Below are 112,419 nucleotides of genomic sequence, written 5' to 3'. Positions count from 1 at the left end.
CTTCGACCGGCGCCTCGTCCCGCGTCTCGACCGGTTCGATGGGGATGACCGGCAGCCGCACCATCACGGCCGTGCCTTCGCCCAGGGTGCTGTCGATGCTCATCCGGCCGCCGTGCAGTTCGGTCAGGGACCGGACCAGCGACAGGCCCAGGCCCGTGCCCTGGGCCTTCTGGTCGGCGCCCCCGGCCTGTTCGAACGGACGGCCGACCCGTCGCAGATCCTCCGGCGCGATGCCGACGCCGGTGTCCGACACCACCAGCTCCAGATAGGGGCCGACCCCGTCCAGGGTCAGGGTGACGGACCCGCCGGTCGGGGTGAATTTGACTGCATTCGACAACAGGTTCAGCGCCATCTGCTTCAGGGCGCGGGCGTCCGCCTGGACCGTCAGGGGAATGGACGGCAGGACCGGCGCCAGATCGACCCCCTTGTCGTCGGCCTGGACGCGGACCAGGGCGACGGCGGCCGACACGGGGTCGCGCGCGTCCAGGGACTCCAGGGCCAGTTCGTAGCGTTCGGCCTCGATCTTCGACAGGTCCAGCACGTCGTTGATCAGGTCCAGCAGATGGCCGCCCGCCTGATGGATCGAGTCGGCGTAGCCAGCGTAGCGGTCGGGCAGGGGGCCGAACAGGCGCTGACGCATGATGTCGGCGAAACCGATCACGGCGTTCAGCGGGGTGCGCAGCTCGTGGCTCATATTGGCCAGGAAGCGGGTCTTGCCGGCGCTCTGGGCCTCGGCCTCGGCGCGGGCGCTCTCCAGGCCCAGTTCACGGGCGAACTGGGCGGTGCCGTCGAAGGCCTGGGCGATCAGGCGCGGCGGGTCGCCTCCGGAATCGCCGCCGGAATCCTGGCCGTGGTCGAACCGCCGCAGGATCATGACGACGCGCCGGTCCAGGGCCAGGCGCGGGCTGAACAGGATCTCGGCCGTCTGGCCGGCGGCGGCCCGCTGAAGCGCGGCGGCGACGGCGGGGCGGTCGGGGGCGTGGACGGCGGCGATCAGGCCCTGGTTCACCAGGGCGTCGATGGAGACCGACGGCGGCGGCGCGCCCCAGGCGGCGACGGCGCGGCCGGCCGGATCGAGCAGCAGGGTCAGGCCGGGCTGGGCGTTCAGCACCGCCTCGACCCGGCGGCTGTTCGCCTCGGCGAGGGTCAGGCGTTTGCGGCGCTCGTTCCAGGTCAGGCCGATGGCCGAGGCGGTGGCCGCCACGGCCAGCAGGCCGGAGACGGCGGCCAGGACCGGCGGCTGGGCCTCGGCGCCGTTCAGCAGCGACGAAATCAGGCCCGAAACCAGCGGCAGGACCAGGGCGGCGATCCCCAGCCGGGTCAGACGGTCGTCGCCGATCCGCGGGTGGTCCAGCACGATGCCCGCGGCCAGGGGCATGACCAGCAGGCCGGGCACCGCCCCGGTCGCCCCGCCGGTCAGGCCGGCCGCCGCCACCGACGCCAGCAGCCAGCCTCCCATCAGGACGAATCTCAGGCCGATGGAATCGCGCACCATCAGCATCACCCCGCCGATGCCGGGCAGGGCCGTCAGCAGCAGGGCGGCCAGCACATTGTCCGGCAGTCCGCCGAGGCTCTGGGCCGCAAAGGCGGTCACGCTGGCCGCCACCGCCCAGCAGGCGTGCCACAGGGCCAACAGCGATGACGGGACCGCCGTCGCCGAACGCGCGGCGTTCGTCGTGGAGGGGGTCTGCCGTGACTGTGGCGGGTGGACGTACAAGCGTTCTGGCCGTTGTTGCTCGTCTGGAGCCTAAACCGGCCGCCGAGTCGGTGCGAGGCCGCTCCCGTTCCAGGCGATATCCGAACCCGCGTTCACCATGAATATCGGGGGACAAAACAGCCAGTTGTCGTTAACGGCCGCGCGGCCTATCTGGCGGCCATGACCCAGCGCACGCCCCCGACCGACAGTCTTGACCAGACCCTGGCCGAACTGGCCGAGGATTTCGACCTGCTGGGCGACTGGGAGCAGCGGATCGAATATGTGATCGAACTGGGCAAGGGCCTGGCCCCGCTGGACCCGGCCGACTGTATCGAGGCCAACCAGGTGCCCGGATGCGCCGCCCGGGTCTGGCTGGCGACCCAGGTCGAGGGCGACCGCCTGTGGTTCGCCGCCGACAGCGACAGCGCCCTGTCCAAGGGCAATATCGCTCTGCTGCTCAAACTCTATTCCGGCCGCACCCCGGCCGAGATCCTGGCCTTCGACGCCAAGGCCGCACTGGACCGTCTGGGCCTGCCCTCGGCCCTGACGCGCCAGCGCGCCAACGGCCTGAACAGCATGGTCGGCCGGATTCGAGAGGCGGCCCAGATCGCGAACGGGGCGGCGGGGTGAGGCCGCACGGATTTATTTCGCCCCACGCCTCGTTCTCGACGCCCTTCCTAAGGTAAAGCTTGATCGAGAGCGTCGAAGAACGTCGGGTCGGAACCAGGATGCGCGTGATTTCAGAACACTGCCGGTCGGTCGCCCCGCCGCCTCAGGCCGGCTGAGGACCGCGTCATGTTCGACCTGTGGCGTTCCGGTTTCATCCGACGTCCCCTGGCCGATGTCGTGGATCGCCCGCCCCGCCCGGACGAGATCGTCTGGCTGCCGGATGTCGGCCCCTACGCCTATCTGGCCGATCCGTTCGCGATCCAGCGGGACGGCGGGCTGACCGTCTTCGTCGAGGCGTTCGACTATCACCTCCGTCGCGGCCGGATCCGCTTCTATCGGTACGACGCCGATGACCGTCTGGTGGACCAGGGCCTGGCCCTGTCGGAGCCCTGGCACCTGTCCTATCCGACCCTGATCCAGGACGGAGACGCCCTCTATATGCTGCCTGAGGGCTACAAGAGCGGCGGCCTGATCCTGTATCGCTGCGTCCGGTTTCCCGATCAGTGGCAGGCCGTCGCGCGCCTGGGTGAGGCGGCGGCCATCGACCCGACCGTGGTCCGCCACGACGGCCGGTGGTGGCTGTTCTACGCCCTGGCCGGGCCGGACGACCGGGCGATGCGTGAACTCCATGCGGCCTGGGCCGAGACCCTGACCGGTCCCTGGACGCCCCATCCCGGCAATCCGGTGATGCGCGGCCTGGACGTCTCGCGTCCGGGCGGCACGGCCTTCGTGCAGGACGGCGCCGTCCATCTGCCGGTTCAGGATTGCGCCGCCGCCTATGGCGTGGCGATCAATCTGCTGCGGATCGACGCCCTGTCGCCCCGGACGTTCGCGGCCTCGACGGTGCGGCGGTTCGAGCCGGGCGATCTGTCGCCGGGCTTTTCCGACGGGCTGCACACCCTGTCCGGCCTGGGCGGCGTCACCTGTATCGACGTCAAGGCCGAGCGCCGGTCCGCCGTCGAGCCCTGGCTGAAGGCCAGTTTCAAGCTGCGGCGTCTGTTGGGCGTGAACGGCCCGCGCGGGCGGCGCGCCACGGGGGCCGTCGCCTACCCCGAGATGTTCACGGCGTCCCCTGGTCGGAAGGAAGATTGAGGCCATGCGTATCGCCGTCATCCTGCCGCGAGGCTGCGACTTCTGCCCTGAGAAGGGCAATTCGATGGAAACCGTGGTCCGCACCCTGTCGGGCTACAGCCGGCTTCAGGCGGCCGTGACCCTGATCTGCGACGCGGGCGGCCCGACGCCGGCCGGTACGCACACCCTGACCGTTCCGGCGGGCCTGGGGCGCAAGGCGCGCAATGCCGCGGTGGGGCGGATTCTGACGACCCTGAACCCGGCCGTCGTCGAATACCACCAGCAGCTCAAGGCGGCGTCCGAAATGACCCGCAGCCTGCCCCAGGCGACCCATGTCCTGTACCGCCACACGCGGATCCGACCCGCGCACAATCCGATAGACGCCTGGCGCTACGGCCGTCGGCTGGCCCGTTTCGACCGTCTGGTCTTCGTCAGCGAGGCCGCGGGTCAGGAGTTCGCGGCCGACTATCCGCGCCTGGCGGACCGGGTGGCGGTCGTGTCCAATCCCATCGACGTCGAGGCCTGGCGGGCTGATCCAGAGACGCGCGAGAAACTGATCCTGTTCTGCGGCCGCGCCCTGCCGGAAAAGGGGCTGGACCTGTTCTGCCAGGCTCTGGCCGAGACGCTGGACCGTCATCCCGACTGGCGCGGCGCCCTGGTGCTGGGCGAATGGGACCGGAACAGCGACTGGGCCGAGCCCCATGTGCGGCTGCTGGACCGGTTCGGCGATCGGGTCGAGATCCACAAGTCGGCGTCGCTGGTCCAGGTGCAGGCCGTGACGCGCCGCGCCGCCATCGCCGCCACGCCGTCGCGCGTCCGCGAGGCCATGGGGCTGACCGCGCTCGAGGCGCACGCGGCCGGGGCGGCCCTGATTTCGTCGGGACGCGGCGGCCTGCGTGAGGCCAGCGGCGACCACGCGGTCTATGTCGGGGTTGAGGACGCCCGGTCCCTGGCCGACGCCATGAACCGGCTGATCGAGGACCCGCAGGCGCGTCTGGCCCTGGCGCGCGGCGGCCAAGCCTTCGTCGAACAGGTCCATTCTCCGGCCGCCCGTGCGGCGGAACTGGACGCGCTGCGCGAAACCCTGGCGGACCGGTCCGGCGCCGGCCAGCCCCGGAGGCGGCGGTTCTGGCCGTCGGCGCTGCCCGGGTTGGGCGTGTCGCGCAGGGGCCGTTCCTTCCCCTGACGCCGGATCAGGCGCGGCGGATCAGACTGTCGTAGACGTGGGTCACGGCGTCGAACCCCACCCGCGTCGGCCGATCGCCCAGGGGGGCGGGGGCGAAGGCGGGGGCGGTCAGGCCCGCCGCCACCGGGTCGTCGATCTTGTCGGTGTTCCAGCCCAGCAACAGCCGCCCGCCGGGACGCAAGACCGCCGCCAGGGCCGCCAGGGCCCGCCGCTGCTGCTCGGGGCTGTCCACCCCATAGCCCAGCACCCCGTTGCAGACGACGGCGTCGAACGTCAGGTCGCCGAACAGAGCGTCGGCCTCGCAGACGTCGCCGGTGCGGTGGCGGCCCTTGCGGCCCCAGCGTTCTGCGGACGGGTCGATGTCGGTGGTCCAGACCTCGCCGCCGTTCGCCTCCAGCGCCGCATAGTCGTCCAGCGTATATTCGCGACACCCGACCCACAGGATGCGTCCGCCGTCGGCGGCCAGGGCGGGCACATAGCTTTCCGCCATCACACGCCGATCCGGCAGGCCGCGAATCCGCCGCGCCTTGGCGGAGCGCGCCCCATTGGGGGCGGCCCCGGGGGCCAGTCTGGACATCACGCCCTTGATGTAGCGTCCCAATCCCACGCGCGTCTCCCCTCGATCCAAGACCGCCGTGTTATCGGGACGGCGCGCGTCTGCCAATCGTTCCGACCCGCGCCCCCCGCCCGTCAGAGCGCGATCCGCAGCGAGGCGCGCAGGCTGCGGGGGGCGCCGGGGAAGATCCACAGGGCGCTGTAGGAACTGGCGGCGTAGCGTTCGTCGAACAGGTTGTCGATCTCGACCCGCGCCGTGACCTGGGGCGTCAGGCCATATTCGACCGCCGCCTTGGCCTTCCAGTAGGCGGGCAGCCGCACCCCGTCGGTGGTCAGGGTCGCGGCCCGGTCGCCGACATAGGCGGCGCCGGCCGTCATCGACCAGTCCGTGCCGTGGGTCGTGGCGAAACGACCGACCACGAACAGCGAGCCGGAGTGTTCCGGCACGTTCAGGACCTTGTCGGTGGCGAAGGCCTTGTCGTCGGCCTTGGCGTCGGTCCAGGCGTAGTTGGCGACCACCTGCCAGGCCTCGCCCACCCGCACCGACCCGTCCAGCTCGATCCCGCGCGAGGTCAGCTTGCCGACCGGCGCCAGATAGTTAGCGTCCACCGGGTCGCTGGTCAGGATGTTGGTCTTCTCGATGTCGAAGACGGTGGCGGCGAGGTCGATTCTCTCCCAGGCGCCGGACAGGCCGATCTCATAGCCCTTGCCTTCTTCGGGCGTGAAGCCGGCGCCGGTCCGGCCCGTGCCGGAGTTCAGCACGAAGGACTGGCCATAGCTGGCGTGGGCGGTCAGGGCGTCGGTCAGGCGATAGCGGGCGGCGAAGCGATAATCGACCGGGCTGTCCTTGTTCTCGCCCACGGCGCCGGTGCGGTTGTTGCGGATGGTCTGGCTGTAGTCGTCCCAGCGCAGGCCCGCGACCAGGCTGAGGCGGTCGTTCACCTCCCACAGGTCCTGGGCGTACAGGGTGACGACCTCGCGCGTTTCCAGATTGTCGGTGAAGGGCAGGGGCGTGGGGCTGGGGACCGCGCCATAGACGGGGTTGAACAGGTCGATCGGATAGGGGTTGGCCGCCGTCGGATTGATCCTCAGCCACTTCTCGCCATAGGTCAGCTGATAGGCCTTCACCCCGAAGCCCAGAGTGTGCACGCCCAGGCCGGTCGCCACCACGCCGTTCAGCTCCAGCCGGGCCGACAGGTCCTCGACGGTGAAGTCGCGACCCCGGCGCTGGCGCCACAGCGTCTCGCCGACCAGGCGCGAATGGTCGCTGGACAGGCCCTTCAGCGAGCCGCCCCGCCAGGCCACCCCGCCGTTCAGGCTCCAGTTGTCGCTGATCTGGTACTCGCCGGTGATCTGGTGCCGTTCGTTGCGGAACCGCGTCGGGCCGTCGCTGGGCTCGCCGTAGTAGTTCGACTCCGGCAGGGCCAGGGCGTCGCCGTTCACGGCGGGCATGCCGCGGTCGAACAGGGTCGAGAAGACCGTGAACTCGCCCACATAGGTCAGGCGGAGGGCGTCGTTGGGCCGCCAGGTCAGGGACGGGGCGACCGAGGTGCGATCCATCCCGACATGGTCGCGCCAGCCGCTGCTGGTCTCGCCCGCCAGCACCAGCCGCCCGGCCAGGCTGTCCGACAGGGGGCCGGTCACGTCCAGTTCGCCTCGCCGCACGCCGAAGGAGCCGACCGTGCCGGTGAAGACGGCGTCGGGGGTGAAACGCGGGGTCTTTGAGACGATATTGATCCGGCCCGCCGGGTCGATGTCGCCGAACAGGGCGCCGGCCGGCCCCTTCAGCACCTCGATCCGCTCGGCCGTGGCCGGGTCGCGCGGCGGGGCCATGCCCCGGTTGGCCAGGAAGCCGTCGACATAATATTCGGCCCCGCCGTCGGGCGTGCCCAGGAAGCCGCGGATAGCGAAATTGTCCATCACCCCGCCGCGGTTGTTCTGCTGGCTGACGCCGCTGACCAGCTCCAGGGCGTCGGACAGGCGTGTGGCGCCGACGGCGTGCAGCAGGTCGCTTTCGATCGACCGGCTGGACGGCGACATCCGCTCGGTCACTGCGCCGACGCCCAGGGTACGGTCATGCGGCGACGCCCGACGGCCCAGAACCACGATCTCGCCCACCGTTGTGGCTTCTGCGGGTTCCGGCGCCGCTTCCAGAACAGGGGCGGCTTCGGCGTTGGCGGCGGCCAGAAGGCACAGGCTGGCGCAGCTCGAAAGCAGGGACACGTGATACTCCGTTGAAACGTTATAAAGTATCGGCTATCCGCTTCCGCCTGATGATGTCAACCGCCGCAACGCTTGCGCCCGCTTCCGTCGCCCCGCCCGAACAGGTCCGTTCGGGCGGCCGTATCCGTTCCATCGACGCCCTGCGCGGCCTGGTCATCCTGCTGATGCTGGTGGACCACGCGCGGGAGTTCTTCTTCATCCACGCCCAGGTCTCGGACCCGATGAACCTGGAGACGACGTCTCCGGCCCTGTTCTTCACCCGGCTGTCGGCCCATCTGTGCGCACCGGTGTTCATCGCCCTGACGGGACTGGGCGCCTGGCTTTACGGCAACGGCCGAGGGGGAGGGGCGGTCGGCGCACGGGCGGCGTCCGACTTCCTGCTGAAACGCGGCCTGTTTCTGGTGGTGCTGGAACTGACGCTGGTCGGCTTCGGCTGGAGCTTCTCCTTCACGCCCCAGATCATCTATCTCCAGGTCATCTGGGCCATCGGCCTGTCGATGATCGCCCTGGCCGCCCTGGTGCATCTGCCGCGTCCGGTCCTGATCGCCGTGGGGCTGGTCATCGTCCTGGGCCACAATCTGCTGGATCCCATCACGATCGCGGCGGGCCAGCCGGGTCATGTCCTGTGGGCGGTGCTGCACGACCGCACCCTGATCGACCTGCCCTGGGGCGGTCAGGTGCGGACCTCCTATCCCCTGCTGCCCTGGATCGGGGTGGCGGCCCTGGGGTACGGGATCGGACCGTGGTTCGTCGGGGATGCGTCGCTGCGTTTGCGGCGACTGGTCCTGACCGGCTTGACCGCCCTGACGCTGCTGATCGTGCTCCGGGGCCTCAATGTCTACGGCGACCCGACGCCCTGGGCCGTCCAGGCCACGCCGCTGCACACCGTCATGAGCGTGCTGAACCTGACCAAATATCCGCCGTCGGCCGATTTCATCCTGTTGACGCTGGGCCTCGGCGCCCTGTTTCTCGCAGGCCTGGAACAGGCGCCGTCCCGATTGACGGGCGTTCTGGCCGTGTTCGGCGGGGCGCCGCTGTTCTTCTATCTGATCCACATCTACGGGCTGCACCTGGTCTATCTGTCGGCCCTGGCCCTGTTCGGCGCCAATCAGGGCGACGGCTTCGGCGTGCCGAACGTCGCCTGGCTGTGGCTGTTGGCCGCCGGGGTCGCCGTGCCCTGCTGGTACGCCTGCCGCTGGTTCGCCGGCGTCAAACGGCGCAGCCCGCACGCCTGGATGAAATACCTGTGACCTCACCCGATCCCATAGTGGTCCGCCAAGGCCTGTAGCGCCTGTTTCAGCAGGGTCTTGCCCTGGCGGCGGCGCAGGCCCAGGCCGGTTTCGGCCAGTTTCAGACTGTCGCCGTGAACACAGATCCGCGTCAGCATGGGGCGCAGGCGCGGGCCGACGGCGGTCAGGGCCTCTTCGACGCGCCGGGCGGCCGACAGGGCGCGGTCGCCGGGTTCGACCCGCGCCGCAGAACCGGCTCCGGCGCGCGGCAGGGCGTCCCAGCGCATGGTCAGGGACGGGCCGGCGCGGGCCTGTTCCACCTCGGTGCGCAGGCGTTCGCCGGCGGCGGCCTCGGCCGGGGTCAGCCAGGGTCGGCCGGCCGCGTCCCGGCGGCGCGCCAGCCAGGCGATGGGGCTTTCGCCCAGGTTGGCGGCGTGACGGATCATGCGGCCCTCTGCGTCGATCAGGGTGCGCTGGCCGTCGATGACGCCGGGTCGGCCCGGCGGGGCGGAGGGGCCTTCGCAGCCGGACGGGCGCGCGACCCAGCCGCCCTGGGGGCGACGGCGCAGGCCGGGCCGGTCGATCAGGGCGCGGAACTCGGGCTCGGCCAGGGTCAGGCTGACGCGGCCGCGCCGGTCGGCGCCCAGCCGCAGCGCATAGACCCCGTGTTCGGCCGACAGCCAGGCGCCGGACCGGACCAGCAGGTCACGTGCGCGTTCGACCGCGCGGCTCATTGCGGCATCTCCCAGCGCGGCGCGTCGTACAGGCCCGCGATACAGGCCTCCAGCTGTTCCAGCAGGTCGTCGATGGCGCGGCTGTCGCGTTCGTCCTCCACCCAGCGGCAGGCCGCACTGACCGTCGTGCGGTTCATGCCGAACACATGGCCGACCCGTTCCAGCGTCCAGCCGAAGGCGATGTGGGACAGGTACATGGCCAGCCAGCGCGCGCGTGAACTGAGCGGGTCGAGCCGTCCGCGCGCCGTCATCCGGTCGGGCAGGGCGCCGGTGCGCGCCGCCACCAGATGCACCGCCAGCCCGGCCTTGGTCCGGTCCTCCTCGCCGACCGGCGCCCTGTAATCCTCCAGCATCACTCTCTCCCATCACAAACCTGATGCGCCATCCTAGATCGACGCGGCGCCTGTGATAGGAATATGATCCTATTCGACGTCAGAAGCGGACGTGAAGCCAGAACCGCCTTGGGGTTGTGATCGGCCCGGTCGGCGACCTGGGCCTCGGAGCCGCGAATGCGAAACCGGGGCCGGCGCGGGGGGGGGGCGGGAGGGAAACATGGTTAATTAATTTCGAATCGTTGACTCCAGACTCTCGACGGCGATTCGCAAATCAGCTTAGGAACGACTCAATGGCTCGGCGTTAACCCTTCTTAAGGTTTTCGGGTCTTAACCTGCGAACAAGGTTACCCAACCGTGTGGCTGGGTGGTTACCGCAAAGCTTTTGCCTGGAGGGGCACGAATGCGCGTCCTGTTGATTGAAGACGATCACGCAACTGCCCAAAGCATCGAATTGATGCTCAAGTCGGAAGGCTTCAATGTCTATACGACCGATCTGGGTGAAGAAGGCATCGATCTGGGTAAGATCTATGACTACGACCTCATTCTGCTTGACCTGAACCTGCCCGACATGAGCGGTCTGGAGGTCCTGCGCCAGCTTCGCGTCGGCAAGATCAATACGCCGGTCATGATCCTGTCGGGCAGCCACGAGATCGAGACCAAGGTCAAGACCTTCGGCGGCGGCGCCGACGACTATCTGACCAAGCCCTTCCACAAGGACGAGCTGATCGCGCGCACCCACGCCGTGGTCCGTCGCTCCAAGGGTCACGCCCAGGCGATCATCCACACCGGCGAGATCGCCGTGAACCTGGACGCCAAGACGGTCGAGGTGAACGGTCACCGCGTCCACCTGACGGGCAAGGAATACCAGATGCTGGAGCTGCTCTCGCTCCGCAAGGGGACCACCCTGACCAAGGAAATGTTCCTGAACCACCTGTACGGCGGCATGGACGAGCCCGAGCTGAAGATCATCGACGTCTTCATCTGCAAGCTGCGCAAGAAGCTGGCCACCGCCGCCGACGGCAAACACTACATCGAGACCGTCTGGGGCCGCGGCTATGTGCTGCGCGACCCGGCCGAAGGCGCCAACAGCGTCGCCGCCTGAAAAGCCGCCGACACCTGATCCTGAAACGCCCGCCGGAAACGGCGGGCGTTTTGCGTCAGGGGGCGTCGAACGCCACGACCGCCTCCAGGCCGCCGTCCTCGGCGTTGGCCAGGGTCAGCCGCCCGCCCGCGCCCTCGGCCATGCGCCGGGCGATGGTCAGGCCCAGGCCCGTGCCGCCGCTGTCGCGCGACCGGGACGGGTCCAGCCGGTAGAAGGGTTCGAACAGGGCCTCCAGCCGATCCTCGGGCACGCCCGGCCCGTGGTCGCGCACGATCAGGCGGGTGTTCGTCCCCTCGATCATCGCCGAGACCGTCGCGCTCCCGCCGTGGCGCACCGCATTGTCGATCAGATTGGTCAGGCAGCGGCGCAGGGCCTGGGGGCGGGTGGACAGGACGGCGCCGCACCCCTGGGCGAAGACGACCGGCTGACCGGCGTCGGCCGCGTCGTCGCACAGGGCCGACAGCAGGGCGTCCAGATCGACGGGAACCACCGGTTCGGGCGCCGTCTCGATCCGCGCCAGGTCCAGCCCCTCGCGCACCAGATGCTGCATGGCCGCCAGGTCGGCGATCAACTGCGCGCGCAGGCCGTCGTCGCCGATCTTCTCGACCCTCAGCCGCATCCGGGTCAGCGGGGTCTGCAGATCATGGGCCACCGCGGCCAGGACCCGGGTGCGTTCGGCGATCATGGCCCGCAGCCGGGTCTGCATGACGTTCAGGGCCGCCGCCGCCTGGCGCACCTCGCGCGCGCCTTCCTCCACCAGGGGCGGCCGGTCCAGGTCGCGGCCCAGGGCCAGGGCGCCGGCCGACAGCCGCGCCAGAGGAGCGGCGGCGCGGTGCGACGCCAGCCAGGCCGTGGCGATCACCGCCGCCAGACCGGCCGCCAGCAGGGCGGCGCTTTCGCCTCCCAGGCTCCAGGGGCGCGGCGCGGCGGGCAGGCTGACGGCGACGGGGGCCATGGCCGGGCCGCCGTCGGGCGTCAGGGTCAGGATGCGGCAGCGCAGCCGCTCGCCCGGATCGGCCCCGCAGACGGCGTCCGCCGCCTCATAGGCCCGCACGGTCACGCCGCTGACGCCGCGCCGGTCCAACGCCGCCGCCACCGCCTGGGTCAGGGCCGCGTCGGGCGGTCCCAGCCTCTGGCCCCGCGCCGGGGGCAGGCCGGCGGCCACGCCCGCGGCCGGATCGTCGTCCGACTGGGCCAGGTCGCCGATCCGCTCGGCCGTGGTGAACTCGTGCGCCCGCTTCAGCCCACGATGGTGGCCGACCTGAAGCGCCAGGAAGGTGACCGCCGCCGCCGCCATCGCCCCCACCAGCAGCAGCAGGAACAGCCGCACGGTCGATCCATCGGCGGCGCGGCCCACGTCGCGTCTCAGGCGCGCCATGTCACGGGTCCCGACAGCATATAGCCCAGGCTGCGCACCGTGCGGATCAGGGCCGGGTTGCGGGCGTCGTCGCCCAGTTTCTGGCGCAGGCGGCTGACTCTCAGGTCGATGGCGCGGTCGTCGGCGTCGGCCACGGTGGACAGGGCGCGGATCCGCTCGCGCGACAGGGGCCGGCCGCCGTTGCGCACCAGGGCGTGCAACAGGTCGAAATCGGCGCTGGACAGGGGCGCCAGCCGCCCGTCGGGCGCCGTCAGGGCGCGCGCGGCGATGTCCAGCGACCACCCTGAGAAGTCCGCGTGGCGGCCCTCGATCCTGTCCCGGTCATGGCCGGCGCGGCGCAGGACCGTGCGGATGCGCGCCACCAGTTCGCGCGGCTCGAACGGCTTGGCCATATAGTCGTCGGCGCCCATCTCCAGCCCGACGATCCGGTCGATGGGATCGCCGCGCGCGGTCAGCATGATGACCGGGGTGCGCGACGTGGCGCGGATGGCGCGGCACAGGCTCAGTCCGTCTTCGTCGGGCAGGTTCAGGTCCAGCACCACCAGATCCACCGGCCCGGCCTCCAGCGCGGCCCGCATCGCCCGTCCGTCGGCCGCCTTCACCGTGCGAAACCCGTGCTGTTCCAGATGTTCCGACAACAGATTGCGGATGTCGCGGTCGTCGTCGACGACCAGCAGGACGGGAAAGACGGCGGTCTGGGACATGGGCGTTCGGCGCAGGAAAGGACGGCGATCTGTCGTCCCGGCTCGTGGCCAAAGCGCGGCGGATACAGTCGGACACAAATCTGTTCGCCGACGACATGCGGCGACACCGAACGGACGCGAACCCGCCCGAGGGCGGCGCGAAACAGTGACTGTCCGACACGAGGCCGGACGTTCTCAACCAGAGAGACCTGAAATGAAATCCTTCCGCACCCCCGCCATCCTGGGCGCCGTCGCCACCGTCCTGCTGACCAGCGGCGCCGCCTTCGCCGGAACCGTGCCCGCCTCGACCGCATCCGCCGCGACCGCCCGCCCGGCCGCGACCTCGAGCGCCCGTCCGCAGCACCAGACCCGCAGCGCCCGTCACCACCGCGCCGAAACCCCGGCCAAGGTGAAGCCGGCCAAGCCCGGCAGGAAGTAAGACGGACGCACGCCCCCACATCCGTCGTACAGCGCCCGTCGGCCCCAGGCCGGCGGGCGTCGCTGCGTCTAGGCCCTGAAGGCTTCCGCCAGGGCCGCCGCCATCGGATTGGGCCGGCCGAAACTGTCGAAGGGGAGCGGTTTGTCGCGGCCGTCGTCCTTGTCGCCCTGGCGATACCAGCTGTCGGTGTCGCGCAGGCCCCAGACGGTGAAGGCGAACCGCTGCGCCGGGGGCAGGGCGGTGAAGGCCTCGGCCAGTTCCGTGACGCGGGCGGTCTGGCGGGCCAGCCGGTCGGCCTGGGACCGCAGATCCAGCGGGTTTTCCGTGCGCAGGGTGCAGTCCAGCTCGGACACATGGATGGGCAGGCCGAACTGGGCGATCTCGCGCATATAGGCGGCGATGACGCCGTCGGGGATGTCGATCCACAGGTGGGACTGAAGCCCCAGTCCCTGGAGCGGACACCCGGCCTTCAGCAGGCGTTCGACCAGTTTCAGGAACTGGGCGCCCTTGGCCGGGACGGATTCCTGGTTGTATTCGTTCAGGAACAGGACGCCGTCGGGGTCGGCGATCCGGGCTTTCTCGAAGGCGCGCAGCATATAGCCGTCGTGGCCGTAGCGGGCGCTCCAGTGGCAGTCGCGCAGGGCCGAACCGTCGTCCAGGATCGGCTCATTGACCACGTCCCAGCTGCGGACCTTGCCGCGATACCGGCCGGCCAGGGCGGCGATATAGCCGTCGAAGGCGCGGTCGAAGGCGGCGCCGGACAGGCCCGCGAACGCTTCCTTGCCCTGCGAGTACCAGATCAGGGTGTGGCCGTGCAGGGCCATGCCGTTCGCCTGGGCGAAGGCGGCGATCGCGTCCGAGCGGTCGAAGTTCGGCCGATCCAGGCCGTCGGCCAGGACATATTCCATCTTCATCTCCCACTCGGGCGTGAGCTGGGAGACATTGGCGCGGGCCAGGGCGACCCAGTCGGGGTCGTCGATCTGCATGGCCTTTATCGCCGCGCCGAAGGGGCAGGGGGCGACGGATTTCAGCGGGGGGACGTTCGGCGGGGTCGGTTCGGCCGAGATGCGGTCGCAGGCGGCCAGGGGCGCAGCCAGAGGAAGCGCGAGGCCCGAGGCGAGAACGGTGCGGCGCGAGATCGACATTCTATTCTCCCTCCCCCTGCGGGGGAGGGGGGCGAAGGCGTAGCCGAAGCCGGGTGGGCCGGGCCGGGCAAGGCCCCACAGACTTGGTTTGCCTCAAATCCGTGCGACGGCGCCTTGCCGCCCCCACCCCGTCGCTACGCGACGCCCCTCCCCCGCAGGGGGAGGGAGAAGCATGTTGGTTGTCAGACCGCACGTTTCCGCAGGCCCAGCTCGTCGAAGGCGGCGGTTTCGCGCTTGGCGACGGCGAGCAGCTTGTTCAGGCGGGTGGTTTCGGCGACGTGTTCGAACTTCTTCAGCTCTTCGAAAGCGCCGGTCAGGGCGTCGCGGGCCCCGGCCTCCTCGGCTTCGACCACGGTCAGGTCGCCCTCGGCGGCGGCCTTGCGGGCCTTCCAGCCGTTCAGATAGGCGGCCAGCATCATGCCGGCGTCGGCGTCCGCGCGGGCGCGCTCGCGTTCGATCTCGACCTCGGCGTCCAGAACGGCCAGGCGCATCTCGGCGGTGGCGCGGCGGGACGTGATCTCGGCAAGGCGTTTTTGAAGGGTCTCGACTTCGTAGTTGGAGATGCGGATCAGGGATTGGGCCCAAGCGGTCATTTCGTCACTCTCTGATCATGCCTTGGTTCAGGATGTGCTCGAGCCGGGTAAAGGAATCGGTAAGACGCGTGGCGTCGTCCTTGTCCTGGCTCAAAAAATCTTCCAGCGCGGGGTTCAGCGCGATGGCGCGGTCCACGATGGGGTCGGCCCCGGTGCGATAGGCGCCGATCTTGATCAGCTCTTCCATATTGGCATAGGCCGACAGGCACTGGCGGGCGCGCTTGTTCAGTTCGCGCTCGGGCGGGGTCTGGCAGGCGGGCATGGTGCGGCTGACGGATTTCAGCACGTCGATGGCGGGGAAGCGGCCGCGCTCGGCGATCTTGCGGTCCATCACGATATGGCCGTCGAGGATACCGCGCACGGCGTCGGCGATGGGCTCGTCATGATCGCCGCCGTCCACCAGGACGGTGAACAGGGCGGTGATGGGGGCCGCCGTCGTGCCGTCGGGCCGCACCGGTCCCGGCCCGGCCCGCTCCAGCAGTTTGGGCAGTTCGGTGAAGACGGTGGGGGTATAGCCCTTGGTCGTCGGCGGCTCGCCCGCCGCCAGGCCGATCTCGCGCTGGGCCATGGCGAAGCGGGTGACGCTGTCCATCAGGCACAGCACCTCCAGGTCCTGGTCGCGCAGATATTCGGCGATGGCCATGGTCATATAGGCCGACTGGCGGCGTTTCAGCGCCGGCTCGTCCGAGGTGGCGACCACGACGACGGCGCGTCTCAGCCCCTCTTCGCCCAGGGTCTCCTCCACGAACTCGCGCACCTCGCGGCCCCGTTCGCCGATCAGGCCGACCACGACGGCGTCGCAGGTGGCCTGTTTGGCCAGCATGGACAGCAGCACCGACTTGCCCACGCCCGAGCCGGCGAAGATGCCCAGGCGCTGGCCCCGGCAGGTGGTGGTGAAGACGTCCATGGCCCGCACCCCCAGGTCCAGCCGCTCGCCCACCCGGCCGCGCGAATGGGCCGGGGGCGGGGGGGCGCGCAGCGGATAGGGGACCGGCCCCTGGGGCAGGGGGCCCTTGCCGTCGATGGGATTGCCGAAGGCGTCGATGATCCGGCCCAGCCAGGCCGTGGTCGGGCGCACGCTGGCGGCCTGGTCGATGATGCGGATCTCGGCGCCGGGCGCCACCCCCTCGACAGGGCCGAACGGCATCAGCAGAGCCTTGGCGTCGCGGAACCCCACCACCTCGGCCGGCAGGGCCGTCTGCCCGCGCCGGCTGATCTCGGCCCGGGCCCCGACCGCCAGACGCGACAGGCCCCCGCGCGACTCGATCAACAGGCCCGAGACGCCCGCGACCTTGCCGGTGACGACCAGCGGATCGATCGCTTCGACGGCGGCGACGAGAGTGTGCAAGACGGACCCCAGGAACAGGCGTTAACCAGATGGGCCATCGTGGTTAACGGGGGGTGAAGGCGGTTAAACCGGTTCTGCGGCGACCGGCGTCTCCCGCGTCGTCGCGATGGCCCCGACCGAGGCGACGACGATGGCCGCGATGGCGAGCCACTGCTGGCCGGTCAGGTGTTCGTGCAGCACGATAAGACCCGCCAGGGCGCCGACCGCCGGCTCGGCGCTGAGCACCACGCCGAAGGTGCGTTTGGGGATACCGCGCAGGGCCACCATCTCCAGCGAATAGGGCAGGGCGCTGGAGAAGATCGCCACCGCCACGCCGGCCAGGATGATGGCCGGGTTCAGCAGGGCCGCGCCGGCATGGGCCACGCCGAAAGGCACGACGACCATGGCCGCAACGCTCATGCCCAGGGCCACGGACTGGCCCGCATGGATATGCGACAGCCGCTTGCCGAACACGATGTAGAGGGCCCAGCACAGGCCGGCGAAGGCGGCCAGGGCCATACCGACCGGATCCAGCGCACCCGTTCCGGCCTTCAGCGGCAGCAGCAGGCCCAGGCCCAGGACCGCAAAGCCGACGCAGACGAAATGGATCGGCTTTCTCGAATGGATCAGGGCCAGGCTCAGCGGCCCCATGAACTCGATGGCGATGGCCAGGCCCAGCGGAATGGTCCGCAGCGACATGTAGAAGCTGAGGTTCATCGCCCCCAGCACGACGCCGTACAGCGCGATGGCCCCCAGGTCCGCGCGGCTCAGCCGGAATCGCCAGGGGCGGAACACCGCCACCAGCAGAACCGCTGAAATCCCGACGCGATAGGCCGATGTCCCCTGCGCCCCGATGAGCGGGAACAGGGTCTTGGCGAAGGAGGTGCCGCCCGCCAGCGTCACCATGCCCGCGAACAGCGCCAGATAGGGGATCAGGCGCATCGCCAGCGGCGAGGTCAGGTGCTGTTTCAGGGCCACGGAGGTCATGGCCTGAAGCTATTGCAATTCAGCTTGCGCTTCCCGGCGATTTTCGGCTTTCATGCGCCGGATTTCGTCATGAAAGGCCATGAAATGACGAATTTCGTCACCCTTGACGATTTCGACCATAGGCTGCTGGCGCGCGTCCGGCGCAACAATCTTGAGCCGGCGCGGGTGACGGCCGAGGCGGTGGGCCTGTCGGAATCCGCCGTGCTGCGCCGGTTGCGTCGGCTGCGGGCCGAGGGCGTCATCGTCGCCGACGTCGCCGTGATTGATCCCGCTCGCGTCGAGCCGCGCATCGTCCTCCATGTCCAGGTCGAGATGAACACCCAGGACCGCAAGGTGATGGAGGCCTTCCAGCACGCCATGAGGGCCAGTCCCGAGGTCCAGGGCGCCTGGGACGTGACGGGCGAAACCGACTATCTGCTGACCGTCGCCGTGCGCTCGATGCAGGATTACGAAGCCTTCGGCATCCGCGAACTGATCCCCGAAAAGGGTGTGCGCGGCTTCAAGAGCATGATCGTGATCCGCGAAGTCGTCGGCTTCGATCCCGCCCGCGTGGCGCTGGAACGCTAGAGGCTCAGAACAGCGGCGTGATCACGCGCAGCGACACCACCACCACGTCATCGACGTCCTTCAGGCCGCCGGGATCGCGGATCAGCTGGATGTCGGGCTGGATCGTGAAACGGCCGATGCGGTCGGCGTAGGTCAGCTCCAGACCCTCTTCGTAGCGGGCGGGGTCGGCGGGCGTGTCGGTCAGGTTGGCGCGGGCCTTGGAGGACAGCCAGCCCTGGTGGAGGCCGAAGGACAGTTGGCTGTCCGGGCGGGTGGCGAAGACCTGGCGCACCAGAACGCCGGCCTGCCAGCCGCCCTGGAAGTCGGTGGTGTCGCCGTCGGACAGGCCCAGGCGGGCGAAGGCGTCGACCTGGGGGCCGTCGGGGGCGGCGGCGCCCCAGATCTGACCCTCGGCCAGGGCGTAGGCGCCCTGGGCGATGCTGTGGGCGGGGTCGCCGTCGGGGGTCAGGTCGCGGATGTCGTCCTGACGCTGGTTGTAGCGCCAGACGCCGAAGGCGTAGCGGAAGGGGGCGTGGCTGCCGACCTCGGCGATGGCCAGGACGCCGTGGTCCAGGTCCGTGTCCACCCCGCCGTGATCGCCGAAGGTGCGGGCGTCGGCGTTGACGACGGCGGCCTGGACATAGGTCCTGTCCGGGTCGCCGACCCGTAGCCGCGCCGCCAGGGACGAGGAGGGGAAGATGGCCGGGCCGTTGGGGCCGGTCGAGGCCAGTTCGGAGCCGATGCCGAACGGCGGCGAGATCAGCAGGCCTGAGGCCTCGGTGGCGTAGAATTCGCTGTTGAGGTCGTACAGGCCGGCCAGAAGCGTGGCCGATCCGCCCAGATCCTGTTCGATCCAGGCCTCGAACAGGCGGGCGCCCTGGGCCGCCACCTCGATATTGTCGACGCCCTGCAGGGTTCCGGCCAGGGCGTTGGGCTCGCCCCCGCCGTTATACAGGCCCGACATGTGCAGCCGCGCCCCGCGCCAGCCCCAGGCCTGTTCCAGGTCGCCGTCCAGTTCGACGCTCAGATTGTCCAGATACCGGCCCGCCCGTTGCGCGCCGCCTGACACCACGCCCGAAACATCGGCCGTATATTCCGCCGACAGGGTCCAGTCCGGGTCCGCCGCGCGGGCCTGGTCCTGGGCCTGGTCTTGGGCGTGGGCCGGGGCGGCGCCCATTGCGGCGCCCATTGCTGCGCAGGCAGCGGCGACCGCCGCGACGAGGGGTTTGAAAACCGAGGGCTTAGCGTTCTGCATGGCCATACGTCCGTTCTGTTCAGAGAGCGGCGTAATCCCGGCGGAATGAAAATCGTCCTTAAGCAGCCATGAGGAAACGACGTAGGCGGCCGAAAATCTTGCATTAACCAGAATTCGTATACCGCCGTTCGAAGGAATGTCAGGTTGGCGGGAGCGGTCATGATCTGGACGATAGGCAAGAAGGTCACGGCCACGGGGATCATCGTCCTGCTGCTGTCCGTGGGTACGGCGGGCGTCGGTCTGGTGATGAACGCCAAGCTGGCCGGGGCGCTGGAGCGGGCTTCGGTGTCGTCGAGCGTGCTGCGCAACCACATGCAGGCCGACATGATGCATGACGCCCTGCGCTCCGACGTGTTCGGGGCCATGCTGGCCAAGGATCCCGCCAACGGCGTCGATATCGATGCAGTGACGGCCGATCTGGCCGAGCACCGCGAAATCTTCGAACAGGCCATTGCGGAAAACAACGCCCTGGCGACGGACCCGGAGATCCAGGCGGCCCTGAAGGCGGTCGAGGCGCCGCTTCAGGCCTATATCGCGGCGGCGGCCCGGATGGTCGAACTCGCCGCCAACGATCCGGTCGCGGCCCAGGGCGGCATGACCGACTTCCTGACCCAGTTCACGGCCCTGGAGACCGCCATGAGCGCGGCGGCCGACAGGATCGAAGCCGCGGCCGAGAAGAACCGCGCCGCCGCCGAGGCTGAGGCCAGGACGGGACAGATGGTGATGATGGCCGCCGTGCTCGCCAGCCTGCTGATCAGCATCAGCCTGATCCTGGCGGGGTCGCGCGGCCTGGTGGCGCCGATCCGCCGCCTGACCGGGGGCCTGCGCGCCATGGCCCAGGGCCAGACCGAGGTGAAGCTGGGCGAGGCCCGCCGCAAGGACGAGATCGGGGACATCGCCCGCGCCGTCGTCGACATCCAGGCCCTGATCGTCGCCCGCGCCGAGGCCGAGGCGGCCGAGGCCGGCCGGCGCCGGGCGAAGGAGGAAGAGGACCGCGCGGTCGGCGACCAGTCGCGCGAGGCCGCCGCCCGTGAGCAGGCGATCGTCGTCACCGGACTGACCCGCGGGCTGGACTCCCTGGCCCAGGCCGATCTGACGGTGCGCATCACCGACGCCTTCCCGCCCGCCTACGAACAGCTGCGGACTAATTTCAACGCCGCCGTCGAGGGGTTGCAGGAGGCCATCGGCACCATCGCCGCCAATACGGGCGCGATCAACGCCGGCGCCGCCGAGATCGCCAAGGCCGCCGACGACCTGTCGCGCCGCACCGAACAACAGGCGGCCAGTCTGGAAGAGACCGCCGCCGCCCTGGACGAGGTCACAGCGACCGTCAAAGCCACCGCTGCAGGGGCGATCCAGGCCGCCGGCGCGGTCCAGGCGGCGCGCGACGACGCCGACAAGAGCGGCGCGGTGGTGCGCGACGCCGTCGCCGCCATGGGAGAGATCGAACGCTCGTCGGCCCAGATCAACCAGATCATCGGCGTCATCGACGAGATCGCCTTCCAGACCAATCTGCTGGCCCTGAACGCCGGGGTCGAGGCGGCGCGGGCGGGCGAAAGCGGCCGGGGCTTCGCCGTGGTGGCGTCGGAAGTGCGGGCCCTGGCCGAACGTTCGGCCGAGGCGGCCAAGGAGATCAAGGGTTTGATCACCCAATCGACCGTGCAGGTCGGGTCGGGCGTGAAACTGGTGACTGAGACCGGTCAGGCGCTGGACCGGATCGTGGCCCATGTCGCCCAGATCGAAGGCCTGGTGACGGAGATCTCCTCGTCCGCCGCCGAACAGGCGACAGGGCTGCAGCAGGTCAATACGGCGGTCAATCAGATGGACCAGATGACGCAGCAGAATGCGGCCATGGTCGAACAGTCCACCGCCGCCAGCCACTCCCTGTCCCAGGAGGCCGACGGTCTGGCTGCCGCCGTGTCCCGTTTCCGTGTCGGCGCGCGCCCCGCCGCCTCAGCCCCCGCTCCGGCTCCGGCCCGGCCCGCCGCCTCTCCCGCCCGCACCGTGGCCGCCCTGAAGACCGTCGGCCGCGGCGGCGCGGCCCTGGCGCCGGCGTCGGAGCCCGACGCGGACGGGTGGGAGTCCTTCTAGGCGTCTCCTTCGCCGGCCTTACAGAGGCCGGCGGAAGAACCGATCCCGGGATTGAGGCGCTTCTGGAGGGCCGACTGATCCGCCCTGGAGCCCCGCTGTCATGGCAAAACCCAACGAACGAACGCCGCCGAATCGGGGGTCGGCGGCGTTCGAGCTCTATGATGGTTACCAGTATCCGCCGGGGCAGGACCCGATGGCTTCCAAGGTGTAAAAGGGCGAAGTCGTGCCATTCACAGGCGAGGCGACGACATTCCCGTTCGAACACCGGTCCCTGTAGAAGCCCACCTGAGTGGTCAGGGTGGCATCACTGTAGAAGGTCCGGAAATACATGATTCCCGGCGCTTTCGCCGTCGCGGCGGCGGCGAATGCGGAAGCCCCGAGAACGGCTCCCAAGGCGACGAGACGGACGGTCGATTTCAGCTTCATCGTAAACCTCCAGGGGAGCCTATCTCCCACCTGGAGAGGACAGCTGACCCGAATGCGATGCAACCCACAATAATCTCCAATGCTCTTAACGTTTGCGTGAAAGGCGCGCCGCTCCGAGTGAGACGACTGCGGATCGGTGAAGGTCCAGGAGTGAGTTGCGTCGGTTGCTGGAGGCGCCCAGTGCAGCGGATGTTTGCGAAGATCCAGGATGTCGGCGGCGCCGGATCTGATCCTGGCGGACAGAAATCATCGTCGTCGCCCCCTTGCGGATCGATCTCCCCGCCTGTCTGTTACGCACCCTGAACGACCCGACCTTACCGGAGCCCCCATGTCCGACTTCAGCTACGACGCGTCCCGCCATCTGAAGAAGGGGCGGGGCAAGGTCTATGACTCGATCATCGACACCATCGGCGACACCCCCCTGGTGCGGCTGCCGCGCCTGTCGGCCGAATACGGGGCCAAGGCCACCGTGCTGGCCAAGCTGGAGTTCTTCAACCCCATCGCCTCGGTCAAGGACCGGATCGGGGTCGCCATGGTCGAGGCGCTGGAAGACGCGGGCAGGATCAAGGCCGACACGGTGCTGATCGAACCGACCAGCGGCAACACCGGCATCGCCCTGGCCTTCGTCGCCGCCGCCAAGGGTCTGAAACTGATCCTGTGCATGCCCGAGAGCATGTCGATCGAACGGCGCAAGATGCTGGCCCTGCTGGGCGCCCAGCTGGAGCTGACCCCGGCCGAGAAGGGGATGAAGGGCGCCATCGCCCGCGCCCAGGAGCTGCTGGAGGCCACCCCCAATGCGGTGATCCCGTCGCAGTTCGAGAACCTGGCCAATCCCGCCATCCACCGCGCGACCACGGCCGAGGAGATCTGGAACGACACCGACGGCGCCGTGGACATGGTGGTGGCCGGGGTCGGCACCGGCGGCACCATCTCGGGCGTCGGTCAGGCGCTGAAGGCCCGCAAGGCCTCGATCCGGATGATCGCGGTCGAGCCCGAGGCTTCGCCGGTCCTGTCGGGTGGCGCGCCCGGCCCGCACAAGATCCAGGGCATAGGCGCGGGCTTCACCCCCGCCATCTACGACGCCTCGGTCGTGGACGGGATCGAACAGGTGTCGAACGACGAGAGTTTCGACATGGCCCGCAAGGCGGCCCGCGTCGAGGGAATCCCGGTCGGCATCAGCTCGGGCGCGGCCCTGACGGCGGCCTTCCGCCTGGCCGCACGCGACGAGAATGCGGGCAAGACCATCGTGGTCATCATCCCGTCCTTCGCCGAACGCTACCTGTCGACGGCGCTGTTCGAAGGCCTGTAAAGCCGAGCGTCGCTGATACGTCGGGTTAACTCTGAGACCCTAGTCTTGGCGCCATGACCCAGGCGTCGGCCCTGAATGACGAAGAGGCGGCTCCGCCGTCGCTGAAGGCGCGCCATGCGTTGCTGAAGCGGCTGGCCGACGTCGTCTCCCTGCCGGCCAGCCGGATCAACGCTTTCGAACGGGCCGTGACCGGCGACCTGCTGGTCGAGATGCTGCGGCTGGGATCGACAGAGGAGCGTCGGCGCGTGGCGGCGCGGCTGGCGCCCCTGGCCGAACTGCCCAGCAGCGTCGCGCGCCTGCTGCTGCGCGACGAGCCCGAGGTCGCCCGTCTGCTGATCGAACAGTGCGCGTCCCTGAGCGACGCGGATCTGGTCGGGTGCGCGCGCGACGCGGGGCCCGAGCACCGGCTGATCATGGCCGAGCGTCGCGGTCTGTCCGAGATCGTCACCGAAACCCTGTTCGGCTTCGGCGAGATGGAGGTGATGGAGGCGGTGCTGCGCAACCCCACCGCCCGCCTGTCCCAGGTCGGGGTCGAGGCCGTGGTCGGCCTGAGTCGGACGCATCCGAAACTGTCCGGCCTGCTGCTGAAACGGCCTGAGCTGAGACCGGCCGGGGCCTATGTGATGTTCTGGTGGTGCGGCCCGGACGACCGGCGCACCATCCTGCAGCGGTTCGCCGTGTCGCGCGAGGTGATGCAGGAGGTGTCCGAGGACGTCTTCGCCATGGCCGCGGCCGAGGGCTGGTCGGACCCCGTCGCGCGCAAGGCCCTGCAGTTCATCGAGCGACGCCAGCGCAACCGCGCGGCCATCGACAAGAGCCCCTTTGACGGGCTGGAACACGCCCTGTCGGTGGCGGCGCAAGACGGCCTGTCGCGCGAGACGGCGTCGGAGATCGCCTTCCTGGCGGGCGTCAAACCCTTGACCGGCGCCAAGATCCTGGGGGATCCGGGCGGCGAACCCCTGGCGATCCTGTGCAAGGCGACGGGCCTGTCGCGTGCGGACCTGCTGAATCTGTGGCGCTCGATGCGTCGGCCGGAGACGACGGCCGACGGCGGCCTGCATCCTGACCTTGAACGTGTGCAGATCACCTATGAAATGTTGGCCGTGGATCGGGCGCAGACCGTATTGCGTTACTGGAACTGGTCTCTGTCATCGGCCCTGACCCCCAGTCTCCTGCGTGCGATTCGTGAGGGCGAGGATGAGGTGATCGATGAATATTCGGCGCCGGAACGTGCAGCCATGATGGTCCTGACCGAAGACTTGAAACGCTAGGTCAGCATGACCACAAGTGTGGTTATATAGAGCCTTGTCGTTCGCATAACGGCCGGATTGCTTTTGCATTCAAACAACCCTAAGAGCCGGAAGGGTAGGTTCGGCTGGCGTTTCAGTCGAAGCAAATAGATTATGAAAGAGACGCCGCGAATGGACGAGAAGCCCGAACTGCTGGAAATGACCGCTGACATCGTGTCGGCCTATGTCGGCAACAACACGGTGACGGCGGAAGCCCTGCCGGCGCTGATCGCCAATATTCACGCCGCTCTGTCGGGCGTCTCCAACGGTCCCGTCGAGGTTCCGCCGGAACCCAAGGAACCGGCCGTGCCGATCCGCAAGTCGATCAACGCCGACTTCCTGATCTGTCTGGAAGACGGTCGCAAGTTCAAGTCGCTGAAGCGCCACCTGCGCACCAAGTACGACATGAGCCCCGAAGATTACCGCGCCAAATGGGGTCTGCCGAAAGACTATCCCATGGTCGCCCCGAACTACGCCAAGGCCCGTTCGGAACTGGCCAAGCAGATGGGCCTGGGCCAGGGCGGCCGTAAACCCGCCCGCGTCGCCCGCGCCAAGAAGTAAGCCCGGTCCTTACCGGTGGAAAGCGCCCGCTTCCGCAAGGAGGCGGGCGCTTTTGTTTGATCTCCCTCCCCCTGCGGGGGAGGGGGGCGTAGCGCAGCGAAGCCGGGTGGGCCGGGCCGGGCGACGCGAGACAGATCGATTCAGAATGGGACGGGTGGGGCCTGCATAGGGCGCGCGCGCTTTTGCCTGGCCGCCCCCACCCCGTCGCTGGCGCGACGCCCCCCTCCCCCGCAGGGGGAGGGAGAAATCGTGCGTTTCAGGCCGCCTGGGCGACGCGGCGCATGCGCCAGAAGCGCAGGGTGCGCTGGGCGGCGTCGCGGGTCAGTTCGCCGTACATCCGGCCATAGGCGGCGGCCCGGCCCATCGGATTGGAATCCCCGCCCAGAAGCGACACGGCGTAGGTCAGGAAGATCGCCCGGTCGATGTCGGCGGCCTTGCAGATGATCGACAGGGCGTCCAGGTCGCGCCGGTCCACGATGTTGCGGGCGGTGTGGAAATCCACATCCGAAAGACGCGACAGGGCGACCAGGAAGGCCGTGCGGCCCTTGGAGCGCAGGAAGCGGATCAGCACCTGCGGGGTCAGCTGGTTGGCGGCGTGCAGCTCGTCGACATAGGCCAGGCTTTCGGCGTAGTCGGCCGGCAGGGCGCCGTCGTCGGTGGCGACACGGGCGCGACCGGCGGCCAGGGCGGCTTCCAGCAGGTCCGGATCCATCTGGGCGTTCTGTTCCAGGATCTGGTGACGCAGCCGGGCCTCGACGACGAAATACATGTCGTTCAGCAGGTCGGCGGGCAGGCTCTTGCGCTCGACCGCCGGGGCGTGAAGCTCGGGGTTGTTCTTGGCGCGTTCGACCGCAGTTTCCGACGCGGCGCGCGACAGCTGGGCGCCGTCGTTGCGCAGCAGGACGCCCAGGGTGTGGTCATCGCCGCGTTCGACGATGATCTCGGACACGGCCTCGGACACCTCGGTACGGCCGGAGACGGCGCGCATGTGGTCCTGGCCCTGGCGGCTGACCACGTCGATCAGGTCTGCGTCGGTCAGGACGGTCGAGGCGCGCAGGACCGGCCCGGCGACGTCGATCTGATCCTCGGCCAGGCGCCGGATCAGGCTGGCCGGGGCGTTGGGCGCCTCGGCGAAACGGGCGGCCAGTTCCGCGCGGACGGCCGTCTCCATCTCCTCCGACAGGGTTTCGAGGACGGAGCCGTAAAGCTCGGTCTCGGCCACGCTGTGCTCGACGCCGCCCAGGAAGTGGTCGGTCAGTTCGCGCAGCAGCAGCCGGCGCTTCTCGCTGGAGGCCTCGTTGGCCAGGGCGATCAGATCGGGCAGGCGCGAGCCCATGATGATGGCCCGTTCTTCGGCGGAGGGTTCGGTCATGGCAGGTCGTCCCCCGTGGTCTGGGGCATGGCCCGGACCGAGCCGTCGCTGTTGCGCTGCAGGGCGGGCGGACCGTCGGGTTGCGCCAGGTCGGCGGACGACGGGGTCTGGGTCATCTCCACCGGCAGGGCGTCGAGATAGATGGGCTGGACCGGGTTGATCCGGTCCGGCTGATGGCCGGCCTGACGATGGACCGAATAGAAGCGCGCGCCCTGGACCGGGGCGAGGGCCGCCTGGAGCATGGCGGGCGGCGCGGCGGAGGCGGTCTCAGCCCCGGTCTCACCCTTGGTCCCGCCCTGGGCCTGGGCCGCAGTTTCGGGCGCGGTCTGGGCGGTCGTCTGGCGCTGGAGGCGGAAGATCGGCGCGTCGCGTCGCGGGGCCATCGGATCGAAGGCGGGCTCAGGCGCGGCTTCGGCCTGGGCCTGAGTCTGGGTGTGTGGCTGGGCCTGGACCGGCGACTGTGCGGGCGCCGGGTCCTGGGCTGCGACGACGGTTTCGGCGTGAACAGGGGGCGGCGCGGCCTCGACGGGGGCGGGCGCGGCGACATAGGGCTGGGGCGTCGTCGCCATCGTCGGCGTCGTCGGCACGGGCGCGATCCAGTCGCTGGCCGGCGTCAGGCCACGATGCGGCGTGGGCTTCGACGCCGGCGCCGGGGCCGGCAGACGGGCCAGCGGGATGAAGCTGACGGGCGTATCGACGGCGGCGCCGACCGGGGTCGGCTGCGGGATGCGACGCAGCGTCGGCGCAGCGCCCTGCGCCACCGGCGGCTTGCCCGGCCAGGACAGGTAGCGCAGGCCGCCTGCGCCGCTCGCCGAAGATTGAGCCATGGCGGCGCCCGACGCCGCGCAGGCGGCGATCAGGGCGGTCGACAGGATCAGGGCGTGTCGCAAGGGGCGGGTCTCGCACGAACAAAAAGACAACCCCCAGCCTAGGCGGATATCGCTTAACCCGTCGCTAACGGCGCAACAGGAATCGTCCGATCACCCCGACAACGGCGTTCAGCACCAGGCCCAGCAGGGTCAGGCACAGGACGCCGGCCAGCATTTCGGCCGTGCGCAGGCGGTTGCCCGCCTCCAGCAGCCGCCAGGCCAGACCCTGGGTCGCGCCCGAGCCCGAGACGAATTCGGCCACCACGGCGCCGATGACCGCCAGACCCGCCGCGACCCGGAGACCCTCCAGCGCGAACGGCAGCGCCGAGGGCAGGCGCAGCCGCCACAGTCTTTGCAGGGGCGTGGCGCCATACAGGTCGAACAGCCGCTCGAGGTCGGGATCGGCCGACTTCAGCCCGGTCAGAATTCCCGAGAACAGCGGGAAGAAGGCGACGACGGCCGCCAGGGCCACCACGGCCCGGTCGGCGTGGTCCAGCCCGGCCCAGATCAGCACCAGGGGGGCCACGGCCACGACCGGCGTGACCTGAAGCGCCACGGCCAGGGGCCGCACGGCCCGCTCGGCCGCCGGGTGCAGCGACACCGCCAGGGCCAGCCCCCCGCCGACCAGCCCGGCCAGGACCAGGGCCTGAACCGCCATGCCGAAGGTGATCCAGGCCGAGGCGGCCAGACGCGGCCCCGCCTCGACCAGGGCCACGGCCACCGCGCTGGGCGGCGGCAGGAAATAGACGGGCAGGTCCAGCAGGCGACAGGCCGCCTCCCACCCCGCCAGCAGCAGGACGGCCAGGACCAGCGGCGGGGCCAGATCAGTCAGGCGTCTCATGCCGTCGTCTCGGCTTTGGGAGCCATGGCGGCTTCCAGGGCGTCGGCGACCGCCTCGACCGTCTGGCGATAGGCGGGATCGGCGCGCCAGCGGGCGGGGCGGGGCAGGGGGCCGGGCGTCGGCAGGTCCGCGACGGGCCGCCCGGTGGCGGCGTCCAGCACCACGACCCGCTGGGCCAGATAGACGGCCTCCTCGACATCATGGGTGACGAAGACCATGGCGGGCCGGGGCTCGGCGGCGCCCCAAAGGGTGTGCAGATCCTCGATCAGGCGGCGGCGGGTGACGCTGTCCAGGGCGGCGAAGGGTTCGTCCAGCAACAGCAGGTCCGGGGCGGTGATCAGGGCGCGGGCCAGGGCGACGCGCATCGCCATGCCGCCCGACAGCTGCGACGGCCGCGCGTCCAGCCGGTCGCCCAGGCCGACCGCGCCCAGGGCCTGGGCCGCGCGCGAACGGGCCTGGGGCCGGGCCACGCCCGCCAGCTCCAGCGGCAGGGCCACATTGGTCAGGGCCTCGGCCCAGGGCATCAGGGTCGGGCTCTGGAAGACGAAGCCGGTGCGGCCGACCCCCAGGGCGCGGATCACCTCGCCCCGGCTGGGCGTCTGAAGCCCCGCCAGCAGGCGCAATGTCGTGGACTTGCCGGCACCCGAGGCCCCGACCAGGGCGACGATCTCGCCCCGCGCCACGCTCAGGTCGATGGGGCCCAGCGGCGCGCGGCCGGGCCAGTTGACGACGACCCCCCGCAGCGCGGCGATGGGATCAGCCACGGCCCGGCAGATAGTTGTCGGTGAAGGCCTCGCGCCAGTTCAGGCCGGGGTCGAACACCCCCGCCTGGCTGACCACCTCGAAGAAGGCCTGCCAGCGGTCGGCCGTCATGGCGCCCAGGCCGTACAGGGCGGCGTCGCCCCCGTCGACGATGGCGTTGTCGCGCAGCTTCTGCCGGGCCTGGTCCAGGATGGCCTGGGTCATTTCCGGATTGTCCTTGCGGATCAGGGCGTCGCCCGGCGCCGCATCGCCCCGCAGATAGTCGCGCCAACCCTCGGCCGAGGCGGCGATGAAGCTGCGCAGGGCCGTGGCGTTGTCCCGCGCAAAGGCGTTGGGCGCCAGGACCATGGCGGCGTAGGAGGGATAGCCTTCGTCGGCCAGCAGGAAGACCTTGGGCTCGAACCCGGCCTCCTGTTCGATGGTGTAGGGTTCGCTGGTCAGATAGCCCTGCTGCACCGCCCGCTCGTCGGCCAGGAAGGGCGCCAGGTTGAAGGTGTATTTGCGCACCTGGTCGTCAGTGAAGCCGTATTTGGCCTTCAGCCAGACCCAGAAGGCGTTGATCGAGGCGTCGGCCAGCAGGAAGGGCCGGCCCTTCAGATCGGCGATGGTCTCCAGCGCGGGGTCCGGGTGGGCGATCAGGACCTGGGGGTCCTTCTGGAAGAAGGCGGCGACGGCCTTAACGGGCGCCCCTGCCGCGACCAGGTTCATCGGGATGAAGCTGTTGGACCCCATGCCCAGTTCGACCGCGCCCGAGGCCAGCAATTGCGGCACGTTCACGCCCGGCCCGCCCTGAACGATCTGGACGTTCAGGCCGCGCTTCTCATAGGCGCCGGTCGCCAGGGCCTGATAGAAGCCGCCCTGTTCGGCCTGAGCCCGCCAGTCGGTGGCGAAACGCAGCCGCACCCGGCCCTGTTCATCCACCGGCGCCTCTGAGCGGTCGCAGGCGCGCAGGCCCAGCGCCGCCCCCCCGACCACGGCCGCGCCGCCCGCGAGCAGGGCGCGGCGACGGGTCAGCAGGCGATTCCCAAGCTGGATCATGGCCCTGCTTTACGAGGGGATGCAGGCCTTGGGAAGGCGGGGGTTCAGTTCTGATCCACGTCGGGCGCGACCGTCTCGTCCTGCAGCTTGTAGCGGACGGGAACAACGCACCGGACGCCGGCCTCGAACCCCGGCGTGGCCTGGCTCGACTGCACCAGCCGCAGGGCGTCGACGCCGAAGGCGGCGGCCGGCTGGGCCTCGATCACCGAGACGTTGCCGATCTGGCCCCAGGGAGCGATGTCGAAGCGGATCAACGCCCAGCCCTCGATGGAGCGCTCGTTGAAGACGGTCGGAAATACGGGATTGGCCCGAACGGCGAACCGGTCTGCGACGGCCGGCGGGCATTGCTGCAGCGGGTCTTCACGCTGATCTTCCGGCGTTAGCGGCGGAGCCGCGAGGGTCCCGCCCGAGCGATAGAGATTGTAGACACAGCCGGTCCGGGCCGGTCCGGGCTGCATCCGGGTCTCGGCCGCCGCACGGCGAGCCTCGGAGTCCAGGTCTACGTCGCCGGACGAGCCGAGAGTCTCGACGTCGGTCGCGCGGCCATCGGCGTCGATGTTCCAGCGGGTCACGGACCAACTGCGACCGCCGGGCGGGGGCTTGCGCCCTTTTTCAAAGTCGGGAAACACAACCGTGTCCGGTCGGCGGCCGCCGAACCGGTCGCCGCAGTCGGCGCCCTGTCCGCCCAGGCGTTTCGCCACGGCGTCGCGCAGGGCCCCGGTGGTCCGGGTGACGGCGAAATAGTTCAGCAGGTCCGGGACTTCCGCCTCGTCCAGTCGAACGCTGCGCCAGCGGATCGTCAGGCGGCAATCCTTGCGCGCTTGGGCGGGAAACCGCCAGGCGGCGAGACCGGCCTGCAGGGTGTCGAAGGCTGCGGGGGCTGCGTCGGCGGGACGGATATCCACCGTGCGCCCATCCGACGCGACCGAGAAGGCCAGGATCGTCTCTGCGTCGGACATCCCCCGTCGCGCGGCCTGCTGCGCCGGCAGGTCGTCGGCGTAGAGGGGCTGAACCGCGAGGCCTTCGCACGTCGCTTCGGCCTGCGGCAGCTGCAGGATGGTGGTCTCGACCGACGGGGCCGGCCCGATCAGGACGGCGGGCCTGACGCTGATGGGCGAGGGCGTCGGAGGGGGCGGCCCCGCGTCCTGCAGCCGTGGGTCGGCCTTCGCCGAACCGGCCGTCGTTACGGCGCCGGCGGCCAGGATGCACAGGGCGGTCTGTAATGCGCGCATGACGATCTCCAACTGCACGGCATGGGTGCAGATGGGGCGGCGTCTGTCTAGCGTAAGTCTGTGAATTCGGCCCCAATTGAGCGAGGGGACGAAGCGTTCGGGAAACCCGTCGACTTCGTCCCCTCGCCAAGTCCGGGTTGGACTTGGCCGGCTGGGTCGGACCCTGGCCTCAGCGCCGTTTCAAGCGAACCCGAAAGGGCGGTCGGCTGTATCCTGTCGCGCTCCGGGTCTCTGGCGTTCCACGGCCTTGCGGCCGCGTCGTCCGTCGATCCCGATCCGGTTCCCCGCCTTTCGTCGATCCTGAGACCGTCGAAGACCGGGGCCGTGGATCCCGCCTGGCGCACGTTACGATCCGAAGATCGCCCGATCACGCCGGGTCGGAGAGCCGGGCCGGTTCGCTTGAGGCCGGGGTCTCCCCCGATTTCCGCGCCGCCGTGTCCCTCGGCCCGTTGACGTTCTCGCGAAACCCGGTATGAGGCAAGCGCCCGAACTCGCCCCGATGTGCACGATTGGCCCGGCGGCGGTGGACAAGCCTGTGAACATCGGTGGACGGATCAAATTCGCCTTGGCATATCAGCGGTTTGTGTTGTCCACAGAAACGCGACGTCAGTGCGCGGCGGGCTTTGGGTAGCTGAGAACGCACAGGGCGCCGGGGGCGGCGTCGACGATGCTGAAGCGGCCGTGAAGCTGATCCGTCAGGCCGAGGACGATGCGCAGGCCCAGGCTGCGTCCCTTGGCGGGATCGAAGCCCGGCGGCGGTCCGGCGCCGTCGTCGCGCACCTCCAGGCGGCGTTCCGCCCCCTGCTCATACAGGCGGACGTGGATGCGGCCGGGGCGGTCGGGGAAGGCGTGTTCCAGGGCGTTGTTGACGCATTCCAGCAGGATCAGGACGACCGGCGTGGCCTCGTCCGCCGTCAGGGCGTGCCGGGCTTCCTCGACCACGACGGCCACGTCGGTGCGGCCGGCGGCGTTCAGGGCGTCGCAGACCAGCCGGCGCGCCAGGTCGTCGAAGGGCGCCGCCGCGCCGTCGGCGTCGAGCAGGCTGCGCTGCACATTGGCGATCATGGCGGTGCGCGCCGAGGCGTCGGAGAGGGCGCGACGGGCGGCGGGATCCTTCGACATCCCGGCCTCAAGCCGCAGCAGTGCGCTGACCACCTGGATATTGTTGGAGACGCGGTGCTGGACCTCTTTCAGCAGCAGGTCGCGGCTCTCGGCCAGGGCGGCGTTGCGCGCCACCTCGCGCCGCAGATTGTCGGTCGCGGAGTTCATGCCGATGATGAAGAAGATGTCGACGGCGATGACGAAGACGTAGAAGGCCAGGGCCATCCCCGTCGCCAAGCTCCAGTCGAAACCGGGCGCGCCGATCCAGAACCACCAGGCGCTGAGACCTGACAGGACGGCAGTCAGGATCGCGGGCCACAGTCCGGCGAAATAGGCCACGACCACCACGGCCGGGAAGAAGGTCAGATAGGGGAAGCCGGGCGGGAACCAGTCGGCCAGGGCCATGCGGATCCCGAGCGCCGTCAGCCAGATGCAGATCGCCAGACCATAGCCAAAGGGGGGGCGACGAAACAGGTCCGGGTTCAAAGGCTTACTTCTCCCCCAATGCCCGCATCACGCGGCGCTCAAGTCTCTGGAGGTAGGTGAAATCCCTCAGTCCTACAATCGGGAATTTTCCTTATGACTTCAGGCGTCCGTTGAGCCAGGCGCGGACGGCCCCCCGCGCCCCCCGCGCGGCCGGGCCGCCGAAATGCAGGAAGCCGTGGGGGACTTCCGGCACGCGGATCAGGTCGGCCTCGGACGCCTCGCCCCAGCGGGTCGCCATCAACAGGCTGTCCTCGAACAGCGGGTCGTATTCGCCGGCCAGGAACAGGGCGGGCGGCAGGCCGGTCAGGTCGGCGTACAGGGGCGAGACGTCGGAACGGCGCAGGCCCGCCTCGTCGCGCTCGGGCGCCAGGCGGGCCAGGTCGGCCTGCATCGTGGGACCGTTGAACAGCAGGGTGTCGGGATCGGCCGAGCGGACGCTTTCCGTGCCCGACAGGTCGAAGACGCCGTAGGTGAAGACGCAGCCCTTGACCAGGTCGATCAGCCCCTGGTCGCGCAGGGCCACGGCGGTCAGGGCCGCCAGATGGGCGCCGGCGGATTCGCCGGTCAGGAAGACGGTCGCCGCGCCCAGCCGGTCCACATTGGTGACGGTCCAGTGGGCGGCGGCCAGACAGTCGGATATGGCGGCCTCGATATAGATTCCGCGCCGCTCGGACAGCAGGCGATAGTCCACCGAGACGACGCAGAAGCCGTGGCGGGCCAGATGGGCGTTCAGCCGGTCGTTCAGCCCGGCGCTGCCCAGCACCCAGCCGCCGCCGTGGATGTCCAGGATGACGGCGCGAGGCGGACCTTCGGGCCGCAGGATGCGCAAGGGCACGGGCTGGTCGCCTTCCGTCTGCACGATCTCGACCGTGACGCCGCGCTTGCGCAGGCGCGGCACGGTGATCGCCCCGGCCGCCGCGTCCAGCCACAGCGACAGCCGCTGCCCGGCGTCGATCCGCCAGGCGTCGGTGCGCAGGCGCGGCGCCCGGGCCAGGACAGCGTTGATCCGCCGCACGGCCGCCTGCTGGGCGGGGGCGAAATCGACGACATGGGTGCGCAGGGTCATGTCAGTGGAGTGGGTGACGGCGGGTTTGGTTTCAAGGGGCGGCGGCGCCGGCCAACTCGCCAAACGCTGAAATCCGCCATAAGGTCGACGCCATGAAAAAGCTCACTCCGTTCGGCGTGCTTCTGATCTTCGGGCTGATCGGCCTGTTGACCAAGGATTTCGGCCTGTGGTTCGCCTTCGGCCTCGTCGCCTTCATCGCCGTGGGCGTGGCTCAGAACCGCCGCGGGGGATCAAAGACCCCCGCGGAAGGCGACGACGAAAAGGAAGGCTAGCTCGCCAGGGCCGCCTTCTTCTCTTCCAGCTCCAGCCATTCCAGTTCGGCGGATTCCAGGTCGGCGCGGGCCTTGTCGGCGGCCTTCATGGCGGCGTCGAAGGCCTTGGGGTCGCGGGCGTAGAGGCCGGGGTCGGCCAGCGTCGCGTCGTGTTTGGCGATCTGGCCGGGCAGGGCGTCGATCAGGGCCTCCAGCTCCTTCAGGCGGTGGGCGTCCTTGAAGGTCAGCTTGCCGACCTTCTTGGCGGCGACAGCGGGGGGCGGGGCCTCGGCGGCGCGCTGGGCGGCGGCCTTGTCCTGAGGGCGGGGATTGGCGCCGGGGCGCAGGAAGCCGGGGTTCTGGCGGATGAAGTCGGTCCAGCCGCCGGGGGTCTCGACGATGTCGCCGCGCCCGTTCAGGGCCAGGGTCGAGGTGGACAGCCGGTCGATGAAGTCGCGGTCGTGGCTGACCAGGATCAGGGTGCCGTCATAGTTCTCGAGCAGCTCTTCCAGCTTGTCGAGCGTGTCCATGTCCAAGTCGTTGGTCGGTTCGTCGAGGATCAGCAGATTGGCCGGCTTGGCCAGGGCGCGGGCCAGCAGCAGGCGGTTGCGTTCGCCGCCCGACAGGGTCGAGATCGGTTGGCGCAGCTGGGCCTCTGAAAACAGGAAGTCCTTGGCGTAGGCGGCGACGTGTTTGGACACGCCGCGCACCAGGATGCTGTCGCCGCCGCCCGGCGTCAGGGCGTCCCACAGGGTCATGTCCGACTTCAGCCCCTCGCGCGACTGATCCAGATAGACGGATTCCAGATTGGAGCCCATGCGGACCGTGCCCTCGTCCGGGGCCAGCTCGCCCAGCAGGGTCTTGACCAGGGTGGTCTTGCCCGCCCCGTTGGGGCCGACGACGCCCAGGCGGTCGCCGCGCATGATGCGGGTGGTCAGGTCCTTGAACAGGGTGCGGCCGGCGAAGCCCTTGGATACGCCCTTGATCTCGGCGACCAGCTTGCCCGACGTGCCGCCGGAATCGACGCCCAGATACAGTTCGCGCGGGGCGTCCTTCATCTTTTCGGCGCGTTCGGCGCGCAGGGCGTCCAGCGAGCGGGCGCGGCCCTCGTTGCGGCTGCGGCGGGCGGTGATGGAGGAGTAGAAGGTGACGGTCTCGCGCTCGATGGTCTTGGTCAGGCGGCGCAGGGCCTCGGCTTCCTCCTCCTGCACCTTGGTCGACCATTCGTCGAACTCGACGAAGCCCTTGTTCAGGGTGCGGACGCGGCGGTTCTCCAGCCAGTGGACCGTATTGGTGACGCGGTTCAGGAAGGCGCGGTCGTGGCTGACGACCAGCAGGGCGAACCGGGCCTGGATCAGCTCGTTCTCCAGCAGTTCGATGGCCAGGATGTCGAGGTGGTTGGTCGGCTCGTCCAGCAGCAGCAGGTCGGGCTCTTCGGCGAAGGCCTTGGCCAGGGCGGCGCGTCGGGTCTCGCCGCCGGACAGGCCTTGGGTCGATTTCTCGGGATCCAGGCCGAAGGTGGCCAGCCAGCTCTCGGCCGTCCAGGTCTCGGCCTCGCCGGACGAGGCGTAGTCCAGAAGGGTTTCGCCGGTGATTTCCGGTTCCTGCGGCACATAGGCGAAACGGACGGCGGACTGGACCGAACGGTCGCCGCTGTCGGGCTCGATCAGGCCCATGACCACCTTCATCAGGGTGGACTTGCCGGCGCCGTTGCGGCCGACGAGGGCCGCGCGGCTGCGCGGTTCGACCGCGAGGTCGACGCCGTCGAAGAGGGGGCGCTGGCCGTCCTGAAGGCGGACGTCCTTGAGTGCGACGAGGGGGGGTCTGGCTGCCATTGGCGGCCATATAGAGGAGGGACGCTCGATCCGCCACGGCCTTTGGGATTTGACAGATACCGTCCAGACGGTATGTAGCGGTCATGGACATCACGACACGCCGCCGCGCCCCCGACGACACCCGGGCCGAAATCATCGAAAAGGCGCTGGAAGTCGCCGCCGAACTGGGGGCGTCGGGCTTCACCCTGGATGCGGTGGCGGCGCGGACGACGGTCAGCAAGGGGGCCTTGCTGCACCATTTCCCCAGCAAGATCGCCTTGCTGGAGGGGATGATCGACCATCTGGGGGAAATGCACACCGACAGCGTCCTGGCCGAGGCGGCCCGGGACCCGGAGCCCTATGGCCGGAATGCGCGGGCCTATCTGCGGGCCACGGTGATCGAGCCCTTCACGCCTCAGGACATCAGCATCGGACGGGTTGTCATGGCCGCCTGCGCCATCGAACCCACACTGGCGCAACGCTGGAACGGCTGGATCGCCAAGGTGAAGATCGACGATCCCAGCGACCCGGTCGGCGCGGACGACGCATTGATGCTGAGGCTTATCGCGGACGGACTGTGGATGTCGGACATCTTCGGCACGCATGCGGTGTCGCTGGACCAGCGGCGGGCCCTGCTGTCGCTGCTGACGCCCGGCCATCTGATCACGGCCAACGAGGCGTGAGCCCCATAACCTGGGCCGCCCTGCTGGGGGCCATCGGGCTGGAGGTCGTGGGCACGACCCTGTTGCAGCAGAGCCAGCAGTTCACGAAGGCCTGGCCGACGGCGGGGATGGCGGTCTGCTACGGCCTGGCCTTCTATCTGCTGTCGGTCGCGCTGAAACAGATGCCGGTGGGGATCGCCTATGCGATCTGGAGCGGTCTGGGGGTGGTGGCGATCTCGGTGATCGGGGCGGTCGCGTTCCGCCAGAGGCTGGATTGGCCGGCGATCGCGGGCCTGGCGATGATCATCGGCGGGGTGGTGGTGATCAACCTGTTCTCAAAGACCGTCGGTCACTGAGCCGGGGGCGTGGGCGAACGGAGAGACCTGTCGAAACAGGGATGCTATGGGCCGGTCCAAGTCGCGGCCGCCATCTGATCGCCGCATCCACCGATTAGGCGCGCCGTCCCATGATCCCCGTTCCGTCCCCGCTTCAGCCCTATTGGGAAACCAAGACCCTGGTCGAGATGTCCACGGCCGAGTGGGAGGGACTGTGCGACGGGTGCGGCCTGTGCTGCGTGATCCGGTTCGAGGACGAGGATTCGGGCGCGGTGATCCCGACGCGGGTCCACTGCAAACTGTTCGATTCCGCCGCCTGTACCTGCGCCGACTATGCGAACCGCAAGGCCCAGGTGCCGGACTGCATCAAGCTGACGCCGCACAATATCCAGGCCCTGGCGTGGATGCCCAAGTCCTGCGCCTATCGCCGGTTGCACGAGGGGCGGCCGCTCGCGGCCTGGCATCCGCTGGTCTCGGGCGATCCGGAGACGGTGCATACGGCCGGGGTGTCGGTGCGGGGGCAGACCATCTCGGAGCTGTCGCTGGCCGAGCCGGAGGATGCGCTGGATTTCGAGGCGCCGGAGTGGGCGGTCGAACGCGGGTAGGGCGTTTTGCTGGCCTATCGCGCCTCGCGCTGCTTGAGGCCGGTTATGTCGGGCTTTCGGCGTCAACTGTTACAATGACGCTGGTCCAAATCGCTTAAATACAAACGCTTATGCTTTTCTCGGGGCGAGTTTCCAGCCTGAGGACGCTGGTGCGTTATGGTTTGGGCATGGCGGGAAAAGGCGAAGAGACGGGAACGGGCGGCCGCTGGCTGGCGTCCCTGTTCGAACGGCTGAAGACGGCGGTCGAGCGTGCGACCGACATGATCTGCAGCGAGGAACCCGAGACCCTGGATGAGGCGGAAAAGCTGGCGCGTCGCGCCGGGGTGATTGCGCGCGCCGCCAAGCTGGTGGACGCGATCCGCCCGCGCGTCGAGGCCGAAGACAGCGAAGAGGACGGGATGGGTGGACGGATCTACGACCCCGAAGAGGACGAGCGACTGCGACGCGAGTTGGAACAAGGCCCTGCTGGACAATGCGGCGCGGCCGTCGGGGGCGCTGGTCTATGGGGCGCAGAAGGGCGAGCGGCTGGTGGTGCCGGACTTCGGCGTGCTGGAGGGGCCGTTCCTGGTGGCGGCGCTGGAATACGCCGGCGAGCACGAGGAGGAGGCGACCTTTGCGCTGAGTTTGGCCAGCGCGGGCGAGATCGGGTTTTCGGCGATATGAGCGGCGGGAACTGGCCCCCCTCGGGCCGCGGGGCGGCCCTCTCCCCCCAAGGGGGGGAGATTGGCGCGCGCGGGGAGGGGGCGGTGGTGCTGGGCGGGGTGCGGCGTCGGGTGTGTCTGACCCTGGGCGCGTTGGCGGAGATCGAGACCGGGCTGGGGGTCGAGGGACTGGCGGCGGCGGCGGAGCGGATGAAGGCTCTGTCGGCGCGGGATCTGATGGTGGTGCTGGCGGCGGTGCTGCGCGGGGGCGGAGAGACGGCGCCGGATGTGGCCGGGGTCGAGCCGCGCGAGGCGGCGCGGGCGGTGGCGGCGGCGTTCGAGGCGGCGGCGCGGTGACGTCTGCACAGACACCGTGGGGCGAGATGCTGTGGGCGGCGATGCGGATGGGAATAGCGCCGGAGGCCTTCTGGCGGCTGTCGCTGAAGGAGTGGCGGATGCTGACCGCGGCGCCGCGCGGAACGGCGCCGATGGGTCGGGCGGGGCTGACGAAGCTGATGGAGGACTGGCCGGATGACGGATGAATTCGGGCGCGGCGGGATCGAGGATCTGCCGCTGAAGACCGCCGAGGCCGGGGCGGCGCTGGAGGCGTTGAAAGGCCCGGCCGAGGATGCGGCCAATGCGATCGAGGCGGCGTTCGGACGGGCGGGCGACAGTCTGACCCGGTCGCTGGCGCGGGCGGCGGCGGACGGGGAGGTGTCGCTGTCGGAACTGGCGAAGGCGGTGCTGGATGCGGTCAACGCGGCGGCGGGGTCGGGCGGATCGGGCGGCGGACTGAGCGCGGCGATCCAGGCGGCGATAAGCAGTTTCGGCGGGGCGCGGGCCGACGGGGGGCCGGTGCTGGGCGGTGCAGCCTATCTGGTCGGGGAGCGCGGGCCGGAGGTGTTTCGCCCGGCGACCGGCGGCGAGGTCGGCCCCGTCTCTGGCGGCGGAGTGACGGTCAATGTGGCGGTGGACGGCGGGGCCCCGGCCCTGCTGCGCTCCGAGGCCCAGATCGCCCAGATGCTGGCGCGGGCGGTCAGCCTGGGGGCGCGGCGGATGTAGAAACGCCGCCCCGTCGAGGACGGGGCGGCGCTGAAGTCACTCAGGCAATGAGGCTATTCGCTCTTGGGGTTCGGGCCGAAGCGGTTGTCGCCCTGATCGCCTTCCACCAGGCCGATCCACAGCAGGAAGGCCAGGGGGACCAGGGCGGCGAGGACGAAGGCGCCCACGGCCGGTCCCATCATGGCGAAGAGAGCGGCGGGATTGTTCTCGTAATAGTCGGCGCCCACGCCGCCGGCGATGGCGGCGCCCATCACCATGAAGAAGCCGATGATCAGGAAGACGGTCGATGCGACCCAGGGGATGGCGACCAGCCAGCCGGTCTTGCCCATGTCGTGCAGGCGCTTCACCGAAATGGCGAGGTTCGGCCAGATCAGCACGAAGCCGAGCAGGTTGATGACGGGGATCCAGCTGATGACCACATTGACGCCCAGCAGGACCAGCCAGCCGATCCAGAAATGGCTACGACGGACGCGGCCCTCGAACGACAGGAACAGCTTCTGCCAGTCAAAGCCGGCGAGGGTGGTGTCGGTCGAGGCGGATAGGCCGCCGGCGACGCCGACGGTCGAGGGGGCGCCGGCCAGGATCAGGATCTGTGTCGCCTCTTCACCCTCGGGCACGAAATCGACGCGGACGCCGGCGGCGGGCACGGCCGGCGACTGAAGGCTGGATGAGACGAAACTGTAGCGCACGCCGTCGTCGCCGCTGATCAGGCCGGCTCCGGCCGTGGTGTCATAGCTGAGGATTTCGCCGCGCAAGTCTTCGCTCCCGTCTCGATACGGCCATTGCGGCCGCGATGGGGCGAGCATGGACGAGCGGCGCTCTGCGAACAAGTGAAACAGGGGACAGGTTCGGATGGACTTCCATGAGGTGCGGCTGCCCGCGCGGCTGGCCTTCGGCTCGACCGGCGGGGTCGAGCGAAGGACGGAGATCACCACCCTGGGCTCCGGATTCGAGCGGCGGTCCAGCCCCTGGGCGATGGGGCGTCGGCGGTATCTGATCGGGGCGAACCTGAGGTCGCTGGACGACATGGCGGCGCTGATCGCCTTCTTCGAGGCGCGGCGGGGGCGGCTGTACGGGTTCCGGTTCAAGGACTTCGCCGATTTCAAGTCGTGCGCGCCCAGCGGGACGGTCTCGGCGGGGGATCAGGCGCTGGGCGTCGGCGACGGGGTGCGGACGGTGTTCCCGCTGATCAAGGCCTATGGCGACGTGGAGCGGTCGATCGTCAAGCCGGTCGAGGGGACGGTCAGGGTCGCGGTCGGGGGCGTCGAGACTTCGGGCTTTGCGGTGGACGCGGCGACCGGGGCGGTGAGCCTGGCGGTCGCGCCGGCGGCGGGCGCTGCGGTGACGGCGGGCTTTCAGTTCGACACCCCGGTGCGGTTCGACACGGACCGGATCGAGACGACCCTGGAGAGTTTCGACGCCGGGCGGATGGCGGCCGTTCCGCTGATCGAGGTGCGGGTCTGAAGCGGGTGAATGGTGAGTGGTGGATGGCGAGGAGAGGGGCGGCGTGGCTCGGGAGGCCGCCGCTCACGATTCACGATTCACGATTCACGAGTCACGCCCTCACGACAGAGGTGACGATGAGAGACATACCGGACGAAATGGCCGCCCGCATCGAGAGCGGGGCGGCGAGGCTTTGTCATGTCTGGCGGCTGGAGCGGGCCGACGGGGCGGTGACGGGGTTCACCGATCATGACCGCGACCTTGTGGTGGACGGATTGGTCTGTCGGGCCGGGAGCGGCTGGACGGCGGGGGCGGCGGAGAGCGCCGTGGGCCTGGCGGCGGGCGCTGTTTCGGCGGCGGGCGCGCTGGATGAGGCGGCGATCACCGAGGCGGATGTGGCGGCGGGCCTGTTCGACGGGGCGAAGGTCGAGCTGTGGCGGGTGGACTGGTCGGAGCCGAGCCTGAAGGTGCGGCTGTGGGCCGGAACCCTGGCGCGAATACGCCGCGAGGAGGGGCGGTTCCTGGCCGATCTGGAAGGGCCGCTGGCGAAGCTGGAGCGGGTGGTCGGGCGGACCTATGGCCGGATGTGCGACGCGCGGCTGGGGGATGAACGCTGCGGGATCGCGGCGGCGGGGCGGCGCTGTGACAAGCGGTGGGAGACCTGTGTCGGGACGTTCGGGAATGGAGTGAATTTCCGGGGGTTCGCGGACGTGCCGGGGGATGACTTCCTGACGGCCTATCCGGCGGGAGGCGCGCGGAACGACGGCGGGAGCCGGCGGTGAGGGGAGCGACGACGGTGATTTCTCCCTCCCCCTGCGGGGGAGGGGCGTCAGCGCGCAGCGATGACGGGGTGGGGGCGGCAGGGGCAGCGGACGCGGGTCGCCTGGCCCTTCCCACCCGGTCTCGCCTCCGGCTCGACCCCCCTCCCCCGCAGGGGGAGGGAGAGGCGCGTGCGGCGGCGGTGGTTGTTGCGCGGGCCTGGCTGGGGACGCCGTATCGGCATCAGGCCAGCATGAAGGGCGTGGGGGCGGACTGTCTGGGGCTGGTGCGCGGGGTGTGGCGCGAAGTGGTGGGGGAGGAGCCGGAGGGGCTGCCCGCCTATTCGCCGGACTGGGCCGAGACCGGCGGGCGCGAGACCCTGCTGGAGGCGGCGGGGCGGTGGTTGAGGCCGGTCCCGGTCGAGGCGATGCGGGCGGGGGATGTGCTGCTGTTCCGGATGTCGCCGGGGGCGGCGGCGAAACACTGCGCCATCCTGAGCGACTGCGGCGGGCCGGAGCCGAGGATGATCCACGCCTATTGGGGACGGGCGGTGGTGGAGAGCTGGATGGGGACGTGGTGGCGGCGAAGGCTGGTCGCCGTGTTCCGGTTTCCTTGAGGAGGCGTAGATGGCGCAAGTCGTACTGAGCGCGGTGGGGCAGTCGGTCGGGGGGCCGGTCGGGCGGGTGATCGGGGCGACGATCGGGCGGGCGATCGACAATCGGGTGGTCGGGTCGCTGTCGCCGGCGCGGCAGGTCGGGCCGAGGCTGGAGGCCCTGAAGGTGCAGGGGACGGCGGAGGGGGCGCCGATGGCCTGTGTGTTCGGGCGGGCGCGGGTGACGGGTCAGGTGATCTGGGCGGCGCGGTTCCTGGAGGACAAGGCCAGGGGACAGGCGGGCAAGGGCGGGCCGAAGACGGTCGACTATGTCTATTCGCTGAGTTTCGCCGTGGCCCTGTGCGAGGGGGAGATCGATGGGATCGGCCGGGTCTGGGCCGACGGACGGCTGATGGACCTGAACGGCGTGGCGATGCGGGTGTATCGCGGGGGCGAGGACCAGACGCCCGATCCGCTGATCGAGGCGGTCGAAGGGGCGGCGCCCGCCTATCGGGGCACGGCCTATGTGGTGTTCGAGGACCTGCCGTTGGGGCCGTTCGGGGACCGGGTTCCGCAGTTGAGTTTCGAGGTGTTCCGGCGACCGCGCGGGGAACAGGCGCGGCTGGAGGATATGCTGGAGGGGGTGTGTCTGATCCCCGGCGCGGGGGAGTTCGCCCTGGCGACCGAGACGGTGATGCGGCGCGAGGGGTTGACGCGGACGGCGGCGGAGAATGTCCACAACGGCGAGGGCCGGGCGGACCTGGTCGTGTCGCTGGACCAGCTGCAGGCGCAGCTGCCGAACCTGAAACGGGTCAGTCTGGTGGTGGGATGGTTCGGGGATGATCTGCGGGCCGGGCGTTGCCGGGTGCGGCCGGGGGTGGAGCGGCGCGACAAGCCGACCGAACCGATGGACTGGTCGGTGGCGGGAGTGGAAAGGCATGAGGCGTACGAGGTCAGTCGGGCCCCCTCCGTCGGCTTCGCCGACACCTCCCCCAGCGGGGGAGGATCTGCCCCGGCCTATGGCGGGACGCCGTCGGACGAGAGCGTGCGACAGGCGATCCGCGAGCTGAAGGCGCGGGGGCTGGAGGTGACGCTGTATCCGTTCGTCTTCATGGACTGCCCAGGCTATCCGTGGCGCGGACGGGTGGCGGGCGTGGACGGGGCGGGGGCGACAGCGGAGATCGCGGCCCTGTTCGGCGGGGCGGACGATTGGGGGCTGCGGCGGATGGCGCTGCACTATGCCCGGATCGCCGCCGAGGAGGGGGCGGACGGCCTGTTGATCGGGTCGGAGATGCGGGGGGTGACCTGGACGCGGGATGCGGCCGGGGGCTTTCCGGCGGTCGAACAGTTCCGGGCGCTGGCGGCGGAGTGCCGGGCGGTGGTCGGGCCGGGGGTGAAACTGTCCTATGCGGCCGACTGGAGCGAATATTTCGGGCGGCAGACGGGCGGGGAGGTGGTGTTTCATCTGGACCCGCTGTGGGCCGATGAGACCATCGATCATGTGTCCATCGACTGGTATCCTCCTCTGACCGACTGGCGCGAGGGCGACGGCGGGGTGGATTCCGCGGTGTTCGATGGGGCGGCGGACCCGGCCTATCTGGCGGCGGGCGTCGCGGGCGGCGAGGGGTTCGACTGGTTCTATGCAGGCGAGGCCGACCGGGCGGCGCAGGCAAGGACCCCCATCGTCGATACGGCGCATGGCGAGGACTGGCTGTTCCGGCCCAAGGACCTGAAGGGGTGGTGGTCGAACCTTCATCATGACCGGCCGGGCGGTGTGCGGGCGGCGACGCCGACGGCCTGGGTTCCCGGCATGAAGCCGGTGCGGTTGTCGGAGTTCGGCTGTGCGGCGGTGGACCGGGGCGGCAATGCGCCGAACCTGTTTCAGGACCCCAAGAGCAGCGAGAGCCGCCTGCCGCCGGGATCGACCGGGGCGCGCGACGACGCGGTGCAGCGGGCGGCGCTGGAGGCGGTGCTGAGTCATTATGCGGCGGCCGTGAACAATCCGGTGTCGGCGGTCTATGGCGGGCCGATGCTGGCGGGGGCGGACGCCTGGTGCTGGGACGCGCGTCCCTATCCGGCCTTTCCGGCGCGGGGGGACGTCTGGGCGGATGCAGGGGCGTGGCGGGCCGGGCACTGGCTGAACGGACGGCTGGCGGGGGACGGGCGCGACCTGATCGCGGCGGTGCTGGCGCGCGGCGGTCTGGCGGCGGACGAGAGGGCGGTTGAGGGCGTCGAGGGGGCGGCGGCCGGCTATGTGATCGACCGGCCGATGCGGACCCGCGATGCGCTGGAACCGCTGCTGGCGGCGTTCGACGCGGTGGCGGCCGAGCGGGACGGGCGGGTGGCGGTGCTGGGGCGGACGGCGACCTGCGCCGACCTGACGCGCGCGGCCCTGGCCCTGCCGGAACAGGGGGCGGCGGAGACGGCGACGCGCGCGCTGGAGCCGCGGCCCGGCGAGGCGCGGGTGCGGTTTATCGACGAGACGGCCGACTATCAGACCGGGGCGGTGGTCGTGCGGACGGACATCGGTGAGCCCGCGACCGGCGGCGGGGTCGATCTGGATCTGCCGCTGGCGTGCGGGGGCGGTCTGGCGCGGGCGGCGGCGGAGCGGGCCCTGGACGGGGCTGGGGCGGAGACGACGACCCTGGCGCTGGGGCCGCTGGAGGCCTTGCGGCTGGAGCCGGGAGATGTGGTGCGGCTGGAGGGCCGCGAGGGCGACTGGCGGGTGACGCGAACGACGGCGGACGAGGCGCCGTCGGCGGTGCTGGAGCCGGTCGGGGTCCGGCGGACCTTTGAGGATCAGGGCGGCGGGCGCGGCGGCGAAGTGCTGGCCGTAGTCGGGGCGCCTTTCGTGCGGGTGATGGACCTGCCGCCCCTGATGGGGGGCGAGGACGACGGGCGGCCGGTCGTGGCGGCGGCGGCCGAGCCGTGGCGGCCGATGCGGCTGCACGCCGGGGCCGGGGCGGAGACTCTGACGGCGCGGGGCGACTTGGAGACGGCGGCGACGGTCGGGGTTCTGGTCCAGCCGCTGGGGCCGGGGGTTCGCCATCGCTGGGACGAGGTTCAGGCGCTGACGGTGCGGGTCGAGGGGGCGGCGCCGCAGAGCGCCTCGGCGCTGGCGGTGCTGGGCGGGGCCAACGCCCTGGCGGTCGAGACGGCGGCGGGGTGGGAGGTGGTGCAATATCGGTCGGCGACCCTGGTCGGGGCGGACACCTGGCGGCTGAGGGGCCTGTTGCGCGGACAGCAGGGCACCGAGGTCGAGATGAGGGCGGGGGCTGCGACGGGATCGGTGGCGGTGTTTCTGGACGAGCGGCTGGCGCGGGCCGAAATCGGGCGCAACGAACGGGGGCTGCCGCTGATCTGTCGCGTCGGACCGGCGGGGGCGGCGCCGGGCGGGGCGGGGTTTCGCGAGGCCGGCTTCACCTTGCAGGGCCTGTACGCCCGGCCGTGGTCGCCGGCGGGGCTGATTGTGGAGGCCGGGGCGGAAGGATGGACGGTGCGGTGGACGCCGCGCGTGCGCCTGTATGGGGACGGATGGGACGGGGAGCCTGCGGGGGTGGATCCGATGCGGTTCCGGGTGCGGGTGACGGACGCCGAAGACGTGCGGCGAACGATGGAGGTCGAAGGGACGACGCTCCTGTATTCCGCAGCCGATATGGGGGCGGACTTTCCTGGGGGCGTGACGCCGACGGCGCGGATCGGCATTGCGCAGTGGGGCGAGGGGTTCGGCTGGGGCGTGGAGGCGGAAATCGGCCTGATCTGAGCAAATATGCCGGGTCCGGCCCTTTGCGGGGGCGGGAGCATGGCTTAACTGACGGCCTCTTGGTGTTTTCAGTTGGAGCGGCAACGCACGTGGCAGGCGATCCCTACAAGGAACTGGGCGTTTCGAAGGGCGCGAGCGCGGACGAGATCAAGAAGGCGTTCCGCAAGCTGGCCAAGGAGCTGCACCCCGACAAGAACCCCGGCGACAAGATCACCGAGGACAAGTTCAAGCGGGTGACGGCGGCCTTCGACATCCTGGGCGACGCCGAGAAGCGGGCCAAGTTTGACGCCGGCCAGTTGGATAACGACGGCAACGAGCAATATCGCGGCTTCAGCGGCGGGGCGCGGCCGGGCGGGAGCCCGTTCGGAGGCGCGACCGGCGGGTTCGGTGGCGGGCCGGGCGGCCGGGCCAATTTCGAAGGCGTCGATCTGGACGAACTGTTCGGCATGTTCGGGGGCGGCGGACGCCAGAGGGGCGCGCGGGACTTCACCGCGCGCGGCCAGGACGTCAAGGCGACGCTGGACATCAGTCTGGAAGACGCCATCGCCGGAGCGACCAAGCGGATCCAGTTCTCGGACGGCCGGACCCTGGACGTGACCATTCCCAAGGGGGCGGCGGACGGCCAGACCATCCGTTTGCGCGGACAGGGCGCGCCGGGACGCGGGGCCGAGAACGGCGACGCCCTGATTGAACTGAAGATCGAGCCGCATCCGATCTACAAACGCGACGGGGCGGACCTGACCATGGACCTGCCGGTGTCGGTGCCCGATGCGGTGCTGGGCGCCAAGGTGCGTGTGCCGACGCCCGAGGGCGCGGTGCAGATGACGATTCCGGCCGGCTCCAACTCGGGCAAGCTGCTGCGGCTGAAAGGGCGCGGGGCCTTCGCCCAGGGGCGGCGCGGGGATCTGCTGGCGCGGCTGGTCGTGACCCTGCCGGACGAGCCAGACGCGGCCCTGACTAAATTCGCCGAAGACTGGCGCGCCAAGCGGCCGTATACGCCGGGGCGTTGAGCCGCGCTCAAGCCGCGCCAAGCGCGGCAGCACAAGGGAAAAGCCATGATCGCAAAGCCTGATGTGAAGCCGGCGCGGCCGTGGTTTTCGGCCGGGCCGACGGCCAAACGGCCCGGCTATAGTCTGGCGGGCCTGCCGCAGAATCTGCTGGGGCGCGGGATTCGCGCGCCCGAGGTGGTGGAGCGGTTCGCCCATGGCCTGCGGCTGACGCGGGCGGTTCTGGAAGTGCCAGAGAGCCATGTGCTGGTCTATACGCCGGGGTCCGACACCGGGGCGGTCGAGGCGGCCCTGTGGGGGATGCTGGGGGCGCGACCGGTGCAGGTGGTGGCGTTCGAGAATTTCGGCCTGACCTGGCTGGCGGACGTGAGGGATCATCTGGGGCTGGAACCCGAGGCGCTGACGGCGCCCTGGGGCGAGCTGCCCGACCTGAGCCAGGCCGACTGGTCCAAGGACGTGGTGTTTCCGTGGAACGGCACGACCTCGGGCGTGCGCGTGCCGGACGCCGACTGGATCGCCGACGACCGCGAGGGGCTGGCCATCTGCGACGCCACCTCGGCCGCCTTCGCCATGGCCTTGCCGTGGGAGAAGCTGGATGTGGTGACCTTCAGCTTCCAGAAGGCGCTGGGCGGGGAGGCGGGCATCGGCGTGATGGCCCTGTCGCCGCGCGCGGTGGCGCGGCTGGACACGTACCGGCCGGATCGGGCCATTCCCAAGCTGCTGCGGCTGACGGACGGCAAGGGGTTCGACCGGGCCCTGGGGCAGGGGGTGGCGATCAACACCTTCTCGATCCTGACCATCGAGGACTGGATCGACGCCCTGGAGTGGGCGCAAGGGATCGGCGGCTTGAGCGAACTGATCCGGCGGACGGACGCCAACTACGCCGCCCTGGCCGAATGGGTGGCGCGGACCGACTGGATCGATTTCCTACCTGAACGACCCGAGATCCGCTCGACCACCTCGGTCTGTCTGAAATTCACCGACCCGCGTATCGCGGCCCTGGACGCCAAGGCGCAGAAGGCCTTCGTCGTGCGGTTCAAGGCCTTGCTGGAAGGCGAGGCGGCCGTGTTCGACATGGAGCCCCACCGCAATGCGCCGCCGGGACTGAGGCTGTGGTGCGGCTGCACGGTCGAGGTCGCCGACGTGGTCGATGCGACGCCGTGGCTGGAATGGGCGTTCGAGACGGCGGTGGGGGAACTGTCGTAAAATACGACAGTTCGGGACGACATCGGATGATTCCCTCGCTATAGGCTGCGCCCGCATTCAGATCGTCGCGATGACGCGGCGCCAGCTGGTTTTGACGTGTTCTCCGAGGAGAACGCTAAGGCGGAGTACGGACTTTGGCGAACGTAGCGGTGGTCGGCGCCCAGTGGGGCGACGAGGGCAAGGGCAAGATCGTGGACTGGCTGTCCAACCGCGCCGACATGGTCGTGCGGTTCCAGGGCGGTCACAATGCGGGCCATACGCTGGTCGTGGACGGCAAGGTCTACAAGCTGGCCCTGCTGCCCAGCGGCGTGGTGCAGGGCAAGCCGTCGATCATCGGCAATGGCGTGGTCGTGGATCCCTGGCACCTGGTCGGCGAAATCGAGAAGATCGAGGCCCAGGGCGTGGCCATCAGCCCCGATATCCTGACCATCGCCGACAACGCCTGCCTGATCCTGCCGATCCATCCGGCGCTGGACGTGGCGCGCGAGGCGGCGGCCAGTGCGCCGGGGGCCAAGATCGGCACGACCGGGCGCGGCATCGGCCCGGCCTATGAGGACAAGGTCGGTCGACGCGCCATCCGGGTGTGCGACCTGGCCAATGAAGACGACCTGAAGGTCAAGATCGAGCGTCTGCGCTCGCACCATGATCCGCTGCGCGCGGGCCTGGGGCTGGAGCCGATCGACCCGGAGGCGCTGCTGGCGTCGCTGCTGGAGATCGCGCCCAAGATCCTGCCCTATGTGAAGCCGGCCTGGCGGGTGCTGGACCAGGCGCAGAAGGACGGCAAGCGGGTGCTGTTCGAGGGGGCCCAAGGCGCCTTCCTGGACGTCGATCACGGCACCTACCCCTATGTGACCAGTTCCAACACGGTGGCCGGACAGGCGGCGGCGGGGTCGGGCGTCGGGCCGCGCGGCGTCGGCTATGTGCTGGGCATCGTGAAGGCCTATACGACCCGCGTCGGTGAAGGCCCGTTCGCCTGCGAACTGGACGACGAGGTCGGACAGCATCTGGCGACCGTGGGCCGCGAGGTGGGGGTGAATACGGGACGGGCGCGGCGCTGCGGCTGGTTCGACGCCGTGCTGGTGCGCCAGTCGGTGGCGATCAACGGCATCGACGGCATCGCCCTGACCAAGCTGGACGTGCTGGACGGGTTGAAGACGCTGAAGATTTGCGTCGGTTACAAGGTCGACGGCGAAGTTCTGGATTATCTGCCGTCCAGCCTGAAGGCCCAGGCCGCCGCCGAGCCGGTGTTCGAGGAACTGGAAGGCTGGAGCGAAAGCACCGCCGGGGTCCGCAGCTTCAAGGACATCAACGCCAACGCCATCAAATATGTGCGTCGGATCGAGGAGCTGATCGGCGCGCCGGTGGCCCTGCTGTCGACCAGCCCGGAACGGGACGACACAATCCTGATGCGAGATCCCTTCCAGGGCTGAGGGCAAACGACCCCCGATTCAACGGGCCTTAACCAGCAACCGGTAAGCCTGCGGGTGAAACCGGAGCAGAAGCCTTGTTCACCGCCGACGCCAGAACCCTGAGCCGTCTCGAACCCGCTGTGCGGCGGATCGTGATCGTCGAACCGAACGCGGCGTCGGCGCGGTTGCTGTCCGACATCATGAAGGGGCTGGGCGCGCGCGAGGTCTATACCGAGAGCGATGAAGAACGGGCGTTGGAGCTGCTGCGCGACGTCGAGCCGGGCGTCATCTTCACCGAACGTTCGGGCGAGGCCTTGAATGGGGAAACCCTGACGCGGCGCGTGCGTCGGTCGTCGATGAGCTGCCGTATGGCGCCGGTCATCATGGTGACGGGTGAGGCGACCGCCGCCGCCATCAAGGGCGCGCGCGACGCCGGGGTGCATGAGTTTCTGCGCAAACCCTATACGACCGGCGACCTGTTCAAACGGGTCGAGAACGTCGCATTGAAGTCACGGCCCTGGGTCGAGGCGGTCGGCTATGTCGGGCCGGATCGGCGCCGGTTCAACTCGGGCGAATATTCAGGCGCACGCAAGCGCCGGGCCGACGGATCGACAGACGGGCCTGTCGACGTCAAGGATCAGGCGCTGCGCATCCTGGTGGCGGCGATGAGCCAGTTTGATCAGGACCCGGCTCAGGCCATGCGCGCCATTCGCCAACAGGCCCAGACGCTGAAGACCGTGGCGGTCAAGACCGGCGACGCCAAGCTGGCGATCGCAGCGGGCGGGCTGGAAGCCTTCATGGGCGCCGGCGCCGTCACAAAGGGCGGTCTGGCCCAGCCCATCGGGGCGATCATGGCCCTGGTTCAGCCGGCGCCGGCGCAGATGGCGCGAGCATCCTGAGAAACCCTATCGCGCCCCCCGCCGCTTGAGCGGGAGGCGCGACAGCCGTGTGTCAGGCGTCGACCAGGTTCCGTTCCTCGGCGGCGGCGCGCATGGCTTTCTGCAGCTTCTCGAAAGCGCGGACCTCGATCTGACGGACGCGCTCGCGCGAGACGCCGTACTGGCCGGCCAGTTCTTCCAGAGTGACGGGATCGTCCTTGAGGCGGCGTTCCGTCAGAATGTGTTTCTCGCGGTCCGTCAGCTCTTCCATGGCCTCTTGCAGGAGGCTCATGCGGATGCCCTTTTCCTCGTCGTCGGCCAGCTGGGTCTCCTGGGAGACGGCCGTGTCGTCCGCCAGCCAGTCCTGCCATTCGCTTTCGCCGTCGGCGCGCAGCGGCGCATTCAGCGAGGCGTCGCCGCCGAGACGGCGGTTCATATTGGTGACCTCTTCCTCGCTGACGCCCAGTTTGGTGGCGATGGCGGCGAGGTGTTCGGGGTGCAGGTCGCCTTCCTCGAAGGCCGAGATCTGGCTCTTGGCCTTGCGCAGGTTGAAGAACAGCTTCTTCTGGGCGGCGGTGGTGCCCATCTTCACCAGCGACCAGCTGCGCAGGATGTATTCCTGGATCGAGGCGCGGATCCACCACATGGCGTAGGTGGCCAGGCGGAAGCCCTTGTCCGGGTCGAATTTCTTGACGGCCTGCATCAGGCCGACATTGCCCTCGGAAATCACTTCGCCGATCGGCAGGCCGTAGCCGCGATACCCCATGGCGATCTTGGCCACGAGACGAAGGTGCGAGGTCACGAGACGGTGGGCGGCTTCGGGATCCTGGTGTTCCGACCAACGCTTGGCGAGCATGAACTCCTCGTCCTTGGTCAGCATCGGGAATTTGCGGATTTCCGTCAGATAACGCGACAGGCCTTGTTCAGGCGACATCACCGCGAGCGTACTATTGGCAGCCATATGGTCCCTCCGACCGTCAAAACGAGCGGGCGCTTCGACATCGGCCACCCATGTGCGCCGACGTCTCACCCCTCAACCGATGAAGTAGCGATGGGTTGCCGCCGTTTTTAGGGGCGGGCGGTCACACGAAAGCGTGACCGTGGCCCGGGCGCCACTCGTGCCGGCCAGAGGCCTGTATAAACCGAAGTCAGTTTCAATTCAAGACGGACTTGTCGGGTGCAGTCTGGCTCGGCCACACGGCCTCAAATTCCCAGCAAGCCTCGATAGGTTGGATGGACGACGTCCGCGTATTCGGGATGTTTCTGAAGATAGGCGGAGAAGAAGGGGCAGACCGGCAGGATGAGCAGGTCGCGGGCCCTGGCGTCGGCGAGGACGTGTTTCGCCAGGCGGCTGGCGATGCCCTGGCCCTCAAGACGTTCGGGGACCAGGGTCTCCGTGATCATCAGGTTCGGCGGAGACAGGTTGTAGGTGACGACCGCCACCTCGCCATCGACGGGCAGTTCGTAACGGTTGAGCTCGGCGTTGTCGCGGATGTCCGGGTCGAGCATGGGGGCCTCAGAGGTCGGAGAGAAGGGCTTCGAGCCGCACCATGTCGGCGGGAGGCGGGGTCTCGAAGCGGAGGGTTTCGCCGGTGACCGGATGAACGAAGCCCAGGACAGCCGCGTGCAGGGCCTGGCGGGCCAGGCCGGCCTCGGCGACCACAGCCCGGACGGCGGCGGCGGGGCTGCCCGAGCCATAGGTCGCGTCTCCAAGTATGGGGGAACCCTTGGACGACAGGTGGACGCGGATCTGGTGCGTGCGGCCGGTGTGCAGGGTGCAGGCGACGCGGGCGGCGAGGGGCGCGCCGCTCGCTTTGGCCGGTTCGCCGAAGATCGCCTGGACGACATAGTCGGTGATCGCCTCGCGTCCTCCAGCCTTCAGCACGGCTATCTTCTTGCGGTCGCCCGTCGAGCGTCCGATGCGGGTTTCGATCCGGCCTCTGGACGGAGACGGGGCGCCGCGCGTCAGGGCGATATAGGTGCGTTCGATGTCGTGGGTCGCGAACAGGGCGGACAGGCCCTGATGGGCGCGGTCGGTCTTGGCGGCGACCATGACGCCGGAGGTGTCCTTGTCCAGGCGATGGACGATGCCGGGGCGGGCGACGCCGCCGATGCCCGACAGGCTGTCGCCGCAGTGGGCCAGGAGGGCGTTGACCAGGGTGCCTGTCTCGCAGCCCGGCGCCGGGTGGGCGGCCATGCCGGCGGGCTTGTCGATGACGATCAGATCCGCGTCCTCGTAGAGGACGGTCAGGGGGATGGCTTCGGGCTGAGGCGTGGCCGGGGCGACGGGCGGCAGGGCGACGACATAGAGGCCGGGCTGGGCCTTGGCGGAGCCGGCGGTCAGGACCAGGCCGTCGCGACGGACGGCGCCTTCCGCGAGCAGGGCCTGGAGCCGGGCGCGCGACAGGGTCGGGAAGGCCTCGGCCAGGGCCTTGTCCAGGCGAACCCCGGGCGCATCGAGGCGGGCCTCCAGCACCTCGGCGGGGGCGAGGGGCGGTGACAGGTCTTCTTCGTCGATCAGATCAGGGTCGGACACCGGGGCTCCCTAGCACGGCGCGCGGCTTGCGCGAGGCCCCGTCGTCGGTCGATAGTGAAGCTTGGGGGCGTAGGGGAATCCGATGAAGCGTTTTCTGATCACGGGCGGCGGGATCGCCGCAGCGGCGCTGCTGGGCAGTTGCTCGACCATGAGCAAGGACGAATGTCTGGCGGGCGCCTGGGGTGAAAAGGGCTATGCCGACGGGGCGGCAGGCTATCCGATGAGCCGGCTGGACGATCATGCCAAGGCCTGCGAAAAATATCAGGTGGGGCCCAATCCGGCGGCCTATGGATCGGCGCGCCAGGACGGGCTCAGGACCTATTGCACCTTCCAGCGGGGCTGGACCGAGGGGCGGGCGGGCAACACCTATTACGGCGTCTGCCGACCCGAGGAGGAGGCGGAGTTTCTGCCTGCCTACAATGACGGGCGCAGGCTGCACGAGGTCGAGGCGGCGGTTGCAAGCGCCGAAAGCGCGCTGAGCAGCGCCGAGGCTCGCATCGAGGACCGGGAGGACAAGCTTGACGCCAAGCAGCGCGAACTCCGGTCGGACGGCCTGACGGATGACGAGAAACAGCGAATTCGCGACCGGATCGACGAGGTGCGCGGGGAAATCCGCAGTGCGCGTCGCAACGCCCGTGAGGCGCGCGACGCGCTGGACCGCGCAGAGTGGGACCTGCGCCAGGTGCGCGGCGAACTGAGCGGCCGCTACCCGGTGTTCTGATTGATCAGGCGGCCTTGACGGCGGCGCCGCGGAAGGACGGGTCAAGGTCGCCCGAGGCGTAGCGGCGGGCCATCTGGGCGGTGGACAGGGGGCGGATCCGAGAGGCCTGGCCCTCGCAGCCGAACTGCTGGTAGCGCTCCATGCAGAGCTTCTTCATGGCCGCCTTGGCGGGTTTCAGATAGGCGCGGGGATCGAACTCCCGGGGATTCTCCATCAGGGCCTTACGGATGGCGCCGGTGATGGCCATGCGGTTGTCCGTGTCGATATTGACCTTGCGCACGCCGTGCTTGATGCCGCGCTGGATCTCCTCGACCGGCACGCCCCAAGTCTGGGGCATTTCGCCGCCGTACTGGTTGATAATGTCCTGCAGGTCCTGCGGCACCGACGAGCTGCCGTGCATCACCAGGTGGGTGTTGGGCAGGCGGCGGTGGATGTCCTCGATCACATTCATGGCCAGGATGTCGCCGTCCGGCTTCTTGCTGAACTTGTAGGCGCCGTGGCTGGTGCCCATGGCGATGGCCAGGGCGTCGACCTTGGTGGCGGCGACGAAATCGACGGCCTGGTCGGGATCGGTCAGCAGTTGCGAATGGTCCAGCTTGCCCTCGAAGCCGTGGCCGTCCTCGGCCTCGCCCATGCCGGTCTCCAGCGAGCCCAGCACGCCCAGTTCGCCCTCGACCGAGACGCCGCAGGCATGGGCCATTTCGGTGACGCGGCGCGTGACCTCGACATTGTATTCGTAGGAGGCGGGGGTCTTGGCGTCCTCCTCCAGCGATCCGTCCATCATCACCGAGGTGAAGCCGTACTGGATGGCGGTGGCGCAGGTGGCGGGGCCGTTGCCGTGGTCCTGGTGCATGCAGACCGGGATGTCGGGATAGAGTTCGGCCAGGGCGTCGATCAGCTTGGCCAGAACCACGTCGTTGGCGTAGTTCCGGGCGCCGCGCGAGGCCTGGATGATGACGGGGGCGTTGACCTCGTGGGCCGCCTCCATGATCGCCAGACCCTGTTCCATATTGTTGATGTTGTAGGCCGGCAGGCCGTAGTCGTTCTCTGCCGCGTGGTCGAGCAGCTGTCGCAGCGTGATGCGCGCCATGGATAGTCTCCTGAGCCGAATAGTCTTTTTTGATTGGGCAAGAGACTAGCGGCGAGGCGTGACGAAGTCACGCCGCGTTACAGCCGTTTCAGCGCGAATTCAGAAAGCCGCAGTGCAGGCGTGATCCGCCTGCACCGCCGCCGATCAGACGCGCAGGGCTTCGACGCCGGGCAGGGGCTTGCCCTCCATCCATTCCAGGAAGGCGCCGCCGGCGGTGGAGACGAAGGTCATGTCGTCCGATACGCCGGCGTGGTTCAGGGCCGAGACCGTGTCGCCGCCGCCGCCTACGGCGACCAGAACACCGGCCTTGGCCAGCGCGGCCGCATGGCGGGCGACGGTCACGGTGGCGGCGTCGAAGGGCGGCACCTCGAACACGCCCAGGGGGCCGTTCCAGATCAGGGTCTTCGAAGCCGTCAGGGCGTCCAGCAGCCGCGCGACCGTGGCGGGGCCGGCGTCGAGGATCTTGTCGTCGGCCGACAGGGCGGCGCCGGCGATGACGGGGCGGGATGCGGCGCCGGGCTTGACCTCGGTCGCGACCACGAAATCGACCGGCAGCAGCAGTTTGCAGCCCTTCGCCTCGGCCTCGGCCATGATCTCGCGGGCCGTGTCGGCCATGTCGCGTTCAGCCAGCGAGCCGCCGATGTCGATCCCCTGGGCGAACAGGAAGGTGTTGGCCATGCCGCCGCCGATGGCCAGCCGGTCCAGCTTGCCGACCAGGTTCTTCAGCAGGTCCAGCTTGGTCGAGACCTTGGCGCCGCCGACGATGCCCAGAACCGGCTTCTGCGGATTGCCCAGGGCGGCGTCCAGGGCGTCCAACTCGCGGCGCATGGATTCGCCGGCATAGGCGGGCAGGTGGTGCGCGATCCCTTCCGTCGAGGCGTGGGCGCGGTGGGCGGCCGAGAAGGCGTCGTTGACATAGAGGTCGCCCAGATCGGCCAGCTTCTGGGCGAAGACCGGGTCATTGGCCTCTTCCGCCGCGTGGAAGCGGACGTTCTCCAGCAGGACCACGCCGCCGGCGTCCAGGTCTCGGATGGCGTCCACGGCGTCCGGACCGATGCAGTCGTCGGCGAAGCGGACGGGAGCGCCGAGCAGGTTCTCCAAATCATCCACGACAGGCTTCAGGCTCATCGACGGGACGCGCTGGCCCTTGGGGCGGTCGAAGTGGGCCAGCAGGGCGACCTTGGCGCCGGCGTCACGCAGCCGCTGGATCGTCGGCAGGGCGACCCGCAGACGGGTGTCGTCCGTGACCTTGCCGTCCTCCATCGGGACGTTGAAGTCCACGCGGACCAGGGCCGTCTTGCCGGCGAGATCCTTGGCGTCGTCGAGAGTGCGGAAGGTCATATCGGGCTGCCCCCAGAAAAGATGTGTCCGATCCAGAGCAGAGCGCCGTGGATCATCAGTTGAACTTGCAGTGCGACGACCGGAGCGGCGACTGCGATGAAATGTCGGCCGCTTTTCGCATGATCGCGATAGGCCGAAATAGCGAGTCCCGTGAGAAGGACAGGAACGGCGAACCAAGCAAAAGGGGCGACTGGATCAGGCCAGTTTCCAGTCAAAAAAGGGATGGCTGTTCCGAAGAAGAGCAATGCTGCGACGGCGCAGCCTCGAATGACGAACGCTCCATCCGTCAACGGCCCAAGCTCAATCTTGCGCAGTCCTAACCAGACCATAGCGCCCCAAAAGGCGATGGCGAGCAGCGACCAAGGCAGTGAAAGCCATGCGAAAAGTAAAAACCCCGGCAGTCCTAAGAATAGAAGCATGCCGGGGTTCTCGGTGCGATCTTACAGGAACTTCGCCATCACCAGCGCCGTGTCGGCCATGCGGGTCGCGAAGCCCCATTCGTTGTCGTACCAGCTGAGCACGCGGGCCAGCTTGCCGTCGACGACCTGGGTTTGGGGCAGGGCGGCGGTGGACGAAGCGGCGATGTGGTTCAGGTCGCTGGAGACCAGCGGATCGGTGGTCGTGAACAGGACGCCCTTCATCGGGCCGTCGGCGGCGGCCTGAAGCGCGGCGTTGATCTCGTCGGCCGAGGTGTCGCGACCGGAGACGACCTTCAGATCGACGACCGAGACGTTCGGGGTGGGGACGCGGATCGACGAGCCGTCCAGCTTGCCCTTCAGTTCCGGCAGAACCAGCCCCAGGGCCTTGGCGGCGCCGGTCGAGGTCGGGATCATCGACAGGGCGGCGGCGCGGGCGCGGTACAGGTCCTTGTGCATCGTATCCAGCGTCGGCTGGTCGCCGGTGTAGGAGTGGATGGTGGTCATGTAGCCGCGCTCGATGCCGAACAGGTCGTTCAGCACCTTGGCGACGGGGGCCAGGGCGTTGGTGGTGCAGGAGCCGTTCGAGACGACGATGTCGTCGGCGGTCAGGGTGTCGTGGTTGACCTTGAAGACGATGGTCTTGTCGGCGCCCTCGGCGGGGGCCGAGACCAGGACGCGCTTGGCGCCGGCCTTCAGGTGGGCGCTGGCCTTGTCCTTGGAGGTGAAGATGCCGGTGCATTCGAAGGCGATGTCCACCTTCAGCTCGGCATGCGGCAGGTTGGCCGGATCGCGCTCGGCCGTGACCTTGATCTTGCCCGTGCCGACGTCGATCCAGTCTTCGCCCGAAGTCACCGTGCCGGGGAAGCGACCGTGCACCGAGTCATAGCGGAACAGGTGGGCGTTGGTCTCGACCGGACCCAGATCGTTGATCGCCACCACTTCGATGTCCGTGCGGCCGTGCTCAATGATCGAGCGAAGGACGAGACGGCCGATGCGGCCGAAACCATTGATGGCGACGCGAACGGTCATGGGGAGGCTCCTCTGAACGATTATGTTGTTGGCGTCTCAATGGAACTGTCGCGCCCCGGTTTCAACCCCGCCGCCGCGCCTTAGCCCTAACATGGCGTGAGCAAGCGTTACGGTTTGGGTTGGCGGGACCGTGTCAGGCAAGAAACACCCCTGTCGGGGCGGTTTCGTCCTCGTTGAGCAAAATTTTTGCGACAGGGGTTGTGCGACTCCGGCCGGTATGGTTTCTTGGCGTCAGAACAGGGAGCCCCCGTGGCCACGATGACGCGCGACATGATGAAGGGATGCACCGCTCAGGCGGCAGCGACCGTTCGCGCGCCGATCGGTCTGGAAAGCCCTGTATTCCTCATTCTCCTCGTACTTCTCGGCCTGCTTACGCAAGCGGCGTGGATGCACGCGACCTGACCTAGACACACTCAGGATCGCCTCGCACCACCCCGCTCCCGAAAGGAAGCGGGGTTTTTCGTGCTTGGCGGTTCAAAAAGAACCGGACCGATGACGCAAGATTCTACCTCAGAACCCAACAAGCCCAATGCGCGCAGCGCGGCGGTGACGCATGGTCCGAACCGGGCCGCCGCCCGCTCGTATCTGCGCGCCGCCGGCATGCAGGACGCCGACTTCGACAAGCCGATGATCGGCATCGTCAACACCTGGTCGACGGTCACGCCGTGCAACATGCACCTGGACCGCCTGGCCAAGGATGTGCGCGCCGGCATCGTCGCAGCGGGCGGCTATCCGGTCGATTTCAACACCATCGTCGTCACCGACGGCATCTCGATGGGCACGGCGGGCATGAAGGCCTCGCTGATCAGCCGCGAGGTCGTCGCCGACTCCATCGAACTGGCCATCGAGGGCCATCAACTGGACGGCGTGGTCTGCATCGTCGGCTGCGACAAGACCATTCCCGCGGCGGCCATGGCCCTGGCCCGGATGGATATCCCCGGCCTGGTCTATTACGGCGGCACCATCATGCCCGGCGTGATCGGGTCCAGGGAGGTCTCGGTCCAGGAGGTGTTCGAGGCCATCGGCGCCCATTCGGCCGGGACGCTGGACGACGCGGGGCTGAAGGCGGTCGAGAGCGCAGTCTGCCCCGGCGCCGGCGCCTGCGGCGGCCAGTTCACGGCCAACACCATGGCCATGGCCCTGTCGGTCATGGGCATCTCGCCCATGGGCGCCAATGACGTGCCGGCGGTCGATCCGGGCAAGGCGGCCCAGGGCGAGCGCTGCGGTCGCCTGATCGTCGAGCGGGTGTTCGCCGGCGACACCGCCCGCAAATACATCACCCGCGCCAGTCTGAAGAACGCCGCCGTAGCCGTTTCCGCCTCGGGCGGTTCGACCAACGCCGTCATGCACCTGACGGCCATCGCGGCGGAGGCCGGGGTCGATTTCGGCGTCGAGGACTGCCACCAGGCCTGTGTCGAGGCGCCGGTCATCTGCGACCTGAAGCCGGGCGGCCGCTTCCTGGCCTCGCACCTGTTCGCCGCCGGCGGCACCCGTCTGGTCACGCAGCGCATGGCCGAGGCCGGCAAGATCGTGAACACCCCGACCGTCAGCGGCCGCAGCCTGTTCGCCGAAGCCGCAGAGGCCGAGGAGACCCCCGGCCAGGTGGTGGTGACGACCTTCGACGCGCCGGTCATGGAGCGCGGCAGCTTCGCCGTCATCTATGGCGACGTCGCCCCGGAAGGCGCGGTCATCAAGTTGACGGGCCACAAGGTCGACAGGTTCGAAGGTCCGGCCTGCGTCTTCGACAGCGAGGAAGACGCCTTCCACGCGGTCCAGGACGGCTCGGTCGGCGAAGGCGACGTCATCATCATCCGCTACGAAGGGCCCAAGGGCGGTCCGGGCATGCGCGAGATGCTGCAGGTCACCGCCGCTCTGAAGGGCCGCAAGATCGACAATGTCGCCCTGCTGACCGACGGCCGCTTCTCGGGCGCCAGCTACGGCTTCGTCGCCGGCCACATCTCACCGGAAGCCGCCGTGGGCGGCCCGATCGCTCTCATTCGCGATGGTGACCGCATCACCATCGACGTCACCAACCGCCGCATCGACGTCAACGTCGATCTGGCGACGCGCCGGGCGGGCTTTACGCCCCACGTGGTCCGCCCGGCGCGAGGTGTCTTCGCCAAATACCGCGCCTCGGTCGCCTCGGCGGCCCAGGGCGCAGTCACCATTCCCAACCCGCCGCCGGCTCAAGTTCCGGCGTCTCACAAATCCGCTGCTGCTCAGGACGCCTGAATTCTCATGGCCATCACCATCTACACCAACGAAGACATCAAGCCGGGCGCCATCGCCGGCCAGCGCATCGCCATAATCGGCTATGGCTCGCAAGGCCGCGCCCATGCGCAGAACCTGAAGGACAGCGGCCATGACGTCGTCGCCGGCGTCCGTCACGGCGGCACGGGCTGGAAACACGCCACCGCCGACGGCGTGCCGACCGCCGAACCGGCCGAGGCCGTCAAGGGCGCCGACATCATCGCCATCCTGACCCCGGACATGGTCCAGGGCGACGTCTATCGCGACATCATCGAGCCGAACGCCAAGGAAGGCTCGGCCCTGCTGTTCGCCCACGGCTTCTCGATCATCTACGAGCGCATCACCCCGCGTCCCGACATGGACGTGATCCTGGTCGCGCCCAAGGGGCCGGGCGATCTGGTCCGTCGCGAGTTCCAGCGCGGTCGCGGCGTGCCTTCGCTGTTCGCCATTGAGAAGGACGTCACCGGCAAGGCCCGCGACCGGGCCATGGGCTACGCCAAGGGCAACGGCGGCGCGACCGGCGGCCTGCTGGAAACCACCTTCCGCGAAGAGACCGAAACCGATCTGTTCGGCGAACAGGCCGTCCTGTGCGGCGGCGCCAAGGAGCTGGTGATGCAGGGCTTCAACACCCTGGTCGAGGCCGGCTACCAGCCCGAGATCGCCTATTTCGAATGCCTGCACGAGCTGAAGCTGATCGTGGACCTGTTCTACGAAGGCGGCATCTCCAAGATGCACCACTTCATCTCGGAAACCGCCAAATACGGCGCCGTCGCCAGCGGCCCGCGCGTCGTCAATGAAGAGACCAAGGCCCGCATGAAGACCATCCTGGACGAGATCCAGGACGGCACCTTTGCGCGCAACTGGATCGCCGAGAACGAGGCCGGCAAGCCGCAGTACGAAGCCTGGCTGAAGGCGGACCGCGAAAGCCAGATCGAACAGGTCGGCGCCCGTCTGCGCGAGCGCATGGCCTGGCTGAACACCCCCAAGTCCGAAGCGGCCTGAGCCGTAAGCGATAGACCGGATGACCCTGATGACCGCCGCCGCCTTCAAATCCTCAGCCGAGGCCGTCCCCCAATCGGGGGCGCGCCTGCTGGTCTCCACCCTGGAGCGGCTGGGCGTGGAGGTGGTGTTCGGTTATCCGGGCGGCGCCATCATGCCGGTCTATGACGCCCTGGCCGGATCGAAGCTGAAACACATCCTGGTCCGCCACGAGCAGGGCGCGGCCTTCGCCGCCGACGCCTATGCGAGGAAGAGCGGCAAGGTCGGGGTGTGCATGGCCACCTCCGGCCCCGGCGCCACCAATCTGATCACCGGCATCGCCAATGCGCTGATGGATTCCGTGCCGATGGTCTGCATCACCGGCAATGTCGCCCAGGGCTTGATGGGGACCGACGCCTTCCAGGAGATCGACATCCTGGGCGTCACCCTGCCGATCGTGAAACATTCGATCCTGGTCCGGTCCGCCGCCGATGTTCCGGCCGCCATCGAAGAAGCCTTCCATATCGCCGCCTCGGGCCGTCCCGGTCCGGTCCTGGTCGATCTGCCCAAGGACGTGCAGTTCGCCACGACCAGCGACGACTATGGCTTCCACATTCCGAACGACACGCCGCGCATCGACCACGACGCCGTGGCCGCCGCCGAGGCTGCGATCCGGGCCGCGAAGAAGCCGTTGGTCTATATCGGCGGCGGCGTGAAGATCGGCCGCGCGACCGAGGCCCTGCGCGCCTTCGTCGCCGCGACCGGCATCCCCCAGGTCTCGACCCTGAACGCCCTGGGCACCATCCCGACCGATGCGCCTGGCATGCTGGGCATGCTGGGCATGCACGGGACGCGCGCCGCCAATCATGCGGTGCAGGACAGCGACCTGCTGATCGTCGTCGGCGCCCGGTTCGACGACCGCGCCACCGGCAAGCTGGCCGAGTTCGCGCCTAACGCCCGGATCGTCCATTTCGACATCGACGCCTCCGAAGTCGGCAAGCTGCGGGCGGCCAATGTCGCGGTCGTCGGCGAGCTGAAGGACGGGATCGAAGCCCTGACGGCGCGCATGGCCGGCGGCCCGGCCCTGGACATCCAGCCCTGGGTCGACGAGTGCGTCGACGCCGCCCGGACCAGCGCCTATCGCTATGACGCGCCGGGCGAGGGGGTCTACGCCCCGGCCCTGCTGAAAGAAGTGTCCGAAGCGGCGGGCGACGCCTTCGTCGCCGCTTGCGACGTGGGCCAGCACCAGATGTGGGCGGCCATGCACTGCCGCTTCTCCAAGCCCGAGGCCCACATCACCTCGGGCGGCCTGGGCGCCATGGGTTTCGGCCTGCCTGCGGGCATCGGCGCCAAGCTGGCCGATCCGTCCGCGACCGTCGTCACCATCGCCGGCGACGGCGGCTTCATGATGAACATCCAGGAGCTGGCGACGCTGAAGCGTTACGGCATCCCGCTGAAGATCGTGCTGATCGACAATTCCTCGCTGGGCCTGGTGCGCCAGTGGCAGGAACTGTTCTTCGCCGAGAACTATTCCGAGATCGACCTGTCCGACAATCCGGACTTCGTGAAGGTGGCCGAGGCCTTTGGCATCGAGGCCTTCCGTATCGATCGCCGCGATCAGGTGTCGGACGGCATCCAGCGCCTGCTGGCCGCCGACGGCCCCTGCCTGGCCCATGTGGTCATTGATCCCCGAGACAATGTCTGGCCGCTGGTTCCGCCGGGCAAGAGCAACGCCGAAATGATGGAGGGCTCCTGAGATGAGCGACACGATCCACATCCAGATCGACCGTGCGGACGGTTCGCTTCAGCGTCTCATCGGCCTTGTGGAGCGCCGCGGCTTCCACATCGACGGCATGAACATGGCCGACGAGGGAGCCTTCCGCCGCATCTCCCTGACCGTGCGCGGCCGTGACGCCGGGCGTTGCATGGAGAATCTGGGCCGCCAGATCGACCGCCTGTTCGGCGTGCGCCGCATCGGCAACGACATTATTCAATCCGAGGCCGCGTAATGACCGCCGAACACGTACGAGTATCCGGCGTATCCCGAACCGCGGAGATCGCCGCCGACCCCAACCGGGTCATCGTGTTCGACACGACGATGCGGGACGGGGAACAGGCGCCCGGCTTCTCCATGAGCGCCCAAGCCAAGGTGAAGATGGCCCAGGTCCTGAAGGACCTGGGCGTCGACGTTATCGAGGCCGGCTTCGCCGCCGCCTCGCCGGGCGACGAAGACTGCATCCGCCGCGTGGCGGGCGAGGTCGAGGGGCCGGTCTTCTGCTCCCTGTCGCGCGCCAACGAAAAGGACATCGACGCCACCTTCCGCGCGCTGCAGCCGGCGCCCAAGTCACATCGCCGCTGCCACACCTTCATCGGCACCAGCCCGATCCACCGCACCGCCAAGCTGAAGATGTCGACCAACGAGGTGCTGTCGACGGCCGTGCGCTCGGTCGAATACGCCGCCAGCCTGTTCGACGACGTCGAGTTCTCGGCCGAGGACGCCTTCCGGACCGAGCCCGAATTCCTGGCCGATGTGCTGGAGGCCGCCGCCGACGCCGGCGCCCGGACCCTGAACGTGCCCGACACCGTCGGCTATGCGACTCCGGAAGAGGTGTGCGAGACCTATCGCGCCCTGGCGGCGCGGATCCACAAGCGGCATCCGCATGTGATCTTCTCGGCCCATTGCCACGACGACCTGGGCATGGCGGTCGCCAACTCCCTGGCCGCCGTCGAGGGCGGGGCGCGTCAGGTCGAGGGCGCGATCAACGGCATCGGCGAACGCGCCGGCAACGCCTCGATCGAAGAGGTCATCATGGCCCTGAAGGTCCGCGAGGATCGTTACGGCGTCACGACCGGCGCCGACAGCCGCCACCTGGTCCGCGCCTCGAAGATCCTGTGCGAGATCACCGAGACGGTCATCGCCCGCAACAAGTCGGTGGTCGGCATCAACGCCTTCGCTCACGAGGCCGGCATCCACCAGCACGGCATGCTGGCCGACAGCCGCACCTATGAGATCATGCGGCCCCAGGACGTGGGCTTCGAGAGCAGCTGGTTCGTTCTGGGCAAGCACTCGGGCCGTCACGCCATCGCCAAACGCGCCGAGACCATCGGCCGTCCCATCGAGGGCGAGCGTCTGGTCGCGGTGGTCGCCGGCTTCAAGCAGCGCGCCGACCAGATCGGCGAGATCAACGACGCGGAGCTGATCGCCATCATCGACGCCGTGGACGGCGTGTCGGAGACGGTGGCCCAGTATGCCTGATCCAAAAACCCTGTTCGACAAGGTCTGGGACGCCCACGTCGTGCGGAACGAGACGGTCGACACGCCCGGGGTTCTGTATATCGACCTGCACCTGGTCCATGAGGTCACCAGCCCTCAGGCCTTCAGCGAGATCGAGGCGCGCGGCCTGAAGGTGCGCCGCCCCGACCGGACCTATGCGACCCTGGACCATTCGACCCCGACCCTGCCGGCGGGGCTGAACGGGCTGAAACCCTATGTCACCGCCCAGGCCGAGGCCCAGGTGCATCGGCTGGAGAAGAACTGCGCCGCTCATGGGGTGCCGCTGGCGGGCTGGGGCTCCGAAGACCGGGGCGTGGTCCATGTCATGGGGCCGGAGCTGGGCCTGACCCAGCCGGGCATGACCGTGGTCTGCGGCGACAGCCATACCGCCACACACGGCGCCTTCGGGGCTTTGGCCTTCGGCATCGGCACGTCCGAAGTCGGCCATGTGCTGGCGACCCAGTGCCTGTTGCAGCGCAAGGCCAAGGCCATGCGGGTGACGGTGACAGGCCAACTGCAGTCCGGCGTCTCGGGCAAGGATGTCGCCCTGGCCGTCATCGCCGCCATCGGCTTCGGCGGCGGCACCGGCTATGTCATCGAATACGCCGGCGAGGCGGTGCGGTCGCTGGACATGGAAGGGCGGATGACCCTGTGTAACATGTCTATCGAGGCGGGCGCCCGCGCGGGCATGATCGCCCCGGACCAGACCACCATCGACTGGCTGCGCGGCCGCAAGCATGTCCCCGCCGACTACGAGGCTGCGACGGCCGAATGGCTGAAGCTGGCCACGGATCCGGGCTCGAGCTTCGACAAGGAAGTCGTCATCGACGGCGCCGCCATTCGCCCGATGGCGACCTGGGGCACGACGCCGGATGCGGGCGCTCCCATCGGGACGCCCGTGCCGCAGCCCCAGTCGGACAGCGACCGCAAGGCCATCGCCTATATGGGCTTCACCCCCGGCGAGGCGACGACCAGCCAGCCGGTGGACGTGGTCTTCATCGGTTCCTGCACCAACGGCCGTCTGCCCGACCTGCGCGCCGCCGCAGAGGTGCTGCGTGGGCGCAAGGTCAAGCCGGGCCTGCGCATGCTGGTCGTGCCGGGCTCGGAAGCCGTGCGTCGCGACGCCGAGGCCGAAGGCCTGCACGAGGTCTTCATCGCCGCCGGCGCCGAATGGCGTATCCCCGGCTGTTCGATGTGTATCGCCATGAACGGGGATTTCGTCGCGCCCGGCCAGTTGGCGGTCTCGACCTCGAACCGCAATTTCGAAGGCCGCCAGGGCAAGGATGCCCGCACCATCCTGGCCAGTCCGGCGACGGCGGCGGCGACGGCGGTGGCCGGGGTGCTGACCGATCCGCGCGTCTATCTGCGGGAGGCGACTGCCCTCAAGCAGTCGAGCGCCGCGCGCGAGACGGTAGGAGCGCAAAATGTCTGAGCCCTTTCAGGTCCTGACCTCCCGCACGGTGACGCTCAGCCAGGCCAATATCGACACCGACCAGATCATCCCCGCGCGCTTCCTGACGACGACGTCGCGCGAGGGGCTGGGCAAGGCGGCCTTTTATGACTGGCGCTATGAGACGGACGGATCGGAGAAGCCCGAGGCCATCCTGAACCGCATCGATCCGGCCGAGCATCGCATCCTGCTGGCGGGCAAGAATTTCGCCTGCGGCTCGTCGCGCGAACACGCCCCCTGGGCCCTGTACGACTATGGGTTCCGGGCCGTGATCTCGACCGAGATCGCTGACATTTTTACATCTAACGCGTTGAAAAATGGTCTTCTGCCCATCGTCGTCAGCCAGGACGTCTGGGACGATCTGGCGTCGCAACCGGACCAACCGGTCACGATCGACCTTCAAGCCAACCAGATCCGACGCGGCAATGCTCAGCCCGTGCCGTTCGAGGTCGAATCCTTCGCGCGCGAATGCCTGCTGAACGGGGTGGACACCCTGGGCTGGCTGCAATCAAACCTGCCTGAGATCGAAGCCTTTGAGCGTTCGAGAGAGATCGTCTGATGCCCCATACCGCCCCCAAGACCTATAATATCGTCCTGCTGCCCGGCGACGGCGTCGGGCCGGAGGTGACGCGCGCCGCGCGCGACGTCCTGGCGGTCATCGGCGACTTCTACGGCCACAGTTTCAACTTCTCCGAACATCTGATCGGCGGCGCCGCCATCGACGAGACGGGCGAGCCCCTGCCAGAGGCGACCCGCGCCGCCTGCGTCGCCGCCGACGCGGTTCTGCTGGGCGCCGTCGGCGGTCCCAAATGGGACGGCGGCAAGCGCCGGCCCGAGGAAGGCCTGTTGGCGATCCGCAAGGCCATGGGCCTGTTCGCCAATCTGCGGCCGCTGCAGGTCTCGCCAGTGATGGCGCACCGTTCGCCGCTGAAGAAGGAGATCGTCGAAGGCGTCGATCTGATCGTCTTCCGCGAACTGACCGGCGGCGTCTATTTCGGCGAGAAGACCCGCACCGCCGACCGCGCCACCGACCTGTGCGAATATACGGTGCCGGAGATCGAGCGCGTCACCCGCGCCGCCTTCCAGACCGCTCGCCAGCGGCGCGGCAAGGTGACCTCGGTCGACAAGGCCAATGTCATGGAGACCAGCCGCCTGTGGCGCGAGGTCGTGACCCGCATCCACGCCGAGGAATTCCCCGAGATCGCGCTGGAGCACGCCCTGGTCGATTCCATGGCCATGCACCTGATCCGCAAACCGCGCGAATATGACGTCATCCTGACCGAGAACATGTTCGGCGACATCCTGTCGGACGAGATCTCGGTGCTGGGCGGTTCGATCGGCCTGCTGCCCTCGGCCTCGCTGGGTACGGAAGGACCGGGCCTGTTCGAGCCGATCCACGGCTCGGCGCCGGACATCGCCGGACAGGATCTGGCCAATCCGGTGGGGACGATCCTGTCGGCGGCCCTTCTGCTGCGCCACAGCCTGAAGCTGGAGGACGAGGCCGATTCCATCGAGGCCGCCGTCGCCGCGGTTCTGGCGGCCGGCGCCGTCACCGCCGACCTAGGCGGCGCCCTGGGCACGCGCGCGGCGACCGAGGCCGTGATCGACGCCATCCGCGCCATCCACTGGGCGGCGGCGCATCGGGTGCAGATGCACTGGGCCTGACCTGATCGGGCTGCGAAATTCGTACCGCGAACATCGTTACCGAGAACACGATTTTGATATTTTAGCCCCGCATGACGCATCGATCATGCGGGGCTTAACTTTTGTTCAATGACCGTTGCAAGAAAGTTGCACCGTTTACGGTCAAGCCCCTTGCGTAAGACGCGATTGCAGTAAAACCTTCGCATCTGCGAGATTGCTAAGGGGGATTTTTGCTCATGTCGCGTGTCTGGAATCGACTTCCGGGAGCCGTCGCGCTCCTGTGTCTGACCATTGGTCTCTTCTATGCGGGCGGGGCCTTCGCCCAGACGCCCGTGGCGGCGCCAGCCCTGCTGGCGCACCAGTCGGTGCTGGAACTGGACGGCGCCGGCACGGCCTGGCTGGGCACCTCGACCGCTCTGGTCCTGTTGATGACCCTGCCGGGTCTGGCCCTGTTCTACGGCGGCATGGTGCGCCGCAAGAACGTCATCGCCACCATCACCCAGTCGGTCGGCGTCTTCGCCGTGGTCTCGCTGGTCTGGTTCATCGCCGGCTACAGCATCGCCTTCGGCGCCAACCCTGACGCCGCGCTTCAGCCCTATGTGGGCGGCCTGGACATGCTGTTCCTGAACGGCGTGACCCTGGGCACGGCGAACACCCTGCTGACCGGCATTCCCGAATATCTGTTCATCGCCTTCCAGATGACCTTCGCCATCATCACCCCGGCCCTGGTCACCGGCGCCTTCGCCGAGCGGATGAAATATTCCGGTCTGCTGCTGTTCACGGCCCTGTGGTCGCTGCTGGTCTATTCGCCCATCTGCCACTGGGTCTGGGGCGGCGGCTTCCTGGGCGCCGCCGGCGTGCTGGACTTCGCAGGCGGCGCGGTCGTTCACGTCAACTCGGGCGTCGCGGGGCTGGTCTGCGCCATCTTCCTGGGTCGTCGCAAGGGCTATGGCGCCGAGCCGATCATCGCCCACAACCCGGTGCTGACCATGATCGGCGCCTCGCTGCTGCTGGTCGGCTGGATCGGCTTCAACGCCGGCTCGGCGGGCGCGGCGAACGAACTGATGGGCGTGGCCCTGCTGAACACCGTCCTGGCCGCCGCCGCCGCCGCCCTGACCTGGAAGATCATCGAACTGATCGAGAAGAAGAAGGTCTCGCTGATCGGCATGCTGTCGGGCGTGGTCGCCGGTCTGGTCGCCATCACCCCGGCCGCCGGTTTCGTCGATCCCAAGGGCGCGGTCATCATCGGCCTGATCGCCGGACCGGTCTGCTACATCTCCTCGGTCTGGATCAAGAAACTGCTGCGCTACGACGACTCCCTGGACGCCTTCGGCATCCATGGCGCCGGCGGTCTGATCGGCGCCCTGCTGACCGGCGTGTTCGCGACCACCGCGATCAACAGCCTGTCGGAAGGCGCCAATGTCGGCGCCCAGGCCTTGGGCCTGGCCTGGACCATCGCCTACAGCGCGGTCGGCACCTTCGTCATTCTCATCATCTGCAAGTTCACCACGGGCCTGCGCGTGAGCGAGGCGGAAGAAGCCGCCGGTCTGGACACCTCGCTGCATGGCGAGAGTCTGGACCACTGACGAAATCGGGACGCGGCTCCGCCGGCCGCGTCCCGTCCGCCGGGCCTGTCCCGGCTCTATAGAAACAAATATAATCAAGGGGATATGACTATGAAGTTTGGGTTCTTCCGTTCCGCCGCTGCGGCCGCTCTCGCCACCGGCCTGATCGGTCTGGCCGCGCCCGCCTCGGCGCAAAGCGACATCGACGTCGCGTTCAACGCCGGTATCGTCACTGACTATGTGTTCCGTGGCTTCAGCCAGACGGGCGAAGATCCGGCCATCCAGGGCGGCGTCGATCTGACGGCCGGCAGTTTCTACGCCGGCGCCTGGGCCTCGAACGTGGACTTCGGCGACGACACCGATGCTGAGTTCGACATCTACGGGGGCTATCGCACCGAAGCGGCCGGCTTCGCCCTCGACTTCGGCGTGATCGGCTATCTGTATGCTGGCACGCCCGACGGAGCCGACTACAACTACGCAGAGTTCAAGGCGGCCGCCTCGCGCGCCGTCGGACCCGCCACGGTCGGCGCCGCCGTCTATTACTCGCCCGACTTCTTCGGGGTCGACGAAGCGGCGACCTATGCAGAAATCAACGGCGCCTTCAGCCCGGCTGACAAATGGACGATCTCGGGCGCTGTCGGCCAGCAATGGCTGGACGTCAGCGACGACTATGTGACTTGGAACGCCGGCGTCGCCTATGCCCTGACCGACAATCTGGCTCTCGACGTGCGCTACTACGACACCGACGTGGACGGCGTGCCTAACGCCGAGGACCGCGTGGTCGGCTCGGTCAAGCTGGTCTTCTGAATCCTAGCACATCGAGTAGGGCCCCGGAGAGCGATCTCCGGGGCCTTTTTCTTTAGCGGGCGTAGCGGCTTTCGACCGGATCGTACCGGTCCCAGACCTTGCCGTCGGCCAGCGACCGCAGCAGCTTCAGATATTCGGCGTGGGTCCAGGCCAGGGGGGTGGCGGAATCCGTATTCTGACCCAGGGCGTAGTCGTGGGCCGTGGGATCGCCGACCCCGTCCCAGACCTGTTCGGCCAGCATCAGGCCGTCGTTGGCGAACCGCTCCATGCCGCGCACATAGGTCTGGCGGATGGCGGCGATGTCGGCGGGCGAGGGCGCGCCGTTCAGGCTGACGCGGGCCAGTTCATAATGGCCGCGCTCGCCCGTGAAGAAGGGCCAGACCCGGCCGCGCTGACCCGGGCTCATCTGGCCGCCCACGCCGTAGTTGGCTCCGGTCAGGTGATCCTCGCCGTAACCGTCGACGCCGTAGCGGCGCCAGCCCGGCGTCCTGTCGCCCTCGGGGCCGAAGTCGTAGCGGACGCGGTACAGGTCATTCAGGCCCTGGTCGTCATAGACCGGCAGGGTGGAGACGATATGCGGATCGTCGGCCTTGCGCACCCCGTAGCGCACCAGTTCCAGGAAGCCGCCGTCCACCACCCGATCCTCGGCCGGGGCGATCTGGCCGTTGGCGGCGCCGATCGGGGCCTTGTCGTTCGGGTTCTCGTTCTGGGTGATGCGGATGTAGTAACGGCCGTTCCCGAAGTCGCCGTTGGTGGTGAACATCCGCTCTTCGATCTTGGACGCATAGCTGTCGGCGGCGGACTGGTAGCGGGTCGCGCCCGCCGCGTCGCCCGAGGCGCGGGCCATCTCGGCCGCGACGGTCAGGCCGGCGACCACGGCGGCGGTGCTGGACGGGGAATAGCCCTGCTGCTCTTCCCAGCGTTCCTGCTGGGTGAAGGGCGGCTTGATCTCGGCCTCGTTCCACAACAGCCCGACCTTGCCGCCATCGACCAGGAAGTCGGCGGCCGGCTTCAGCATGGCGGTGTAGTGCTCGGTCATCTCGGCGTCTGACAGCCAGCCCATCTTCCACAGACGATAGCCCAGCATGATCGGCATGGCCGTCTGGTCCAGCTGAACCGCGACCCATTCCAGCTCGCCGTCCACATGGGTCTTCTGCAGGAACCAGCCGCCGACGCCGGTGTTGCCCGGCGTGTCCGGCCCGACCTGGACCTGGGGCAGATAGTTGAAGGCCGCCAGCGGCGTCTCCCTGTCGCCCAGGGCCGCCAGGGCCATGGCCACCTGATAGAAGTCGCGCGGCCAGACCGCCTTGTAGCCGGTCGAGGATTTCGACGCGTCCACCGTGTCGCCCCAGGGATTCGACAGCGACGCGATCAGGGCGCCGGCGTGGGTGCGGTCCTCCTGCACCTTCAGCATCAGGGCCGAGGCATAGGCCAGCTTGCCCCCGTCGGTCGCCTGTTCGGCGATGCGGGGCAGTTCGGTCAGGGAGGCGACATAGTCCTCCCAACCGGCGCGCTCGCCCTCGCCGTTGAAGCGGGCCAGCACCTCGTCCAGGCCGGTCGCGAAGGCGCCGTCCGCCGCCGCTTCGGCCGCCGCCTCGCTGTCGCCGAAGCCGATGACGAAGTCGCGGCTGAGGCTCTGGCCCATGCGCAGGGTCGGCAGGGCGCCGGTCATCATGGTGTTGCCGGCGGTCTCGCCGGTCGAGGCGTAGGTCCAGTCCAGCTTGCCGTCCTTCAGATCGGTCAGGCCGTCGGACGCGCCGACGAAGCCGACGCTGGCGGCGGCGAAGGCCTCGCTGGGCTTCAGCAACAGGTGCGTGTCGCCTTCCCAGGCGTGGAAGCCCTGGGCCGTGACGGCGCCGCGATCCTCGACGCCGGTGTTGGCGATGTGCGGCTCCAGCAGCAGATAGGGCGTGGCCTCGCCGCTCAGGGCGGTGATCTGAACCCGCAGCACCAGGGCGTTGCGGTCGGGGTCGGTGAAGATGCGCTTCTCGATCTCGATCCGGCCGGCCTTGTCGCGCGTCGTGACCTTGTAGGCGGGCGACAGGGGGCGTCCCTCGGCGTCCACGTGCAGGTATTCGGTCTTGGCCGTGGTGTCGTCGCCTTCCAGCGCCAGACCATCCGGCGTGACGACGGCGAAGCGAAGCGCCTTGATCTGGGCCTCGTGGATCAGGCCGTACATGGTCTCGGTCAGGACGCCGTCGGCGATCGAGAACCAGACCTTGGACACCGCCCCGGTCGGGCCGCTGTCGCGATATTGGCCGTCTACATAGGCCTCGTAGGACGCGCCGGCGCCGGTCTTGGCGGCGCTGGACCAGGTCGGCAGGTCGCCGGGTGCGCCGGGCGCGACCGACTGTGCGGACGCGGTCGAGGCGACGGCCAGACCGGCGGCGCCGGCGAGGCAAAGGGTTTTGAATTTACGCATGGAGAAGCCTCACGGGTTGGGCGTGGGGGAGGGGGAATGTTCGCGCACCAGCAGGGCGCTCGCCGCCGCCAGCACGAAGGAAACGGCGCCGAGCACCAGGGCCCAGATGGCCTGGCCGTCGAACAGGGTCTTCAGGATCAGGCCGAGGACGGTGGCGGCCAGCAGTTGCGGCACGACGATGAAGATGTTGAAGACGCCCATATAGACGCCCATTTTCCGGTCCGGCACCGCCGCCGACAGGATGGCGTAGGGCATGGAGACGATCGAGGCCCAGGCGAAGCCGACGCCGATCATCGGCAGCCACAGCAGGCCCGGATCACGGATGACGAACACCCCGAACAGGCCCGCCGCGCCCAGCAACAGCATCAGGGCGTGGGTCGCCTTGCGGCCGATGCGCTTGGCCAGGACCGGCAGGGTGAAGGCCGCCAGGGCCGCCACGCCGTTATAGACCCCGAACAGAACCCCGACCCAGTCGGCCCCGGCGGCATAGGCGGCCGAGGTGGTGTCGGTCGTGCCGTAATGGACGCTGGTCACGGCGGCGGTCGTGTAGATCCATAGGGAGAACAGGGCGAACCAGCTGAAGAACTGGACCACCCCCAGACCCCGCATCGTCTCGGGCATGCGGAAGATGTCGTTCAGGATCTCGGTCGCGGCGTTGACGATGCGGCGGCGCTGCATCATGCCGACCGCGATCTGCAGCAACCCAAAACCGGCGAAGAAACCGGCCAGGACCAGTAGTTCCTTCTCCAGGTTCAGCGCGCCGATCAGCACGAAGCCCAGACCCCCCAGCACGGCGCAGACCAGGCCCGACGTCATCCAGCCCTGAACGCTGCGCGCCGGCGCCTCGGGTCCGTCGTCGGCGGGCGTACCCAGCGCGTCCTGCTTGGCGCGTTCGAAGGCGGCGATCTGTTCGGGGCTGTATTCTCGGGTGCTCAGCACGGTCCACAGCACGGCCGAGAACAGGCCGGCGGCGCCGACATAGAAAGCGATCTTGACCGACAGGGGCACGACCCCCGCTTCGGCCGTCGAGACCACGCCGAACACGTTCGACAACAGCCACGGCAGAACCGAGGCGAACACCGCGCCCGCGCCGATGAAGAAGCTCTGCATCGCATAGCCGGCGGTGCGCTGTTCTTCCGGCAGATTGTCGCCGACGAAGGCGCGGAACGGCTCCATGGTGATATTGATCGAGGCGTCCATGATCCACAGCATGGCCGCGGCGAACCACAGGCCGGGGCTGTTGGGCATGGCGATCAGGGCCAGGGTGGTGGCGATGGCGCCGACCAGGAAATAGGGGCGGCGACGCCCGAACCGGGTCCAGGTCCGGTCGCTGAAATGGCCGATGATCGGCTGAACCAGCAGACCTGTCAGCGGCGCGGCGATCCAGAGGATCGCCAGACTGTCGACCTCGGCGCCCAAGGTCTGGAAGATCCGACTGGTGTTGGCGTTCTGCAGGCCGAAGCCGATCTGGATGCCGAAGAAGCCGACGCACATGTTCCAGATCGCCAGGCCGGACAGGCGCGGGCGGTGGGCGAGGATTGTCATGACCTTCCCCCGCTTGCGGGGGAAGTGTCAGGCCGTGGCGCGAAGCGACACGCCTGACGATGGGGGAAGTGTCCTCTTTCATCAGAAGACTTCCCTCTCCGACCCTGGATCGCTTCGCGATCGACGGGCCACCTCTCCCGCAAGCGGGAGAGGGTCTGAATGCCGCTCATCGACGACGGCTCCGGCCCAGCGGCACGAAGCGGATCGCCTGGCCGCCGCCGGGCGCGAGCGCCAGGGTCAGAACGTCCGCCGACGTCACCTCGCGCTGCTCGATGACGATGTCCTCGCGCTTGCCGCGATAGTCGGCGTCCAGACCGTCGCGGTAGATCTCGGCCCGGTAGCGCCGCCCGTCGTCCAGGAAGTCGAGATGCGCGGTCAGGACGCGCGGATGCTCGTCGGTGACGGCCCCCAGGGCCCAGACGTCCGACGCCCGGTCCTTGCGCGCAATCGCGACATAGTCGCCGATCTCGGCCGCCAGCACGCGGGTCTCGGCCCAGTCGCAGGGCACGTCCTTGATGAACTGGAAGGGCCCCGGATTGGCCTCGTAGTTGACCAGCAGGTCGGCCGCCATCTGGATCGGGCTGTAGATGACGACATAGAGGGCCAACTGCTTGGCCCAGGTCGTCTGCACGCCGCCGGGGCTGCGTGTCTCCATGCCGAAGATGCCGGGGGTATAGTCCATCGGTCCGGCCAGCAGGCGGGTGAAGACCAGGTTCGGCTCATGCTCGGGCGGATTGCCCGGATTGCCCCAGGCCGAATATTCCATGCCGCGCTGGCCCTCGCGGCTGATGATGTTCGGATAGGTGCGGCGCAGGCCGGTGTCCTTGAACGGCTCGTGGGCGTTGATCGCCACCTTGTGACGCGCGCCCGCCTCGACGACCTTCATATGGTGCTGGGCCATCGCCTGGCTCTCGTGCCAGGCCATGACCATCTGCCCGTTCGGTCCGGCGACGCGCGCGCCTTGCGCGTCCGCCACATAGCCCGTCTTCACCGAATGGACGCCGAGGCGTTCATACAGGGCCATCGCCGGTTCGAGCTGCTGCTCATAGTGGAAGGCGTTGCCGCCCGTCTCGTGGTGGCCGATCAGTTGCACGCCCTTGGACCGGGCGTGGGCGCAGACCGTCTCGATGTCGAAATCCGGATAGGCCTCGGTGAAGCTGAAGTCCGAACCATTGGCGAACCACTGGCCATCCCAGCCCTTGTTCCAGCCCTCGACCAGAACCCCGCCGAAGCCGTGCTTGGCTGCGAAGTCGATGTGTTTGATCGCGTTCTCGGTGGTGGCGCCGTGTTTGGGGCCGGAGTTCCAGCTCTTCAGCTCCAGGTGCATCTCCCACCAGACGCCGACATATTTCATCGGCTTGAACCAGGACACGTCGCCCAGCTTGTTGGGTTCGTTCAGGTTCAGGATCAGGCTGGACTCGATCAGACCGGCCGCGCTGTCTGACACCTGCAGCGTCCGCCAAGGCGTGTTGAAGGGCGCCTGGCGCACCACGGCGGCGTTGGTCAGGCCGGGCGTCAGCTGGGCGCGGAACTTGGTGTCTTCCGACCGGCGCAGGTTCATCCCGGCGTAGTCGACGCAGGCGGCCTCGTGGATCGAGACGTGCAGGCCCGACTGGCCCTTGACCGTCATCGGCGTCTGGGCGCTGCCGACCGCGCTGATCGGGGTGCGGCTGTAGAGGTATTCCTCGCGGTTCCATTCCCAGGCCGGGCACCAGAGGGCCTCGCCGTCCTCGGCCAGGTTGAACTCGGTGATCTCGGAACCGATGCGCACCGTCTTCAGCGCGGCCTGGTCCGGGAATTCGTAGCGGAAGCCCAGGCCGTCGTCATACAGGCGGAACACCACGTCGACGCGGCGTTGCAGGCCGGCGGTCTCGGCGTAGCTGACGCGCCATTCGTTGTAATGGTTGCGGATGAACCGGCGCTCGCCCCACGGCTGCTCCCAGGTCTCGTCCATGGTCACGGGCTGGCCGGCGGTGATCGCCAGGCCGCGCTCCAGCGCCGGGGCGTCGGTCAGCAGGAAGCCCAGCTTCGACGGCGCGACCACCATCCGCCCCTGACGCATGACGGCGTACATCGGCCGGCCGTCGTTGTCGGTGAAGGCCTCGACCGTCAGGACGCCGCCGGGCGAGCTGGCGCGGGCGTGCGTCGGCGTGGTCTGCGCGCGAACGCCCGTCGCGCCGAAGGCCAGGATCGAGGCGCCGCCGAGGGCCAGGAAGGATCTGCGCTGCATCATGTGAACTCCGTTACGCCGCCTCTTGCCAACCGCTGCGAACGGTGGCTGAAATGTTTGCAGAAAAATTTGCAGTCAGAACAGGCTGTGCTGGGGACCCGCGACCTTGAGCCGCAAGACCACTCGACTTGAAGACATTGCGCGCCTGGCCGGGGTGTCGGTCGCCACCACCTCGCGGGCGCTGAACGATAGCCCCGCCGTCAATGACCGCACCAAGCAACTGATCTGGAAGCTGGCGAAGGAGCACGACTATCCGTTCCGCCGCTACATGCCTGCGGGCCCGATCGGGGCCCAGGGCACGATCGCCCTTGTGACGCCGCGACCCCAGGGACGGGAGGGCCGGATCTCCGACCCCTTCTTCCTGGAACTGCTGGCCGGAGTGGGCGAGGCGGCGCGCGAACGCGGCTGCGACCTGTTGATGAGCCATATCTCGCCCGCCACCTATGACGAGCTGGCGGCGGCGATGAACACCAGTCGCGCCGACGGCGTGATCTTCCTGGGCCAGTCCAGCCTGCATGGCGCCTTCAACCGGCTGGCGGCGGGCGACCATAGGTTCGTGGTCTGGGGCGCCGACCTGCCGGAACAGGACTATTGCTCCATCGGTTCCGACAACTTCTCGGGCGGTCGTCGAGCGACCGCGCATCTGGCGCGGCTGGGACGCACGCGGATCGTGTTTCTGGGCGACCTTGATCCGCCCGAAGCCATGCAGCGGCACCGGGGCTATCTGGAGGCGCTGGAGACGGCGGGCCTGTCGGTTGACGCCGAATTGATCGTGCCCGCCCATTTCGAGGTCGAATCCGCCGAGGCGGCCGTGGACGCCCTGGTGCGTCGGGGCGTGCGGTTTGACGGCGTGGTGGCCGCGTCCGACCAGATCGCCCTGGGCGCCGTGCGCGCGCTGGAGCATGCCGGACTGACCGTGCCGGGCGACGTCTCGGTGATCGGTTTCGACAATGTGCCCTTCAGCCGCTACTCGCGCCCGGCCCTGTCCACCATCGCCCAGGACACGATGAAGGCGGGCCGGCTGATGGTGTCCAAGCTGCTGGACCATGGGGGCGCGACCGCCGGTCGGTCGGAACGTGTTCCTACCGATCTGATCGTGCGCGAGACCTGTGGCGGCTGACCGGCTCATGCCAGTCTGAAGACCAGGCCGGCGAGCGGGGGCAGGGTGGCGCCGTCGGCCTCGGTCCAGTTGATCGCCTCGATCCGCGTCGCCTCGACGGGCGGACGCCATTCGACCGGATCGTGGCCCAGGTTGAAGACGCACAGAAGCTGTTCCCCACTCCCGCCGCGCTCCCGCCGTTCGAACACCAACAGGTGCGAGGTCTCGATCGGCGCCATGCCGCCGTAGCGGAGGGCCGGATGCTGATGACGCAGCCGGATCATCCGGCGCGCCACCTGCAGGGTCGAGGCCGGATCGGCCTCCTGTGCATCCACCGCCAGCGGCAGATGGCGCGCATCGACCGGCAGCCAGGGCTCGACGGTGGAGAAGCCGGCGTTGGCCTGATCCGCATGCCAGGGCATGGGGGTGCGGGCGCCGTCGCGGCCCAGGGTCTCGGGCCAGTTGGCGATGGCCTCGGGATCGACCAGCCGTTCGAACGGCACCTCGGCCTGGGGCAGGCCCAGTTCCTCGCCCTGATAGACGAAGACGTTCCCGCGCAGGCAGACCAGAAGCAGCAGGGCCATCTCGGCGAAGGCCTTGCGGTCCCGGCCCTGGGCCCAGCGCGACACCGCGCGCGGCGCGTCGTGGTTCGAGAAGGTCCAGGACGGCCAGCCTTCGCCCTGCTGATCGGGCCACATGGTCTCGCCCTGGGCGACCAGTTCGCTCTTCAGCGTGTCGGCGTACAGATACAGGAAGCCATAGGCCGAGTGCAGGCGGTCGGTCCCGGCGGTGTATTCCTTCATCTCGCGGTCGGCATGGTCGCCGCCCACTTCGGCGACGGTGAACCGGCCCTCGTAGCTGTCGGTCAGGGCGCGGATCCGGTTCAGGAAGCCGATGATCTCCGGCTGGCTCTGGTTGTTGATCTTGTCCTGGAAGTCGAACGGCCGGGTGCGTTTCTTGCCGTCGTTGATCGGCGGATTGTCGGTCAGCTTCAGATCGTGGATGGAGAAGTTGATGGCGTCCAGCCGGAAGCCGTCCACCCCCCGATCCAGCCAGAAGCGCGCGGCCTCGATCAGGGCGTCCTGAACCGCCGGATTGCGCACGTTCAACTGCGGCTGGGAGGCCAGGAAGTTGTGCATATAGTACTGGCCGCGCCGGGCGTTCCAGGTCCAGGCCGGCCCCCCGAACACCGACTGCCAGTTCGACGGCGGCGATCCGTCCGGCTTGGCGTCGGCCCAGACGTACCAGTCGGCGTGCGGCCCGCTGCGCGACGCGCGGCTGTCCAGGAACCAGGGGTGTTCGTCGGAGGTGTGCGAGAAGACCTGGTCGATCACCACCTTCAGACCCAACGCGTGGGCCCGCGCCACCAGGGCGTCGAAATCGGCCAGGGTTCCGAAGATCGGATCCACGTCGCAATAGTCGGCGACGTCATAGCCGAAGTCCTTCATCGGCGAGGTGAAGAAGGGCGACAGCCAGATCCCGTCCACGCCCAGCGAGGCGACATGGTCCAGATGCTGGGTGATCCCCTTCAGGTCGCCCACCCCGTCGTCGTTCGCATCGGCGAAACTGCGCGGATAGATCTGGTACAGCACCGCACCCCGCCACCATTCAGTGTGGGCGGTCGCCGGTCGGGCGGCGGTCGCGAGATCGAGGGTGTGGGCGTTCACTGGGGCGTGCTCTTGCAGATCAGATAGTCGAGAGGGGCGATGCGGACGGCGTAGCTGGCTGGGGCCGAAGCCTCGGCCGCGCAGTCGCCGCGAACAGCTTGCCACCGCCGCGAGCCGGGCTCCACCTCGACCTGGACCGTGACTTCGGCGGTCGAGGTGTTGAACAGGACGAGGGTTTCGCCGCCGGCCTCGTCGAGGCGGGATATGGCGAACAGGCCGGGCGCGTCGCCGGCCGCGCGAACGACCTGACGCCCGCGGCGCAGCGCCGGTTCGGCGGCGCGGATCCGGGCCATCTCGGCGATGGCCGTATAGAGAGGGGCTTCGGTCGAATAGGCCGGCTGACGACCGCCGATGGGCTGCTCCGCCGCATAGACAGCCGTCTGGCTGGCGAACATGTCCTGGCGCGAGTTTCCGTAACCGCCGGCGCCGGCGAAGCCCTGTTCGTCGCCGTAATAGAGGGTCGGCACGCCCCGGCTGAACATCATCAGGGCGTGGGCCAGTTTCACCCGGGCCAGGATCTCCGCCTCGCTGGCGTTCGGGTTCGCCTGTTTCACGAAGAAGCCGACCCGGCCCATGTCGTGGTTGCCCAGGAAGGTCGGCAGGATGGCGGCCGTCTCCGCTCCCTTGGCGTAGATGGCGTCGGCGGCGAACAACTTGGCCAGGGCATCGGTCCCCGCCTTGCCCGAGGCGACGTCCACCGCCGTCTTCTGGAACGGGAAATCCAGCACGGCCGGATAGGCGTCCACCCGCGTGAACCGCGCCGTGACCGCCGGGTCAGGGTCATAGACCTCGCCGAAGATGTGGAAGTTCGGGATGCCCTTGGCTTGCGCCCGCTCCAGCATGGCGGGGATGAAGGCCTGCCAGAACTCGGGGTTCACGTGGCGGGCGGTGTCGATGCGGTAGCCGTCGATCCCGTACTTGTCGATCCAGCCGCCGAAGATGTCGATCATGCCCTGGATCACCACCGGATCCTCGGTCAGCAGATCGTCCAGACCGGCGAAGTCCCCGTCCAGCGAGCTTTCGCCCGCAAACGTGCTGTCGCCCCGGTTATGATAGTGGATCGGGTCGTTCAGCCAGGCCGGAACCTTGGCTGTCTCTTCGCCCGCCGGGACATAGGGGCTGTAGGCGTAGTCGGGCCGGGTCAGGCGCGAGAAGTCCCGCCCGTCGAAACCCGCGTTGATCGCCGCCCCGTCCAGCCCGCCGCGACGGGTGTAGGGATAGTCGGCCCGGCTGCGGTATTCGCACGGCCGGTCGGGACACTCGCGATAGCGGATCACGTCGGCCGTGTGGTTGGCGACGATGTCCAGATAGACCTTCATGCCCCGCGCATGGGCCGCATCGACCAGGGCGCGCATCGCCGCCTCGTCGCCGAAATGCGGATCGACGGCCGTGAAGTCGGTGATCCAGTAACCGTGATGCGCCGCGCCCGTGTAGTTCCCGTGGGTCTGGACCGGCTTGTTCTTGAAGACGGGCGCCAGCCACACGGCGGTGGCGCCCAGGCCCTGGATATAGTCCAGCCTCTGGGTCACGCCGGCCAGATCGCCGCCGTGGTAGAAATCGGTGTCGGACGGGTCGAAGCCGCTCTTGAGCCGCTCGGGCGCATAGCCGCCGTGGTCGTTCGAGGGATCGCCGTTGGCGAACCGGTCGGGCAGCAGGAAGTAGATGACCTCATCCTGGGGCGGGCGCTGGCGCAGGGCGGTCAGGACGTCCGGCGTGGCCGACTGGGCCTGGACGGGCAGGGGGGAAGTCGAGGCGAACAGCGCCGCCGCCGCGATCATGGCGCGCGCCGGGGTCTTCCATTGTCGGGCGAGGGTCATCCTGTCGTTCTCCCTGTCCAGAAAGTGCAAAGCCTTCCAGATCGATTTGCAAGATTTTGCAGTCCAGGCGGCCCCTGTCAACGCGGATTAGAATGCTGCATTGCAGCAAGTAGTCGGCATGACTCTCCCGCAACGCTAAGGTTTACGGGCTGTTTGCGGTGGTTCGGGTGCGGCGAAATTACGCCCCTCGCATTAACTGCTTGCAAGAATGCCAGATGTTTGCATATTTTTGCGAAGGCTTCGGCTGCGACATTCAGAATCGCGGCAGCCCCAGGGAGGATGACAATGTCTCAACGTCTTAATCGGCGCGTGCGCCTGCTGTCGGGCGCCGCATTCGGCGCCGCCGCGCTCGTGGCCGTCAGCAGCGCCCAGGCGCAATCCGCCGCGGCGACGACCCAGGCCGACGAACAGCCTGCGGAAGTCGGCGAAATCGTCGTCACCGGCATTCGTCGCGCCATCGAAGCCTCGATCTCGGCCAAGGCCAACAATACCTCTATCGTGGAAGTCATTTCGGCCGAGGACATCGGCAAGCTTCCCGACGTCTCCATCGCCGAATCCCTGGCCCGCCTGCCGGGCGTGACCTCGCAGCGCCTCGACGGCCGCAGCCAGGCCATCTCGATCCGCGGCCTCGGCCCCGACTTCACCACCGCCCTGCTGAACGGCCGCGAGTTGGTCACGACCGGCGACAACCGCGGTGTCGAGTTCGACCAGTTCCCCTCGGAACTGCTGGGCAGCGTCGTGGTCTACAAGACCCCGGATTCGGCCCTGATCGGCCAGGGCCTGGCCGGCACCGTCGACCTGCGCACCGTCCGGCCCCTGGCCTATGGCCGTCAGGCCATCGCGGTGAACTATCGCCACGAATGGAACGACATCGGCGCCCTGAACTCGGGCACGACCGACAGCGGCGACCGCTACACCCTCTCCTACATCGACCAGTTCATGGACGGGACCCTGGGCGTCGCTCTGGGCTACGCCCACATGAGCTCGCCCTATCAGTCCGAGCGGTTCAACAGCTGGGGCTATCCGACCTATAGCGACGGCAATCTGCTGACCGGCGGCGTCAAACCCTATGTCATGTCGTCGGAGCTGGAGCGCGACGGTTATATGGGCGTGCTGGAATGGCGTCCGAACGACCGCATCCACTCGACGATCGACGCCTTCTATTCCGAGTTCAAGAACACCCAGGTTCTGCGTGGCATCGAGTTCCCGCTGGCTTGGGGCGGTTCGGCCGGGGACTGCACCGTGAACGTGCCGTCGGCGCTCTGCCGCCCGGCGCCGTCGCTGCGCCCCGGATACACAGTCGAAGACGGCATGATCGTCGCCGGCACCTGGGACAACATCAAGGGCGTCGTCCGCAACGACCTGAACAAGCGCGACAGCAACATCACGGCCCTGGGCTGGAACACCGAGTTCGTCGCCAACGACGACTGGACCCTGGGTCTGGACGTCAACTATTCGAAGGTCGAGCGGAACGACATCATCCTGGAAACCAACGCCGGGACGGGCCGCAACATCAATGGGGCGCTGGACACTCTGGGCTTCGAACTGACCGATGACGGCGTCACCCGCTTCACCAGCCAGCTAGACTACGCCGATTCGACCCTGATCCGCATTACCTCGGCCCAGGGCTGGGGCTCGGACGTCATTCCCGGCGGCCAGGTCGGCTATATGAACACCCCGTCCATCGAGGACGAGATCAAGGCCGCCCGTCTCACCGCAAACCGCACCCTGCACCAGAGCCCGTTCAAGTCGATCGACTTCGGCGTGAACTACTCGGAACGCAGCAAGAGCTTCGTCAACGACCAGTATTACATCGGCGTCCCCGGCGGCGGCGACCTGTTCGTTCCGTCGGAATACCTGCTGGATCCGACCGACCTGGGCTACCTCGGCATCTCGCAGGTGCTCAGCTACGACGCCCTGGGCGTAGTCAACAGTGGTCTGCTGGATCTGGTGCGCAATCCCAACGCCGACGTCGCCGCCGGCAACTGGGAAGTGACGGAAAAGGTCTCGACCGCCTATGTCCGCGCCAACATCGACCACGATCTGTTCGGCCTGCCGCTGACCGGCAACGTCGGCATGCAGTTCGTCTACACCGATCAGAGCTCGACCGGCTTCTCGGCGCGTCAGGTCGGTCCCGGCGTGTCGGAAACCGTCGCCGTCAGTGGCGGCGTCGAATATCTGGAAATCCTGCCCAGCTCGAACTTCATCCTGGAAGTCGGCGACGACGTGTTCGCCCGTTTCGCGGTCGCCCGCACCCTGGCGCGCCCGCGCATGGACGACATGCGCGCTTCACGAAACTACAGCTACAACACGAGCCTGAACCAGTCGACGGACGTCAATCGTTCGCCGTGGAGCGGCGGTGGCGGCAATCCGGAGCTCAAGCCCTATATCGCCGACGTGGTCGATGTTTCGTTCGAGAAATATTTCGCCAACCGCAAGGGCTATGTCTCGCTGGCCGCCTTCTACAAGCACCTCGAGACCTATGTTTACAATCGGAACCAGATCTTCGACTTCACCGGCTATCCGATCGGCCTGATCACGCCGACCAATCCCGAGCCTGCGCTGCGTCAAGGTCTGGTTGGTGCGCCGGACAACGGCGAAGGCGGCTGGATCCAGGGTCTGGAGTTTGCGATCTCCGCGCCCTTCGACATCATCCATCCGGCCCTGGAAGGCTTCGGCGGCCTGTTCAGCGCGTCACAGACGGACAGCGAGGTTCAGCCGGATCCGACCCAGGCCCCGACCACCATGCCGGGCCTGTCGGAAACCGTCATGAACGGCACGCTCTATTATGAGCGCTACGGCTTCCAGGGGCGTGTCTCGGCGCGCTACCGGTCGGATTATCTGGGCGAGGTCGCCGGCTTCGGCAACGGCCGCACCCTGCGCTCGGTCGCGGCGGAAACCGTCGTGGACGCGCAGGTCGGCTACGAGTTCCAGTCGGGTCCGCTGGAAGGCCTGTCCATCCTGGCCCAGGTCAACAACCTGACCGACGAGCCGTTCAAGACCTTCGAGAACGGCGATGAGCGCCGGACCATCGATTATCAGAGCTACGGCCGGACCTTCGCGGTGGGCATGAACTACCGCTTCTGATTTCTCCCCTGAGCAAACTTGGGCCGCCCCGGAAACGAGGCGGCCCTTTCTTTTTGGCCCTGGCCTATCGCCCCCGCCGCTGGTCGCCGCCGCCCAAGTTTGGTTACAGCCTGTGTTTTTCCGCTGGACGGCGCGTCCGCGATGCCCGAACCAAGGCGACCAGAACCGCGCGGGGAAAGCGCGGCCGTCCTTAGTTCTATCCGCAGGGGGAATTCATGTCCGCTCCAGAGGCCGCCAAGCGCCAGGGTACGACCCTGGCCTTCGCCTATGTCACCACGCTCTTCTTCGCCTGGGGCTTCGCCACCTCGCTGATCGATCCGCTGATCGCGGCGGTGAAGCGGGTGTTCGATCTGAACAACGCCGAGGCCTTTCTGACCACCTTCGCCTGGTTCATCGCCTATGGGCTGATGTCCCTGCCGGCGGCGGCGGTGCTGGGCCGGCTGGGCTACAGCCGTTCGATCATCGGCGCCCTGGTGGTCATGGTGGCGGGCTGTCTGATCGTGCCGGCCGCCACGGCCGCCGACTGGTACCCCGGCGTGCTGATCGCCCTGTTCGTGATCGCCTCGGGCGTCACCCTGCTTCAGGTCGCGGCCAATCCGCTGGTCGCCGAACTGGGCAGCCGCAAGGGCGCGTCCAGCCGTCTGAACCTGTCGCAGGCCTTCAACTCCCTGGGCACCACGGTCGGACCGTGGCTGGGGTCGCACGTGCTGCTGACGGGGGGCGTCTTCGCCGCCGGCGCCGTGGTCACGGCCGCGACCCGCACCCAGTCGCTGCGCAGCATCGACATGGCCTTCCTGGGCATGGGCGCCTTCTTCGCCGTCGTGGCCTTCTTCATCTTCACGGCCCGCAAGAAGATCAATGTGGCGGCCCCGGCCGCGACCGAGGCGGTCTCGCCGCTGAAGGCCCTGTCCTCGCCCTGGGCGATCTTCGGCGCCCTGGCGATCTTCCTCTATGTCGGTTCGGAAGTGGCCATCGGCGGCATGCTGACCAACTTCCTGGAAAGCCCCGATATCCTGAACGCCCCGATCGAGACGGCGGGCAAGATGGTCGCCCTCTACTGGGGCGGCGCCATGGTCGGCCGGTTCATCGGCTCGTGGGTGCTGTCGCGCGTGTCGCCCGGCGTGGTCCTGGCCTGCTGCACCGTCGCTGCGGCCACGCTCTGCCTGCTGGTCAGCCAGATCGGCGGACCGACGGCGGCCTATGCGGTCCTGTCGATCGGCCTGTTCAACTCGATCATGTTCCCGACCATCTTCACCCTGACGCTGGAGCGGTCCACGGCGCCGACCTCGGCGACCTCGGGCCTGCTGGTCTTCGGCATCATCGGCGGCGCCCTGCTGCCGCAGGTGGCGGCGCGCATCGCCGACGCCGCCGGCGCCCTTCAGCCGGCCTTCCTGGTGCCGATGGCGGGCTATGTCGGCCTGACCGTCTTCGCCATCGCCTGCGCCCGCACCAAGGCCAAGGCGGAAGTGACCACGGTCGCCTCGCACTAAGGCCCGGTCGTCGGACAAGACAAAGGGCGCGGAGGGCGACCTCCGCGCCCTCCTTCATTTCGGGGGCGTGATCAGCCGTCGATCAGGGACTGAAGGATCGGCGCCAGTCGGTCGCGCATCACCTCGCATTCGGCCGGCTCGATATTGAAACTGCCGCCGCCCAGTTCGCGGCTGACCGACATGCCCATGATGAATCCCGCCAGCAGCCGCGCCCGCACCGTGGCGTCCGGGCCGCTGAGCCAGTCTTCCAGGGGGCCAAAGAAACGGGCCGTGCAGGTGGTCTGCACCATGTCCGCCGCCTTGGCCGAGCCGATGGAGCGCAGCATGATCGACATGCCCTTGAGCTTCTCGGCCTTCTTGGGTTCGAACACGATCTCATGGGCCACGCGCCGGCCGAAATCGGATTTCTCGCCCGACATCAGGGCGCTGCCGTCGCCGCAGCTGTCCAGCGCCGCCAGGAACAGATCGTCCTTGGATCCGAAATACCGGCTGATCAGGGCCGCATCGACGCCGACGTCGCGGGCGATGTCGCGCATGCCCACGTCGTCATAGCTCTCGGCCGCGAATCTTTCGCGTGCTGCGTCGAGAATGGCCGTGCGCGTCGCAGCGGCGTTCCTCGGGCGTGGGCCGGGACATAACAAGGGGATGACACTCCACAGAACAATAACCGTAGACACCATATGGCTTTGTCAACGCGTGTTGACAAGCGCCACGACGCCCATCATTAAGTCACCACGCGTTGACAACGGCCGACTCCCCATCGGCCTCTGTCCGCACGACAGGGATTTACCTCCGACAGGGAGATTGCGCAGATGCGCGGGCTGAAGATTGCGGCCGTGTCCGTCATGGTGACGGGCGCGCTATATGGATGTTCCCCCAAGGCCGAAGGCCAGGCGCCCGGCGCCCCGCCGGTGACGGTGGCCACGCCGCTGCAGCAGAAGGTGGTGGACTGGGACGAGTTTACGGGCCGCTTCGAGGCGGTCGAGAGCGTCGACGTGCGGGCGCGGGTCGGCGGCTATGTCCAGGCCGTCCACTTCCGCGACGGCCAGATGGTCCAGAAGGGGCAACTGCTGTTTACCCTGGACCCGCGTCCGGCCCAGGCCGCTCTGGCCCAGGCCCAGGCCCAGGTCGCTCAGATGCAGTCGCAACTGACCCTGGCCCGCGCCAACCTGGCCCGCAGCGAGACCCTGCTGGCCTCGCAGGCGGTGTCCAAGGCCGAATATGATTCCAACAAGGCCGCCGTTGATGCAGCCGCCGCCAATATCGCCGCCGCCAACGCCGCCGTGCGCACGGCGCGGCTGAATCTGGAATATACGCGAGTCACAGCGCCGACCTCGGGCCGCGTTTCCGATCGCCGCGTCGATCCCGGCAACCTGATCGCCGGCGGCTCCTCGGCGGGCGACATCCTGACCACCATCATTTCGGGCGGCCCGATCCACTTCGTCTTCGACGGGTCGGAAGCGGTCCTGCTGAAATATCTGCGTGACGGCGGCGCCGCCAACGGCGCCCCGGTCCGCATCCGCCTGCAGGACGAGAGCGGCTTCACCCGCACCGGTCGCCTGGACTTCTCGGACAATGCGCTGGACACCTCGTCAGGCGTCATCCGCATGCGCGCCATCGTGCCGAACGGCGACGGCTTCCTGCGTCCCGGCCTGTTCGGCCGCGCCCAGGTCGCGGGCGCCGGCTCCTACGACGCCCTGCTGGTGCCGGACACCGCCATCGGCACCGATCAGTCGCGCCGCGTCGTCTCGGTCGTCAACGCCGACGGCTCGGTCACGGCCAAGGCCGTCCAGCTGGGTCCGATCGTCCAGGGGCTGCGCGTCATCAAGTCGGGTCTGGCCCCGACCGACCGCGTGATCATCGCCGGTCTCCAGCGCGCCGCCCAGCCGGGCTCCAAGGTCACGCCCAAGAACGGCCGCATCGCTCCCGTCGCCGAACAGGCGTCGGACGCCCCGGTCACCCAGGCGGCTCCGGCCTCGACCGGCTCGTTCGCCAACAGCCTCTCCACCGGCGACTAAGCCATGAACATATCCCGCTTCTTCATCGACCGGCCGATCTTCGCGGCCGTGATTGCGGTGGTGATCACCATCATCGGCGTCTTCGCCTATCCGCTGCTGCCCCTGTCGCAGTATCCGGAGATCGCGCCGCCCACGATCACCATCAACGCCTCCTATCCGGGCGCCTCGGCCGAGACCCTGGCCGAAACCGTCGCCGCTCCCATCGAGCAGGAGGTGAACGGCGTCGAGGACATGCTTTACATCACCTCCTCGTCCACCTCGGACGGCGCGGTGGCCATCACCGTCACCTTCCAGCCCGGCACGGATCTCGACGCCGCGCAGGTGCTGGTCCAGAACCGCGTCTCGCTGGCTGAACCCCGTCTTCCCGACGCGGTCCGCCAGACCGGCGTCGTGGTCAACAAGGCCGAGAGCGGCTTCCTGATGGTGCTGGGTCTGACCTCGCCCGACGGCTCGCTCAGCAACGACTATGTCGGCAACTACGGCAATTCGACGCTGCGGGACCGTCTGCTGCGGCTCGAGGGCGTGGGTGCGGTCCAGGTCTTCGGCGGCGGCAACTATTCGATGCGGATCTGGATCGACCCGGCCAAGGCGGCCGAGCGCGGCCTGACCGGCCCGGATATCGTCGCCGCCCTGCGGGCCCAGAACGTCCAGGCCGCCGCCGGCTCGATCGGCCAGCCGCCGTTCCCCAACAGCGCCTCGGCCTTCCAACTGCCGATTCAGGTTGAAGGTCGTCTGACCGATCCCGACCAGTTCTCCAACGTCGTCCTGAAAACCGACAGCCAGGGCCGCGTCACCTATCTGCGCGACGTGGCTCGGATCGAACTGGGCGCCCAAGATTACGGCATCCGCGGCTTCTTCGACGGCCAACGCGGCGTCGGCCTGGCCGTCGTCCAGCAACCGGGGGCCAACGCCCTGGGCACCGCCGAACGCGTCTTGGCCGAGGTCGAGGCCGTCAAGGCCGAACTGCCTGCCGGCATGGACCTGTCCGTGCCCTATAATCCGACCGAGTTCGTCGCCGCCTCGGTGGAGTCGGTTCAGCACACCCTGATCGAGGCCGTCATCCTAGTCGTGATCGTGGTCATGATCTTCCTTCAGACCTGGCGGGCGGCGATCATCCCGATCGTGGCCATCCCGGTCGCCCTGGTCGGCACCTTCGCGGTGCAGCTGGCCCTGGGCTATTCGATCAACTCCCTGTCTCTGTTCGCGCTCGTCCTCGCCGTCGGCATCGTCGTCGATGACGCCATCGTCGTGGTCGAGAATGTGGAGCGGGCCATCAGCGAGGGGCTGACTCCAAAGGAGGCCGCCTACCGCTCGATGCAGGAGGTCTCCGGAGCCCTTATCGCCATCGGCCTGGTGCTGATCTCGGTGTTCATTCCGACGATGTTCGTGCCCGGCATCCCCGGCATCTTCTATCGCCAGTTCGCCGTGGTCATCGCCTCGGCCTCGGTGATCTCGCTGTTCGTGTCGCTGACCCTGTCGCCGGCCATGGCCGCCCTGCTGCTGAAGCCGCACAGGAAGGACCACGAGAACGTGCGCAAGCCGGGCGTCCTGGGTTCGGTCGTCTATTACGGCGGCTGGGCCGGCCGGAAGTTCAACGAGGGCTTCGACTGGCTGTCGGATCGCTATGGCCGTCTGACGGCGCGCCTGGTGCGCACCGTGGGTCTGGTTCTGATCATCTACGCCGGTCTGCTGGGCCTGACCGCCTGGCGTCTGGTCGACACGCCCTCGGGCTTCATCCCCGAGCAGGATCAGGGCTTCCTGATCGGCGTCATCCAGCTTCCGGCCGGCGCTTCGCTGGACCGCACCGAGGCGGTGATGCAGCGCGCCAGCAAGATCATCCAGGATACGGGTGGTGTGGACGGCACTGTGGCCTTCGCGGGTCTCGACGGCGCCAGCTTCTCGTTCGGCTCCAACGCCGCCACCATCTTCGTGCGTCTGAGCCCGTTCGAGGACCGGACCAAGGAAGAGGCCGCCGCCGCCCTGGCCGGGGCCATCACCCAGGCCACGGGTCAGATCGAGGACGCGCAGATCTTCGTCATCGCTCCGCCGGCGGTCCAGGGTCTGGGCAACGGCAACGGCTTCAAGATGATGATCCAGGACACCTCGGGCGCCGGCTACCGCGCGCTGGAGGGGGCGACCTTCGCCATGATGGGCGCCGCCGCCCAGGCCCCGGATCAGGTGAGCCAGGTCTTCTCGACCTACAACACCGGCTCGCCGCGCATCTCGGCCGACGTGGATCGTGACAAGGCGCTGATGATGGGCGTCCAGCCCGGCGCGGTGTTCGACACCCTGGGGGTCTATCTGGGCTCGTCCTATGTGAACGACTTCAACATGCTGGGCCGCACCTATCGGGTGACGGCGCAGGCCGAGCCCCAGTACCGCGACGACATCGCCGACATCGCCAACCTGAAGACCCGCTCGTCCAGCGGGGCCATGGTGCCGATTGGTTCGGTGGCGAACCTGGTCAATGACTCGGGTCCGTCCCGGATCGTCCGCTACAACCTGTTCCCGGCGTCCGAGCTTCAGGGCAACCCGGCCATGGGCGTGTCTTCCGGCCAGGCGCTGGGCGTCATGGAGCAGATGGCGACCAGCACCCTGCCGCAAGGCTTCAGCTACGAGTGGACCGAACTGGCCTACCAGCAGAAGGCGGCGGGTTCCGGCACGACCATGATCTTCCTGATGGCCGTGGTCTTCGTCTTCCTGGTGCTGGCGGCCCAGTATGAAGCCTTCACGCTTCCGCTGGCGGTCATCCTGATCGTGCCCATGTGCCTGCTGGCGGCCATGATCGGGGTGAATCTGCGGGGCCTGGACAACAACATCCTGGTCCAGATCGGTCTGGTGGTGCTGATCGCCCTTGCGGCCAAGAACGCCATCCTGATCGTCGAGTTCGCCAAACAGGCGGAAGAGGACGAGGGCATGAACCGGTTCGATGCAGCCGTGGCTGCGGCCCGGACCCGCCTGCGTCCGATCCTGATGACCTCCTTCGCCTTCATCCTCGGCGTCGTGCCGCTGATGCTGGCGACCGGGCCGGGCGCCGAAATGCGCCAGTCGCTCGGCACGGCGGTCTTCTCCGGCATGTTGGGCGTGACCTTCTTCGGCCTGATCTTCACGCCGGTCTTCTATGTCGTGACCCGCTGGCTGTCGTCCAAACTGCCGCAAGGCAAGAAGCCGACGCCGAAGTCGAACGTCACCGAAGCCGTCCGCTACGATCAAACTTCCAGCCTGACCGATCCCGATGCGCCGGCTCCGGCCGCCGGGCGGGGAGGGGACTTCTGATGACCCGCACCAAGACCCTCAGCTTCCTGACCGCCGCAGCATCCGGCGCCCTGCTGGCCGCCTGCGCGGTTGGGCCCCAGGCGCCTGCCGCCGATCTGCCTGTGGCCGGGACGGGCGCCTTCGTCGGCTCCGCCTCGACCACGGTCTCGACCGCCCAGGCGCGAGACGACTGGTGGCGGCTGTACGACGATCCGACCCTGGACGGCCTGATCCGTCAGGCCTTCGCCGAGAACAACGAGCTGGAGGCGGCCTTCGCCAACCTGCGCGCGGTTCGGGCGTCGCTGTCCGAGGCGCGCGTGGGCCGGTTCCCGACCACGACCACCAGCGCCCAGGCCCAGCGCAGCCGCGCCTCGGCGGCCACCTCCTCGGTTCTGGAGGCGGACGGCAAGGCGCCCGAGATCGACACCTATGACGTCGGTCTGTCGGCCAGCTACGAGGTCGATCTGTTCGGCCGGGTGGAATCGACCATCCGCGCCGCCAGCGCCGACGCCCGCGCGGCCGAGGCCGCCCTGGCCACGGTCCAGGTCTCGGTCGCGGCCGAGACCGCCCGCGCCTATGCCGACGCCTGCTCGGCCAACGCCCAGATCGCGGTGGCCGAACGGACGCTGGGGCTGCAACGCAATACGGCTCAGCTGACACAGACCCTGCTCGACGGCGGGGCGGGCACCGGCCTGGACGTGGCCAGCGCCCGCGCGGCCCTGGCCCAGACGGCGGCGACCCTGCCGACGCTGCGCGCCTCGCGCAACGAAGCCCTGTACCGTCTGGCGACCCTGACGGGCGTGACACCGGCCGAGGCCAGCCAGGCCGCCGCGGCCTGCGTCCGGCCGCCGCAGCTCAGCCAGCCGATCCCGGTCGGCGACGGCGCGGCCCTCCTGGCGCGACGTCCTGACGTGCGCCAGGCCGAGGCGAACCTCGCCGCCGCCGCGGCCCGCGTGAACGTGGCGACCGCCAATCTGTATCCGCAGATCAGCCTGGGCGGCTCTCTCGGCTCGACGGCCCAGGACTCGGGCGAACTGGGTGACGACCAGAACTTCCGGTTCAGCTTCGGTCCGCTGATCAGCTGGTCCTTCCCCAACGTCTTCGCCGCCCGCGCCCAGATCAAGGCCGCCGACGCCCGCTCCGACGCGGCCCTCGCAACCTTCGACCAGACGGTGCTGACGGCCCTGCAGGAGACCGAGACGGCGCTCAGCAACTACGCCAACGAACTGGACCGCCGCGCGGCCCTGACCGAGGCGCGCGATCAGGCCGCCCGCGCCGCCAACCTGTCGCGTCAGCGCTTCAACGCCGGCGCCGACAGCTTCCTGCTGGTGCTGGACGCCGAACGGACCCAGGCGGCCGCCGACGCCGCCCTGGCCCAGTCGGACGCCCTGGTCACCACCTACCAGATCGCCCTGTTCCGCGCCCTCGCCGGCGGCTGGCAGGCCGACAGCTGATCGACCCCCGTTCCTCGCCCGGGCGGGGGACGGCTTTGACGATGACAAGCGCCGGCGGCCTCACGGTCGCCGGCGTTCGTCTGAGCATGAGGCGCCGAGCCCGGTGGCCGTGACTGCGGTCGTCCACAGCTGTGATGCGTCAGCATGTTCATGATTTGTTCCATTCGTGCTTTAACCGATGGCGGCGGTCGGCGGCGTGACGGAGGAACAGATGAACGACGGAGTCCTGGCCGATATGATGGCCGAACTGGATGCGGAACTGGCGCGGGCGGAGGCGTCCCTGCCGGAACATCCCGAACAGACGCGCCAGACCGAGGTGATGCGCGCTCTCGCCCTGGGCCTGGGCAATTTCGAGCGGATGCGGGCCCACGACGTGCATCTGCTGGCGGCCCGTTTGTCGCCCCGCCTGGGGTGAGGGCGCGCGCGGCGGCGGTTCAGGGCTTACGCTTGAAGGTGTCGCCAATCTCCGCCGCGTCCGGACCGTCCGGTCCCGCGCTGCGGCGCTCCTGCTGACCGACCTTCTTCACATCGGCGTCGGAGGTCAGGCCGTCGGGCTTGCCCGCCGGGTCCGCGCCGTTCTTCTCCCGGCCCTTGGTCTGTTCACGGTCCATCAGGATCTCCCTTGCTGGGAGATGAGCGCGGGGGGAGGGGGAGGGTTCCGTCAGCCGCCCGTATCCACCTTCGCCACCACCGACATCCCCGGCGCGAGACGCTCCACGCCCGCCTGCCCCGGCTCGATGCGGATGCGGACCGGGATACGTTGGGCGACCTTGGTGAAGTTGCCGGTGGCGTTGTCGGGGCGGATGACGCTGAACTCGCTGCCGGCGGCGGGGGCGATGCGTTCGACGCGCCCGCGCAGGGTCCGGCCGCCCAGGGAATCGACTGCGATCTCGACCGGCTGACCGATGCGGATGTCGCGCATCTGGGTCTCCTTCATATTGGCCGTGACCCAGACGACGTCGGGCACCAGGCCCATCAGCTGGGTTCCGGCGGTGACATACTGGCCCTGGCGCACGCCGACCTCGCCCAGGCGGCCGGGGCGGGGGGCGGTGATGCGGGTGTTGGCCAGGTCGATCTGGGCCAGGCGGACGGCGGCCTGGGCGTTCTCGACGGCGGCGGCCAGACTGTCGCGGTTGACCACGGCCGAGGTGACGCCCGTCTGGGCCACGCCTTCGCCGGCCTGGGCCTGGGCCAGCTGGGCCTGGGCGCTGCGCAGGGCGGCGACGGCGATGTCCACATTGGATTGCGACACCCAGCCCCCGGCCTTCAGGGTGCGGGCGCGGTCGGCGTCGGCCTGGGCGCGGGTCAGGGCGGCCTGGGCGGCGGCGATGCCGGCGCGCTGTTGCGCCACCGCGCCGCGGGCCGAGGCCTGGCTCTGGGTCGAGTTGGACAGGGCCGCCTGGGCGGAGTGCAGCGCCGCCTCGGCCTGCTCCAGCTTCTGGCGATAGGTGCGGTCGTCCACCTGGGCCAGCAGTTGGCCCTGCTGAACGGCCTGGAAGTCCTGGACTGGGACCTGGACCACATAGCCGCTGACCTGGGGGCTGATGATCGTCACCTGGCCGCGCACATAGGCGTTGTCGGTCCGCTGCACATGGCCGGTGAAGGGCGGCAACTGCCAGGCGTACAGCACCAGGCCCACGGCGAAGACCGCGACCACCGCGGCGATCACGGCCCAGAGGACGCGTTTGTCCGGCTCGGGCGGCGACGCAGGCGGAGGCGCAGATTGAGCGGATTGGGAGGATGTCGTGTCGGTCATCGGCGTGCGGGGGGCTTTCAGGGGATCAGTCGGCGGTCGGGGCGGCGGTCGGGGCGGCGGCGGGCGCTGGGTCGGCGGTCATGGAACGGGCGGCGCGCTTCGCCTGGCGGCGCGCCTCGAAACGCGGATGCAGATGGACGGCCGTGACCCAGGCGCAGCCCAGGCCGGCGGCCGCGGCGATGATCAGGAAGACGTCGTTATAGGCCAGGATATTGGCCTGTTGCGTCACCTGACGGGTCAGCATGGCCACGCCCTCGGCGTTCAGCAGGGCCGGGTCGGTGATGGTCGAGGCATAGGCGCCGGACAGCTGGCGCAGGCGCAGAACCACCTCGGGATTCAGGCTGGTGATGTCGGCGGACAGCTGGTTCGAATGGAATTTTTCGCGCACCACCTGGATCGTGCCGATCAGGGCGCTGCCGGCCAGGGCGCCCAGGTTCTGAAGCACGCTGAACATGACGATGAAGCTGATGATGTTGCGCGCCCCCTGTTGCAGCACCTTGCCGACGCCGATCAGCAGGGCCGGGCCGACGAACATGGCCGAGGCGAAGGCGATCATGGCCTGGCTGACATACAGCTGGGCCGGACGGGTCAGAACGGTGGCGTGGCTGTCGATGAAGGCGCCGACGGCGATGAGGCCCAGGGCGATGGCGATGGGCTTGTTCAGCTTGGCCATGTTCAGGGTCAGGGCGCTGACCGCCGTGCCGGCGATCATGGCCAGCAGGATCAGCAGGAAGAGGCCGTGCAACTGGTCCGGACCCAGGCCGACCACGGTCAGGAAGCCCACGGCGCCCGAGGTCTGTTCCGACAGGGTGATGCGGATCAGCAGGATGGCGCCGAACAGGCGTAGGATGTCCGGGCCGGTCAGCCAGCGGACGTTGATCAGCGGATTCCGCCGATCGTACTCGATCATCAGCGCCGCAGTCAGCAGCAGGATGGCGCCGGCCAGGGCCCAGCCGATCCAGGCGGCATCGGTCCACCAGACGATCCGGCCCAGACCCAGGACGGCGGCCAGCAGGGCCACGCCCGGCGCGAACAGGGCGAAGGTGACGAAGTCCAGCGGCTCGAACAGCTTCAGCCGCTCGGACGGGGGCAGGCGCAGCACCTGGACGGCGGCCCAGGCCAGAAGCGCCATGCCCAGCTCGAAGGTGTAGAAGGCGCGCCAGTCGTTCATCTCCAGCAGGCTGGGCATGATCAGGCGGGCGATGGGGACGGCGAAGCTGGACAGGCCGATGCCGATCACCAGTCCCTTCAGGCGGTGCTGGGCCGGGAAGGCCTGGATCATATAGAGGAAGCCCAGGGTGCTGAGCCCCACCGCCGCCATGCCTGCGACGGCGCGGACGAACAGGGTGGACTCATAGTTGTCGACCGCCAGGTGGGCGGCGCAGGTGACGACGAAGGCGGTCAGGCAGATCTGGGTGAACAGGCGCAGGCCGTATTGCTGGCGGAACTTGAACAGGATCAGGTTCATGCAGGCGTTGGTCATGACGAAGACGACCGGCAGCCAGGCCGCCTCGGTGATCGTGATCCCCAACGAGCCCTGAAGACTGGTCAGATTGGCGGTGACGGCCGCGTTGCCCAGGCTGCCGACCAGGGCCACCAAGACCCCGGTCAGGGCGTACTGCAACCGCAGCCAGGCCGTATGGTCGGGCGTGGCCGGCGAGCCGGGCAGGGTGGGTCGCTCGTGCGGCTTCAGGGTGGCGAGATACTGCTCCCAGGGCAGATGCCAGTTGTGATCGGCGCGACGAGCCATCAGGACGCCTCCGGCCTGGGCTTCAGCCCGTCCAGAATGATGACGCGGGTGCGCTGGGACACGGCCTGACGCTCGGCCTCGTCGGCGCCCTGGAAGCCGGCGCCCAGCAGGGTGGCGATCAGGCGGATGTCCATCGGCCGCAGATCCTTTCGCACCAGACCGGCCGCCTGGGCCCGTTCGAGGGGGGCGGCGCCCGCCTCCATCAAGCTCTGCCGCAGGGGGGTAAGCGCATCGGGCGACCTCACGTTCCGGACCAACCCCGCCAGGCCGGCGTTGCGGATCATGTCTTCCGCCAGCCGGTCCAGAAACCAGAAGAAGGCTTCCGGGGCGTCGCCCTGTTCGGCGGTGCGGCGGTCCAGGTCGGCGAGGTCGGCCTCAAGCACGGCCAGGGCCAGTTCGGTGCGGTCGGCGAAATGACGATACAGGGTGCCGCGTCCGACGCCGGCCTTTTCCGCGATCAGGTCCAGCGGCGCGTCCAGCCCCTGGTCGGCGAAGACCGCGCGCGCGGCCTCAAGCAGGGCGGCGTGGTTGTGGACGACGTCCTTACGGACATGTTTGGGGGCGGGGCGCGACATGATGACGCGCATAAATGGACATGGGTGTCCGTTTTGCAAGGGGCCGTTCGAAGATCCCTCTCCCAGCGGGGAGGGCTTGAGCGGCTGAGAGCGTAGCGATCAGTCTTGCGCGCAAGGGTGAGGGGCGCGGCGGTGCGAGCTGGCCCACCGGCGGGCCCTCATCCGGCCCTTCGGGCCACCTTCTCCCCAAGGGAGAAGGAAGGGGAGTTTACAGCCCCTTCTCCAGCACCACGAAATCCAGCTCGGGCCGAGGCGGATCGACGGGGAAGGGGCGGGTCTCGCCGGTGGGGCGGTAGCCGCGCCGTTCGTACCAGGCGATCAGTTCCGCGCGGCGGTGGATGACGGTCATCTCCATGCGGCGGGCCGCGAACCGGGCGACGGCCTCGGTCTCCGCGGCGGCCAGCAGGCGGCGGCCCAGGCCGGAGGCTTGCAGGCTCGGCTCGACGGTCAGCAGGCCGAGATAGGTCCGGTCGTCGCCGATGCGGGCGACCTGGACGCAGCCGACCGGGGCGCCGTTGCGATGGGCCAGCAGAATGACCCGGTCGGGATCGGCGATCAGGGCCGACAATTCTTCGGCGCTGGTGCGGGTGTCGAACAGCAGGTCCGCCTCGTGCGTCCAGCCGGCCTTGGCCGTCTCGCCGCGATAGGCGCGCTCGATCAGGGGATGGAGCGCGGCGACGTCTTCGGGCGTCGCCGCGCGAAAGGCGATGTCGCTCACCTGGAAACGCCCAGCTCCTGCACCAGATGGTCCATGCCATAGACGTCGCGCAGAGCGACGGTCACGGCCTGGGTGGTGACGATGACGCTGCGGTTGACGGCGCGGTCATAGCCGTAGGCGTTGCGCTGGGTGAGGACGGTGGAGTCGAAATTGGCGCCCACGATCTCGCCCTTCGCATTGATGGCGGGAGACCCCGACGAGCCGCCGATGGTGTCGGTCGAAACGGCCATGTCCATGACGGCGTTCGGGTCGATCCGGTCCTTGGCCGCCAGCAGTTTGGGCGCGACGGCGAAGGGCTCGGCGCCGGTGGCGCGGTCCCACAGGCCGGCGAAGGTGGTGAAGGCGGCGAATCGCTGACCGGGAACGTCGGAGCCTTCGACCTGGCCATAGGTCAGGCGCAGGGTGCCGGTGGCGTCGGGATAGACGGCGTCGCCATAGGCGGCGAAGCGGGCGGCAGCCAGCTGTTCCGAGGCGCGGTCGGTCGGGGCCTGGACCCGCGTCTCCCAGGCGTCGCGAACGGCGCTGGCGTCGGCGTCGATGGCCAGGGCGTAGCGGATCATTGGATCGGTCGAGGCCTGGACGGCGGCGAGACCGCCGGTCCACAGGGCGCGGCGCACGGCCGGGTCAGCCAGGGTCGTGCCGGCGACCAGTCGGGCCGACAGGGTCTCGGGGCTCTCCTTGCCCAGCAGGGTGCGGACCGAAGGGCTGTCGACCGTCAGCCATTCGCGGGTCTTGGACAGCCACCATTCCAGCCGGATCTGCTCAAGCTCGGGATAGGTGGGACGTTCGGCGAACAGGCGGGACTCGACGCCCGACAGACGGCTGTCGGCGAACTCGGGCAGGCGCTGGTCCGACGGCTTGGCGCGTTCCTGGGCGCCGCGCACCAGGGTGCGGGCCCAGGCGAACAGCTGCGACCCGCCGGCGACCGAGGTCGTGCCCAGGCCCGTGCCGCCTTCCAGCAGGGCCATGGAGGGATAGAGTTCACGGGCGACGGGCTGGACCGTGCTGAGCGTTGACCAGGGATCGACGCCGGACCCGGCGGCGCGGGCGCGGAAGTCGGTTTCCTGCTCGGCCTTGCGGGCCATGAAGGCCGGATCGATCAGGGCGGCCATCCGGCCACGGCCGCGCTTGTAGGTGTTCTCAAGGCCCACGATGGGGTCCATGGCGATGAAGGCCTGGTCCTCGCCCTCTTCGGAATAGCGGATCAACCGGCCGCGCAGTTCGGAGGCGATCAACTGGTCCAGCGGCAGGACCACGTCGCGGATGGTGGTCAGCTGGTCCATGGTCAGCAGGCGCTGGGTCGAACCGGGATTGCCGGAGATGAAGACGGCCTCGCCCTGCGTCGGCTTGTTCGGGTTCCAGGCGAAATGGGTTGATGTGACCGCAGGCTCACCATCCTCGTACAGGCGGATGAAGGCGGCATCTATGGCGAAGCGGGGGAAGGAGAAGTTGTCCAGATCGCCGCCGAAGGTGGCGGCGCGATCCTCGGGCGCCCAGGCCAGGCGGACGTCGGAATATTTGCGGTAGGTGTAGAGCTTGAACTGGCCGCCCCGGTACAGGCTGACGACCTGGCAGCGGATCTTGGGATCGTTGCCGCAGGCTTCGCTCTCGATCCGGCCGGCCTCGGCGTCGCGGGCCTGGGTGAAGGCCTGGCCTTCAAGCCCGGCGCCGGCCTTGTGCATCCGCTCGGTCACGTCGCTGATGTCGGTCAGGATTTCGGCGGTGGCGCCGGGGCATTTCAGCTCTTCCTCGCGCGATTTCGGGAGGAAGCCGGTCTCGGCGTAATTGACCTGGGGCGTGGAGAGGTTGGCGACGCAGGTGGCGACGCAGTGATTGTTGGTCATGACCAGGCCCTGGCCCGAGACCACGCCCGCCGAACAGCCGCCGAACTTCACCGAGGACAGACGGACACGGTCCAGGAAGGCCTGGTCGATGTCGGTTCCCAGCGTCTGGTTGGCGCGGGCGACGGGGAAGTTGTCGAAGGTCCACATGCCTTCTTCGGCGGAGGCCGACGAGGCGAAGGCGAGGACGGCGGCGGAGGCGAGAAGGGCGAGGCGCATGGGGGGCTCCAGAACTCTCCCTCCCAGTCCGGGGAGGGTGGCCGGCGCGCAGCGCCGGACGGGTGGGGGCGGCAGGGCGACAAGGGCGCGGTCCTGTGACGGATCGCCGAGCCCTTCCCACCCGGTCGCTTCGCGACCCCCCTCCCCCGAGGGGGAGGGAGAGGCGCTTATGCGTCGGTATTAGCGCCGCACGCCCAGCTCGCGCAGCAGGCGCGGCTGGTTGTAGACGGTGCGCAGGGCTTCGGTGATGGCGGCGGTCGAGACCGTCACCGTGCGGTTCAGCTCGCCGTCGTAGCCGAAGCTGCCGCCCAGCGAGTGGATGTTGCCGTCGAAGGCGGCGCCGATGACTTCACCCTTGGCGTTGATCACGGGCGAGCCCGAGTTGCCGCCGATGATGTCGTTGGTCGAGACGAAGTCATAGACGGTCGACTTGTTGACCTTGCCCTCGGCCGCCATCCAGTCCTCGGCGGCGTTGAACGGCTCGGCGCCGGTGTTGCGCTCGTACAGGCCGCCGATCTCGGTGAAGGGCGTCACCGTCACGCCGCGATAGGTCCAGCCCTTCACCTGACCGTAGGACAGGCGCAGGCTGAAGGTGGCGTCGGGGTAGAGGTTGGTCCCGTAGACGGCGAACCGGGCCTGGGCGATCTTTTCGCCGGCGCGGCTGGTCGGGCCGGACACGGCCGATTCCCACTGGGTGCGGATCGCCTGGGCCGCATCGTCATTGGCCAGGACGAAGGCGATCAGCGGGTCGCCCGAGGCGGCCAGCTGTTCCGGCGTCATGGCCAGGGCCTGGGCGCGGAAGGCCGGGTCGGCCAGGCGGGTGCCGTCCACCAGACGTTCGGCGATCTGCTCCGGGCTTTCCTTGCCCAGCAGAGCCTTCACGTCGGTGTTGTCGACGGTCAGATATTCGCGGGTCTTCGACAGCCAGAAGTCGAGATAGATCTTCTCCAGATCGTTCGAGATCGGCGTCTCGGTCGCCAGGCGGCGGCCCAGCGAGGCGATGTCGGCGTCCGAATAGCCGGCGCGGCGTTCGGCGACCGGCTTGGCGCGCTCCTTGGCCGCGCGGACGATGGACTTGGCGTAGCTGTACAGTGACGAGCGCTGGCCGGCGGCGGCTTCCAGCTGGCGGTAGGGCAGGTAGAGGTCGCGCTGGGCGGCGGCGACGCGCTCCAGTTCGGCCCACGGGTCGCCGATGCGCTGGGCCAGGGCCGGGTCGGCGGCGACGCGCTGGCGCAGTTCCTGTTCGGCCGTCCGCTTCGTCGCCATGAAGGCCGGGTCGGTCAGGGCGCCCTGTTGGCCGTAATAGACCTTGAAGCCGTTCTCCAGGCCGAAGATCGGATCGACCGAGACGCGTTTGGCCTCTTCACCCGTCGTCGAATACTCCAGCAGGCGACCGCGCAGTTCCGAGGTCTGGATCAGGGTCAGCGGCAGTTGCTGGTCACGCAGGGCCTCCAACTGGGCCATGGTCAGCAGGCGCGAGGTCGAGCCGGGGTTGCCGGCCACGAAGGTGACGTCGCCTTCCTTGGGCGCATTGGCGTTCCACACCAGGTGGTTGGGCGTCGCGACCGGCTTGCCGTCCTCGTAGATGCGCAGGAAACCGGCATCCAGGGCGTAGCGCGGGAAGTTGAAATTGTCCGGGTCGCCGCCGAAGAAGGCCGCCTGGAACTCGGGCGCAAAGACCAGGCGCACGTCGTCATACTTGCGGAACTTGTAAAGCTTGTACTGGCCGCCGCGGTACAGGCTGATGACCTGGCAGGTCAGCTTCTGGTCGTCGCCGCAGACCTCCTTCTGGATCTTGTCGATCTCGGCGGCCCGGGCCTGGACGAAGGCGGCGCCCTCAAGCCCGGCGCCGGCGCCGACGACCCGGTCGGTCACATCGGTGATGTCGGTCAGGATCTCGGCCGTCTGGCCGGGGCACTTCTTCTCTTCCTCGCGGGTCGCGGGCATCCAGCCGTTCTTGACGTAGTCGTTCTCGGCGCTGGACAGGTCCTGGACGCAGCCCACGACACAGTGGTGATTGGTCAGGATCAGGCCTTCGCCCGAGACCAGCGAGGCCGAGCAGCCCTGCAGGCGGACGGCGGCGTTGCGCACGCGGTCCAGCCAGGCCTGGTCGATGTTCGTGCCGTACTTTTCGTTCACCGTGGCGATGGGGAAGTTGTCGAAGGTCCACATGCCCTCGTCGGCGCGGGCCGAGGTCGCGGGGGCGGACAGGACGACGGTCGCGGCGCCGAGGGCGGCCAGCGAGGCGGTGAGACGAAGGGACGGCAGGGACATGCGGGGTTTCCTACAGAGGGCGGAGCGAGGATGATCCGCCTGTTAACTTGTAACTAGCGCCGTTTCGGCGACGCCGCCAAGAGGCGAGACGGCCTTTGCCCTACGGCCCGTGGTCGCACGGGTCAAAAGCAAGCCTTACCCCGATTTAACTTGGCCGTGATGCCGCGCTCGCTCAGATAGACGGACGTATCGGGGATTTATCGACAACCATGTCGCTTGCGCTATCAACCTTGCTCTACGAGTGGCGTCGCTACATGGCGGCCGTCGTGGCGCTCGCCTTCTCGGGATTGCTCGTCCTGGCCCAGGTCGGCATGTTCATGGGCATCGGCAAGGCCTTCACGGCCCAGATCGATCGGGCCCGCGCCGACATCATGATTCTGAGCCCGGGCGCGACCGCCCTGTTCAACGGCGGCCCCTCAGGCGTGCCGCGGCGAATCATGCCGGTGGTCTATCAGCATCCGGAAGTCCTGGCCGTGGCCGATCTGGACGGTTCCGGCGGTCGTTGGCAGAACATCGTCAAGGATAAGGAGCCCGGCGGCGACCCGGCCGCGCCCGGCGCCAAGAAGATGGAGTTCGTCAACGTCACCACCATCGACGCCGTGCCTGGCGCGGTGACGGTGCCGGTCGACTATTCCGACGACCTGGTCGAGGCTCTGCGTCAGCCCTATGCGGTGGCGGTGGACCAGACGGCTTTGGGGCGATTGGGCGTCAAACTGGGGGATCAGGCCAGCTACAACGGCAAGACGGTCCGGGTCGCGGCTGTGACCCAGGGCTATCCCAACATGATGCAGGCGACGGTCGTCATGTCGCGCGACACCCTGCGGATGCTGGGCGAGGCCAACACCGGCGAACGGGTCGGACCGCTGATGGTGCAGATCAAGGATCCGGCGCGCGCGCCCATCGTGGTCGCCCAGCTGAACTCTATCTCGAACGGTCAGTTCAAGGCCTGGACGCGTCAGGATCTGGCCAAGGCCAATGAAGGGGCGATGATGAAGGAGAGCTTCATCGCCATCATGCTGGGCTTTTCGCTGTTCCTGGGCGTGCTGATCGGGGTGGCGATCACCTGGCAGACGCTGCGCGGCGCCATCATGGCCAATATCAAGGAGTTCGCCTCGCTGCGCGCCCTGGGCGTCGCCATGGGGTCGCTGCGCTGGATCGTGCTGGAGCTCAGCTTCTGGGTCGGGATCGCCGGGGTGCTGGCGGCCTTCATCCTGACCTGGGGGGTCAGCCTGCTGGCGGCCGGTTCGGGCCTGACCATGTCCTTCCCGCCCATGATGGTGATGATGGTGTCGCTGATGCTGATCGTCATCGCCCTGCTGTCCGGTCTGTTGTCGCTGGGCGTCCTCAAGAACAGCCAGCCGGCGGACCTGCTGCGATGAACACTCATACGAAAGTGCACGGCAAACACGGCGACTTCGCCATCGAAGCCAAGGGCCTGGTCAAACGGTTCAAGACGGGCCGCAGCTGGGTCGAAGTCCTGAAGGGCGTCGATTTCGATGCGCGGCACGGCGACCTGACCATGGTCATGGGCCCCTCCGGTTCCGGCAAGTCCACCCTGATCGCCAACCTCTCGGGCCTGCTGAAGCCCGAGGAGGGGCGGGTGGACATACTGGACGTCGACGACCTGTGGACCTACGGCTCGGGTCGGATCGACAAGTTCCGCCTGGACCACTGCGGCTTCATCTTCCAGGGGTTCAACCTGTTCCCGTCCCTGACCGCCCTGCAGCAGGTCATGACGGTGCTGAAGTACCAGGGGCTGTCGTCGGCGGACGCGAAGAAGCGCGCCACCACGGCGCTGGAAGAAGTGGGCCTGGGTCATCGTCTGCACCAGAGGCCCAACGCCCTGTCCGGCGGCGAGAAGCAACGCGTCGCGATCGCCCGCGCCCTGGCCAAGGACCCGCAGATCCTGTTCGCCGACGAACCGACTTCGGCGCTCGACGGCGAAAACGGCCAGGTGGTCATCCGCCTGCTGCGCCGGGCCGCAACCGAACACGGCGCAGCCGTGATCTGCGTGACCCACGACCCGCGCCTGGAAGCCTGGGCCGACCGGGTCATTCACATCGAGGACGGCCGGATCCTGGACGATCAGCGCCGCACTCCTGATCCCGACGCCCAGCTGGCGTCCCACTAAGACCCTTTTCCAACGGACTGAACCGTCATGCCCGCCTTCCTCAAAAACAAATGGCTCTGGATCGGCCTGGTCCTGATCATCGTCCTGGTCGTCGGCTTCATGGCCTTCAGCAAGGCCGGGGCGGCCAAGAAGGCCCAGGTCGAGAAAGAATCCGCCCAGAAGATCGACAGCCCCTACGCCGCCATCGCCAACGGCAAGGCCGACGTCGAGGGCGGGGTGATCAAGGTCGCCGCGCGTCGCGGCGGCGTGGTGCGTGAAGTCTTCGTCAACGAGGGCGACCGGGTCGTCACCGGCCAGATCCTGGCGCGACAGGAGGACGACGAGACCCGTCTGGCGGCGCAGAGCGCGGCTGCGGCTGTGTCGGAGAGCCGCGCGCAGCTGGGGCTGACGCGCGTCGAATTGACCGCCGCCCGGCGCGAGTACAACCGGCTGTCGCGGCTGGCCTCGACCAATTTCGTCGCCGCCCAGCGTCTGGATCAGGCCCGCGATCAGATCGCCCAGGCCGAAGCGCGTCTCGCGTCGCAGGAGGCCGCGATCCAGACGGCCCAGTCGCGTCTGGACGAGGCCCGCTATAATCAGGAACTGACGGTGATCCGCGCGCCTATGGACGGTCGGATCGCCCGCCGCTACGCCCAGCCCGGCGCCGGCGCCTCGACCCTGAACGTCACCGCCATGTTCGACCTTGAGCCGGACACCGACCGCATCGTGCGGGCCGAGATCGTCGAGGCGGACCTGCCCAATGTCACGGTCGGTCAGGAGGTCGAACTGACGCCCGAGGGGGATCCGACCAAGATTTCGGTCGGGCGGGTCCTGCGCCGCGCCGCAGTCTTCGGCGCCCGTCAGCTGCAGTCCGAGGATCCCTCGGCCAGGACCGACGAACGGGTGGTCGAAGTGGTGGTTTCGGCCGACAACACCCCCTTCCTGATCGGGCAGCGGGTGCTGGTGAAGTTCATAAAGCCGGGCCAGAAGGCGGGCGTCGCCCGCCCGGCCAGCGCCGGAGTGGGGCCCAACCAGGCCATGCGTTCGGCCGGCCAGTCGTAAGCCGGCGGGTCAGCGGCCGGTGAAGTCTCCCGGCCGCTTCTCCAGCACCGCGTTCACGCCTTCCAGATGGTCCTCGGTCATGTGGGCCAGGGCCTGCATGGCGGCCGACAGCTCCAGGATCTGTTCGAAGGTCTGGTCGCGGCCCTGACGCATCAGGGTCTTGGCCATGCGCAGGGCCTGGGGCGGCTGGGCCGCGATCTGGCCGGCGGTGATCAGGGCTTCGTCCATCAGCCGGTCGTGCGGCACGACCCGATTGACCAGGCCCCAGCGCTCGGCCGTCTCGGCGTCGATGCTGCGGCCGGTGAACAGCATTTCAGCGGCGCGGGCGTAGCCGACGTCGCGCGGCAGCCGCCAGGCCCCGCCGTCGCCGGGAATGATGCCCAGCTTCAGGAAGGGCACGCCGAAGCTGGCCCGGTCCGAGGCGATGCGGATGTCGGCGGTGGCGGCGATGCCGCAGCCCAGGCCCATGGCCGGACCGTTGACGGCCGAGACCAGCGGGATCTCCAGATCATAGAGGCTGCGGACGATCCGATGGACGACGCGGCGATAGCGGGCGCGGATCTCGGCGCCTGAGCCTTCGAACAGGTCGCGCCGGTCTCGCATAGCGGTCAGGTCGCCGCCGGCCGAGAAGGCGCGCCCGGCGCCCGTCAGGACCACGCATTTGACCGTCATGTCGGCGTTGGCGCGGGCGCAGGCGTCGGCGAATTCGTCGCCGTCGGTCAGGTCGGGCAGGGCGTTCAGCCGGGTCTCGCGGTCCAGCGTCCAGATCAGGATCGCGCCCTGTCTGGTTTCGGCGATCAGGCCCATCGGTCGTCTCCTCGTTCCGCCTCCGTCATCGGACGCCGACGCCGCGTTACGCAAGCCCGGAATTGCAAAAGCCCCGGCGCGGACCGGGGCTGCTGCACGTCGGGCTTTCGAGGCCGTCAGGGTTTCTTGGGCGTATAGGGTACGAAGTTGGACGGATGGCTGACCGCCCGTCCCGAGTTCGACGGCATGTGCCGACTGTTGACCAGCATCCCGCCCCACAGGGCGAAGGACATCATGGCGTGTTGGAGGTTACGCTCCTTATCGTTCATTTTGGCGTCTCCTTTCGCAGAACGATGAAAAGAGACGCGTCGTACCTATGGAATCTCACCATCAGTCGTTTCGCGTCAGAGCCCAAGATAGGCAGTTTTGCGGAAATTGCAAATTTATCGATCAGCAAGCGGAGTATATTTCTTGATGGTGTCACATTGAGCAGGGTCCCGCGCCCGGCCGGGCCGCCGAAATCGATCGCCACGCCCTGTGTCATGGTATGCGCCGTCGATGGCGAAAGCGGCCTGTGTCTGGGGTGTTTCCGGACCTTGGGCGAGATCGCCGGCTGGCGCGCGCTCAGCGACGCGGAAAGGGCGGCGGTGATGGCGGATCTGCCGTCCCGGCGGTCTCGGGTGGACCCGGCCAAGCTGGGCTAGGACGGCTCGGGGCTTAAGCTTTCGTCAGCCAAGTCGGTTCACCGCATTCCAACCTGGGTCGGATAGGCAGGGTGCATGATCCGCATCGACCTTCAGTCCGCCGCCGTGCTGAGCGTCGCCCTCATGGCCTCGTTCGCGACAGCTTTCACGATCCGTCATCTGGACGGCGGAGAGACAGCCATGGCGGCGTCCGCCGATGTCGCTGTCGCGGCTTCCGCGTCCGGAACCCCGACCCAGGTGGTCAAGGGGCCGGACGGTCACTACTGGGCCCAGGCCAGGATCGATGGCCGTGCGGTCCAGGTTCTGGTGGATACGGGCGCCAGCGTGGTGGCCCTGACGCGCGCCGATGCACGTCGGCTGGGTGTCGATCCAGCGCCGGAAGCCTTCACCGGCAAGGTCCAGACCGCCTCGGGCGTGGTGCGGGCCGCGCCGGTCGAACTGAAGACGATCTCGGTCGCCGGGGTTCGGGTCGATAAGGTCGAGGCCCTGGTGGTCGAGGAAGGCCTGACCTATTCGCTGCTGGGCATGAGCTATCTGGGTCGGCTGTCCGCTTTCGAGGCGACGCCGGCGGGTCTGACGCTCAGGCCCTAGAGATCCCGCATCTGGCGCTTGGCTTCGCGGAAATACTGCCAGCCGGTCCACAGGGTGATGACGGCGGCGAACCAGATCAGGAAGACGGCGAAGGATTCGAACGCCGGCTGCCACGACAGGGGCGAACCGTCCGGCTCCTGCAGGCCGAAGGCGTTCCACAACAGGGTCAGCTGCAGCGCGGCCAGGGCGACCATCTGCACGGTGGTCTTCCACTTGGCGGCCAGGGTGACGGGCAGTTCGATCCGCCCGGCCATGGTCTCGCGCAGGGCCGAGACCGCGAACTCACGGAACAGGATCAGGCCGCAGGGCAGGGCGATGCCCGGCAGGGAGCCGGAGGCGAGCACGCCCAGGATAGCCCCCGTGATCAACACCTTGTCCGCGATCGGATCCAGGATGGCGCCCCACCGCGTGGTCGAGTTCCAGCGGCGCGCCAGGAAGCCGTCGACCCAGTCGGTCGAGGCGGCGATGACGAAGATCCAGAAGGCCCAGATCCCGAACTTGGCCTGGGTGTCCGGCGACAGCCAGGCGTCCAGCGCCCCCGGCGCGGCGCCGGCCATCATGGCGAACATCACCACACCGGCGAACAGGCGGATGCCGGTCAGGATATTCGGGATCGGATTGGCGCGGTGCGGATAGGTGGTCATGGCAGGATTTCCAGCAGGGACGCGAGCAGGGGATGAAGCGTCTCCGCGAACGGATTGGCGATGGTCACGCCTCGATAGACGAAGCCGTCCTGCATGTCTTCGGAAAGCAGAAGGCCGCAGCCCGCTTCGGCGGCGACGGTCAGGATCAAGGCGTCCCAGATCTGTAGATTGAAGAAGGCCGCGGCCTCCAGCGCGGCGTCCATGGTCGTGGCCGAGGCGGCGGTCAGCCCAATGCCAGCGCTCCAGTCCAGCACGATCTTCCTGGCGACCTTCGGCGGGTGTCCGCCCTTGCGTGTCAGGATGTTGTAGAACTCGCCGGCAACCTGGGTCGGGATGACGAGGTTTTGCTTGGCGAGCGTCTTCAGCACCCCTAACGCGCGCTGACGCTTGGGTTCGTCATCACCGATGCCGGCGGCGTAACCCAGGACGTTGGTGTCGAGCGCCAGTTTCAAGCGTAACCGTCTTCACGTGTGATGCGTCCGGGCGCGCGGGCGGGCAGGGCGGCCAAATCGTCCACAAGGGCGTGCAGCCGAGCGACGCGTTCATCGTCTGTCGGCTCGCCGGCGGTTGCAGGCGTAATCCGCACCAGCGGCTTGCCGTGCGCGGTGACGACGTAGGACTCGCCAGACGCCACCTCGCGAAAGATGCGCGAGAACTCGCGATTGGCCTCAGTCGCGGTGATCGTCCGTTCCATGGTTCAATAGTAGTGTTTTCCACTACTTCGCGCAAGTCACGCCAACGGTTCGAACCGCGGCTTGTTCGTCAGGGCGCGCAGGACGCCGTCGGCGATGCCGAAATGCAGGCCGGTCAGGGTCAGTTCGCCGGCCGCCTCGCGCTCGGCGATCCAGGGGAAGGTGCGCAGGTTCTCGATCGACAGGCGGACGACGGCCTCTTCGGCTGCGCCTTCGACCTGATCTTCGGACACTTCCTCGGCGACGCGGCGGACGACGGCCGAGCCCTGGGCCACCCAGGGGGCGACGAAGTCGGCGCAGATGTCGGGCGCCCCGTTCAACATGGCGTCGACCCCGCCGCAGTGGGCGTGGCCCATGACGACGATGCGGCGCACGTTCAGCACCTTGACCCCGAACTCCAGCGCCGCCGACACCCCGTGCAGCAGGCCGTCAGGCTCGTAGGGCGGGACCAGATTGGCGACGTTGCGCACCACGAACAACTGGCCGGGCGCCGCGTCGAAGATCAGGGCCGGATCGGCGCGGCTGTCGGAACAGGCGACGATCAGGGTGTGCGGCTTCTGGCCCAGCTCGGCCAGGGCTTCGTACCCGGCGCGGGCGGCGGGCCAATGATCGGTGCGGAACCTGCGGTATCCGGCGGTGAGTTCGTCGTCGATGTCGCTCATGACTCGCCTGTAGCCTCGCTTCAATCCGGACTCAACGGCCACGAGGCCGCAAGGCCGAGGCCGAACTTCAGCTTTTCCTGAAGAAGGCGTGGATGCGTTCGGCCAGGGCCTGGTTGATTCCGTCGATCTTCAGCAGGTCCGCCACTGAGGCGCGGCCGACGCCCTTGGCGGAGCCGAAGGCGTGGAGCAGGGCCTTCTTGCGGCCGGGGCCGACGCCTTCGATCTCGTCCAGCGGATTCTTCTTGATGTCCATCGAGCGGCGCTTGGCGTGGGCGCCGTTGGCGAAGCGGTGGGCCTCGTCGCGCAGCCGTTGCAGGTAATAGAGGGCCGGCGACTTCAGCGGCAGCATGAAGGGCGGCTTGCCGGGCATGAAGAACTTCTCCATCCCCGCATCGCGATCCGGCCCCTTGGCGACGCCGACCACGGCGATGTCGTCCAGTCCCAGGTCGGCCATGACGGCCAGCACCTCGGCCAGCTGGCCCGCGCCGCCGTCGATCAGCAGCAGGTCAGGGCGGACGGCGTCCTCGCCCTCCTCCTCGTCCTTGACCAGGCGGGCGAAGCGGCGGCGCATCACCTCGCGCATCATGCCGTAGTCGTCGCCGGGGGTCAGATCCTCGCCCCGGATGTTGAACTTGCGATACTGCGACTTCTGGAAGCCGTCGGGGCCGGCGACGACCATGCCGCCGACCGCGTTCGTGCCCTGGATATGGGCGTTGTCGTAGATCTCGATCCGTTCGGGCCGGGTTTCCAGACCGAAGGCCTCACAGACCTCGTCCAGGATTTTCCCTTGCGCCGAACTTTCGGCCAGGCGGCGGCCCAGGGCTTCGCGGGCGTTGGTCAGGGCGTGGTCGACCAGGGCCAGTTTCTCGCCGCGCATGGGGCGGGCGATCTCGATCCTGCGGTCGGCCTTCATCGAGAAGGCCTCTTCCAGCAGCTCCAGCTCGTGCGGGCGGACGTTGGACAGGATCAGGCGCGGGATCGGCTTGTCCTCGTAGAACTGGCCCAGGAAGGCGGCCAGGATCTCCGGATCGGTGTCGGTCTTGTCCACACGCGGGAAATAGGCGCGGCCGCCCCAGTTCTGACCGGCGCGATAGAAGAAGACCTGGACACAGGCCTGGCCGCCGTCGGAGTGCAGGGCGAAGACGTCGCCCTCGGCCACGCTGTCGGCGCTGACGGAGTTCTCCATCGAGATGGCGGACAGGGCGCGGATGCGGTCGCGGACGCGGGCGGCCTGTTCGAAGTCCATGGCGTCGGAGGCGGCCTGCATCTCCTGCGACAGGCGACCGATGACGGCGCGGGACTTGCCGCGCAGGAACTGTTCGGCCTCGGTGACCAGTTCGCCGTAGTCCTCCAGGCTGATCAGGCCGGTGCAGGGGGCCGAGCAGCGCTTGATCTGGTGCAGCATGCACGGGCGGGTTCGGGTCTCGTAGACGCTGTCGGAACAGGAGCGCAGCAGGAAGGCCTTCTGCAGGGTGTTCAGGGTCCGGTTGACCGCCCAGGTCGAGGCGAAGGGGCCGAAATAGTGGCCCGGCGTGGTGTGGGCGCCGCGATGCTTCTTCACCTGGGGGGCGCGGTGGTCGCTGCGGATCATCAGCTCGGCGAAGGACTTGTCGTCACGCAGCAGGACGTTGAAGCGGGGCTTCAGCTTCTTGATGAAGTTGGATTCCAGCAGCAGGGCCTCGGTCTCGGACGCCGTGACGACCAGTTCCATCGATCGGGTCTGGGCCACCATCAGGCCGATGCGCTGGGTGTGGAACCGGCCCTGGGCGTACTGGACGATGCGCTTCTTCAGCGACTTGGCCTTGCCGACATAGAGGCAGGACCCGTCCTCGCCATACATGCGATAGACGCCCGGCTTGTCGGGGGCCCGGCGCGCCTCGTCGGCGATCAGGGCGGCGGCCTTCAGGTTGGAATCGAGCGTCTCCTCGGTCATCCGGGGGGATATAGGCTCAAGACCGCCGAACCAGAAGGACGCCGGCCAGAACCAGGCCCACGCCGGCGATCCGGCCCAGGTTCAGCGGCTGGCGCGGCACGCCCAGGGCGCCGAAATGGTCGAGGATCAGGCTGAGCAGCAGCTGGCCGCCGACCATCAGGGTGATGGTCATGGCCACCCCGAGGCGCGGCACGCCCCAGGCGGCGGCGACCACGAAACAGGCGCCGTAGACTCCGCCCAGCCAGGCGTACCAGGGCAGGGCGCGGGCGGCGGCCATGTCGGGCCGGGTCTGCATCAGGGCGGCGACGACCCCCAGCACCGTCGTGCCGACGGCGAAGGAGATGAAGGCGGCGTTGACCGGCGAGGCGACGGCCGAGGCCAGCCTGGCGTTGGTCGGCGCCTGCAGGGCGGTGGCGCCCCCGGCCAGGACGACGACGAGGATGGCGATGAGCGAGGGGTTCATGCGCCTTGGCTAGCACGGCCCTGGCCGTTTGTTAGCCCGAGATGAAGCGGGCGGCGCGTTCGCCCTCGGGATCGCCGGCGACGCCAAAGCCGCGGTTGATGGTCATGTGGCTGTCGTCGGGGGCGGCGACGACCTCGGCCCGGCCGCCGGCGTGGGTCAGGGCCTGGGCCAGGTCGCGGCTCTGAGCCGCCGAATCCTGACGCCGCGCGACGTGGAAGATCAGGAAGGGCGGATAGGCGACGCCGGGGCGGACGCGCAATGTCGGCGACAGGGCGGCCGCCTGGTCGCCGAAAGCCTGGTCATAGGTCTGGCCCAGCCACTGATCGATCCGGTCGTCGCCGCGCGGGGCGGTGGCGTCATAGCCCGCCCCGTCCAGCAGGATGACCCCCGCCAGATCAGACGGCTTCAGCCCGACCGCACCCAGATAGTCGGGGTCGATCCCGACCAGGGCGGCCAGATGGGCGCCGGCCGAGTGGCCCAGCAGATAGATCGGGCGGCCGGGCAGGCGGCGTTTCAGGTCGGCGACGGCGGCGGCGACGTCCATGGCGGACTCGCGGGCGCTGACGGCGGGAACCAGACGATAGCTGGTCGAGGCCAGGGTCAGGCCGTGCCGTCGGGCGTAGGCGGGCAGTTCGCTGACCATCGCCCGCTCGCCGCGCGACCAGCCGCCGCCGTGGACGAACATCAGGATCGGTCCGGAGCCGCGGTCCGCATAGACGTCATAGGCCTGGAGCGGGTCGGGGCCGAAGGCCCAGGTGTGGACGGGGGCCGCCGCGCTGCCGCCGGCCTGGTCGCGTCGGCGCCCCAGGCGGCGCTGCGCCAGGGCCGGGCCGGCCAGGGTTGAGAGGGTCAGGCCCAGCAGGGCGGCGCGGCGGGAGACGGGCATGATACGTCCTTTCGTGACCCTCAGAATAACGCCGTGCGCCGTCCGGTCCGCCTCACCAATTTGTATCGATTTGTACGCCGTCGAACCATTCGGCCAGCCGCGCGCGACAGCCCCGGTTGACGTCGGCGGGCAGGGCGTCGGGCGCGAACCAGCCGACCTCGGCGATCTCGCCGTGGCTGGTGCGTTCGCCCTGGTCGAAGGCGTCGATGACGAAGACGGCGACATGATCGCCGGGAAAGAACCGCTCGTTGGCGTGCAGCGAGACCAGGCGCGGCGCCGCCCGCGCGATCAGCCCGGTCTCCTCGCGCAGTTCGCGCACCACGGCCTCATGGGTGGTCTCGCCCCGGTCCACCCCGCCGCCCGGCAGCCACCAGCCCGCCAGATAGGTGTGCCGGACCATCGCCACCCGCCCGTCCGCATCCACCGCCACGGCCCGCACGCCCAGCGTCTTGCCCCGCGACAACCGCGACCAGGCGAAGAAGACGGGGCGGGTGAAGGGTTCGACGCGCTGACGCCAGTTCATCGATGTATCCGCCCCCGGCCGTGGTGTGTGGCGGGATGTTCGATCATCTTTGGGGGCGGGAGGGAAGGGGGGGGCGAAGAGCTTGGCAGCACCGCAAGACGCTCATTGCGTCCGCAAGGAAGTCGGCTTCATGCCTAAGTTGTAGGCCATACTTGGATTAGCATGTGCTGCGTCGCCCGCTGGGTAGGGTCTGATTAACCAAAGCGCCCGACAATCACCGAAGGAGCAAACGCATGGCTGACACATCGATCGAGTGGACGGACGCGACTTGGAATCCGGTTGCCGGCTGCGCCATCATAACGCCCGGCTGTACGAACTGCTACGCTATGCGGATGGCAGCACGTCTCGAAGCGATGGGGGTTGAGAAGTACGCGGGCCTAACCCGAAAAAGCGGAGGTCGCTACATCTGGTCAGGCCGTATTACGCTTGATGAGGCCTCGCTCGTGATACCGGCGCGCTGGAGGAAGCCCCGAAAGATTTTCGTGAACTCGATGTCGGACCTCTTCCACCCCGACGTCCCGACCGATTTCATCGGCCGGGTGTGGGATGCCATGGCGGCGGCACCGCAGCACACCTTCCAGATTCTGACGAAACGACCGGAGCGCATGCGCGATGTGGTCGCCGAAGTTGCACCTCAACCGCTGCCACACGTCTGGTTGGGAACCAGTGTCGAGGACGACGCCGTTGTTGGTAGGCTCGATGATTTGCGAGAAACACCAGCGGCGGTCCGCTTTGTGTCGTTCGAGCCGCTGATTGGTTCGGTAGCCAGCGCTGACTTAGCTGGCATCGATTGGGCGATTGTGGGTGGTGAATCCGGCCCGCGTTCAAGACCTATGGACGAGGAATGGGTAGACGAAATCTACGGCATGTGCGCCGAGAGCGAGACTGCCTTCTTCTTTAAACAATGGGGCGGGCGAAACAAAAAGACGGCTGGCCGCGACTTCAAGGGTCGAACTTTCGACGAGATGCCTCAATCTGCTGTAGGCTCAGGACTCATAGCCAGAATAGCACTGTAGCGGCGAGGGCGATGGCGGACAGGAAGACGGTCGGGCACCGAT

At 68.6% G+C, this 112,419-nt stretch carries 104 protein-coding genes and 1 pseudogene (1 of these 105 only partly in view); 52 read left to right on the top strand and 53 right to left on the bottom strand.

Annotation, left to right across the window (positions count from 1 at the left end):
- Positions 1-1,633: the 5' portion of a sensor histidine kinase gene (locus AC1RSI_RS05175; protein WP_154726749.1), read on the bottom strand. The gene continues 17 nt to the left of window position 1, outside the view; 1,633 of the gene's 1,650 nt are visible here — the first part of the coding sequence; it begins with the start codon at positions 1,631-1,633; its stop codon lies beyond the left edge, outside the window.
- Between the two features lie 243 nt (positions 1,634-1,876).
- Between AC1RSI_RS05175 and AC1RSI_RS05170 the strand changes: the two genes are divergently transcribed.
- The 3 genes from AC1RSI_RS05170 to AC1RSI_RS05160 all read left to right on the top strand — a co-directional run bounded on the left by AC1RSI_RS05170 (position 1,877) and on the right by AC1RSI_RS05160 (position 4,622).
- Complete coding sequence (locus tag AC1RSI_RS05170; protein ID WP_008259705.1) at positions 1,877-2,326, top strand: SufE family protein; 450 nt, start codon at positions 1,877-1,879, stop codon at positions 2,324-2,326.
- Positions 2,327-2,491: 165 nt separating this feature from the next.
- Positions 2,492-3,457: a glucosamine inositolphosphorylceramide transferase family protein gene (locus AC1RSI_RS05165; RefSeq protein WP_008261125.1), complete on the top strand. Its 966-nt coding sequence runs from the start codon at positions 2,492-2,494 to the stop codon at positions 3,455-3,457.
- Positions 3,458-3,461: 4 nt separating this feature from the next.
- Positions 3,462-4,622 carry a glycosyltransferase family 4 protein gene (locus tag AC1RSI_RS05160; RefSeq protein WP_008261799.1) on the top strand — a complete coding sequence of 387 codons (1,161 nt, stop codon included), beginning with the start codon at positions 3,462-3,464 and terminating at the stop codon, positions 4,620-4,622.
- Between the two features lie 7 nt (positions 4,623-4,629).
- Here the strand turns inward: AC1RSI_RS05160 and AC1RSI_RS05155 are convergent, their stop codons facing one another.
- The gene (locus AC1RSI_RS05155; RefSeq protein ID WP_008262235.1) at positions 4,630-5,229 is read right to left on the bottom strand and encodes a class I SAM-dependent methyltransferase; all 600 of its coding nucleotides are present in this window, start codon (positions 5,227-5,229) and stop codon (positions 4,630-4,632) included.
- An 83-nt stretch (positions 5,230-5,312) separates the two neighbouring features.
- Entirely contained in the window at positions 5,313-7,400 is a 2,088-nt protein-coding gene (locus tag AC1RSI_RS05150) for a TonB-dependent siderophore receptor (protein WP_154726750.1), read from the bottom strand.
- A gap of 50 nt (positions 7,401-7,450) precedes the next feature.
- Between AC1RSI_RS05150 and AC1RSI_RS05145 the strand changes: the two genes are divergently transcribed.
- On the top strand, positions 7,451-8,650 hold the full coding sequence (locus AC1RSI_RS05145) for an acetyltransferase domain-containing protein (protein WP_008264380.1): 1,200 nt from the start codon (positions 7,451-7,453) through the stop codon (positions 8,648-8,650).
- Positions 8,651-8,652: 2 nt separating this feature from the next.
- Here the strand turns inward: AC1RSI_RS05145 and AC1RSI_RS05140 are convergent, their stop codons facing one another.
- The gene (locus AC1RSI_RS05140; RefSeq protein ID WP_154726751.1) at positions 8,653-9,363 is read right to left on the bottom strand and encodes a DUF6456 domain-containing protein; all 711 of its coding nucleotides are present in this window, start codon (positions 9,361-9,363) and stop codon (positions 8,653-8,655) included.
- Positions 9,360-9,716, bottom strand: coding sequence for a helix-turn-helix domain-containing protein (locus AC1RSI_RS05135; RefSeq protein WP_050771595.1), 357 nt, complete (start codon positions 9,714-9,716; stop codon positions 9,360-9,362). The genes AC1RSI_RS05140 and AC1RSI_RS05135 overlap by 4 nt, the downstream gene beginning before the upstream one ends.
- A gap of 382 nt (positions 9,717-10,098) precedes the next feature.
- Between AC1RSI_RS05135 and ctrA the strand changes: the two genes are divergently transcribed.
- The gene (gene ctrA, locus AC1RSI_RS05130; RefSeq protein ID WP_008260932.1) at positions 10,099-10,800 is read left to right on the top strand and encodes a response regulator transcription factor CtrA; all 702 of its coding nucleotides are present in this window, start codon (positions 10,099-10,101) and stop codon (positions 10,798-10,800) included.
- Between the two features lie 55 nt (positions 10,801-10,855).
- Here ctrA and AC1RSI_RS05125 read toward each other — a convergent pair whose 3' ends face one another.
- Positions 10,856-12,178 carry a sensor histidine kinase gene (locus AC1RSI_RS05125; protein WP_154727035.1) on the bottom strand — a complete coding sequence of 441 codons (1,323 nt, stop codon included), beginning with the start codon at positions 12,176-12,178 and terminating at the stop codon, positions 10,856-10,858.
- On the bottom strand, positions 12,166-12,882 hold the full coding sequence (locus tag AC1RSI_RS05120) for a response regulator (protein WP_008262223.1): 717 nt from the start codon (positions 12,880-12,882) through the stop codon (positions 12,166-12,168). The genes AC1RSI_RS05125 and AC1RSI_RS05120 overlap by 13 nt, the downstream gene beginning before the upstream one ends.
- A 193-nt stretch (positions 12,883-13,075) precedes the next feature.
- Between AC1RSI_RS05120 and AC1RSI_RS05115 the strand changes: the two genes are divergently transcribed.
- Positions 13,076-13,300 carry a hypothetical protein gene (locus tag AC1RSI_RS05115; RefSeq protein ID WP_008262985.1) on the top strand — a complete coding sequence of 75 codons (225 nt, stop codon included), beginning with the start codon at positions 13,076-13,078 and terminating at the stop codon, positions 13,298-13,300.
- A 68-nt stretch (positions 13,301-13,368) separates the two neighbouring features.
- Here AC1RSI_RS05115 and AC1RSI_RS05110 read toward each other — a convergent pair whose 3' ends face one another.
- The 4 genes from AC1RSI_RS05110 to AC1RSI_RS05095 form a co-directional block, all read right to left on the bottom strand.
- Complete coding sequence (locus AC1RSI_RS05110) at positions 13,369-14,445, bottom strand: endo-1,4-beta-xylanase (RefSeq protein WP_008263348.1); 1,077 nt, start codon at positions 14,443-14,445, stop codon at positions 13,369-13,371.
- 182 nt (positions 14,446-14,627) lie between these two features.
- On the bottom strand, positions 14,628-15,038 hold the full coding sequence (locus tag AC1RSI_RS05105; RefSeq protein WP_008262669.1) for a flagellar export protein FliJ: 411 nt from the start codon (positions 15,036-15,038) through the stop codon (positions 14,628-14,630).
- Positions 15,039-15,042: 4 nt separating this feature from the next.
- A complete protein-coding gene (gene fliI, locus AC1RSI_RS05100; protein ID WP_008260293.1) occupies positions 15,043-16,386 on the bottom strand; it encodes a flagellar protein export ATPase FliI in 1,344 nt (447 codons plus the stop codon).
- Positions 16,387-16,449: 63 nt separating this feature from the next.
- Positions 16,450-17,352, bottom strand: coding sequence for an EamA family transporter (locus AC1RSI_RS05095; protein ID WP_008259140.1), 903 nt, complete (start codon positions 17,350-17,352; stop codon positions 16,450-16,452).
- Positions 17,353-17,421: 69 nt separating this feature from the next.
- On the opposite strand from AC1RSI_RS05095, the gene AC1RSI_RS05090 reads away from it, so the two are divergent.
- Positions 17,422-17,919 carry an Lrp/AsnC family transcriptional regulator gene (locus AC1RSI_RS05090; RefSeq protein WP_050771691.1) on the top strand — a complete coding sequence of 166 codons (498 nt, stop codon included), beginning with the start codon at positions 17,422-17,424 and terminating at the stop codon, positions 17,917-17,919.
- A gap of 4 nt (positions 17,920-17,923) precedes the next feature.
- Here the strand turns inward: AC1RSI_RS05090 and AC1RSI_RS05085 are convergent, their stop codons facing one another.
- Complete coding sequence (locus AC1RSI_RS05085) at positions 17,924-19,153, bottom strand: carbohydrate porin (RefSeq protein ID WP_447941600.1); 1,230 nt, start codon at positions 19,151-19,153, stop codon at positions 17,924-17,926.
- A gap of 159 nt (positions 19,154-19,312) precedes the next feature.
- On the opposite strand from AC1RSI_RS05085, the gene AC1RSI_RS05080 reads away from it, so the two are divergent.
- Complete coding sequence (locus tag AC1RSI_RS05080; RefSeq protein WP_008262143.1) at positions 19,313-21,244, top strand: HAMP domain-containing methyl-accepting chemotaxis protein; 1,932 nt, start codon at positions 19,313-19,315, stop codon at positions 21,242-21,244.
- Positions 21,245-21,409: 165 nt separating this feature from the next.
- Here the strand turns inward: AC1RSI_RS05080 and AC1RSI_RS05075 are convergent, their stop codons facing one another.
- Positions 21,410-21,670 carry a hypothetical protein gene (locus AC1RSI_RS05075; protein ID WP_008261155.1) on the bottom strand — a complete coding sequence of 87 codons (261 nt, stop codon included), beginning with the start codon at positions 21,668-21,670 and terminating at the stop codon, positions 21,410-21,412.
- Positions 21,671-21,998: 328 nt separating this feature from the next.
- Between AC1RSI_RS05075 and cysK the strand changes: the two genes are divergently transcribed.
- The 3 genes from cysK (at position 21,999) to AC1RSI_RS05060 (ending at position 24,829) form a co-directional block, all read left to right on the top strand.
- Positions 21,999-22,979 carry a cysteine synthase A gene (gene cysK, locus AC1RSI_RS05070; RefSeq protein WP_035311056.1) on the top strand — a complete coding sequence of 327 codons (981 nt, stop codon included), beginning with the start codon at positions 21,999-22,001 and terminating at the stop codon, positions 22,977-22,979.
- A 53-nt stretch (positions 22,980-23,032) separates the two neighbouring features.
- A complete protein-coding gene (locus tag AC1RSI_RS05065) occupies positions 23,033-24,250 on the top strand; it encodes a DUF2336 domain-containing protein (RefSeq protein WP_035311058.1) in 1,218 nt (405 codons plus the stop codon).
- A gap of 150 nt (positions 24,251-24,400) precedes the next feature.
- A complete protein-coding gene (locus AC1RSI_RS05060; RefSeq protein WP_008260928.1) occupies positions 24,401-24,829 on the top strand; it encodes a Ros/MucR family transcriptional regulator in 429 nt (142 codons plus the stop codon).
- A gap of 256 nt (positions 24,830-25,085) precedes the next feature.
- On the opposite strand, the gene AC1RSI_RS05055 is transcribed toward AC1RSI_RS05060, so the two are convergent.
- From AC1RSI_RS05055 to AC1RSI_RS05020, 8 genes are all read right to left on the bottom strand, one after another.
- The gene (locus AC1RSI_RS05055; protein ID WP_035311340.1) at positions 25,086-26,201 is read right to left on the bottom strand and encodes a DUF2336 domain-containing protein; all 1,116 of its coding nucleotides are present in this window, start codon (positions 26,199-26,201) and stop codon (positions 25,086-25,088) included.
- Positions 26,198-27,091 (bottom strand): hypothetical protein, encoded by an 894-nt coding sequence (locus tag AC1RSI_RS05050; protein ID WP_447941597.1) that lies wholly within the window; start codon positions 27,089-27,091, stop codon positions 26,198-26,200. The genes AC1RSI_RS05055 and AC1RSI_RS05050 overlap by 4 nt, the downstream gene beginning before the upstream one ends.
- A gap of 64 nt (positions 27,092-27,155) precedes the next feature.
- Complete coding sequence (locus AC1RSI_RS05045; protein ID WP_154727107.1) at positions 27,156-27,911, bottom strand: ABC transporter permease; 756 nt, start codon at positions 27,909-27,911, stop codon at positions 27,156-27,158.
- A complete protein-coding gene (locus tag AC1RSI_RS05040) occupies positions 27,908-28,675 on the bottom strand; it encodes an ABC transporter ATP-binding protein (RefSeq protein ID WP_291751745.1) in 768 nt (255 codons plus the stop codon). Before AC1RSI_RS05040 ends, AC1RSI_RS05045 begins: the two co-directional genes overlap by 4 nt.
- Positions 28,668-29,711, bottom strand: a complete 1,044-nt coding sequence (locus AC1RSI_RS05035) for an ABC transporter substrate-binding protein (protein ID WP_035310096.1) — start codon at positions 29,709-29,711, stop codon at positions 28,668-28,670. The genes AC1RSI_RS05040 and AC1RSI_RS05035 overlap by 8 nt, the downstream gene beginning before the upstream one ends.
- 44 nt (positions 29,712-29,755) lie before the next feature.
- Positions 29,756-30,943 carry a TonB family protein gene (locus AC1RSI_RS05030; RefSeq protein WP_447941596.1) on the bottom strand — a complete coding sequence of 396 codons (1,188 nt, stop codon included), beginning with the start codon at positions 30,941-30,943 and terminating at the stop codon, positions 29,756-29,758.
- Between the two features lie 606 nt (positions 30,944-31,549).
- Complete coding sequence (locus tag AC1RSI_RS05025) at positions 31,550-32,530, bottom strand: sensor histidine kinase (RefSeq protein WP_154726787.1); 981 nt, start codon at positions 32,528-32,530, stop codon at positions 31,550-31,552.
- Positions 32,531-32,621: 91 nt separating this feature from the next.
- Positions 32,622-33,596: an alpha/beta hydrolase gene (locus AC1RSI_RS05020; protein WP_008260191.1), complete on the bottom strand. Its 975-nt coding sequence runs from the start codon at positions 33,594-33,596 to the stop codon at positions 32,622-32,624.
- A gap of 92 nt (positions 33,597-33,688) precedes the next feature.
- On the opposite strand from AC1RSI_RS05020, the gene AC1RSI_RS05015 reads away from it, so the two are divergent.
- Positions 33,689-33,868: a hypothetical protein gene (locus AC1RSI_RS05015; RefSeq protein WP_008264376.1), complete on the top strand. Its 180-nt coding sequence runs from the start codon at positions 33,689-33,691 to the stop codon at positions 33,866-33,868.
- On the opposite strand, the gene AC1RSI_RS05010 is transcribed toward AC1RSI_RS05015, so the two are convergent.
- Positions 33,865-35,682 (bottom strand): ABC-F family ATP-binding cassette domain-containing protein, encoded by a 1,818-nt coding sequence (locus AC1RSI_RS05010; protein ID WP_008263494.1) that lies wholly within the window; start codon positions 35,680-35,682, stop codon positions 33,865-33,867. The two genes, AC1RSI_RS05015 and AC1RSI_RS05010, sit on opposite strands and share 4 nt — an antisense overlap.
- 83 nt (positions 35,683-35,765) lie before the next feature.
- Here AC1RSI_RS05010 and AC1RSI_RS05005 point away from each other — a divergent pair, with 83 nt between their 5' ends.
- The 7 genes and pseudogenes from AC1RSI_RS05005 to AC1RSI_RS04975 all read left to right on the top strand — a co-directional run bounded on the left by AC1RSI_RS05005 (position 35,766) and on the right by AC1RSI_RS04975 (position 38,966).
- Positions 35,766-36,344, top strand: coding sequence for a TetR/AcrR family transcriptional regulator (locus AC1RSI_RS05005; RefSeq protein ID WP_008262040.1), 579 nt, complete (start codon positions 35,766-35,768; stop codon positions 36,342-36,344).
- Complete coding sequence (locus AC1RSI_RS05000) at positions 36,341-36,679, top strand: DMT family transporter (RefSeq protein WP_154726786.1); 339 nt, start codon at positions 36,341-36,343, stop codon at positions 36,677-36,679. Before AC1RSI_RS05005 ends, AC1RSI_RS05000 begins: the two co-directional genes overlap by 4 nt.
- Before the next feature lie 110 nt (positions 36,680-36,789).
- Entirely contained in the window at positions 36,790-37,263 is a 474-nt protein-coding gene (locus tag AC1RSI_RS04995; RefSeq protein ID WP_008259885.1) for a YcgN family cysteine cluster protein, read from the top strand.
- 522 nt (positions 37,264-37,785) lie between these two features.
- Positions 37,786-37,926: pseudogene (locus AC1RSI_RS04990) on the top strand (phage tail tube protein); the annotation flags it as partial.
- 59 nt (positions 37,927-37,985) lie between these two features.
- Complete coding sequence (locus tag AC1RSI_RS04985) at positions 37,986-38,261, top strand: GTA-gp10 family protein (RefSeq protein ID WP_447941636.1); 276 nt, start codon at positions 37,986-37,988, stop codon at positions 38,259-38,261.
- Complete coding sequence (locus tag AC1RSI_RS04980) at positions 38,258-38,446, top strand: phage tail assembly chaperone (RefSeq protein ID WP_447941591.1); 189 nt, start codon at positions 38,258-38,260, stop codon at positions 38,444-38,446. Before AC1RSI_RS04985 ends, AC1RSI_RS04980 begins: the two co-directional genes overlap by 4 nt.
- Entirely contained in the window at positions 38,436-38,966 is a 531-nt protein-coding gene (locus AC1RSI_RS04975; protein ID WP_447941590.1) for a phage tail tape measure protein, read from the top strand. The genes AC1RSI_RS04980 and AC1RSI_RS04975 overlap by 11 nt, the downstream gene beginning before the upstream one ends.
- Before the next feature lie 53 nt (positions 38,967-39,019).
- On the opposite strand, the gene AC1RSI_RS04970 is transcribed toward AC1RSI_RS04975, so the two are convergent.
- Positions 39,020-39,721, bottom strand: coding sequence for a DUF805 domain-containing protein (locus AC1RSI_RS04970; RefSeq protein WP_154727083.1), 702 nt, complete (start codon positions 39,719-39,721; stop codon positions 39,020-39,022).
- A gap of 97 nt (positions 39,722-39,818) precedes the next feature.
- Here AC1RSI_RS04970 and AC1RSI_RS04965 point away from each other — a divergent pair, with 97 nt between their 5' ends.
- From AC1RSI_RS04965 to AC1RSI_RS04930, 8 genes are all read left to right on the top strand, one after another.
- Positions 39,819-40,430, top strand: coding sequence for a DUF2460 domain-containing protein (locus tag AC1RSI_RS04965; RefSeq protein ID WP_008262481.1), 612 nt, complete (start codon positions 39,819-39,821; stop codon positions 40,428-40,430).
- A gap of 116 nt (positions 40,431-40,546) precedes the next feature.
- Positions 40,547-41,191 (top strand): phage/gene transfer agent baseplate hub protein, encoded by a 645-nt coding sequence (locus AC1RSI_RS04960; protein WP_154727082.1) that lies wholly within the window; start codon positions 40,547-40,549, stop codon positions 41,189-41,191.
- A 179-nt stretch (positions 41,192-41,370) separates the two neighbouring features.
- Positions 41,371-41,784 carry an NlpC/P60 family protein gene (locus AC1RSI_RS04955; RefSeq protein ID WP_447941589.1) on the top strand — a complete coding sequence of 138 codons (414 nt, stop codon included), beginning with the start codon at positions 41,371-41,373 and terminating at the stop codon, positions 41,782-41,784.
- 10 nt (positions 41,785-41,794) lie between these two features.
- Positions 41,795-45,523, top strand: coding sequence for a baseplate multidomain protein megatron (locus AC1RSI_RS04950; RefSeq protein WP_492322665.1), 3,729 nt, complete (start codon positions 41,795-41,797; stop codon positions 45,521-45,523).
- 89 nt (positions 45,524-45,612) lie between these two features.
- The gene (locus tag AC1RSI_RS04945) at positions 45,613-46,533 is read left to right on the top strand and encodes a DnaJ C-terminal domain-containing protein (protein WP_154725855.1); all 921 of its coding nucleotides are present in this window, start codon (positions 45,613-45,615) and stop codon (positions 46,531-46,533) included.
- A gap of 45 nt (positions 46,534-46,578) precedes the next feature.
- Positions 46,579-47,736 carry a phosphoserine transaminase gene (locus AC1RSI_RS04940; protein WP_154725854.1) on the top strand — a complete coding sequence of 386 codons (1,158 nt, stop codon included), beginning with the start codon at positions 46,579-46,581 and terminating at the stop codon, positions 47,734-47,736.
- Positions 47,737-47,870: 134 nt separating this feature from the next.
- The gene (locus AC1RSI_RS04935; protein WP_035310453.1) at positions 47,871-49,166 is read left to right on the top strand and encodes an adenylosuccinate synthase; all 1,296 of its coding nucleotides are present in this window, start codon (positions 47,871-47,873) and stop codon (positions 49,164-49,166) included.
- A 74-nt stretch (positions 49,167-49,240) separates the two neighbouring features.
- Positions 49,241-50,044, top strand: a complete 804-nt coding sequence (locus AC1RSI_RS04930) for a response regulator (RefSeq protein ID WP_008264315.1) — start codon at positions 49,241-49,243, stop codon at positions 50,042-50,044.
- A gap of 52 nt (positions 50,045-50,096) precedes the next feature.
- Here AC1RSI_RS04930 and rpoH read toward each other — a convergent pair whose 3' ends face one another.
- The 3 genes from rpoH to AC1RSI_RS04915 form a co-directional block, all read right to left on the bottom strand.
- A complete protein-coding gene (rpoH, locus tag AC1RSI_RS04925; protein ID WP_081836252.1) occupies positions 50,097-50,984 on the bottom strand; it encodes an RNA polymerase sigma factor RpoH in 888 nt (295 codons plus the stop codon).
- 242 nt (positions 50,985-51,226) lie between these two features.
- Positions 51,227-51,532, bottom strand: coding sequence for a GNAT family N-acetyltransferase (locus tag AC1RSI_RS04920; RefSeq protein WP_008260449.1), 306 nt, complete (start codon positions 51,530-51,532; stop codon positions 51,227-51,229).
- 7 nt (positions 51,533-51,539) lie between these two features.
- Positions 51,540-52,559, bottom strand: coding sequence for an RluA family pseudouridine synthase (locus AC1RSI_RS04915; protein ID WP_008260881.1), 1,020 nt, complete (start codon positions 52,557-52,559; stop codon positions 51,540-51,542).
- Positions 52,560-52,641: 82 nt separating this feature from the next.
- Here AC1RSI_RS04915 and AC1RSI_RS04910 point away from each other — a divergent pair, with 82 nt between their 5' ends.
- Entirely contained in the window at positions 52,642-53,280 is a 639-nt protein-coding gene (locus AC1RSI_RS04910) for a DUF2799 domain-containing protein (RefSeq protein ID WP_008262604.1), read from the top strand.
- A 4-nt stretch (positions 53,281-53,284) separates the two neighbouring features.
- Here AC1RSI_RS04910 and fba read toward each other — a convergent pair whose 3' ends face one another.
- The 4 genes from fba to gap form a co-directional block, all read right to left on the bottom strand.
- Positions 53,285-54,370, bottom strand: coding sequence for a class II fructose-bisphosphate aldolase (gene fba, locus AC1RSI_RS04905; RefSeq protein WP_008259251.1), 1,086 nt, complete (start codon positions 54,368-54,370; stop codon positions 53,285-53,287).
- 144 nt (positions 54,371-54,514) lie between these two features.
- Entirely contained in the window at positions 54,515-55,711 is a 1,197-nt protein-coding gene (locus AC1RSI_RS04900; RefSeq protein WP_008260654.1) for a phosphoglycerate kinase, read from the bottom strand.
- Positions 55,708-56,130 (bottom strand): hypothetical protein, encoded by a 423-nt coding sequence (locus tag AC1RSI_RS04895; RefSeq protein ID WP_154725853.1) that lies wholly within the window; start codon positions 56,128-56,130, stop codon positions 55,708-55,710. The genes AC1RSI_RS04900 and AC1RSI_RS04895 overlap by 4 nt, the downstream gene beginning before the upstream one ends.
- Before the next feature lie 21 nt (positions 56,131-56,151).
- The gene (gene gap / locus AC1RSI_RS04890) at positions 56,152-57,159 is read right to left on the bottom strand and encodes a type I glyceraldehyde-3-phosphate dehydrogenase (protein WP_008261031.1); all 1,008 of its coding nucleotides are present in this window, start codon (positions 57,157-57,159) and stop codon (positions 56,152-56,154) included.
- A 249-nt stretch (positions 57,160-57,408) separates the two neighbouring features.
- On the opposite strand from gap, the gene AC1RSI_RS04885 reads away from it, so the two are divergent.
- From AC1RSI_RS04885 to AC1RSI_RS04835, 11 genes are all read left to right on the top strand, one after another.
- Positions 57,409-57,561, top strand: a complete 153-nt coding sequence (locus AC1RSI_RS04885) for a hypothetical protein (protein WP_154725852.1) — start codon at positions 57,409-57,411, stop codon at positions 57,559-57,561.
- A gap of 90 nt (positions 57,562-57,651) precedes the next feature.
- Positions 57,652-59,391, top strand: a complete 1,740-nt coding sequence (gene ilvD / locus AC1RSI_RS04880; protein WP_008263855.1) for a dihydroxy-acid dehydratase — start codon at positions 57,652-57,654, stop codon at positions 59,389-59,391.
- A gap of 6 nt (positions 59,392-59,397) precedes the next feature.
- Positions 59,398-60,411, top strand: a complete 1,014-nt coding sequence (gene ilvC, locus AC1RSI_RS04875) for a ketol-acid reductoisomerase (RefSeq protein WP_008260071.1) — start codon at positions 59,398-59,400, stop codon at positions 60,409-60,411.
- Between the two features lie 19 nt (positions 60,412-60,430).
- The gene (gene ilvG, locus AC1RSI_RS04870) at positions 60,431-62,143 is read left to right on the top strand and encodes an acetolactate synthase 2 catalytic subunit (RefSeq protein WP_035306563.1); all 1,713 of its coding nucleotides are present in this window, start codon (positions 60,431-60,433) and stop codon (positions 62,141-62,143) included.
- Position 62,144: 1 nt separating this feature from the next.
- Positions 62,145-62,396 (top strand): ACT domain-containing protein, encoded by a 252-nt coding sequence (locus tag AC1RSI_RS04865; RefSeq protein WP_008261070.1) that lies wholly within the window; start codon positions 62,145-62,147, stop codon positions 62,394-62,396.
- On the top strand, positions 62,396-63,643 hold the full coding sequence (locus tag AC1RSI_RS04860; RefSeq protein WP_154725851.1) for a 2-isopropylmalate synthase: 1,248 nt from the start codon (positions 62,396-62,398) through the stop codon (positions 63,641-63,643). The genes AC1RSI_RS04865 and AC1RSI_RS04860 overlap by 1 nt, the downstream gene beginning before the upstream one ends.
- Positions 63,636-65,093 (top strand): 3-isopropylmalate dehydratase large subunit, encoded by a 1,458-nt coding sequence (gene leuC, locus AC1RSI_RS04855; protein ID WP_154725850.1) that lies wholly within the window; start codon positions 63,636-63,638, stop codon positions 65,091-65,093. The genes AC1RSI_RS04860 and leuC overlap by 8 nt, the downstream gene beginning before the upstream one ends.
- Positions 65,086-65,670 carry a 3-isopropylmalate dehydratase small subunit gene (gene leuD / locus AC1RSI_RS04850; RefSeq protein ID WP_154725849.1) on the top strand — a complete coding sequence of 195 codons (585 nt, stop codon included), beginning with the start codon at positions 65,086-65,088 and terminating at the stop codon, positions 65,668-65,670. Before leuC ends, leuD begins: the two co-directional genes overlap by 8 nt.
- Entirely contained in the window at positions 65,670-66,776 is a 1,107-nt protein-coding gene (gene leuB, locus AC1RSI_RS04845) for a 3-isopropylmalate dehydrogenase (protein WP_154725848.1), read from the top strand. The genes leuD and leuB overlap by 1 nt, the downstream gene beginning before the upstream one ends.
- A gap of 215 nt (positions 66,777-66,991) precedes the next feature.
- Entirely contained in the window at positions 66,992-68,341 is a 1,350-nt protein-coding gene (locus tag AC1RSI_RS04840; protein ID WP_154725847.1) for an ammonium transporter, read from the top strand.
- A 90-nt stretch (positions 68,342-68,431) separates the two neighbouring features.
- On the top strand, positions 68,432-69,127 hold the full coding sequence (locus tag AC1RSI_RS04835; RefSeq protein ID WP_008259480.1) for a TorF family putative porin: 696 nt from the start codon (positions 68,432-68,434) through the stop codon (positions 69,125-69,127).
- Positions 69,128-69,179: 52 nt separating this feature from the next.
- On the opposite strand, the gene AC1RSI_RS04830 is transcribed toward AC1RSI_RS04835, so the two are convergent.
- From AC1RSI_RS04830 to AC1RSI_RS04820, 3 genes are all read right to left on the bottom strand, one after another.
- Positions 69,180-71,549, bottom strand: coding sequence for a glucan 1,4-alpha-glucosidase (locus tag AC1RSI_RS04830; protein ID WP_447941587.1), 2,370 nt, complete (start codon positions 71,547-71,549; stop codon positions 69,180-69,182).
- 9 nt (positions 71,550-71,558) lie between these two features.
- The gene (locus AC1RSI_RS04825) at positions 71,559-73,094 is read right to left on the bottom strand and encodes an MFS transporter (protein WP_154725845.1); all 1,536 of its coding nucleotides are present in this window, start codon (positions 73,092-73,094) and stop codon (positions 71,559-71,561) included.
- 166 nt (positions 73,095-73,260) lie between these two features.
- A complete protein-coding gene (locus AC1RSI_RS04820) occupies positions 73,261-75,327 on the bottom strand; it encodes a glycoside hydrolase family 97 protein (protein WP_154725844.1) in 2,067 nt (688 codons plus the stop codon).
- A 103-nt stretch (positions 75,328-75,430) separates the two neighbouring features.
- Between AC1RSI_RS04820 and AC1RSI_RS04815 the strand changes: the two genes are divergently transcribed.
- Positions 75,431-76,444 carry a LacI family DNA-binding transcriptional regulator gene (locus tag AC1RSI_RS04815; RefSeq protein WP_008264064.1) on the top strand — a complete coding sequence of 338 codons (1,014 nt, stop codon included), beginning with the start codon at positions 75,431-75,433 and terminating at the stop codon, positions 76,442-76,444.
- A gap of 5 nt (positions 76,445-76,449) precedes the next feature.
- Here the strand turns inward: AC1RSI_RS04815 and AC1RSI_RS04810 are convergent, their stop codons facing one another.
- Positions 76,450-78,090, bottom strand: coding sequence for an alpha-amylase family glycosyl hydrolase (locus AC1RSI_RS04810; RefSeq protein WP_052004815.1), 1,641 nt, complete (start codon positions 78,088-78,090; stop codon positions 76,450-76,452).
- Positions 78,087-79,907 carry an alpha-amylase family glycosyl hydrolase gene (locus AC1RSI_RS04805; RefSeq protein ID WP_154725843.1) on the bottom strand — a complete coding sequence of 607 codons (1,821 nt, stop codon included), beginning with the start codon at positions 79,905-79,907 and terminating at the stop codon, positions 78,087-78,089. Before AC1RSI_RS04805 ends, AC1RSI_RS04810 begins: the two co-directional genes overlap by 4 nt.
- Positions 79,908-80,192: 285 nt before the next feature.
- Here AC1RSI_RS04805 and AC1RSI_RS04800 point away from each other — a divergent pair, with 285 nt between their 5' ends.
- Together AC1RSI_RS04800 and AC1RSI_RS04795 are read left to right on the top strand one after the other, a co-directional pair.
- Positions 80,193-82,994 (top strand): TonB-dependent receptor, encoded by a 2,802-nt coding sequence (locus AC1RSI_RS04800; protein WP_197019711.1) that lies wholly within the window; start codon positions 80,193-80,195, stop codon positions 82,992-82,994.
- A gap of 215 nt (positions 82,995-83,209) precedes the next feature.
- Positions 83,210-84,484 carry a sugar MFS transporter gene (locus AC1RSI_RS04795; protein WP_154725842.1) on the top strand — a complete coding sequence of 425 codons (1,275 nt, stop codon included), beginning with the start codon at positions 83,210-83,212 and terminating at the stop codon, positions 84,482-84,484.
- A gap of 71 nt (positions 84,485-84,555) precedes the next feature.
- On the opposite strand, the gene AC1RSI_RS04790 is transcribed toward AC1RSI_RS04795, so the two are convergent.
- The gene (locus AC1RSI_RS04790) at positions 84,556-85,164 is read right to left on the bottom strand and encodes a TetR/AcrR family transcriptional regulator (protein WP_196066350.1); all 609 of its coding nucleotides are present in this window, start codon (positions 85,162-85,164) and stop codon (positions 84,556-84,558) included.
- A gap of 132 nt (positions 85,165-85,296) precedes the next feature.
- Between AC1RSI_RS04790 and AC1RSI_RS04785 the strand changes: the two genes are divergently transcribed.
- The 4 genes from AC1RSI_RS04785 to AC1RSI_RS04770 all read left to right on the top strand — a co-directional run bounded on the left by AC1RSI_RS04785 (position 85,297) and on the right by AC1RSI_RS04770 (position 91,626).
- Positions 85,297-86,502, top strand: coding sequence for an efflux RND transporter periplasmic adaptor subunit (locus AC1RSI_RS04785; RefSeq protein WP_008260475.1), 1,206 nt, complete (start codon positions 85,297-85,299; stop codon positions 86,500-86,502).
- Positions 86,503-86,505: 3 nt separating this feature from the next.
- A complete protein-coding gene (locus AC1RSI_RS04780) occupies positions 86,506-89,778 on the top strand; it encodes an efflux RND transporter permease subunit (RefSeq protein WP_154725841.1) in 3,273 nt (1,090 codons plus the stop codon).
- On the top strand, positions 89,778-91,211 hold the full coding sequence (locus tag AC1RSI_RS04775; RefSeq protein WP_154725840.1) for an efflux transporter outer membrane subunit: 1,434 nt from the start codon (positions 89,778-89,780) through the stop codon (positions 91,209-91,211). Before AC1RSI_RS04780 ends, AC1RSI_RS04775 begins: the two co-directional genes overlap by 1 nt.
- Positions 91,212-91,422: 211 nt before the next feature.
- Positions 91,423-91,626 (top strand): hypothetical protein, encoded by a 204-nt coding sequence (locus AC1RSI_RS04770; RefSeq protein ID WP_230307588.1) that lies wholly within the window; start codon positions 91,423-91,425, stop codon positions 91,624-91,626.
- 19 nt (positions 91,627-91,645) lie between these two features.
- Here the strand turns inward: AC1RSI_RS04770 and AC1RSI_RS04765 are convergent, their stop codons facing one another.
- The 7 genes from AC1RSI_RS04765 to AC1RSI_RS04735 form a co-directional block, all read right to left on the bottom strand.
- A complete protein-coding gene (locus AC1RSI_RS04765; RefSeq protein ID WP_183196064.1) occupies positions 91,646-91,822 on the bottom strand; it encodes a hypothetical protein in 177 nt (58 codons plus the stop codon).
- 50 nt (positions 91,823-91,872) lie between these two features.
- Complete coding sequence (locus AC1RSI_RS04760) at positions 91,873-92,967, bottom strand: HlyD family secretion protein (protein WP_230307590.1); 1,095 nt, start codon at positions 92,965-92,967, stop codon at positions 91,873-91,875.
- A 25-nt stretch (positions 92,968-92,992) separates the two neighbouring features.
- Entirely contained in the window at positions 92,993-94,717 is a 1,725-nt protein-coding gene (locus tag AC1RSI_RS04755) for an efflux MFS transporter permease (RefSeq protein ID WP_447941586.1), read from the bottom strand.
- Positions 94,717-95,292 carry a TetR/AcrR family transcriptional regulator gene (locus AC1RSI_RS04750; RefSeq protein WP_008261319.1) on the bottom strand — a complete coding sequence of 192 codons (576 nt, stop codon included), beginning with the start codon at positions 95,290-95,292 and terminating at the stop codon, positions 94,717-94,719. Before AC1RSI_RS04750 ends, AC1RSI_RS04755 begins: the two co-directional genes overlap by 1 nt.
- Before the next feature lie 208 nt (positions 95,293-95,500).
- A complete protein-coding gene (locus AC1RSI_RS04745; RefSeq protein WP_035310884.1) occupies positions 95,501-96,010 on the bottom strand; it encodes a GNAT family N-acetyltransferase in 510 nt (169 codons plus the stop codon).
- Positions 96,007-98,070, bottom strand: a complete 2,064-nt coding sequence (locus AC1RSI_RS04740) for a S46 family peptidase (protein ID WP_154726594.1) — start codon at positions 98,068-98,070, stop codon at positions 96,007-96,009. The genes AC1RSI_RS04745 and AC1RSI_RS04740 overlap by 4 nt, the downstream gene beginning before the upstream one ends.
- 180 nt (positions 98,071-98,250) lie before the next feature.
- Complete coding sequence (locus AC1RSI_RS04735; protein ID WP_154726593.1) at positions 98,251-100,344, bottom strand: S46 family peptidase; 2,094 nt, start codon at positions 100,342-100,344, stop codon at positions 98,251-98,253.
- A 209-nt stretch (positions 100,345-100,553) separates the two neighbouring features.
- Here AC1RSI_RS04735 and AC1RSI_RS04730 point away from each other — a divergent pair, with 209 nt between their 5' ends.
- Genes AC1RSI_RS04730 through AC1RSI_RS04720 form a run of 3 tightly spaced genes read left to right on the top strand, consistent with a single transcriptional unit; the run spans position 100,554 to position 103,516 of the window.
- Positions 100,554-101,723, top strand: a complete 1,170-nt coding sequence (locus AC1RSI_RS04730; RefSeq protein ID WP_154726592.1) for an ABC transporter permease — start codon at positions 100,554-100,556, stop codon at positions 101,721-101,723.
- Positions 101,720-102,475 carry an ABC transporter ATP-binding protein gene (locus AC1RSI_RS04725; RefSeq protein ID WP_035309575.1) on the top strand — a complete coding sequence of 252 codons (756 nt, stop codon included), beginning with the start codon at positions 101,720-101,722 and terminating at the stop codon, positions 102,473-102,475. The genes AC1RSI_RS04730 and AC1RSI_RS04725 overlap by 4 nt, the downstream gene beginning before the upstream one ends.
- 27 nt (positions 102,476-102,502) lie before the next feature.
- Complete coding sequence (locus AC1RSI_RS04720) at positions 102,503-103,516, top strand: HlyD family secretion protein (RefSeq protein ID WP_154726591.1); 1,014 nt, start codon at positions 102,503-102,505, stop codon at positions 103,514-103,516.
- Positions 103,517-103,525: 9 nt separating this feature from the next.
- On the opposite strand, the gene AC1RSI_RS04715 is transcribed toward AC1RSI_RS04720, so the two are convergent.
- Together AC1RSI_RS04715 and AC1RSI_RS04710 are read right to left on the bottom strand one after the other, a co-directional pair.
- A complete protein-coding gene (locus AC1RSI_RS04715; RefSeq protein WP_008263585.1) occupies positions 103,526-104,323 on the bottom strand; it encodes a crotonase/enoyl-CoA hydratase family protein in 798 nt (265 codons plus the stop codon).
- 116 nt (positions 104,324-104,439) lie between these two features.
- Positions 104,440-104,592, bottom strand: coding sequence for a hypothetical protein (locus tag AC1RSI_RS04710; RefSeq protein WP_164952605.1), 153 nt, complete (start codon positions 104,590-104,592; stop codon positions 104,440-104,442).
- Positions 104,593-104,805: 213 nt separating this feature from the next.
- Here AC1RSI_RS04710 and AC1RSI_RS04705 point away from each other — a divergent pair, with 213 nt between their 5' ends.
- Together AC1RSI_RS04705 and AC1RSI_RS04700 are read left to right on the top strand one after the other, a co-directional pair.
- Positions 104,806-104,967: a DUF1289 domain-containing protein gene (locus AC1RSI_RS04705; protein ID WP_008262298.1), complete on the top strand. Its 162-nt coding sequence runs from the start codon at positions 104,806-104,808 to the stop codon at positions 104,965-104,967.
- A 75-nt stretch (positions 104,968-105,042) separates the two neighbouring features.
- Positions 105,043-105,558 carry a retropepsin-like aspartic protease family protein gene (locus tag AC1RSI_RS04700; RefSeq protein WP_008262498.1) on the top strand — a complete coding sequence of 172 codons (516 nt, stop codon included), beginning with the start codon at positions 105,043-105,045 and terminating at the stop codon, positions 105,556-105,558.
- Here AC1RSI_RS04700 and pgsA read toward each other — a convergent pair.
- The 8 genes from pgsA to AC1RSI_RS04660 all read right to left on the bottom strand — a co-directional run bounded on the left by pgsA (position 105,555) and on the right by AC1RSI_RS04660 (position 111,361).
- Positions 105,555-106,202: a CDP-diacylglycerol--glycerol-3-phosphate 3-phosphatidyltransferase gene (pgsA, locus tag AC1RSI_RS04695; RefSeq protein WP_008262640.1), complete on the bottom strand. Its 648-nt coding sequence runs from the start codon at positions 106,200-106,202 to the stop codon at positions 105,555-105,557. The two genes, AC1RSI_RS04700 and pgsA, sit on opposite strands and share 4 nt — an antisense overlap.
- On the bottom strand, positions 106,199-106,654 hold the full coding sequence (locus AC1RSI_RS04690) for a PIN domain-containing protein (RefSeq protein WP_154726590.1): 456 nt from the start codon (positions 106,652-106,654) through the stop codon (positions 106,199-106,201). Before AC1RSI_RS04690 ends, pgsA begins: the two co-directional genes overlap by 4 nt.
- Positions 106,651-106,896, bottom strand: coding sequence for a type II toxin-antitoxin system Phd/YefM family antitoxin (locus tag AC1RSI_RS04685; RefSeq protein WP_035309584.1), 246 nt, complete (start codon positions 106,894-106,896; stop codon positions 106,651-106,653). The genes AC1RSI_RS04690 and AC1RSI_RS04685 overlap by 4 nt, the downstream gene beginning before the upstream one ends.
- Positions 106,897-106,932: 36 nt before the next feature.
- Complete coding sequence (locus AC1RSI_RS04680; RefSeq protein ID WP_035309586.1) at positions 106,933-107,556, bottom strand: carbonic anhydrase; 624 nt, start codon at positions 107,554-107,556, stop codon at positions 106,933-106,935.
- A 67-nt stretch (positions 107,557-107,623) separates the two neighbouring features.
- The gene (uvrC, locus tag AC1RSI_RS04675) at positions 107,624-109,489 is read right to left on the bottom strand and encodes an excinuclease ABC subunit UvrC (RefSeq protein WP_154726589.1); all 1,866 of its coding nucleotides are present in this window, start codon (positions 109,487-109,489) and stop codon (positions 107,624-107,626) included.
- A 16-nt stretch (positions 109,490-109,505) separates the two neighbouring features.
- Positions 109,506-109,952 carry a DMT family transporter gene (locus AC1RSI_RS04670; protein ID WP_035309590.1) on the bottom strand — a complete coding sequence of 149 codons (447 nt, stop codon included), beginning with the start codon at positions 109,950-109,952 and terminating at the stop codon, positions 109,506-109,508.
- Positions 109,953-109,983: 31 nt separating this feature from the next.
- Positions 109,984-110,838, bottom strand: coding sequence for an alpha/beta hydrolase (locus tag AC1RSI_RS04665; protein ID WP_154726588.1), 855 nt, complete (start codon positions 110,836-110,838; stop codon positions 109,984-109,986).
- Positions 110,839-110,890: 52 nt separating this feature from the next.
- Positions 110,891-111,361 (bottom strand): NUDIX domain-containing protein, encoded by a 471-nt coding sequence (locus AC1RSI_RS04660; RefSeq protein WP_447941585.1) that lies wholly within the window; start codon positions 111,359-111,361, stop codon positions 110,891-110,893.
- Positions 111,362-111,594: 233 nt separating this feature from the next.
- Here AC1RSI_RS04660 and AC1RSI_RS04655 point away from each other — a divergent pair, with 233 nt between their 5' ends.
- Positions 111,595-112,377, top strand: a complete 783-nt coding sequence (locus tag AC1RSI_RS04655) for a DUF5131 family protein (RefSeq protein ID WP_291754888.1) — start codon at positions 111,595-111,597, stop codon at positions 112,375-112,377.
- The last annotated feature ends 42 nt before the right edge of the window (positions 112,378-112,419 follow it).

The organism is Brevundimonas sp. GW821-FHT10E09, from assembly GCF_058809375.1.
The sequence above is the reverse complement of the archived record's forward strand: the minus strand, read 5'-3'. Positions and strand labels throughout refer to the sequence as shown.

Coding starts and splice junctions, on each gene's coding strand:
- AC1RSI_RS04865 (WP_008261070.1), top strand. CDS start 62,145: ATGAGCGACACGATCCACATCCAGATCGACCGTGCGGACGGTTCGCTT.
- AC1RSI_RS04960 (WP_154727082.1), top strand. CDS start 40,547: ATGAGAGACATACCGGACGAAATGGCCGCCCGCATCGAGAGCGGGGCG.
- ilvC (WP_008260071.1), top strand. CDS start 59,398: ATGGCCATCACCATCTACACCAACGAAGACATCAAGCCGGGCGCCATC.
- AC1RSI_RS04760 (WP_230307590.1), bottom strand. CDS start 92,967: ATGACCGACACGACATCCTCCCAATCCGCTCAATCTGCGCCTCCGCCT.
- AC1RSI_RS04705 (WP_008262298.1), top strand. CDS start 104,806: ATGGTATGCGCCGTCGATGGCGAAAGCGGCCTGTGTCTGGGGTGTTTC.
- AC1RSI_RS04670 (WP_035309590.1), bottom strand. CDS start 109,952: ATGAACCCCTCGCTCATCGCCATCCTCGTCGTCGTCCTGGCCGGGGGC.
- AC1RSI_RS05140 (WP_154726751.1), bottom strand. CDS start 9,363: ATGAGCCGCGCGGTCGAACGCGCACGTGACCTGCTGGTCCGGTCCGGC.
- AC1RSI_RS05030 (WP_447941596.1), bottom strand. CDS start 30,943: ATGCGCGCATTACAGACCGCCCTGTGCATCCTGGCCGCCGGCGCCGTA.
- pgsA (WP_008262640.1), bottom strand. CDS start 106,202: ATGACCACCTATCCGCACCGCGCCAATCCGATCCCGAATATCCTGACC.
- AC1RSI_RS05120 (WP_008262223.1), bottom strand. CDS start 12,882: ATGTCCCAGACCGCCGTCTTTCCCGTCCTGCTGGTCGTCGACGACGAC.
- AC1RSI_RS05020 (WP_008260191.1), bottom strand. CDS start 33,596: ATGACCCTGCGCACCCATGTCGTCGATTTCGCCCCCGCCCAGCAGGCG.
- AC1RSI_RS04700 (WP_008262498.1), top strand. CDS start 105,043: ATGATCCGCATCGACCTTCAGTCCGCCGCCGTGCTGAGCGTCGCCCTC.
- AC1RSI_RS04735 (WP_154726593.1), bottom strand. CDS start 100,344: ATGTCCCTGCCGTCCCTTCGTCTCACCGCCTCGCTGGCCGCCCTCGGC.
- AC1RSI_RS05135 (WP_050771595.1), bottom strand. CDS start 9,716: ATGCTGGAGGATTACAGGGCGCCGGTCGGCGAGGAGGACCGGACCAAG.
- AC1RSI_RS05065 (WP_035311058.1), top strand. CDS start 23,033: ATGACCCAGGCGTCGGCCCTGAATGACGAAGAGGCGGCTCCGCCGTCG.
- AC1RSI_RS04900 (WP_008260654.1), bottom strand. CDS start 55,711: ATGACCTTCCGCACTCTCGACGACGCCAAGGATCTCGCCGGCAAGACG.
- rpoH (WP_081836252.1), bottom strand. CDS start 50,984: ATGGCTGCCAATAGTACGCTCGCGGTGATGTCGCCTGAACAAGGCCTG.
- AC1RSI_RS04790 (WP_196066350.1), bottom strand. CDS start 85,164: ATGGTGTCTACGGTTATTGTTCTGTGGAGTGTCATCCCCTTGTTATGT.
- AC1RSI_RS04950 (WP_492322665.1), top strand. CDS start 41,795: ATGGCGCAAGTCGTACTGAGCGCGGTGGGGCAGTCGGTCGGGGGGCCG.
- AC1RSI_RS05160 (WP_008261799.1), top strand. CDS start 3,462: ATGCGTATCGCCGTCATCCTGCCGCGAGGCTGCGACTTCTGCCCTGAG.
- AC1RSI_RS05105 (WP_008262669.1), bottom strand. CDS start 15,038: ATGACCGCTTGGGCCCAATCCCTGATCCGCATCTCCAACTACGAAGTC.
- AC1RSI_RS04780 (WP_154725841.1), top strand. CDS start 86,506: ATGAACATATCCCGCTTCTTCATCGACCGGCCGATCTTCGCGGCCGTG.
- AC1RSI_RS05060 (WP_008260928.1), top strand. CDS start 24,401: ATGGACGAGAAGCCCGAACTGCTGGAAATGACCGCTGACATCGTGTCG.
- AC1RSI_RS05110 (WP_008263348.1), bottom strand. CDS start 14,445: ATGTCGATCTCGCGCCGCACCGTTCTCGCCTCGGGCCTCGCGCTTCCT.
- fba (WP_008259251.1), bottom strand. CDS start 54,370: ATGGCGCGCATCACGCTGCGACAGCTGCTCGACCACGCGGCAGAGAAC.
- AC1RSI_RS04820 (WP_154725844.1), bottom strand. CDS start 75,327: ATGATGCAGCGCAGATCCTTCCTGGCCCTCGGCGGCGCCTCGATCCTG.
- AC1RSI_RS05015 (WP_008264376.1), top strand. CDS start 33,689: ATGAAAAAGCTCACTCCGTTCGGCGTGCTTCTGATCTTCGGGCTGATC.
- AC1RSI_RS04835 (WP_008259480.1), top strand. CDS start 68,432: ATGAAGTTTGGGTTCTTCCGTTCCGCCGCTGCGGCCGCTCTCGCCACC.
- AC1RSI_RS05010 (WP_008263494.1), bottom strand. CDS start 35,682: ATGGCAGCCAGACCCCCCCTCGTCGCACTCAAGGACGTCCGCCTTCAG.
- AC1RSI_RS04660 (WP_447941585.1), bottom strand. CDS start 111,361: ATGAACTGGCGTCAGCGCGTCGAACCCTTCACCCGCCCCGTCTTCTTC.
- AC1RSI_RS05090 (WP_050771691.1), top strand. CDS start 17,422: ATGAAAGGCCATGAAATGACGAATTTCGTCACCCTTGACGATTTCGAC.
- AC1RSI_RS05035 (WP_035310096.1), bottom strand. CDS start 29,711: ATGATCCAGCTTGGGAATCGCCTGCTGACCCGTCGCCGCGCCCTGCTC.
- AC1RSI_RS05080 (WP_008262143.1), top strand. CDS start 19,313: ATGATCTGGACGATAGGCAAGAAGGTCACGGCCACGGGGATCATCGTC.
- AC1RSI_RS04785 (WP_008260475.1), top strand. CDS start 85,297: ATGCGCGGGCTGAAGATTGCGGCCGTGTCCGTCATGGTGACGGGCGCG.
- AC1RSI_RS04775 (WP_154725840.1), top strand. CDS start 89,778: ATGACCCGCACCAAGACCCTCAGCTTCCTGACCGCCGCAGCATCCGGC.
- AC1RSI_RS04975 (WP_447941590.1), top strand. CDS start 38,436: ATGACGGATGAATTCGGGCGCGGCGGGATCGAGGATCTGCCGCTGAAG.
- AC1RSI_RS04665 (WP_154726588.1), bottom strand. CDS start 110,838: ATGCCCGTCTCCCGCCGCGCCGCCCTGCTGGGCCTGACCCTCTCAACC.
- gap (WP_008261031.1), bottom strand. CDS start 57,159: ATGACCGTTCGCGTCGCCATCAATGGTTTCGGCCGCATCGGCCGTCTC.
- AC1RSI_RS04710 (WP_164952605.1), bottom strand. CDS start 104,592: ATGAACGATAAGGAGCGTAACCTCCAACACGCCATGATGTCCTTCGCC.
- AC1RSI_RS05085 (WP_447941600.1), bottom strand. CDS start 19,153: ATGCAGAACGCTAAGCCCTCGGTTTTCAAACCCCTCGTCGCGGCGGTC.
- AC1RSI_RS04740 (WP_154726594.1), bottom strand. CDS start 98,070: ATGCGCCTCGCCCTTCTCGCCTCCGCCGCCGTCCTCGCCTTCGCCTCG.
- AC1RSI_RS04765 (WP_183196064.1), bottom strand. CDS start 91,822: ATGGACCGTGAACAGACCAAGGGCCGGGAGAAGAACGGCGCGGACCCG.
- AC1RSI_RS05145 (WP_008264380.1), top strand. CDS start 7,451: ATGATGTCAACCGCCGCAACGCTTGCGCCCGCTTCCGTCGCCCCGCCC.
- AC1RSI_RS05055 (WP_035311340.1), bottom strand. CDS start 26,201: ATGACCGAACCCTCCGCCGAAGAACGGGCCATCATCATGGGCTCGCGC.
- AC1RSI_RS04715 (WP_008263585.1), bottom strand. CDS start 104,323: ATGGGCCTGATCGCCGAAACCAGACAGGGCGCGATCCTGATCTGGACG.
- AC1RSI_RS04795 (WP_154725842.1), top strand. CDS start 83,210: ATGTCCGCTCCAGAGGCCGCCAAGCGCCAGGGTACGACCCTGGCCTTC.
- ilvG (WP_035306563.1), top strand. CDS start 60,431: ATGACCCTGATGACCGCCGCCGCCTTCAAATCCTCAGCCGAGGCCGTC.
- AC1RSI_RS04965 (WP_008262481.1), top strand. CDS start 39,819: ATGGACTTCCATGAGGTGCGGCTGCCCGCGCGGCTGGCCTTCGGCTCG.
- AC1RSI_RS05095 (WP_008259140.1), bottom strand. CDS start 17,352: ATGACCTCCGTGGCCCTGAAACAGCACCTGACCTCGCCGCTGGCGATG.
- AC1RSI_RS05125 (WP_154727035.1), bottom strand. CDS start 12,178: ATGGCGCGCCTGAGACGCGACGTGGGCCGCGCCGCCGATGGATCGACC.
- AC1RSI_RS05115 (WP_008262985.1), top strand. CDS start 13,076: ATGAAATCCTTCCGCACCCCCGCCATCCTGGGCGCCGTCGCCACCGTC.
- AC1RSI_RS04805 (WP_154725843.1), bottom strand. CDS start 79,907: ATGACCCTCGCCCGACAATGGAAGACCCCGGCGCGCGCCATGATCGCG.
- AC1RSI_RS04755 (WP_447941586.1), bottom strand. CDS start 94,717: ATGGCTCGTCGCGCCGATCACAACTGGCATCTGCCCTGGGAGCAGTAT.
- AC1RSI_RS04840 (WP_154725847.1), top strand. CDS start 66,992: ATGTCGCGTGTCTGGAATCGACTTCCGGGAGCCGTCGCGCTCCTGTGT.
- AC1RSI_RS05075 (WP_008261155.1), bottom strand. CDS start 21,670: ATGAAGCTGAAATCGACCGTCCGTCTCGTCGCCTTGGGAGCCGTTCTC.
- AC1RSI_RS04830 (WP_447941587.1), bottom strand. CDS start 71,549: ATGCGTAAATTCAAAACCCTTTGCCTCGCCGGCGCCGCCGGTCTGGCC.
- AC1RSI_RS05045 (WP_154727107.1), bottom strand. CDS start 27,911: ATGAGACGCCTGACTGATCTGGCCCCGCCGCTGGTCCTGGCCGTCCTG.
- AC1RSI_RS04860 (WP_154725851.1), top strand. CDS start 62,396: ATGACCGCCGAACACGTACGAGTATCCGGCGTATCCCGAACCGCGGAG.
- AC1RSI_RS04920 (WP_008260449.1), bottom strand. CDS start 51,532: ATGCTCGACCCGGACATCCGCGACAACGCCGAGCTCAACCGTTACGAA.
- AC1RSI_RS04655 (WP_291754888.1), top strand. CDS start 111,595: ATGGCTGACACATCGATCGAGTGGACGGACGCGACTTGGAATCCGGTT.
- AC1RSI_RS04770 (WP_230307588.1), top strand. CDS start 91,423: ATGAACGACGGAGTCCTGGCCGATATGATGGCCGAACTGGATGCGGAA.
- AC1RSI_RS04825 (WP_154725845.1), bottom strand. CDS start 73,094: ATGACAATCCTCGCCCACCGCCCGCGCCTGTCCGGCCTGGCGATCTGG.
- AC1RSI_RS05005 (WP_008262040.1), top strand. CDS start 35,766: ATGGACATCACGACACGCCGCCGCGCCCCCGACGACACCCGGGCCGAA.
- AC1RSI_RS04730 (WP_154726592.1), top strand. CDS start 100,554: ATGTCGCTTGCGCTATCAACCTTGCTCTACGAGTGGCGTCGCTACATG.
- AC1RSI_RS05165 (WP_008261125.1), top strand. CDS start 2,492: ATGTTCGACCTGTGGCGTTCCGGTTTCATCCGACGTCCCCTGGCCGAT.
- AC1RSI_RS04895 (WP_154725853.1), bottom strand. CDS start 56,130: ATGCTTCTATTCTTAGGACTGCCGGGGTTTTTACTTTTCGCATGGCTT.
- AC1RSI_RS04995 (WP_008259885.1), top strand. CDS start 36,790: ATGATCCCCGTTCCGTCCCCGCTTCAGCCCTATTGGGAAACCAAGACC.
- AC1RSI_RS04720 (WP_154726591.1), top strand. CDS start 102,503: ATGCCCGCCTTCCTCAAAAACAAATGGCTCTGGATCGGCCTGGTCCTG.
- leuC (WP_154725850.1), top strand. CDS start 63,636: ATGCCTGATCCAAAAACCCTGTTCGACAAGGTCTGGGACGCCCACGTC.
- ctrA (WP_008260932.1), top strand. CDS start 10,099: ATGCGCGTCCTGTTGATTGAAGACGATCACGCAACTGCCCAAAGCATC.
- AC1RSI_RS04800 (WP_197019711.1), top strand. CDS start 80,193: ATGTCTCAACGTCTTAATCGGCGCGTGCGCCTGCTGTCGGGCGCCGCA.
- uvrC (WP_154726589.1), bottom strand. CDS start 109,489: ATGACCGAGGAGACGCTCGATTCCAACCTGAAGGCCGCCGCCCTGATC.
- AC1RSI_RS04910 (WP_008262604.1), top strand. CDS start 52,642: ATGAAGCGTTTTCTGATCACGGGCGGCGGGATCGCCGCAGCGGCGCTG.
- AC1RSI_RS04680 (WP_035309586.1), bottom strand. CDS start 107,556: ATGAGCGACATCGACGACGAACTCACCGCCGGATACCGCAGGTTCCGC.
- AC1RSI_RS04750 (WP_008261319.1), bottom strand. CDS start 95,292: ATGTCGCGCCCCGCCCCCAAACATGTCCGTAAGGACGTCGTCCACAAC.
- AC1RSI_RS04685 (WP_035309584.1), bottom strand. CDS start 106,896: ATGGAACGGACGATCACCGCGACTGAGGCCAATCGCGAGTTCTCGCGC.
- cysK (WP_035311056.1), top strand. CDS start 21,999: ATGTCCGACTTCAGCTACGACGCGTCCCGCCATCTGAAGAAGGGGCGG.
- leuD (WP_154725849.1), top strand. CDS start 65,086: ATGTCTGAGCCCTTTCAGGTCCTGACCTCCCGCACGGTGACGCTCAGC.
- AC1RSI_RS04725 (WP_035309575.1), top strand. CDS start 101,720: ATGAACACTCATACGAAAGTGCACGGCAAACACGGCGACTTCGCCATC.
- ilvD (WP_008263855.1), top strand. CDS start 57,652: ATGACGCAAGATTCTACCTCAGAACCCAACAAGCCCAATGCGCGCAGC.
- AC1RSI_RS05170 (WP_008259705.1), top strand. CDS start 1,877: ATGACCCAGCGCACGCCCCCGACCGACAGTCTTGACCAGACCCTGGCC.
- leuB (WP_154725848.1), top strand. CDS start 65,670: ATGCCCCATACCGCCCCCAAGACCTATAATATCGTCCTGCTGCCCGGC.
- AC1RSI_RS04940 (WP_154725854.1), top strand. CDS start 46,579: ATGATCGCAAAGCCTGATGTGAAGCCGGCGCGGCCGTGGTTTTCGGCC.